Here is a 115,343-nt window from a genome sequence, read left to right on the forward strand (position 1 = left end):
GCCGCCTGCGGCTGGTCGCGGGCGGGTTGGCGCTCTTGTTCGGAGGCCGGGCGACTCGACCGCTCGCACACAGTTGCTGATATTCGCAACTGCTAAAGTCTTTGTCTGGTGGCCCTCGGTGCCGCTGTCGGAGGCTGGCTCCCCGGTGCCGGGGCGGGCCTCCGGCTGGGCCTGCCCGCCGGCTCCGTGGCAGTGCGGGCCCGCCGGACCGTTGCTCCGAGGTGGCCGATGGACGATCAGCCAGTGCCTTCCCTGCTGGAGCTTCCCCAAGGTCAGGCCCTCGTACTGCTGGCGGGTCTTGGCGCGGGCCGGCTCGTCGCGGACCGGGCCGCGCCGGGCCCGGTCGGCCTGGTGGTGGTGAACCACCTGGTGGAGGGCGAGGACGTGTACCTGCGCGTGCACCTGCGGCCGGGCGGGGCCGACCACCCACAGCGCCTGACCTATCTGGCGCAGCGAATCGACCCGGAGGAACACACGGGCTGGCTGGTGCGGGTGACGGGGGCCGTGCGCCGGGTCGTGGAGCCGGGAGAGCTCGCCCGCCACCGGGTGCCGATGCGGGCCTGGCCGGACGAGGACAACGAGCACCTGCTGCTCCTGCGCCCCGAGCGGCTGACCGCCTACCACCTCACCCGCGGCCGGTGGTGAGAGCGTGGTATCCCGTCGCGAAGGCGTTGTGCCGGGGAATCGGGGGTCGATGGCGGCGGGCCGCCGGAGTGTTCTGCGGAGCGGGGCACTGACGGCCGTGTGCCTGGCGGCGCCTGCGGTGGCGCCGCCTGCCGGGGTCGCGGCTCCGCCGGAGGCCGGCACGCCCGAGCTGGCGCTGGCGCGGCTGAAGGCGGGCAACGACAAGTGGGTCGCCGACCGGGCCACCCGTCCCGACGTCGGCGCGGTCAGGCGCGTGCAGCTGGCAGGTGGCCAGGAGCCGTTCGCGGTGGTGTTCTCGTGCATCGACTCGCGGGTGCCGCCGGAGCTGGTCTTCGACCAGGGCTTGGGTGACCTGATGGTGGTGCGCACCGCCGCGCACACCCATGACGCGCTGGTGGCGGGGAGCCTGGAGTACGGCCCGGCCGAGCTCGCCACTCCGCTCGTGGTGGTCCTGGGCCACCAGAACTGCGGGGCGGTGACCGCGGCCGTGGAGTGCCTGCGGGAGGGTCGCAGGCTGCCCGGCCACCTCGCTGACATCGTGCACGACCTGCGCCGCCCCTACGACGAGGCCCGCCGTCAGGGTGTCGCGCCGGGACAGCTGGTGGAGGCGACGATCCGGGCCCAGACCCGGCAGACGGTCGCCGCGCTGCGCGGCGACCGTCTGCTGTCTCCCCTGGTGGCGGCCGGGCGGCTGCGGGTGGTCGGCGCGTACTACCGCCTGGACACCGGCGAGGTCACCTTCTCCGACTGATCCGGTCCTGGTGGAGAGGCGGTCGCAGGACGGCTGGTCAGGCTTTCTTGACCACGCTGGACTTGAGCTGCATCGGGCCGAAGCCGTCCACCTTGCAGTCGATGTCGTGGCCGTCCACGCCGTCGACCAGGCGGATGTTGCGGACCTTGGTGCCCGCCTTGATGCCCGAGGGGCTGCCCTTGACCTTGAGCGCCTTGACGACGGTGACGGTGTCGCCGTCGCTCAGCACGTTGCCGACCGCGTCCTTGATCACGCGCTCGCCCGCAGCGCCGGTGTCCTCGGTGTCGCCCTCGGTGAGGGCCCACTCGTGGCCGCACTCCGGGCAGACCATCAATGCGTCTATCTCGTAGGTGTACTCACCGGAGCACTTCGGGCAAGAGGGGAGGTTCTCACTCATATGGCAACAATATCTTTCGTAGTGGGGCGGTTTGTGCGGTGTGCGTGCGGACGGGGCGGGTGCGAGCGGTCCAGGGGATCAGGGCGTCGGGTGCGCGGGGTCGGCGCCCGGCGCCGTTGTCGGTGGCCGGGTCGCGGGCGGGCGGAGGCCGGGTTCGGTCCGGCCCTCGTCCTCGTGCGGCCGGATGCCGAAGGGGCTGGTGCGGCCGGGTCCGGTGGCGCCGAGCTGTGGTGCGCCGCCTTTGAGACGGTGTGGTCCGGGGATCAACGACGTCCTCCGTCGGGTTCGCTGTCAACGGGGTCGGGCCATCGGGCCGGGAGTTGGGGGTCAGTGGCGGTTGCCGAGGGCGAAGAGCAGGATCACGAAGCCGGCGAACAGGTGGGTGCCGGCGATGTAGATCGACGCGCGCACCAGCATCGCCTTGCGCTTGGCCTTCTCGTCGCTGACGGCATCACTCATGACCGGTGTTCCCCTTTCGGGCGGGACGGGGCGCCCCCGTACGGGGGCGGGGTCGGATGTGCAGGGGCTCGCCCATGGCGGCGGCCCGCCTCAATCGCTCTCGCAGGGCGGCCGCGTCCGCGGTGACGGGTGCCAGCGCGGCACTGTGGTCGTCGAAGGCGGTGATCTCGAAACGCAACGGGGGTCTCTTTCGCCGGTGCGCGGTCAGGGCAGGGGGCAGGGGAGCAGAACGCGGACGAATTTGCCGCTGCCGCCCGGGTCGTGACCGGCTGACAGGTGGCCTCCGAAGTCGTCGGCAATCTCGGCGATCACCGCGAGCCCGTACCCGGCGCGCGGGGCCGGTCGTGGCCGTGCCAGCGCGGGCAGGTACGGGTCCTCGTCGTGGACACTGATGTCCAGGTGGTCGTCCGTCATGGCGAAGGTCAGCGCCAGGTGGCTGGAGCGGGCGTGGCGGACGGCATTGACCGTCAGTTCGGTGACGACGAGAACGACGGCGTCCAGTGTGCTGGCGCGCCCCGGCACCCCCCAGCTGGTGAAGACGGTGCGGGCGGTGCGGGCGGACAAGGCGATTGCCGCCGGGGTGTTGGCCAGTGTCACGGTGTAGGCCGGTCCCCGTACTGGCGCGGGGCGCCGCACCAGTGGCACGTTCCGGTGCCGGCGCCCGAACAGATGCCACCGCCCGGTCACGCGCGGCCTCCCCGGTCGGTGGCCATCAGCGTCCCTTGCCGGTGGCGGTCAGCAGTACGCCGCTCAGGTGGTCCCTCGCGTACGCGATGGCCTGCGGGGTCGCCTCGAACACGCGCTGCTCGGCGTGCAGGGCGTCCAGCGCACCGAGGGCGTCGAGTGTCTTGAGGTGCTCCTCGCGCGCGCCGGAGACCAGGACGAGGATGCCGCGGCGCTCCAGCTTCGCGATGGCATCACCCAGCACCAGGGCGCCGGTGGCGTCGATCGCACTCACCCGGGAAAGCCGCAGGATCACCGCCTTCACGTCACTCGTCTCGGCGAGTTCGAGCAGGAAGCGGTGCGCGCCCGCGAAGAACACCGGCCCGTCGATGCGGTAGGCCACGATGTGATCCGCCAGCAGTGCTTGCTCCTCGCCGTGGTGGTCGGCCGGCGCCAGGCCCTCGTGCAACGCAACCCGGGTGAGGGCTGCCGAGCGGGCGACCTGGCGCAGCGCCAGCGCCCCCGCGACGAGCAGGCCGACGATGACCGCCGTGACCAGGTCGAACGCCAGGGTCGCCGCCGCGGTCAGTGCGAGGACCGCCGCCTCGCCCCGGCCGCTGCGCGCCAGCGCCCGCACGGAGGCGACCTCGACCATGCGGATCGCGGTGGCGATCAGCACGCCGGCCAGCGCCGCCAGCGGGATGCCCGACACCAGAGGGGCAGCGACGAACACCACTACCGCGAGCACGGCGGCGTGGACGAGGGCGGCCAGGCGTGAGGCGGCACCGGAGCGGACGTTGACGGCGGTGCGGGCGATCGCCCCGGTCGCGGCGACGCCGCCGAACAACGGCGCCACCAGGTTGGCTATGCCCTGGCCGAACAGTTCGCGGTCACTGTCGTGGCGTTCACTGACGCTCATCGCATCCGCCGCCGTCGCCGACATCAGCGACTCCAGCGCCGCCAGCGCCGCGACCGCCAGCGCGGCGGTCGCCAGCTGCGGCACATCACCCACGTGGAGGAAGCCGAGCGAGGGGGCGGGCAGCCCGGCGGGCAGGTGCCCGATCGTTGCCATGTGAAGGTGCGCAAGGGACGTGACCAGGGTGGCCGCAACGACGGCGAGCAGCGAGAACGGGATGCCCGGGCGCAACCGGGCGCCGACCAGCATGACCAGGGCGACGCCGCTCGCCAGCGCGAGCGAGGCCGGGTGCGGGGCATGGGCGAAGTCCTTGACCGCGTCCCAGGCGGTGACCACGACGTTCTGCGCGCCCGACGCCTTCACGCCGAGCGCGGCCGGTATCTGCTGGAGGCCGATCACTCCGGCGATTCCCAGGGTGAAACCCTCCACCACTGGGGCCGGCACGTAGGCCATGAACCGGCCGGCGCCGCCGAGCGCGGCTGCGACCAGCAGCACTCCGGCCATCAGGCCCACCGTCAGGACGCCTTCGGTGCCGAACCGGTGGACGATCGGGACCAGGACCACCGTCATCGCTCCGGTCGGCCCGCTGACCTGGAGGTTGGAGCCGCCGAAGAACGCGGCGAGCGCGCCGGCCACCACCGCGGTCGCCAGCCCCGCCTCGGCCCCCGCGCCGGACGCGACCCCGAAGCCCAGCGCCAGCGGCAGCGCGACGATCGCCACCGTCAGTCCCGCCAGCAGGTCTTTGCGCGGCGAGCGGCCCATCGTCGCCAGCCCCGCCCGGTCGGGCAGCACCGCCCGCAGCCGCGTACCCGCCCGCCGGGCGAACACCGCGAACGCGGAAGATCGTCCCATGCCTGTGGACGCCCCGCTCATGCCCGGTGCGCCTGTCGTTCGGGCTCGCGCAGTTCGGCGAGCAGCGCCCCCTGGTCGGCGATCATCTCGGTGAGGATGCGACGGGCCGCGCGCAGCAGCTCGGCCACGTCCGGGGTGGCCAGCGCGTACACCACGGTGTTGCCCTCCCGGGTGGCCGTGACCAGCTGGGTACGGCGCAGCACCGCCAGCTGCTGGGACAGGCTGGAGGGCTCGATCTCAATCGCGGCCAGCAGGTCTCGCACCGGCCGCGGCCCGTCCTGGAGCAGCTCCAGCACACGGATGCGGACCGGGTGGCCGAGGGTACGGAAGAACTCCGCCTTCGCCTGGTACAGCGGCACCGCCATCGCTCAGTCCTCTTCCTCTTCGTCCGCGCCGCTCTCCAGCACGATGCCGTGGTGGGCCGCGATGCGCAGCAGCTGCGTGATCCGCCCCCCGTACGCCTGGGCGCCGTCCTCGTCGCCGCTCTCCCGCGCCCGGGCGCGCATCTGCCGGGCCTCGGCCAGCTGCGCACGCAGTTCCTCGTCGAACACGTCGCTCATCGTCGCCCTCCCATAGCCGGACACCGGGACGTCCGACGGCGCAGAACCTCTCACTACAAGGATGCAGCATCTATGAATGTGAAGAATTCTTCAACTTGCAATCAAAGCAAGTTGCATCCGGCCTATGGCGCGCCGACCGTGATCAGTTGCGGTCACAGCCCCGTGTCACTGCGACGCCATCCGTAGCCTCACGGACACGAGGAGCCCGCACCGCCGTGTCCGGGCCGGCCGGCGCGGCCAAGACCGGCACAGCCAGAGCAAAGGGAGCGTGGAACGTGAACGGAGTCGACCGGGCACTCAGCGGCGCGATGGACATCGACGGCGCACTCGGCGCGGCCCTCGTCGACTACGACAGCGGCATGGCCCTGGGCACCCGCATCGCAGCAGTCACCGGCCTCGACCTGGCCCTGGCCGCTGCCGGGTGCACGGACATCGTCCGCGCCACCCGCCGCGCCCTGGACACACTGAACCTGGGCGCCGAAGAGGTCGAGGACATCCTCGTCGCCCTCACCGGCCAGTACCACCTGATCCGACCGCTCACCCGAACAAACGGCAGCAGCCTTTTCCTGTACCTCGTCCTGGACCGCACCCGAGCCAACCTCGCCATGGCCCGCCACCACCTGCGCCGCATCGAGGCCACGCTGGAGCTCTAGACACCCCCGGCTGTTCCCCCTGGTCGCTGGTGAAGGCGGGCGGGCCGCCGGCGAAGATCGAGCCGTCGAACAGCAGGGGCCCGGCCGGCTGGAAGTTGTCGCACGTGACAGGTTTCGCGAGGTTCTTGTAGCAGGTCAGGTGGCGGCCATGGCCATGCCTCGGCTCTGCCAGTCGCTGCGGACCACGTACGGGATCTTGAGACCACGAGCAGCCCATGGCAGGCTCGTGCCGCATGATCGATGAGTTCGCGAAAGACAACCTGCACGGGCGACTGCGGCGGGACCGCGAGGCGCTGCTCTGGAAGCTCGACGGCCTGTCGGAATACGACGCCCGTCGGCCTTTGACGGCGACCGGGACCAACCTCCTGGGTCTGGTCAAGCATGTGGCCAGCGTCGAGGCCAGGTACTTCGGCGAGGTCTTCGACCGCCCTTCCCCGGAATCGATGCCGCGGTGGCAGGACGCCGACGGCAGCGATCTGTGGGCGGCCGAGCACGAGACCCGCGATCAGATCATCGGGTTCTACCGGCGCACGTGGGAACACTCGGACGCGACAATCAACGAGCTTCCCCTCGACGCCCCCGGCCACGTGCCGTGGTGGCCGGAGCCATATGCCGACACGAACCTGTTCGCCGTCATGGTCCATATCCTCGGCGAGTCGATCCGGCATGCCGGGCACGCCGACATCCTGCGCGAGGGCCTCGACGGCCGGACCGGGTTGCGTCCCGAACACGAACAGCAGATCGACAAGGAAGCCCGTGCGGCCTACTGCGCGAAAATCGAGAAGGCCGCCAGGTCGGCCGGACCAAGAGAGGCATAGTACGGGTGCCGTGCGCGTAGGCCGCTCGGTCCGCCGCGCACGGCACTGGGTGGTGGGCCGCGGCTTCGCGCCCTACCCCTCAGCGATGACAGCGGGTTCGCTGTCCTCCAGACGCTGGCGGATGCTGGCGTACCGCTCCGGCCCCCACTCGGGCGACGCGGCCAGTTCAGCCTCCACCCAAGCGTCTATGCTCCTGCCCAGTTCCTCATCGTACGTGTCCATGCGGTTACCCCCTGGCAACACCCCAGGTCAGGACTACCTGGTTGTGTTAAGTCATTGGCACCACTGGCACGCCGCGAAACCAACCGGCGAGGCATGCCTCCGAGGCTCAACCGCGATTCTCGACACGCTGCGGGAGATGGGCGTGAGGTTGCGCCCCGGAGTCCGCCTGACCCGCGCGCCGGATCCCTAGCAGGGCAAAGATCGCCTCCTGCTTCTCCGCAGACCATGCGGGCGACAAAGCGAGCCGCTCCTCCACCCAGACGTTGATCAACTCGTCCAACTCATCACCAGCCGCATCCATCCAGCGACCCTATGGCACCAGGCAAGTCTCGAAGCAGGCCATCGTGAATCGGTCACGCTGGATGTTGGTTCCGATGCCACACCGCCCGTTAGCCGCAGTGCCGCCCTCCTTACTCCCCGTCAAAGCCCTCGGCTTGCGGCGCTTCCCCTCGGCGGGATTCGAGGTATCCGATCCAGTCGCGTCCGCCCCGTTTGCCCCAGTACACCGCCGTGGTGATGTGCAGGTCGAGCAGTTCGCTGACCACCGGTGCGGGCAGGTCCTGGGCCAGGGTGAGGACGGCGGTGTTGCGGGCTGCCCGGACCTCGATGCCGTGGGCGGCGAGCCGCTCGGCGAGGCGGTGGGCGCTGACCGGGCGGCCGGGCAGGGCTCCTGGGAACAGCCACTCGCGGGGCACCGTGCCCTCACGGTGCCGGGCCAGGTGCCGGGGACTGCTCAGTGCCTGGGCGCTCACCAGCCGGGCGACGGCCGGGGGAAGCAGGGCCGGTGCGTGGCGGGCGGCGTGGATCAGGACGCGGGCGCCCTGGTCGAGACCGGCGAAGTAGGTGTCCCAGTCCCCGTCGGTGGGCACGAGCCGGATCTCGAGGGTGCGGTGGGTCCTGCCGGTGGCCGTGCTGGCGAGGTCGGTGTGGATCAGCTGGAGCGTCAGCCCCGTGGGCAGGTAGGGGGCGGCGCGGGTGACGGCGTGACAGGCGCGAGCAGCGAGTTGTCCGTACTCGGCGGGGCTGCGCGGCAGGAGGCCGACGCGGAACGGGGACGGCGGCGCGTCGCTGCCGGTGTGCTGGTGGCCCTCGCAGCTGTCGTACGTGGCGGCCCCCCAGCTGCCGATGACGGTGTCGAGGAGCGGTTTAACGCGGGGCTCGATGCCGTCGGCCCACTGGAGGTGGAGGGGGTCGAGGTCGTCGGCTTCCTGGATGCCGGGCAGGCCGCTCGTGTTGATGTTGCCGTACTCGCTGGTGACCAGCCGGGCCGGCTTGCGGGGTGCGTCGGGGTTGTCCCAGCGGGCGAGGAAGGCGTCGGCGTCGGCCATCTCGTTGACGGCGTGGCGCCGCCAGTGGGCGGTGCGGCACAGCGCTCCGGCGGGGTGACCGGGTGCGGCAAGGAGGGCGGCGACGCCGTCGACGAGTCGGGCGCGGTGCTGGCAGTAGGCGTCGTCGCTGCCGGTGGCCTTGAGCATGCGCCAGCGGGTCGCGGTGCACCCGCCGCCGCACACCGCCCGGTAGGGGCAGGTGAGGCACTTGGTCATCATGGCTCGCCCGCCCGTGAGCAGGGTGTTAGCGTGCTGTGCTGCCGTGATCTGCTGCTCACCGACGACGGTCAGCGGCAGGAGCTTGGCGGCCGGCCACGGGAGTTCGTCGCAGGAGCCGAGGTCGTCGTTGGGGTAGGCGGTGAAAACGTGCGAGCACTTGAGGTTGGAGAAGTGGCAGTGGTCCCCACCAACACCGTTCAGCTGGCGGATCACCGCAACGACGGGGTCCAGTTTGATCCGCTGGTGGTGGCCGGCGGCGATCCAATGGCCAGCGGCTTGGAGAACGAACCGGGCGTACTGGTCGGGGGTGATCGCCCAGTCCGGTCCCTGCGCGGTGATGGCCCGCTGCTGTAGAAGACGGCTCGCGGGTGTCCTTCGGGAGGCGGAGGCGGTTGCGGTTGTGGTCGAGCCGTCGAACGCCGGGACCAGGTTGATGGCGTTGACCGCGGTGAACGAGGCGATGTGGTCGAGGATCTCGGCGGCTCGGCCCAGGACATTCGGGGTCACGACGGTGACGACACCGCAGGTGCGCCCACGCCGGGCGAGGAGGTCGAGCGCGGCGGCGATCCGGGGATAGATCGGCTGCGCGTCGTAGCCGACGCGCCAGGAGTTGCCCTGCTCGTCCCCGTCGAGGGATATCCCGATGCTCAACTGCGGGTAGTGCCGTTCGAAGAGGTCGAGCCAGGAGTCGTCGAGCTTGACGCCGTTGGTCTGGAGGTGAACGCGCAGGACGGCGGGCTGGGCGGCGAGTTCGTCGAGGATCTCGGCCATGGCGTCCTGACCGACGGTGAGCGGCTCACCGCCATGGAGTTCGATCACAAGGCGTCGGCCGGGGAAGAGCGTTCCGAGCTTGCGGATCTGCTCGCGGGTGATGGCGGCGCCGCCGGGGCGTTCCTTGCGCTTTTCGAAGCAATACGAACAGTCGACATCGCAGACATCGTTACGCAGCTTGCAGACGATCGAGACGGCGGTGTCGAGGTCAGTGTCCTCCAGGGTGAGCCACAGGGACTCGATGCCGGCGGGCTCAGTGCAGGTAGTGGTGTCCGGCATGGGTACCTCCGGCCGGTCGGGGTGGTCAGGAGCGGGTGGTGGTGGCCCAGGCGTGGAACTGGACGTCGGTGAGCGGGATGAGGTCGTCGCCGCGTTGCAGGGCCCAGCCGTCGCTGCACCGCTGGGGCAGCCAGCCCAGGCCCGACCAGGCCGGGTCGAGGGACGGGTCGCCGGGTTCGGGCGTGCCCCAGCGGGAGGTCAGGGCCTGGCAGAGCCGCGTTCGGACGGCCCGGAAGGCGGTCTCGGTTCCGAAGGGCCGGCCGGTGTCGGGCAGCGTGGGGACGGCTCGGGGGGCTTGGTCGGGGCCGGTGGCCAGGCCGAGCAGGGCGGGCAGCCACTTCTCGCCCAGCAGCGGCTGCCCGGCCGCGGCAGCCTCGGCCTGCGCGACCACCACCGCCAGGCGCTGCCAGACGAGTTGCTCGGAGAGGCGCTGGCGGGCCTCGATGAGCCCGAGCAGGTCCTCGGTCAGGCTTATCGCGGCCTGGACACGGTCTGCCAGTGCCCACCGGGCGTACTGGTCCGCCTCGTTCTTGTCGAGCACCGGGTTCTGCTCGCCCTGGTCGAGGACGACTGCGGTGCGCAGGGTCGTCAGATCGCTCAGGCGGCTGCGTACGGTGCGGAAGGCGGCGACGTCGCCCTCGCGGGGCAGGTCGAAGGAGGCGAGCAGGCCGTACAGTTCGCCGAGTTCCGCGGCGGTGCTGGTGTGGAGGTCGACGCGGATCCCGTCGACCACCTGCGAGACGACCCGCAGTGGTTGCCCGACCGGGGTGACGATCCGCAGGTCGATGTCGGAGCGGGCGTGGGCGAGGCCGTGGGCGAGGGCGCCTTCGAGTCGGATCTGCGCGCCCGGGTGCTCGGCGGCCAGGACCGCGGCGGTGGCGTGGGCGATCCGCAGGCGTTCGGTGTGCCAGGGCGTCACGGTCTCACCTGCTCGTGGCGGTCGGCCAGGGAGCGGGCGGTGGCGGCGACCCACGTGTCCAGGCGGTCGCGGACGTCGGTGCGCTGGGCGCCGATGTGCGGGGTGGCGATCAGGTTGCGCGGTGTTCCGACGCGGGGCAGCAGTCTCATGTCCTCGGGGTCGACGGGGTCCAGGGCCAGGCCGGCGAGATCGCCGTCGTCGAGCGCTTCCAGGCACGCCGGGACGTCGAGGGTGGCCAGCCGTCCGACGCACACGAGCATCGGGCAGCGCCTGCGCGCGGCGGTCAGGAAGGCCGGGCCGAAGGCGCCCTGGTTCTCAGGGGTGCCCGGGAGGGCGACCAGGTGAATGTCGGCCCACTCGGTCAGGGCGGCGGCCGGGAGCTGGCGGATGTCGGCGGGGATGCTGGGCCGGGCAGCGTAGGCGATCTCGCCGACGTGCGCGGCCAGGGCGCCCTCGCATGCCTGGCCGATCGCTCCGGCGCCCCAGATCGCGAGGCGGGCCTCGGCGAGCGGGCGGGTCAGGCAGCCGGCCTTGAGGTGCGCGCCCGCGGCGAGGGCCGACTGCCCGAGCGGGATGCGCCGGGCGAGCGAGAGGATCGCCGCGAGCGCCCACTGCGCGACGGAGTCGGCGGCGGGGACGGGGTTGCGGTGCACCGTGATTCCGCGGCTGGCCAGTTCCGGCAGGTCCAGGCCGTCCAGGCCAGAACCCGCGCGGATGACGTGCCGCAGTCCCGGCAGGCGCCGCAGCTGGTCGGCTCCCAGGCGGACCCCGGAACGCAGGACCACCACGGTGGTGGTGTCGTCGAGGACGTCGAGGGAGTCCGTGGTGCGCACGGTCCAGTCGGGCAGCGCTTGGGCGAGCGTGCTGCGGTCGGTGGCGCCGCCCACGATCAGGGCGGTCGGACGGCTCACGGCCGGGGCGCTCACCACCGGTCCACCAGGATGTCGCGGGGGTTGGCAAGCGAGTCCAGGAGCGGCTGGTTGACCTTCGGCAGCAGGTGCTTGCCGGGCAGGTCGGCCAGCGGCACCCATTCGAAGCCGACCTGCATCGGGTCGATCGGGTCGGACATCCGCGGCTCGGTATTGCCGTCGGTGATCTCGGCGAGGAAGTTGTGCTGGGTCTTGTGCTGGGGGCCGAGGTCGAAGCCGTACTGTCCGGGGACGTACTCAACGACGAACAGCTCCCGGACGGTGCGCACGTTCAGGCCGGTCTCCTGCAGCACCTTGCGCACGACCGCGTCGCGCAGCGATTCCCCCTCGACGGCCTTGCCACCGGGCAGGTTGTAGTGGAAGTCGCCGCCGTCGTCGCTGTCGTCGTAGGACAGCAGCAGGATCTCGCCGTTGTGGACGATCGCGGCTTTCACCGAGACGCTGATCTTGGGCAGTTGCGTCATACCGGGCTCCTCCTTGTCTTCGGGGCGGGCGGCTACAGGCTGGCGCGGGCGGCGGGGTCGGCGACCTGGAGGAGGTCCTGGACGCCGGCCAAGCGCGCCGGGTCGAAGGCGCCCGTGGCGCGGAAGGTGTCGGCCGCCTCGCGCATCGCGGCCATCGCCGCCCGGCTGAGCTGGTTGGCGTAGATGATCAGCGCGTAGCCGGCGGCGCCGAGTTCGTCCGGCCCCAGCTGGGGGAAGGCGGTGGGGACGCTCACCAGCGGGGCCAGCCCCGTCCACGCCTTCGCGACGCCCAGCGCCTGCTCGCCGGAGGCGTCCTTGGAGTGCAGCAGGACCGCGTCCGCTCCGGCCGCGACGTACGCCTCGGCGCGGGCGGTGGCCTCGGCGAGCGACCCGCCGCAGATCAGCGCCTCGGTGCGGGCGATGAGCAGCATCTGCTCCCCGGCCTGGGCCCGGATCTCCTTGAGCTGCTCACGGACCAGGTCGAGGTCGGCGAGGCCCTGGTCGCGGTGCAGCGAGAAGGAGTTGGTCTTGGGGTAGGCGCTGTCCTCCAGGCACACCGCGCTGGCTCCGGCACGGGCGAGGTCCCTGGCGAAGCGGCCGGCCGTGCCGACTGCCCCGCCGGCGTTGTCGATGTCGACGATCACCGGCAGGTCCGTGGTGCGGCGCACGGCGACGACCACGTCCGCGAGGTCGCGGGGGCCGAGGATGTTCTCGTCGGGCAGGCCGAGCGCGGTGGAGACCTCCAGGCCGGACACCCACAGCGCGTCGAACCCGCTGTCGGCAGCGATCTTGGCGGCGAGCGCGTTGACGGCGCCCACCGCCCGCACCGGGCGTCCGTTCACGGCGGCGTTGTGGAGCGCCGCGGCAAGCGGCCGGGCTATCGGTGACAGGATGGTGCTCACGTTGTCTCCTTCAGGGGGAGGGCGGGCAGGAGCTGGTGCTCGCGCAGGGCGGTCCAGGCGGCGGCCAGAACGCCGGCGCGGTCCAGCGAAGCGTCGATGCAGACGATGGGGCCGAGCTTGGGGAAGGCGGCCGGGTCGGCGGCGACCTCGTCGTACGTGCGTCGTACCCGGGTCTGGACGTCCAGGACGTCCCAGTCCTCGCGCACGGCGTCGCCCGAGCGGCTCGCGGCCCGGGCCATCGCCTCCTGCGGGCTGTGCTCCAGCAGGAGCGTCAGGTCTGCCCGCACCGCGATGGAGTCTTCCAGCGCGGCGTACGTCTCCTTCGGCGGGGCATCGTGCTTGACGGCGAAGAAGGCCAGTTCCGACAGGAGCCACCGGTCGGCAACTACCGGCCGGTGCCGGAGCGCGGGCACGATCAGCTGCTCGACGGAGGCCCGCTTGTCGGCGCGCAGGGCCGCGAGGTAGCGGGTGCGGTTCGCCTCGCTGGGGCGGTACTTGCCCTCTTCCAGGTCGGCGGCGACGCTCGGGTCGAGCCAGTTGGTCGTCAGGATCGACAGCGGGGTCGTACCGTACAGGCTCTTGATGAGCTGGAACAGGCCCTTGCGCAGGGTGGTCTTGCCGGTGCCGTCGAGCCCTTCGACCACGACCAGGAAACCCGGGGGCAGACTTTCGTTGCTCATCTACTCCACCTGTCCGGCGCCGAGGCCGCTGCGGTACTTGAGGTACTGGCCGCGCCACGGGAGCGCGTTGGCGACGAGGTCCACCAGGCGCAGCTCGCCGAGGCTCTCCAAGAGGGCCGGCAGAGTCGGCTCGGTCACGATGGCCTCGATGACGGCACGGCAGTAGGCGTCCCGCATCTGCGGATTACCGTCCCCGGTGAGCTGGAGGCGGCGTCGCAGGACGCGGGTCGCGGCTCCAAGAGCGACGGCGTGGGTCGCGTCGACGAGGGTGGTCAGGGCCACGGTGTCGGTGACGTCGTCGTCGATGTGGACGTGGTGGCCGCCGCGGTGCCGCAGCACGGCGAACGCTCCGACCCACCAGGCGGACGCGGCGCAGACCGCCTCGATGCCCTGGGCAGCGGCGTCCTCCAGACCGCCGGCCGTCAGCATCTGCGCGACGGCACGGGCCGGAGCCACCAGCGGGCCGTCGTCCGTGCCACGGCCGATCTGCTGGGGAACGGTGACGAAGGGCAGGAGCCCCGCAGCCGAGACGTCCGTCACCGCCGCGTCAACCGGCGGCAGCGGCCGGCTGATCAGGGCGAGCGGGGAAGCCTGCACGGGCAGGCCGCACTCGGCGGCTCCCTTACCGAGAGCGTCCTCCAGCTCTCTCCTGTGGAGGTGGATCCGCTGGACGGCCAGCCCGTCCGCGAGCTTCTCCCAACCGTCGGACAGAGCGACCGGGCATGAGGGCGGCGGATGTTCAAGAGCCATGGGTGTCCTCTCCGAGGCAAACCGAGGGCACGCAGCGATAGCACTCCGGATTCCCGGGAGTGCACTGCGTCACATCGTTAGCGTCCCGCGCGAGATGACGTCCCGTCAAGCACGTGACTGGCAAATTGCCAGTCATGGAGCCAGTCATATGAACAGCAACGGCCGCGTACACTGTCCGCAACCGGGCGGAGGTGGCCTACCCTGACCGGACAAGGCGAGCCCCGACCTCGGAAGGGACCAGATGGCAGCGACCATCCCGAGCAGCCCGGCCACCGCGCGCAAGCAGTTCGGCTCCGACATACGGCGCCGGCGTGAAGAGCGCGACTTCACGGCTGCCGATGTTGCGACTCACCTGGGCTGCAGCATTTCCAAGGTCACCCGCATTGAGACCGGCCAGCGCAGCACCAACCCCGACGACTACGACGCCCTGATGGAGTTGTTCGACGTCCCCGAGGACGAGCGCAGCCACCTGGAGGCACTGGCCAAGCGCGGCCGGAAGCGCACCAGCATGTGGTGGGACGCCTACGCGGATGTCCTCAGCTCGCGGTACGCCGAGTTCATCCGCTATGAGCACGAGGCAGCGGCCGTCTTCGACTACCAAGTCGTATACATTCCCTCCCTCCTGCAGACCGAGGACTACGCCCGCGCGGTTACCGGGGTGGGCTTCGCTGCGCTCGGGCCCGATCAGATCGACAGCCTCGTCGAGGTCAGGATGCGGCGCCAGCGCCGCATCCATCACGAGGACGACCCCCTGCAGTTCTCGGGCGTGATCACCCAGGCCGCCCTCGAGTTCCACGTCGGCGGCCCCGCCGTCCAGGTTGCGCAGCTGCGCCGCCTCCGCGAGGTGATGGCCCTGCCCAATGTCGATCTCCGAGTGATCCCCTTCAGCAAGGGCGAGGAGGGAACGCAGACCGGGGCGTTCAGCATGTTCACCAATGAAGACCAGGAGGGCCCGGAGGCTGCGTTCGCGGAGGCGGTGACTGGTAGCGTTTTCGTTGACGATGCACTGGGTCTGCGGCGTCTGGTCCGCCTGTCCAACTACCTCACCGACGCAGCCCTCAGCGTCACCGAGAGCCTCGAACTGATCGAGCAGACCGAGAGAAAACTGGCATCAGAATGATCAACGCAGCGGAGCTGTACGCGGCCCCCCTCACCGGAACCAGCTGGCACAAGAGCACGTACACCGCCAACAACGGCCAATGCGTGGAGCTGGCCCCGATGCCGACGCTGCCGGCAGTTGCGATTCGTGACTCGAAGAACCCCCAGATCCCTCCGATCAGGACCAGCAGCCAGTCGATGTGCGACTTCGCCTCCGCTCTTCTCGCCGGCGAGCTGGTCGCCGTATGACCCATTCCCTCGGTGCCGCCAAGGCGGACCTCTACGCCCTCGATCTCAGCAACATGACGTGGCTGGCAGCACCGCGGAGCGACCCGGCCGATCGTCTGGAGGTGGCGTTCCTCCCCGAAGGCGCCGTGGCCCTCCGCCACTCTGCTGACCCCCAGGGCACCGTCCTGTTCTACGACGCCCAGGAGTGGAGGGCGTTCCTGCTCGGACTTGCCGATGGCGAGTTCGACACCGACATGGGACGTGTGCTGACCTCCGCGCGAGCTCTTCTCGCCACGGCTGCTGGGGCGTCCGCAGCCTAGGCAGAGCCTCCGGTGATCGGCAGCCACGGTCGCTGACCACCGGAGGACGGCTCCGCTCGCCTCGCAGGGGCCCGCGGAGTTCAGCCGCGCCGTGCCCGGCGCAGTGCGAGCGCCGGAATCGCGGCGATCTTGTCCTCCGGGAGGTCCTCCCACCGGATCCGACTGGGCGTACGCGGCCCGGGGCACATGATCACCTCCTCCGGGGTGACGATCACGTCGACCTTGACGTCGTGGGCCGCGGTCGGCACCTGGTCCACCACCTGGAGGCGGTGCACCGTGGTGACGATCACGGTCCGTTCGCTGATGAGTCCGGCCTCAGTCAGGAGGGCGGCCTCGATATCCGAGTAGCCGGCACCCTTGCCGATCCGGGCCCCGGTCCGGTCGACCGCGACGCTGCCCAGGACGACGACGTCGACGGGTGCCAGCTGGTCGACGTCGACGGCCGTGGTCAGGCTCGGCACCTGCCTGCGATTCGCGGCCACCGCGGGGGAGACGGTCAGGCGCGCGGGGTCCAGGACGTAGAACGGCGCGGCAGCCGCCAGCCGGGGTACGGCCATGTAGACGGTCTTTCCCTGGCTCAGGGCGAGGGCACGGACTGGTTCCTGAGGTGTGTCCGGTACCACCTTGACGATCTTGGCGGCGTGCCATGCCGGCAGGTCTGCAAGGCGGTGGGCGGCCGTCTCGGCGCCGTGAAAGGCCGGGATCCTGCCGTGCGCTGTGTCGTCCTCGACTGCCGAGGCGGCGTCCAGTGCGGTCCAGACGCGCTCGCGCAGTTCGGCTTTGTCTCGATCCTGGCTCAGGCCCACGGGTGCATCGTCTCCTTCGGTCAGGGTGCCGCCATCAAGGACAGCAGCCGGTCCTGGAGGTCCAGGACCTGGGCTTCCCGCCGCCAGGGTTTCAGTTCCCGGGCGGCGGCGAACACCAGGGTCATTCCCCCGCCGCCGCGGGTCTGCGCGAGCTCGTCGACGGCTTGGTGCAGGACTTCGAGGGCTCCGTCGACCTGCCGCTGTCGGATGAGGGAGAGGGCCAGGTTCCCCAGCACGATCGTCCGGGATTTCTGGCGGCGGCCGAGGCTTCTGGCGACGGATTCCAGCTCGTCCTGTGCCCTGCGGAGTTGGCCGAGTTCGAGGTAGCACGAGCCGGCGAGCCGACCGACCTTGTCCGGCGAGATGAGGCCGGTGGTGGAGCCGGTGTCCAGATGGGCCAGTTGTTCCTGGGCGAGGCCGATGCTCCGCTCGCACTCGCGCCTGTCTCCCAGCATGGCGCGCGCCTCGCCTGCGTGCAGGAGTGCCAGGGCCGCCAGCGCGGGGCTGACCGGTGCCGCCCGTGTTGCTGCCGCGTCGGCGAGCGCGAGGCCGGTCGTCGCGTCCTTGGTGCCGTAGAGGTCGATGTAACTCGACCGGAGGAGGGCGTGGCTCTCCAGGGCGGGGTCGTGCAGGCGGCGGGCAATCGCGGCTGCCTGCGAGTAGTACGTGCGCGCGCCGCCGTGGTCGTGTCGTTGCGAGGCGTCCCAGATCAGCTTCCCCATCAGGGTGCTGGACTCGGCCTGGAGGGTCAGTACGTCCCGCTGTTGTGACCCAGGCCGGCACTGGCGGGCCAGCTGGTCGAGGCGGGCGAGGTGTTGCCCGGCTTCGGCCAGCAGGGTTGAGGAGGGGACTCGGTCGTACCGTCGCTCGAGATCCAGGAAGGCGTCCCGCAGCACATCGGGCGATGCCGCGGTGGCACCGTCATCCTTGGCGATCTCGGCGGTATCTGTCTCGCTCCTGTTCGTCCGCCTGTCGAAGAGCGGTTCCAGGTCCCCGGCGGTGCGGCCGATCGTCTTGGCGAGCAACGGGATCTGCCACGGCTGCGGCGCCGTTTTGCGGGTCTCCCACCGGTGCACGGTCGAGCGGTCGACGCCGAGGCGTTGAGCCAGCTTCTCCTGGGTGAGGCCCGCTGCCCGGCGCCACTGGGCGAGCTGCCCGTCCCGCTTCATCGCGTTCTCCCGAACTTGGTGTTCCAGAACAGCCGCAGTCCGCAGCCAGGTTCCCTGCATGGCTGCGGCCTGATGCGTCAAATCTGCCCTGTCGCATCGCCGTTGTCTGCCGTTCCGTGTGACCCGCACAGAACAAGGCGCTCGCCGGGGGTGTGCCGAGTGCCGCTCGGCTCCGGAGCACATGGCGGCACGGGCGGGGTGCGGTGGCTCGCTGGTGGGCGGGTAGCCTACGGGCAGCCGACCGGGCAGGCCGAGAGGACCGCGATCGAATGACCGAGGACATGGGGCTGTCGCCCGCTTGGGTGGCCCGGACGGCGGTGGCCTACGACGAACTTCGTTCCGTGGGTGGGTCGCTGTGGTGGCTGCAGTCGGATCCGGATCACGGCGGCTGCCGACGAGTTGTGTGGGCCGACCGCTCGGGCAGCCCGGTTGTGGTGACGCCTCCGGAGGTACCGGTCGGCGGGGACCTCCATGCTTACGGCGGCGGCGCCTTCGCGGTCGTCCCGGACGGGCTGTGGTTCGTTGGCGGCGACGGTTCCCTCCTGCTCCAGCCGACTGGTGGCGCGCTCCAGCGGATCCTTCCCGCTACAGGGGTCTGGCGCTACGGGGACCTCGCTTCCGCGCCGGATGGTGGTCTGCTCGCCGTTCGCGGGGATGACACTGTGGACGAGATCGTCGCCGCGTCACCGGCCGGCGACGCCCGGGTGCTGGTGCGCTCCCACGGCTTCCTCGCCTGCCCCCGGCTGACGGGGGACGAGCTGGCGTACGTGGAGTGGGACCGCGGTCGGATGCCGTGGGACGGCTCCCAGCTGCTCGTGGCCGACGTGCGCTCGGGTGCTGCGGCGTCACAGAAGGTCGTGGCGGGTGGCGCCGAGGAGTCGGTGGTTCAGCCGTTGTGGGGGCCGGACGGGCTGCTGTACTTCGTGTCGGACCGGTCCGGGTGGTGGAACCTGCACCGTCTTCGTGACGGCGTGGTCGAGGCGGTCGTGCCGATCGAGGCGGACTGCGCGCCGGCTCCCTGGGAGGGCGGGTACCAGTCGTACGGGTTCGGCGGCGACGGCACGGTGGTGTTGACGGTCTCGGACGGCTTCACCACCGAGCTGCTCGCGGTCGACGACGAAGGCGGTCGGCGGAGACTCGGAGCGAACCTCACTTCCGTGAAGCCGTACGTCGCCGTCGACGGCGACGTGCTCACCGTGATCGGCTCCACCCCGAGTAGCCCGCCGGCTCTCTGGTCGATCGACCTGGGAGCGCGGCCGGATTCCCCCGCTGTCCCAGTCGGCGGCCCGCTCGCCGAGGCCCCTCTGCCCTGGACACCGGCTCCCCCGTCGGTCGAGGTCGCGGCGGTCGGCGAGCGGTCGGTGAGGTTCCTCCTGTACCGACCGCCCGGCGGAGCGCGGCCGGTGCCTCTCCTGGTCCGGGCGCACCCGGGTCCGACGGACGACGTTCCCCTTCGCCTGGACTGGACCACGCAGTTCTTCGTCAGCCACGGCTTCGCCGTCGCCGAGGTCCTCTACCGCGGCAGCACCGGCCGGGGCCGCAGCTTCCGGCAGGCACTACACGGCCACTGGGGCGACTACGACGTGGAGGACTGCGCGGTCGTCGCGGACCACCTGAGGGCGAGCGGCGTGGCGATGCCCGGTGCGGTGTTCATCAGCGGCGCGAGCGCCGGCGGTTACACGGCGCTGCAGGCGGCGTGCCTCCCAGGCCCGTTCAGTGGTGCGACGGCCACGTCGGCGATCATCGACCCCGCGCGGTGGGAGGTGTCCGTGCCGGCGTTCCAGCGTCCGCACGCCGCTGTTCTGCGGGGCCCTGCCGGTGCGGTGGAGCCGTCCCGGGTCCGTTGCCCGATTCTGGTGATCCACGGGTCGGCCGACACGATCACCTCCGCGCCGGAGGCCGTACAGTTCGCCCGGGAGCTGGCCGCGCTCGACAGCGGCCACGCCAGTCTGCTCCTGGAGGGCGGGGACCACTACCTGTCCGCGCCCGCACACCGGGAGCAGGCGCTCCGTGCCGAACTCGCCTTCTACCGGAGCGTCATGAACCGCTCGTCATCGTGACCGCCAGCGTGTCCGCCTCCGGCAGCACGGCACGGACGAAGTCGCGCAGGTCCCGCACCGGGGCGTAGTCGCCGTGGTGACGCATGTCGGCCAGCAGGCCGGCCACCCGCTCGACGCACCGGCCGGATCCCGTTCTGGCGGCGAAGGCGACGGCGTCGCGCCCGGCGGCGACCGCCTGGTCAAGGTCTGAGCTGCGCAGCCAGGTGGCGGCGAGCAGCGCGGCGTCGATCGCGCGTCGCCGGACCCGGTCCGCGCCAACGCCGTCGAGCGCGTCGGTGAGCTGAGTCCGGGCGGCCGGTGCGCGGCCGAGGTCGTGAAGGCAGTGCGCGGCCTCATCGGCAAGGTAGGCGTGGGTGAAGTAGCGAATCCAGGGCGGTTCGTCCTGCGGGTCGGCCGTGTTGAGTAGCTGCTCGGCCTCCAGGATCAGCGCGGTCGCCTCGCGCTCGCGCAGCAGTCTGGCGTTCGCGCGTGCGAGGACCGCGGTGATGGCCGCCCGGGTGGAGGGGCTCGCCGTGGTGCCGGCCGCTGCGTGGGCAGAGGCTGCCCAGCGCAGGGCGGTCTGCGGGAGTCCGCGGTGCAGGGCGAGGTGGGCGAGGTTCACCGCCACCAGGTAGGCACCGTACGCCTGGTCGTTGGTCGCGGTGGTCAGGGTCAGGGCGCGCTGGTAGTAGTCCTGGGCTCGGTCGGGGTTACCGGTGTCGACGGCCTGGTAGCCGGCGAGTTCGCAGAATCCGACGGTGAGCTGGGCCCGTTGGCGCGCGACGTGCTCGTCCGCTGCGGGTCGGTGGAGGAGGGCGTCGAGTTCGTTGTCGATATAGGAGCTGACCTGCCGCCAGTGGTGCCTGGCTCCGTGGGTGTGGTCGAGCTGACGGAACATCCCGAGCATCCCTTCGGCAACCGCGATGTCCTCGCCCGTCACCCACAGGGAGGTCGCAGCTGGTGAGGGCCTGGCGTTGACGGCGGCCCAGTCACCGATGAGCGCGTCCACCGCCGCCAACCGGCCTGAGGCCGGTTGGGGTTCCCGGGAGGCCCCGGGGCCTGGAAGGGCAGACAGCGGTGCTGTGTGCACCGCCGCTGACCCGATTCGTTCGGCCCCGCCGTCCAGCGCGGGATCGGTGACCGAGTCCCCGAAGAAGACGGATCGCATCTCGCGTTGCGAGATCTCCAGCAACCTGGCGAGCTTGTCGATCTGCCACGGGCGCGGGGTCGATGCCCCGCTCTCCCAGCGGTGGATCGTCGACCGATCCACGCTCATCAGGTGCGCGAGCTGTTCCTGGGTGTGGCCGGCGGCCCTGCGTAGCGCGGCCAGCCGCCCCCTTTGCCTCATCGCGCTCTCCCCAAGATTTTTTCGGCGACGACTTCGCAGGTCGCAGGCGGGTTTGCAACATCAACTGCAACACGATGCAACAAGTCTGCACTGTTGGGCGGCCCTTGGCCGGTGGTTCCGTATGACCCGCCGGAAATCCGGCTTCACTGATCGGGCCCCGTCTCACCGGCATCGGCCCGTCTCCACTCGGTCTCCCCGCCCTCGCTTCGGGTGCGCGCGGCCGTCTTGCCCAGGAAGGACCCGGCCATGGACGCCGTCACCGCCCTCGACCCGGGCCGGTTCGTCCAGCACCCCGCCGGCCACGACAGTGACCTGCGGATCGCCGTCGAGGAACTGCAGCAGGGGCGGTGGATGTCCGCGCACACCCTGCTGGCGCGCTCGTGGGACAACTGGCCGGTATGGACGGCTCGCACCCAGGTCCTGGCCGCCGTCTCGGCGCGCACCAACGTGCTGCACCACTGGCAGGCCGAGGCCCCGGACAGCACCGGGCTGGTGACCCTGCTGGCCCGCACAGCCGTGGACCGGGCCGTCGCCGCCGTGACGCAGCGGGCAGACCAGCGCACGATCGCCCAACTGCTGGAGCAGGCGCGGCACCTGTGCTGGGACGCCGCCTCGACCCTTCCCAAGGATCCTGTCCCGTGGATCTGCCTGCTCAGCCTGGCCCAGCTCGACCCCGGCCAGTCTCACCCCGTGCACCGGATCCCGGCACCGGACCACATGCTCCCGCCCGGACCGTGGGGGCTGCTCGCCCAGGCCCGGCGCTCCGACCCGTGGAACAGGGAGGCGTTCCACCGGATGTTGCGGTTCTGGCTCGCCCGGGAGGACAGCGGGACAGCGGGCACCTTCCTGGCGACCTTCGTCCCCGCGGCCCCGGCCGGCTCGCCCTTGTACGCCCTCCCGCTGTACCTGATGGTCGACAGCTACCGGCGCGCGCAGCGCAAGGACGCGGCGGCGTTGCAGTGGACGAACAACGAACGCGGGCGCTCCACCGTGCTTCAGGCGTACGAGAACTGGCGGGCGGCGCCCCGCGAACCGGGCCTGCGGTGGCCGGTGGTGGACGAGGGCCACCTCGCGCACGCGTTGTGGGCGATCCGCCGACCGGCCGATGCCGCCGAGGTCCTCGTGGCGATGGCCCCCTTCGTCTCCTCCCAGCCGTGGACGAGCGTCGGGGGCCGTCCCGACGACCTCTTCCGGCAGGTGCTCGCCCAGTCGGCCGCCGCCGCCCGCTGATCTCCCGCTGTCCTCCCGGTCCAACGGCCGGAGTCCGATACCGCTGACCTTCTCTTCCGGAGGCTTCCTCATGTCACGCTCTGACCAGGCCCTTTACTCCCACGCGGATGACGACCATCTGGCGGGTCTGGGGATCAAGCCCGAACTGGTGCGCAGGATGAGCGGGTTCGGGAACCTGGCCATCTCCCTGACCGTCATCTCGGTGCTCTCTGGCTGCATGACGCTGTTCGGGTTCGGCCTGGTCAGCGGAGGCCCGGCCGTGATGATGTGGGGCTGGCTGGGTGTGGGCCTCGCCGTGCTGCTGGTCGGCATGGCGCTGGCCGAGGTCACCTCCGCCTACCCGACCAGCGGGGGCCTGTACTACATGGCGCTGCGGCTGGGCGGCCCGCGCTGGGCGTGGGGCACCGGCTGGCTGAACCTGCTCGGCCTGCTGGGCGGGATCGCCGGCATCGACTACGGCGCCGCGTCCTTCATCGCCGCGTTCGCCAACCTGCAGTGGGGAGTCGAGACTTCCCCCGGCCTGGTCCTGGCGATCTTCGCCGTCGTGCTGCTGGTCCACGCCCTGCTGAACGTCGCCGCCGTGCGGGTGGTGAGCCTGCTCAACGCCGTCTCGGTGTGGTGGCACGTCCTTGGTGTCCTGGTGATCGTCGGGGTGCTCGCCGTCGTCCCCTCCCACCACCAGAGCCCCGGCTTCGTGTTCGGGCACTACGCCAACAGCACCGGGTGGTCGAACCCGGTCTACGTGAGCGCGGTCGGCCTGCTGCTGGCCGGCTACACCTTCTGCGGCTACGACGCGAGCGCCCACATGTCCGAGGAGACGACCAACGCGCGGATCGCCGCCCCGCGCGGCATCGTCCGCTCGATCTGGATATCGCTGATCGCCGGCTTCGTGCTGCTGGCCGGCCTGCTCTTCGCGGTTCAGGACTACGCGGGCACCGCCGCCGCCGACGTGCCGCCCGCCCAGGTCTTCCTGGACGCGCTCGGGACGACCGGGGCCAAGGTCCTGCTGCTGATCGTGATCGGCGCCCAGCTGTTCTGCGGCTCCGCCGAGGTCACCGCTGCGAGCCGCATGGTCTACGCCTTCTCCCGGGACAACGCCCTTCCCGGATCGGCGACCTGGCGCCGGGTCTCGCGGTCCAACAAGGTCCCGGTGCCGGCGGTGTGGCTGTCTGTGGTGGTCGCGTTCGCCCTCGCCGTGCCCTCACTGTACAGCGCGACCGCTTACGGAGCGGTGACCGCGGTCAACGTGATCGGCATGACTCCCAGATACATCATCCCCGTCTACCTGCGGCTGCGGCAGCGGGACCGGTTCGTTCCGGGACCGTGGAACCTGGGCCGGTGGAGCCGCCCAGTGGGGATCACCGCGGTGGTGTGGGTGGTCGTGCTGACGGTGCTGGTCTGCCTGCCCCAGCGCTACCCCGTGACCATCGACACCTTCAACTACGCGCCCGTCACCCTGCTGGTGGTCCTGGCGCTGGCGTGGGTGTGGTGGCGGATGGCCGGCAAGCGGTTCTCCGCCCCGGTCGTCCAGGACCCGCACCTCGCCGCGATCGAGGAGCAGATCGTATGACACCCGCGATGCGCATCCCCCGTCCTCTGAGCAGTGCCTCGGTGACATCGGCGGTCGGCCCGCTGACCGAGCTGGTGGCGTCCCGCGGCCTCGACACCGTGCTGCTGGCCACCGTCGACCCGCAGGGCAGGCTCAAGGGCAAGGAGCACGACGCCCGCACGTTCCTGCGGCGCCTGGAGTCCGGCCCGATCACCCCGGAGATGTGCGGCTACGTGCTCGGCACGGACCTGGGCATGACGCCACTGCCGAACGGCGAGTTCTCCTGGGAGTCCGGCTTCGGCGACATCGCCGTGCTGCCCGACCTCGACCACGCCCGCGTGATCCCGTGGGAACCGGACACAGCCCTCGTGCTGGCCCACCCCCTCGAAGACGGCCAGCCGCACCCGCTGTCCCCGGCCACCATCCTGGACGAACAGCTCACCCGGCTGCAGGACTTGGGATTCGAGGCGCGGGTCGGCATCGAGACCGAGTTCCTCCTGTACGAGGGCACCGTCTCCGAGGCTGCAGCGGCCGACTGGCGCGGGCTTCGCCCGGTGACCTGGGACAACCGCGACTACGCCCTCGACCGGCCGGGCCCGGCGGCCGACTTCTCCCGCTCGCTGCGCCAGGCCCTGGCCGGGGCCGCACTGCCCGTCGAGGCGCTCAAGTTCGAGAGCGCCCCGGGTCAGGTGGAGATGACCTTCCCCTACGGACCGGCACCTGCGGCCTGCGAGCAGCACGTGCTGTTCAAGCACGCCGCACGGGCGGTGGCCGAGCAGCACCGGCTGGCGGCCACCTTCATGGCCGCGCCCAGCGACGGGGTCGGCTCCGGCATGCACCTGCACCTCTCCCTGTGGAAGGACGACCAGCCGGTGACGGCCTCTGAGCAGGACGCGGGCGCCCTGTCGCAGGCGGGCGGGCAGGCGGTCGCCGGGCTGCTGGAGGCGCTGCACGAGATGGGCCCGCTGTGGGCACCGTACGTGAACAGCCACAAGCGGCTCGGCGGGCCGTTCGCGCCGTCGAAACTCGTGTGGGGGCGAGACAACCGCTCCTGCGCGGTGCGGGTCGTCGGCCACGGCCCCAGCCTCCATCTGGAGGTCCGTCTGCCCGGCGCGGACGCCAACCCCTACCTCGCCCTGGCCGCCGCCCTCGCCTCGATCCGACACGGCATCACGGGCAAGCTCGAGCCCGATACGCCCGTCACCGGCGACGCCCAGTGGGCTGACGACGCCCGGGTTCTCTCCCGCCACCCCTGGGCCACCGTCGAGCGGTTCGAGGCCAGCCGCACCGCCCGCGAGCTGCTGGGCGAACGCGTCGTCGACCACCTCGTCTCGCTCGCCTGGCTGGAGGTCGAGCACCACGCCGACCGCGTCACCGACGCGGAGCTGGCGCGCGGGTTCGCCCAGGCCTGAGCCCCGGGACGGCCGCGGAGCCACACCCCCGGGCCCGCGGCCGTCCCGGTTCCACCCCCACCACCGTTCCCCCTGCGCTGGAGACCCGCCATGGACACCTTCGTGCAACCCCAAGCGAAGACCGACACCGCGCCCGCCCCTGCCGTGCCCGACCTGCTGGTCAAGGCCCACCTGGTCGGCGTCACCGATTCCGGCATGGAGGGCCTGGCCCTGTGGCTGGCCTCCCGCGGTCTGGACGTCACCGCCAGCATCGACCGCGCCGACCAGGACAGCCCGGCCGCCGCCCGTCTGCGCGCGGCCGGCGTAGAGGCCACGGTCGGCTTCACCGCCGACAGCATCCGCAACGACCGCACGGCCGTGGTCTGGTCCGGCGTGGTCGCCGCCCCTCACCCCGAACTCGATCGCGCCCAGGCCCTCGGCGTGCCGGTGCTCGCCCGCGCCCACGCACTCGCCATGCTGTGCGCCGCCGCCGGCCGGCCGCTGGTGGCGGTGGGCGGCAGCCACGACACCGCCACCGCCGCCGCCGTCCTGGCCGCCGCCCTGAACGACGGCTCCACTGGCTGGATCCTCAACGCCCCCGCCGCCGGTACCGCCCCTGGGCAGGGCGGAGGCCAGCGCCTCGTCGTGGACCTGTGCCCCGACACCGGTACACACGAGGCCGCACCGCCGGGCTCCTGGACCCACCGCCCGCACCACCAGCATGCCTACCGCCAGCCGTCGCCCGCCCTCACACTGATCACCGCCGTGGCCGCGAACGCCCCGCACTTCGAGGACACCATCGAAGCTCTGGACGCCGCCACCCGGCTCGCCCGCAGCTCCGCAACCGTCGTCCTGCCGCTCTGGGACAAGGGCGCGAAGATCCTCCACGAGAGGCTCTGCGACCGCCCCAAGCCCGGCCCCACCGTGGTCACGGTCGGCCTCGACGAGAGCGCCGACGTGTGGGTGCTCTCCCCCCGCTGGCTCGGCGCCGAACACCTCCTCGCCCTCCGCTACCAGAGCACCACGCACCAGTTCGTCGTGGCGCTCGCAGGGCGTCACCACGCTCTGGCTGCCTGCGCCGCCATCGCCACCGCCCTGGTCGCCGGAGAGGACCCCGGGGCCATCGCCGAGCGCCTGGCTGCCTTCAAGGGCGTCGAGCGGTCCCTGACCGAAGTCGGCACCAAAGCACGGATCGCCGTGTGCGACTCCCGCGCCCGCCACCCCCAAGAGGTTGCCGCCGACGTGCAGGCCGCCCGGATGCTCACCGAAGGCAACCTCATCGTCGTGCTGGAGCCGGACGGCATCGCCCGTACCAGCGCACACGCCACCGAACTGGGCAAGGCCCTCGCCGCCGGCCGCGAAGGCGACCGCGTCGTCCTGCTGCCGGTCGCCACCCCGTTGACCGTGCCGAACATCCCCGACCCGCTGGACGCCGTTGCCGAGGCCGCGCAGCGGACCAGCGCGCCGGTTCGAGTGCGCGTGGGCCCGTGCGAGCCAAGCGCAGAGCAGCAGATCGCCGACCTCGCCGAGCCCGGCGACCTGGTCCTCGTCATCGGCACCGGCGACGCCGCCGGGCTCGGCCACCGCCTGCTGGACCACCTCAGTCGAACCACCGGCCGCCCGTGACCCCCCACCGACCATCGGAGGTGCCCCGATGAACACCGCTCTGCCCCCACACGCCCTTTCCGAACGCGAGACACGCTTGCTCGGCCACCTCGCCGCGGAGGCCCAACCCCGTACGATCACGGTCGACCCCGTCCTCGCCCTCGCCCCCGCCGACGTCGACGAGGCCGTTCGCGCCCTACTGAGCACGACGGGAACGCGCACCGTGCCGCAGCTGGTCGCCTGGGGCGCCGCTCACGGCATCGTGACCGGCCCGCACACCCCGCCCACCACTGACTTCCGGCTCCCCGGGCGCCTGCAGCGGATCCTTCAAGGATGGGTCGGCGGACGCACCGCGCCGGAACTGGCGGCCGACCTGGACGTCACCCCTCACACGGTGCGCGAGTACGACAGGGGCCTGCGCGTCCGGCTGGGTGTCCGCACCCAGATCCAGGCGAGCATCACCGCCGTCCTGGCCGGCCTGGTCCTCCTCCGCGACATCAAACCCGACTGGCCTGCCGAGCCGTTCCGCTGCGCCGTCCCACCCGGCGAACAGACAGCGTAAGCACCCCGCACCACACCCATGGCGGCCGTTCGGGCCAGGGCCGCACCCCAACAACCCAGGGAAGAGGAGGCGACCGGACCGCACCACCCAACAGACCCTCCGCACCACGCCGTTGCGCGTGATCGACCAGGTCTCCCACCACGACCAGCTCCGACTTGTCTGCGCGCCCGCACCCTCCGGCGCTCCCACTCACCAATTCCCACCCACGTCAGGACCGCTCCGTGCCCCGTGCCCTGTCCGCACCGCCGATCGAGGATCACGCCCTGCTCGGCAACACCCGCTCCGCCGCCCTCGTCACCCGCGACGGCACCATCAACTGGCTGTGCTGGCCGCGCCCCGACTCCCCGGCTGTCTTCGCCGCCCTGCTCGGGAACGAGAAGCACGGCTTCTGGCGCCTGGCACCCGCCCGCTACGACACGACCGCACCCAAGCCCTGCACACGCCGCCGCTACCGCGACAACTCCCTGATCCTCGAACAGGAGTGGGACACCCCCAGCGGCTGCGTGCGCATCATCGACTTCATGCCCGCCCCGGACGACCACGGCCGAGCCCCCGCCCAGATCGTGCGCATCGTCGAGGGCATCAGCGGCACCGTCCGCGTCGCCTCCCAGTTCCGCCCCCGCCCCGGCTACGGCTCCCTCGTCCCGACCGTCCACCGTGCTGAGCACCACGGCCGGGCCCGCCTGACCGCGACCCTCCTGCGGGACACCTACGTGCTCGACGGCCCCCGCCACAGCCCCGGCGCGGTCGGCAGCAGCCGAGCCGACTTCGAGGTCACCGCCGGCCAGAAGGTCGTACTCGCCCTCACCTGGCAGCCCTCCCGCATCCCGGCTCCGCAGGTACCCGACGGCCATTACGAACTGGCGCGCACCGTCCAGTGCTGGCAGAACTGGTCCTCCAGCTGCACCTACCAGGGCCCGCACCACAACGCCGTACTTCGGGCCACGGTCGCCCTGCGGGCGATGTGCCACATGGACGGCGGGATCACCGCGGCGCCCACCACCTCGCTCCCCGAGGAGATCGGCGGCGAGCGCAACTGGGACTACCGGTACGTATGGCCGCGTGACTCCGCGCTGGCCGCCGCCACCCTGGCCCGCCTCGGCTTCCTGGAGGAAACGGGCGCCTGGCGCGACTGGCTGACCGGCACTGTGGACCCCGACAACCTGCAGGTGCTGTACACGGTCGACGGCAAGCCCCCCGTGGACGAAGAGGTCCTGAACCACCTGCCCGGGTACGAGCGCTCCCGGCCGGTGCGCATCGGCAACGCGGCCCACGGCCAGCTCCAGCTCGACGTCTACGGCGAGGTGGCCGACGCCCTGCTGGTCGCGGAGGACGCTGGCCTCAAGCCCGACCCGGCTGCCGACAGTCTGCTGCTCGCGCTGGCCGAACAGCTGGAGCAGCGCTGGCGCGAGCCCGACGCGGGGATCTGGGAGGTCCGCGGGCCTCGGCGCCACTTCACCCACTCCAAGGTGCTGTGCTGGGTGTTCTTCGATCGCGCCGCCACCCTCCTCGCGCGCCGACGCACCGTCTCCAAGGCCATGGTGCGCCACCTCCAGCAGGTGCGCGACGAGATCCACGCTGATGTGTGCGAGAACGGGCTCGACCCCGAGCGCGGGGTGTTCACCCAGTACTACGGCGGCCAGGACCTGGACGCGGCGCTCCTGCTCATCCCCGTCCTCGGCTTCCTGCCGGGCGACGACAAGCGGGTGATCGCCACCGTCGAGACCATCCAGCGTGAACTGTCCACCCCGGAGGGCCTGGTCCACCGCTACCTCACCCATGACCGGGAGGGCGTGAACGTCGACGGCCTGGCCGGCCATGAGGGTGCCTTCGTTCCCTGCGCGTTTTGGCTTGTCGACGCCCTCCACGCTATCGGCTACCACGACGCCGCCGGCGAGTTGCTCAGCCGGCTGCTGGTGCTGTGCAACGACGTTGGGCTCCTCGCCGAGGAGTACGACCCGGTAGCCGAACGCCAGTTGGGGAACTTTCCGCAGGCCTTCAGCATGCTCGCGCTTGTCGACTCCTGCCTCGCACAGCAGCAGCACCAGGCGGTCACGCTGCCCACCCCGCGCGGGCCCGCAGCAGCCGAACCCGGCACCGGGGCGGCGTCGCCCGCCCTCACCGCAGTGGAGACGCTGTGACCCACAGCTCGGTGAGCAACACCATCGGCGGCTCTTCCCAGGTTCGCGCCTCCGTGCAGGCACGCGATATCCAGACCATCCACTTTCATCCCGAGCGGCGGGCCTGGCCCGTCCCCCGGCAACTCCCCGCTGTGCCGCGCGTCTTCACCGACCGCAGGGAGGCGCTCGCCTTCCTGGACACGGCACTGGCCTACCCGCCACCGACCACCGCGCCGGTCGCGGTGATCAGCGGCCCGGACGGAATCGGGAAGCGCACACTCGCTGCCCGTTGGGGCCACCAGGCAGCCGGCCGGTTCCCGGACGGCCAGCTGGTCGCCCGGATGCGCGCCGCCGGTCGCCCGGCCCCGGTCGCCGAGGTGACCCGGGGCTTACTCCGAGCGCTCGGCCTCGGCGAAGGCGAGGCGTTGCCGTGGCACACCGAGGAACTGCTGGCCCTGTGGCGGTCGGTGAGCGCCACCCGGCGGCTGCTGGTGGTGCTGGAGGACACCAACGCGGCCGAGCAGGTCCTTCCGTTGGTGCCCGCGAGCCCACAGTGCGCGGTCGTCGTCACCAGCGCGGCCCCGCTGCCGGCCCTCGTCGCCGCCGGTGCACACCTCCACCGTCTGGAGGCGCTCGCGCCCGAGCACGCCCTGCTGCTGCTCGGCCGGATCGTCGGCGAACAGCGGATCCACGCCGAGCCGCAGGCCGCCGCCGCGTTGGTCCTGGCCTGCGGCGGCATCCCACTCGCGGTCGGTCTCGCGGCCGGGGAGGCCGTCCTCGACCCGGCCCGGCCTCTCAGCGAGCACCCAGTGCTGGCCCCACCCACAACCGCGGAGGCCGTCACCATGACAACCGGCGTCGTCTACGGATCGCTTCCCGAGCCCGAGGCCCGGATGCTGCGGCTCCTGGCCCTGCTTCCGGCACCCGACTTCGACGTGCTCACGGCCGCTGCCGCAACAGCGACCCCGGTCGTCCAAACCGCTCAGCTGCTCCAGGACCTCACCGCCCGGTACCTGCTGGAACGCACCGGCCTGGTCGCCGGACGCGGCGAGGTCTACCGGCTCCGGGCCGCCCTGCGCGACCAGTTCCGCGCTGCCGCTGTCGGCACCGACTCGACCGAGACCCGGACCATGGTCGTCCAGCGCTACCTGGACGTCCTGATCGCCACCGCGCACTCCACTGTCCAGCAGCTCACCCCGCACCACCGTGTTCTGCCCCGGCAGTACCGCCATCTGCCCAGCGAGCCGATCCGCTTCGACTCCGACCGCAGCGCCCTGGCCTGGCTGGAGAGCATCGCGCCTGCCGTCCAGCCCACCCTCGACGCCGCGCGCGAACTGGGCGAGCACCAGGCGCTCGCCACCCTGGTCCACGACCTCTGGCCCCTGTTCCATCGGCTGCGCCGGCTAGACCTGAGCGTCGTCGCCCACAAGCAGGGCCTGCGCTCCGCCCTGATCTGGGGCGAGCGCATGGCGATCCGTGAGATGACCACCACCTTGGCGCTCGCCCTGAAAGGCACCGGCCAGCTGGCCGAGGCCGGCCAGCGCTACCAGGAAGCCCTCGACCTCGCGAACGCCGACGAGGACCGCAGGGGTATCGCCCAGTGCACGATGGGCATCGGCGCCTGCCTGTGGGCCGGCGAGCGGTATGCCGATGCGGTGACCCACCTCAGCGAGGCCGCCCGCATCTACCACGACCTCGAGGACCTCCGCGGCGGCGCACTGGCGGACATCCTGCTCGGCTCGGCCGCCGCCCGCCAGGGCAAACCCGACAACGGGGTGGCCCTGCTCTCGGGGGCCCACGCGAGTCTGACCCTGCTCAAGCCGCCCGACCCACTGAACGAGGGACGGGCCCTGGCCTTCCTCGGCGAGGCCCACTCCCTGGCCGGACGGCACGACCTCGCCGTCACCGCCCTCACCGAGGCCCGACAGATATTCGAGGATCTCGGCCACGCCCACTGGCTCGCCCACACCATCGAGCTCCTCGGTCAGGACGCCGAGCGTTCCGGGGCGCAGGAAGCGGCGCTCACCTGGTACACGGCCAGCCTCGAGCAGTACGCCGCGCAGGCCAGCTTCCGAGACATGGAGCGCCTCCGCGCCCGGCTCTCCACACAGACGAACCAGTGACCGACGAACGTCGGCCCCGCGCACCGCCGATCCCCGCATGCTCCGCCAAGCTTCCGTGCTCCTGCTCACGCCAGAAAGATCATGACTACCTTCGAAATCCTCAACGGTGCCGGCGCTGACGGTGACCAACTCGCCGGCAGCCTGAACGACGCCCTCTGCACGGCCGCGCCGATGGTCGAGCGGATCTCCGGCATGCCGTTGCCCTCGCACGTGACGGTGCGCCTGCTCGATGTCGCGGCGAGCCAGGCGCTCTCGGTGGTGCACCTGGGGCTGGTCTACGGCATGGCGGCCGAACGCCTCGACACCGAGGAGGCGTTCGACCTGGCCGGGAAGCTGGCCGCCACCGCCGGCTCCAGGTTTCGGATGTTCGAGCGGATCACGTGGCCCCTCCAGCTCGGCAAAATCCTCTACGGGCCGACCGGCCCGGAACTCGTCGTCGTGCCAGCCGCGCACCGGGCCGCGAGGACCTCAACGCGCCAGCAGACCGTGGTGATGGGGCACGAACTGACCCACCTTGCCCAGCTGGAGCTGTGGCCCGACATGCTCACCGCCGGCCCCCGCCTGCGGATCAAGGCCAAGCTGACCGGTCAACCGACGAAGTCGTTGCCAGTGATCGCGCCACTGTTCGAGGGACATGCGCAGTTTGTTCACCGCGACCTGGCCGCCGAGCTGTGTGGGGTACGGGCCCGGCGCCGACTGCCCGGCGAGGCAGCGCCCACGCTGCGCTACCGGGCCACGGACTGGCTCGGCGCCGTCCCGCCGCTGAGCATGGTCCGCGCCATCTACGACCGGGGCGAGAAGTTCGTCAGCGCCGTTATGGACGCCGGAGGCCGCTCGCTGGTCCACGGCCTGTTCACCGACGAGGGTTCCCTGCCCCTCCTGCCGGAGCTGCTCAAGCCGGAACTCTGGCTGGCCCGCCACCACCCGGTCCCCGCCCACAACGCGCACGACCAGTAGACCCGCCTGGCCGCTCGTCGGCAATCCAGCGAACCGGAGCCATGCCCGGCAGAGCCGGACGCCCCGGTTACGCCGTACCCGGTCACCGCGACCGGCCGTGACGCCCCGCGCGCACGGCCGACCGGTCGCCTCCCGTGGACGTGCCAGCCACGGGAGGCGTGGTCGCCTCACAGATTCCTGGTGATACGGGGTGCAGTTCCGCACCCCGACGCCAGGTCCCGCAAGGGAAAAGCACAGGAGGAACCCATGGCCCGTCAGATCACGGCCGCGACGCCGGCCGCCCCGGTGGCGGTCGACGAGTTCGACCTCGACGTGACGCTCGTCGAGCGGACCGACGCCGCCAGCCTGGAGGTGCTCACCGACGACGGCTGCGGCAGCACCTGCGGCGCCTGCACCACCGGCTTCCACTGATCGACCCGGTGGTGCCGCCGGACGAACTCCCGTCCGGCGGCACCACCGCCCGGCCAACATCCCGACTACCACCGAGGTCCCCCAGATGCGCCGCTCCGCCCGGCCAGCTGATTACCGCGCCGCCGACGTGGCGCTCGTGCGCGCTGTCGCCCGTCCCGATCTACCCGTCCCAACCTGGCCGGACCTCACCGTCACCGGCCCCGCACCGGCCGCCGCGCAGGTCGGCTGGCTGCGCGAGGTGTGGGCCGACGATGACACCGCCGAGGCACTCACCCTCGCGAGCCCGGCCCTGGCCCGCCAGGTCGCACAGCTGGTCTCCAGTGAGCAGCCGGCGCCGCGCGAAGTGCGGCGCGCTGCCCTGTCCACCGCCCGCTACCTGATGCGCGCGGCGGGGCGGCCGACCCCTTTCGGGCACTTCGCCGGCGTCCAGGCTGCGACCTTCGGGCCCGGTGCCGACGTGCGCTGGGGCGCCGATCACCGCATCGTTGTGCGGGCCTCCGCCGGTTGGCTCGCTCCGTTGATCGAGCAGCTGGAGCGCATGCCGGCGCTGCTTGAGCGGCTGATGGTGGTGGCGAACAGCAACGTCCTGGTGCGCGGCGACCGCGTGGTGGTCCCGCACCAGCCGCTGGAGCGCCCCCGGGGCGGAACGGGCGCAGTGGAGGTGAGCCTGCGCCTCACCAATTCGGTCGCGCTCACCCTCGCCGCAGCCCGACGGCCAATCCCGTTTTCGATTCTGGCTCTGCGTCTTTATGACGAGTACCCGAGCACGCCCCGCGCGCGGATCGACGGCCTGCTGGCCGACCTGGTCGCCCACGGTGCGCTGATCACGAGCCTCCACGCTCCGGCCACAGAGCCGGACCCGCTCGGCCGCCTGCTGGCCGACCTGGAGCAGTCCGGCGCCGACGAGGTCCCGGAGGCCGCCGTGCTGCTCGCCGAACTGCGCGCCGCCGACCGCGTGATCGGTGCCCACGCGCAGGCGCCCAGCCGCGCAGCCCGTGCGGAGATCATCCAGGTGATGACCGCTTCGGGTCGGTCCGGTTCAGCGGATCGGCCGGTGCTGGCCGTGGACTTGCGCCTGGACGCCGATCTCGTGCTGCCCCAGGCGGTGGCCGAGGAGGCCGCGAGGGCGGCCGGTCTGCTCGCCCGGCTCAGCCCGCTGCCATACGGGTCGGCGGCCTGGCGCTCCTACCACCAGGCGTTCTACGAGCGGTACGGCCGGGGCGCGCTGGTGCCGCTGTTGGACATGGTCTCGGACGCGGGGATCGGCTGGCCCGACGGCTATCCCGGTGCCCGGCCGGCCGAGCCCGCACGGTTCGGCGAACGCGACGAGGTCCTGGCCGCGGTCGCCCAGCGGGCCGCCCTCGATGGCCAGCGCGAGGTTGTCCTGGACGACCGGCTGCTGGACGCGCTCGACCTCGGCCCCGCCGAGGGGCCGCGCCTGCCCCCGCACCTGGAGATCGTCGCCGCCGTCCACGCCGCCAGTCGGCAGGCCCTGGACCGGGGCGAGTTCTGGCTGGAGGTCGTCTCCGTGGCCCGGGCCGCCGGGGTCTCCACCGGCCGCTTTCTCCACCTCCTCGACCCCCAGCACCAGGACGCCTTCGCCGAGGTGCTGACGAGTCTGCCAGCCATGGACGACAAGGCGGTCAGCGCGCAGCTGTCCTGCCCGCCGCTGGATGCGGCGACCGGGCACGTGGCCCGCAGCATGGCGACCGGGCAGCTCGTTGTCAGCCTCGCCGAGCACCACCCGAGCAGCGAGGGCGTCCTGCGACTGGAGGACCTGGCGGTGGGCTGCGACGGGCGCCGGATGTACCTGGCCGACCCCCAGCACAGCCGCCGGATCGAGCCGTCCGCCACCCACGCCCTTAACCTACGCACCCACACCGCGCCGATGGCCCGGCTGATCACCGAGCTCTCCCGCTCTCAGAGCGCGCAGGTCACCGCCTTCTCCTGGGGCGCGCTCCATGCCCTGCCGTTCCGGCCCCGGCTTCGGCACGGCCGCGTCATCCTCTCTCCTGCCACTTGGCGGCTTGCCGCCGCCGAGCTCCCGCCCGCTCGGGCGCCGTGGGAGCAGTGGGAGAAGGCCCTGCTCGACCTGTTGGGAAGGCTCCGGGCACCGCGGCGGGTGCTGCTGGCCGCCGACAGCCAGGGCCTGCCGCTCGACCTGGATCACCGCGGCCACCGCGTGCTGCTGCGCTCCCACCTTGCCCGCGCGCCGCACGCCGTCCTGATGGAGACGCCGGCCCCGGCCGACCTGGGCTGGGCGGGCGGCCGGGCGCACGAGATCGCCATCCCGGTCACCGCCACCCGGTCCCCGGCCTGGCCCCGTCTGCCGAAGCCCGCCCCCGCGCGGGTCCTCCGACACGCCCACGGCGACGCCCCGGGCGCCTCGCGGGTCCTGCTCGCCTCGCTGTACGGCGACATCGACCGCCAGGACACGGTCCTCACCCGGCACCTGCCCGACCTCCTGGAACGCCTCGGCCAACCTGCTTGGTGGTTCGTGCGGTTCCGTGACCCCCGCCAGCACCTGCGGCTGCGCATCGCGCTGCCCGGCCCCGAAGCGTTCGGCCCGGCCGCCGCCGTGATCAGCGCCTGGACAGCCGAACTCCACCGGGCCGGGCTGCTGTCCGAGGTCGTGTACCCCACCTCGTACCCGGAGTACGGCCGTTGGGGCACCGGCCCGGCGTGGGCCGCCGCCGAGCACGTCTTCCGCACCGACTCCGCCGCCGTCCTCGCCCAGCTGTCCCTGCCCGACCGGCCCGAGCGCCTCGCGCTGCTGACCGCCCACGCCATCGCCATCGCCTCCGGCTTCACCGGCTCACCCTCCGCCGGGCTCCACTGGCTCATCCGCAACGTCCTCGCCATGCCCCCCGCCGCCATCGCCCGGCCCCTCTTCCGCGAGGCCGTCCGACTGGCCGACCCCGCAGGCGACTTCGCGGCACTGCGCGAACAGCCCGGCGGCGCCGCGATCGTGGACGCCTGGGCCGACCGCCACCAGGCCCTCGACGCCTACCGGTCGTTCTTCCCCCACCTGTTCACCCCCGGCATCGCCCCGGACGACGTCCTCGGCTCGCTGCTCCACTGCTCCTACGCCCGCGCCCACCGCATCGACTTCGACGACGAGGCCAAGGTCCTCTACCTGGCCCGCGCCGCCGCCTTCGCCCGCCTCTCCCGCGACGGTGGCCTGTGACCGAGCACCCCGCCCTCCAACTGTCCAACCGGATCGCCGACCTGCTCGCCGACCCCAACAAGGCGCCGGAGCAGTGGACTTCGCGCCCCCAGTGGCGCCAGTCCCTGGCCACCGGCGCCCCCGGCATCGCGCTGCTCCACATCGAGCGCGCCGCCGCCGGCCGGGGACCATGGGAACCGGCACGCGCCTGGCTCGCCGTCGCGGCCAACAACCAGGTCACCAGCGGGCAGGACAGCCACCCCTACTACGGTGCCCCCGCCCTGGCCCACGTTCTCGGCTGCGCCGCCCAGGCCCGGCCCGGCTCCTACCAGCGGGCCCTCGACCACCTCGGCCAAGCGGTCGCGGCCGACGCGCAGCGCCGCTGCGAGGCGGCGCTCGCCCGGATCGGGGCTAGCGAACTCCCCGCCCTCGCGGAGTTCGACACCATCCGGGGCCTGGCCGGCCTCGGCTCCGTGCTACTGGACCGGGCGCCGGACGGCGAGGCGATCCGCGCCGTCCTGGCCTGCCTGGCGCGCCTGACCGACGACGTCAAGCACGATGGCCAGGTGCTGCCAGGCTGGTGGACCCTCAGCGGACCGTCCGGCAAACCGGACGACCACTTCCCCGGCGGGCACGCCAACAACGGCCTCGCGCACGGGATCGCCGGCCCACTCGCCCTCCTCGCCCTGGCCCTGCGCCGCGGAGTGGAGGTGGACGGCCAGCGGACAGCGATCGACACGATCCTGGCCTGGCTGCAGCGCTGGCGCGACCGCCACACCTGGCCGTACTGGATCACCCCCGGACACCTGGCCGGCACCGTCCGAAGGCCGCTGGCCCCGCAGCGGCCGAGCTGGTGCTACGGCACCGCCGGAATCGCCCGCGCCCAGCAGCTCGCCGCCCTCGCCCTCGGCGACACGCGCCTGCGCCAGGACGCCGAGGACGCCATGGCCGCCGCCCTCAACGATCCGCTCTCGCTGGCCGCGACCACCGACCTCTCGCTCTGCCACGGCTACGCCGGGCTCGCCCATATCGCCCACCGCGCCGCCACCGACGCCACCGTGCGCAACGCGGCCCGGCTGCGCTCGGCCGCCGACCTCCTCCTGAACACCTCCCACCCGCCGCGCACCGACCCCGACGCCCAGGCCCGACGGCTCCTCACCGCGACCGGGCCCGCCTTCCTCGAAGGCGCCGTCGGCACGGCCCTCGCGCTGCTCGGCCCCGCCAGCGGCACCGCCCCGGTGACCCGCTGGGACGCCTGCCTCCTGACCGCCTGACCAAGGACGACCGATGACCGCCTGGATCCAGCACGACCTCACCTTCGACGACCCCGCCGCCGTCGAGCACACCGCCGCCCACCACCTCGCGCCCGCCCTCGACTTCGCCCACAGGCTCGGCGACCTGGACGCCTGGTGGTTCATGCGCAAGGAAGGGCTGCGGCTGCGCTACCGCGCCGAGAGCCCCGTCCCCGTCATCACCGCGCTCCTGGACAACCTCACCGAGACTGGCCTCCTCACCGGCTGGGCCACGGTGATCTACGAGCCGGAGACCGCGGCGTTCGGCGGCGAGGAGGGCATGGAGATCGCCCATCGCCTCTTCCACACCGACAGCGTGCACCTGCTGGACCGTGCCGCCCGCCCCGACCCGCCCGCCCTTGGGCGGACCGAGACCTTCGTCGTCCTCGTATCCGCCATGCTCCGCGCCGCCGGCCGCGACTGGTACGAGCGGGGCGACATCTGGAGCAGGGTCGCCGACCTGCGGCCCGAGCCGCCCGCCCTCGCACCCGAGCGGGCGGCCACCCTGACCGCCGCGATGCGCCGGCTGATGACCGTCGACACCCGCCACCTCACCCGCCCCGGTGAACCGCTGGCCGGACACGCCGATTGGGTCGACGCCTTCGAGAAGGCCGGGCAAGACCTCTCCCGCCTCGCCCGCGATGGCCGCCTTACCCGCGGACCGCGCGCCGTCCTCGCCCACCTGACGATCTTCCACGCCAACCGCGCGGGCGTACCCGTCGGCCATCAATCCTCCGCCGCCGCAAGGGCGGTGGCCGCCGTCTTCCACTCCGGCGAGGGCCCCGTGCCCTCGCAGCAACCCGTCCTCTCACCCACTAAGGTCGCCCACGTGACTCTCAGCGACAGCACCAACACCCCGACCGCCGACCAGCTGCGCGACGCCCTCACCGAGCGCCTGCTCACCGGCCGGCAGATCACCAGCGGCCCGGTCGAGCACGCCTTCCGCACCGTCCCCCGCGAGCACTTCCTGCCTGGATTCCCCCTCGATGTCGCCTACGCCGACAACCCGACCTACACCAAGACCGACGGCTCGGGCACGCAGATCAGCGCCGCCTCCCAGCCCACCATCGTCGCCATGATGCTGGAGCAGCTCGCCGCCCAGCCCGGCGAGACCGTCTTCGAGGCCGGCGCCGGCACCGGCGTCAACGCCGCCTACATGGGCCACATCGTCGGCCCGAACGGGCACGTGGTCGCCGTGGACGTGGACGAGGACCTCGTCGACGGCGCCCGCAAGCACCTCGCCGACGCCGGGGTCACCAACGTCGACGTCGTCCTGGGCGACGGCGCCCTCGGCCACCCCGAGACCGGCCCGTACGACCGGGTCATCGCCACCGTGAGCACCAGCGAAATGCCCACCCCCTGGCTCCAGCAGGTCAAGCCGGGCGGCCGGATCGTCCTGCCGCTGCGCCTGCGCGGAACCGCCAGCCGGGTCATCGCCTTCGAGCGCGCCGAGGACGGCTGGGCATCGGTCAACGACCGGCTCGCGGTCTTCATGCCGCTGCGCGGCAGCATGGACGACGAGCGGCGCACCGTGGCCCTCACCAGCCAGGGCGACGTCACCCTTCAGGTCCACAAGGACCAGAGCGACGCGGTCGACGCAGCCACACTGCTCGGAGTCCTCGACACCGAGCGCCACGAGCGCTGGACTGGTGTGACCGTCCCGGCCGGCACCACCTACGAGTACCACGACCTCTGGCTGGCTCTCACCCTCCCGCACTCGATCATGCGGATGAGCGTGGCCAAGACCGCCCAGGACCGCGGCGTCACCCCCATGCTCCCCTGGGGTGCCATGGCCACCGTCCAGGACGGCTCCCTCGCCTACCTCACCCTGCGCGCCGCCGAGCCCGGCAGCGACGGCCTCAAGGTGTACGAGACCGGCGTCGTCGGCCACGGCCCCGACGGCGCCGCCCTCGCCGACCTCGTCTCCGAGCAGCTCCGCACCTGGAACACCGGCTTCCGCGACCGCACCCTGCGCTTCGAACTCCCGGACACCGCCGCCACCCCCGATCCGGCCGCCGGCCGCTTCGTCCTCGACCGCCCCAACCACCCCATCACCGTCATCTGGGAGTAGCCGCGTGCACCCGACCGGACCCATAGCCCAGCGCTTCCCGCTGGTCGCCCGGCCCCGGCCCGTGTGCCTGCCCCTCGAAGCCCGTGTCGGCCGGCTCCGGCAGCTGGCCGACACGGCCTCCCAGCAGAGCAACCCGGGCGAGGCATCCACCGTCTTCAACCAAGCCGCCCTCCTCGCCTCCGACCTCGGCCTGCCCGACTACGCGCGCGAACTGTGCCACCGCCACGCCACCCTCTACCTCACCCGCGGCCCGCTCCCCGCGATGAGCGCCATCCGCAGCCTGGAACCCCTGGTCAACCTCGCCCGGCTCCGAATCCGCGCGGACCACCACCAGCAGGGCCACCAGCTCCTCCTCGACCTCTACCGCGCGGTCAGCACCAGCACCGAAACGGCCGTCGACGGCATCCTGGTGCCCGCCCGGCTCACCGAGACCGACGAGCAGCGCGGCGAGGTCCGGGCATGGCTGTGGCGCGTCGTCCTCGCCGACGGCACCCGCGCCCTCACCTCCGCCGGCCGCTGGGACGAGGCCCTGCGCCACATCGAGGAGCACCGCGGCATCGGCCAGCGCATGTTCGACGGCCGCCAGACCGCCGTCCTCGCCGCCGCCACCAACGGCGACCTGCCGGCCGCCCGCACCCTGCTGGAATCCACCGAGCCGGGCAGCAGCTGGGAGGACTCCGTCACCGCCGTCCTCACCGCGCTGTGCCGCCCCGGCGACGACCGGGCCGCCGAGACCGCGATCGAGCACTGCCTCGCCTTCGAGCCCGACGAGGGCCTGGCCGTGTTCACCATCCGCCTGGCGCTGACCGCACTCGACGCGGCCAGCTTGGACACCCCCGGTACCCGAAACCTCCTCGCCCAGCTGACCAGCCGAACGGGTGAAACCGGCGACGGCTACGCGCTACGGGACCTCCTCGGCCACGAGGGCGTCCAGCAGCACCTCGCCCCGGCCCAGCGGGAGCCTCTCGAACGGGCGCTCGCCGCCTGCGCGCTGAGCTCGGGCACCCTGCCCAACGCCCTGAGCGGCGTCCTGGAGGAGGCGTTGGCCCACGCCCAGGGGGTGCTCGAAACGTCCCCGTTCGACCAGGGCTCGCCCGGAGGCACTCCGCTTGAACAGCGAAATCGAACAGCACCATCATCGGTGACCTCCACTCCCACGCATCCTCTCAACTCGACTCCCTGACCGCGCACTTCCCTGACCGGGAGGCGGATGAGCGGCATGGCGTGCTCGAACACCACCGTGTCTGGAGGTCTTCATGGACAACCCCGTCTGGGACGGCGACGAGAGCGACCTGCGGCTCGGCGACACCCACCGGCCGCCCACCACCGGGTCCCACACCTTCGGGAGCGATCCGCTGACCCTGGTCGTCGGCGTCCACCTGGTCCTCGTCGTCGACGGCACCGTGCTCCTCGGGCGGCGCCGCAACACCGCCTACGCGAACGGCATGTGGCACCTTCCGTCCGGCCACATGGCGCCCGGCGAACGGGTCACCGGCTCGATGGCGCGCGAGGCCGAGGAGGAGCTCGGCATCCGCATCGCCGAAGCCGACCTGGAACTCGTCCACACCCTGCACCACCTCGACGCCGACGACGGCCGCAGCCGCCTCCAGCTGTTCTTCCGACCCACCCGCTACGACGGCCTGGTCCGCAACGCCGAGCCGCACAAGTGCCACGCGCTTCGCTGGTGGCCGCTGGACGGGCTCCCGGGCACCACGGTGCCCTACACCGTTCACGCGCTCGCCGAGATCGGCCGCGGCCATTGCCTGTCCACCATGGGGTGGGCAGCGTGAGCGCCGCAGTCGTCCCCGAGGACGTCGACCGGCTGCTGCGCGCGACCGCGGGGCGGTACGAGCTGGTGGGCGTGCGATCGTTCGCCCGTGCGGGCCACCCGGTCGTCTGGGAGGTCGCCGACGAAGGCGGACGCCGCCTGTTCGCCAAGCGCCACAAGAACGCGCTCATGCACCGGCGGGAGACCACCGCCTACCGGATCCTCGCGCCGGCCCTCGGTGCCGGCCGAGCACCGGACCTGCTCGCCGAGGACGCCCGGCCGCTGCTCGTCATCACCACCGCGCTGGCCGGCACCCCGGTCATCAAGGCCGCCCTCACCGCAGCCGAGGAGCAGGAGGTGTACCGACAGGCCGGACAGCTCGCGGCCCTCATCCACCCCCATCCAACGGCCACCGCCCCCGTCGTCGACCGGCTTCCCTGGGCCGAGGAGCGCGAACGGGCGCTCGCCCGCGCCCGCGACGCCCAACTCACCCAGGAGGACGTCGAGGTCCTGGCGCAGGCCACCCGCACCGAACCCCCGAGCACCCCCCTCGCCTACTGTCACGGCGACTTCGGCCCGCGGAACTGGATCGTGCGCCGCGACGGCGCCCGGCTGACGCTCGGGCTGATCGACTTCGAGCGCAGCCAGGCCGAAGAACCGGCGCGCCGGGACCTCATGCGGGTCATGCTCCAGCTCACCCCGCGCCGGGCCGACCTGCGAGCGGCGTTCACCGCCGGCTACGGGCGTGAACTCACCGCGCGGGAGCTGGCGGCGTGCCGGGCGTGGGCCGCGATCGACTGCCCGGCCGCGCTGCGCTGGTCCCTGGATCATCACCGGGACGAGGAGGTCCTCGGCTACGCCCGCACGGTCCTGGACCTGCTGCGCACGCCGGGCACTGCCCTCTAACCCCCTTTCTCCCCCCACTTCTTGGAGCATCCATGCAGTCCCTGCGTCAGGCCGTGTGCGTCATCGTCCACGACCAGAAGGCCGGCACGATCGCCGGCGTGCACTACGCCAACGGCTCCTGGTCCACGGTGCCCGCCTGGACCGTCCCAGGCGGCAAGGCCGAGGAAGGCGAGCGCCTCGACCGGGCCGCCGCCCGCGAGCTGCGCGAGGAGAGCGGGCTGGTCGTGGATCCCGAGGACCTGCGGCTCGTCCACACCATCCAGGTCAAGGCCGGCTGGGACGGCAAGGGCCCGTTCCTGCTCTCCGTGTTCGTCGCGACTTCCTGGCAGGGCGAGTTGACGAACGCCGAGCCGGACAAGCACCTCGCCGTCCTCTGGGTGGACGCCGAGAACCTGCCCACCCCGATGTTCCCCACCTCGCACGCCGCCCTCACCGCCTACCTCGCCGGCGGCGGGCGGGGGTTCTCCACCTACGGCTGGGACGCCTCGGAGGACCTGCGCGCCTACGTCGGGGCATGAGTGGCCGACCGCCACCGCCGCCCGCCCACCGGCGAGAAGGCAGTCTTGCCCGCCTGCTGGCGGGGAGCCGGACGGCTCGCTCAGGTGAGTTCGGCCAGGAGTTGGTCGGCGGTTCGGGCCATGGTGTCGGTGTGCGGCCCCCGGGTGCCGGTTCGGTTGTGGGCGCGGGCGGTGTTGGCGCACAGCAGGAGGCGGGACAGCCGTCCGGACCGGGTCTGCAGGATGTCGGCGAAGTGGTCCAGGACCTTCTCGGCGATGGCGGGTTGCGGGAGGGAGGCTGCCCAGAGGCAGGCTGCGTCGAGGCCGACGGGGGCGTTGCCCCAGTCCTCCCAGTCGAGGACGGCGAGGTCGGGGCCGCACAGGTTGGCCCAGCCGAGGTCTCCGTGGGCGCAGGCCCAGTCGGTGACGGTGGTGTCGACGGTGTCGCCGTAGATCTCGCGGATGCGCGCGGTGAGGTGGGCCTGGGGCATGCACAGGCGGTCGGTGGTGTGAGCGCCGAGCGCGTCGAGGGCGGCGCGCAGGTCGATCCACCACCGCTCGGGCAGGTGCGGGTCACTGCTGAGGTCGGCGCGGTGGGAGATGGACCGGGCCGGGATGTGCGTCATCTCGTCCGCGCGCCAGACCACGCCGTGCCGGGTGTCGGTCCAGGAAGCTGCGGCGAACCATTCGGGCCGGGGAACGCCGGTGAGGGCGGCGGCGGCTTCGAAGCCGGTCCAGCGTTGGCCGTTCAGCCGGTCTGGCCGTCGCCAGGCCAGCCGGACCCAGGTGCCCGCTGCGGTGGGGAACCCGGCGGAGCCGTTGTGGGCCGAGTAGTGGCCGGCCTTCCGCTGGACAGTGCAGCCCAGGCGGCTCTCCGTGGTGTCCAGGACCTCCTTCAGGTCGACGGTCGACAGGTCATCCAGGTTCTGCTGCACGGGCGTTGTCCCCTCCTGCCTCGCGGTGTCCTCGCACCGTAGCGGCTTCGCGCAGCAGTGTCCGGTAGCGGGCGAGGGTGTCGGCGTCGGTCTCGATGTCGCGGGTGGCGGTGGCGAATTCGGCGAGGTGCGCGGGGTCGCAGGTGCCTGCGGCGATCCGGGCGACGGTGGGTGTGCCGTAGGCGATGGCCAGTGCCGCCTGCAGGGCTGGCGCCGTGCGCCGCCCGGCGAGGAAGGGCCTGGTGTCGAGCTGCTGCCAGAGGGGGTCGGCGGGGTTGCCACCGAAGGGCGCCATGCCCCAGCGGCGTCTGGGACCCAGTTGTTCGGCGAGCCGGTCTCCGGCGTCCAGGACGTGGGCGGGGACAGTGAGTCCGGCGCGGGTCATCAGGACGTCCGGCCGGGGTACGCCGTCGAGGTGGGCGAGGAGCGGGGCGGGGTTCCAGGTGGAGACACCCCAGTGGCGTATGCGGCCCTCCTCGCGCAGGCGGGCGAGTTCCTCGGCGGCGCGGGCGAATCCTGCGGGGTCGTGCTCGGGGTTGTGCAGGAGCAGGGTGTCCGGAGGGCGGCCCAGGTCGCGGTCGGCCCGGTCGGCGGCGGTGCGCAGGCGTGCGGGGTCGAGGTCGTGGCCGTCGGGGAAGTATCCGATCTTGGTGGTCAGGTCGAAGCGGTGAAGCAGGGGGCCGGCCTCGTCGGCGAGCACCCGGTGGGCCTGGTGGTGCTGGTAGTTGGCGGCGGTGTCGAGGGCGGTTACGCCGAGGTCGAGGGCTGCGGCGAGTAGGTGACGGCGGGGACCAGCCCGGTATAGCCCGAGGGCGAGTCGCCGTTCAGCGGGGCGCACAGGCCCTCCTTCACGAGGTGATCGGCGAGCGCGGCCAGGTCGGGTCCGCCGTGGGCGAGGTGGACCGGATGTCCGGACAGCAGGGCTCGCAGGGGCCGGGCGGCACGGGGCCGGAAGGTGAGGCGCTTGCCGCCGGCGACGACCAGGACGCCGTCGGCAGTGTCGGTGATCTCGGGTGCGAACTCGGTGACGGCGGCGACGGCTTCCAGCGGGCCGAGGGCGGGGATGTGCGGAAGGTAGCGGGCCGGCGGGGTGTTCGCGCGGGTCGCCGCGAGGTAGGTGGTGGGGTCGTGGTCGCGGGCGAGTTCGGCCAGGCGGGCGACGAGCAGGTCGTTCGCGGGCACGCCGTCGGCGGTTTCAAGGTCGGTGCGCATGAGCTGGTCGGCGCGTGCGGTGTCGGCGAGGGCGGCGATCCAGCTGACCGGGGTGCGGCGGGTCAGGCCGAAGGTGACGTGGAGGGTGTGCCCGTCGTCGCCGGAGCCGACGCGGGTGGCGGTGTGCCAGTAGCCGCGGGGGATGTGAATCACGTCCCCGGGGTTCATCACCCCGGCCCACAGGACGTCCTCGGCGGGGGTGAGGTTGCGTTCGGCGTCGCGGTACATCGGCACCGCCCTCGACGGGCCGCGGACCTCCCACGCCTTCTGGCCGGAGACCTGGACGCAGACGACATCATGATCGTCCCAGTGGAGGCCGAAGCCGGCGGTGTCGCCCACACCCAGGTAGGCGTTGACCGAGACCAGTTCGCCCGACCACCACCCCAGCGCCCGGCAGGCCACCTCCAGGGTGGGGTCGAAGGTGTCGACGCTGTCGAGGACCAGCGAGCCACCGGCGGACAGGATCCTGCCGAGGGAAGCCATGTCGGCCTGCTTGACCGCCTGGCGGCGCCGGTTGACCACCTCGGTGAGGTACTCCGAGGGGTGAAGTTCCTCGCCTGCGGCGTAGCAGCGCAGCTGCGGGTTGGCCAGGTGCCTTCGCATCACCTGGTCCAGGAGGCGGTGCGGCGTCATCAGCCGGGCGGCGAGGTCCGGCTCGGGGAGCTGCCCGCGGGCGAACGCGCGCCCGATGGCGCCCGGCCCGTCCCAGCCCAACGCCTTCTCGATGCCTGCGACGAGCCGGTGCTCCATACGGTCTCCTAGCCTCGGGGAAGGTTCAGGTCACGGTTCTCGCCGTCGTCGCCAGCACTGTTGCCGGAGCTGGTGACGTCAGAGCGCTCCGCCTCGTACCGGTCGTGCGCTCCGGAGAGCTGCTCGACCGCCAGCAGCAGGTCATCCTCGTCCATGGGGTCACCTCCCTTCCCTGCCCAGCGGGAGACCGACCTCAGCCGCGCGAACGGTCCGACGCCCAACGAGCAGTCTTCGAACGTAGGCGAAAGACAGGACGACCGCAGCACCGGATTCGGCCACACCCCACGCTTCGCAAACCGCCGACCGACCTGCGGGTCGGCACCGGGCACAGCACGCAGCCGCTGGTAGCTCCCGACAGCGACGTTGGCGGGTTGTGGGCGGCCCGGCCTCAGGAACCTCGCGCGGGCCAGTGCAACCGGAGCCTCGACGCGGGCCGGCCAGGAGGCGGGCGTCCGTGGACATGTCCCGCCTGCGCGACGTCGACACAGGGCCGGCCGCTGCCGCCCCGCAGCCAGCTTTACACGGCAGTCCAAGGCGCCGGCGGCAACGGGGTACCCGCTATCCCGCACAGCGCAGACGCTCAGGAGGGTCAGCGTCGCCGGCGGCCCGACGGGTCGGCGCCCTCCAGGTTCTACGCCCTCCGGCCGCGGGCGGCGCGTCCAGCCACGGGGACCTCTCGCCCGTTCATTGCCGCCTGCAGGGCGGGCAGCAGGTCGGATCGGGTCAGACCGAGGTCCTGGAAGCCGGTGCCGAGCCCGATGTGCGGCCAGTCCGGCTCGTCGCCTGTGTCCGCCACCGATGCAGGGTTGCTGAGGTCGGCCTCGACGTACGGGGCCAGCTCCGGCCACCCCCTCAACGTGACCACGTTGCGCAGGAACAGGACGCAAGTGGCGGTGTCGAACATGTGGGCGTGCTCCCGGTCCAGGATCAGTCCGTTCAGGCCGCGCTCGCGTTCTGTCAGGAACAGTCCGAGAACGGCCGGGACGCGCCCGACCAGCAAGTCGCCTTCGTCTGTCGGCAGTCGTGCGCACGGGAGTTCCGCGTGGATGAGGGTGCGTAGCTCGTGGCCGAGCTTCAGTCGGTCTTCGTGGAAGATCGCGACGATGTCGCCGGGATTAGCCAGCACGATGCCCTGGAGCATGTGCGACCACGCGCGGCCGGTTCGGTCCAGTGCGTCCTCAAGCCTTTGTGCGCGCTCGGACTGGCGGTCGCCGACGTGCTCCAGTTCCCGGCGGAGCAGGCAAGCGGTTGCCGCCGTGGGTTCGTAGCCGGAGGCGACGTCTTCGAGCCAGGCGGGGAGCAGGTGCTGGTTGGCGAAGTAGCGGGTGTCGAGGCTGATGGTGATCGCTGCGGCCGTGCACTCCTCGTCGATCACGTCGAGGAAGGCCGCGTACCGTTCCTGGTGTTGGCGCGGTGTCCTGCCGTTCAGCACCCACCTGGCCGCGAGCATCGCTGGCAGGCGGTCCTCCGACGATGCGACCTGCTCGTGGTCTGACATGCGGTTCCTTTCTTCGTCCCGCCCGCGCGGTGGCGACGTACGCCCCGGAGCAGGCAGCACCGCGGGCGTTGGCGTGATCATTCCGCCGCTGCCACGATGCCCGGCGGCTCGGTGTCTTACGCCGCGCTTCGGCAGGTTCGCGGGCGCAGGAAGTGGAGGAGGTCCGCGGTGATCACGCGGTAGCTACCGCCCACCTCCACGACAGTCACCGGGTAGCGACCCTCGCGGGCCATGCGGTACCCCACCGTCCTGCCGAGTGAGAGCAGCTCGTTGGCCACCGACAGCGGGATCGCCGGCGGGAGGGCAGCGAGAGCTTCCGGCGACCACTTTCCCGGCCGGGCAGTCCGAACTGCGTTCACGGCACGTTCCCTCCCAAGCGATGTTCTCTGTGCGAGAAACATCTATCACATCTGCCATGAACGCAGAAGATGGCTCATGTATTCTGCCCTTGTGACAGATTCCAAGGACCAGTGGCCGGCGGCGCTGACGGCGCGGATCGCCCAGATGGTCAAGACGCGGCGGGGCCAACTCGGCATGACGACGGCTGACCTGTCGTCAGCATGCGACGCAAGGGGTGTGCCCATCGCCGCGAACACCATCACCAAGATCGAGAAGGGGCAGCGGGACTCGCTCAAGCTCGAGGAGGCAATCGTTCTCGCACACGCCCTCGATCTGCCGCTCGTGGCGCTGCTCGTTCCGCTGGCTGACCAGGCCGACATCGACCTTCTGCCCAACGTGACCACCCCCGTCTGGGAGGCAGCAGCGTGGATCACCGGCGAGGACCATCTGGGCGAAGCATCACCGCCCGGCTCGGCCCGTGCCGTGCTCGCCGTCTTCCGCGAACACGACGTCGACGTCCGCACCGCGCTGATCTCCACCCGCGAAGCCCACAACCGCCGCCTTCAGGCCCGTCAGGCCCTCGGCTCAGCCCGCTACGAGCAGTTGGCCCGCCAGGCAGACGAACTCGACCGCATGGCCCACGAGGACTGCACGCGGCTTAAGGCCGTTCGAGACCAGATGCGGGCCGACGGTCTTCACCCGGCACCCCTGCCCTCCGCGCTCGACTTCGTCGACTCAGCGAGACCTGCATCGGCCGACAAGTAGCCATTGCATCTCTTCAGCCAGCCCCGAGGATCACCCGACATGCCCGGACCTTTCGCACCACCTTCGGCCCTCGCCCCTCGCCCGGCCCTTATCCCAGGACGTGCGGCGTGAGCGGCCTGCAGCCTGTCGGTGGAAACAGCGTGGAACACAGGGACGAGGCCCCTTCCCCTTCCGCCGTCGATCTGCTCCACAGCGGCTGGTACACCGCCGAGGAGCTCGCGCCGCTCCTGAAGGTCGATCCGTCGACCCTTCGCCGCTGGCGCAACGCCAAGCCCCCTCAAGGCCCGCCGTTCGTGCGCCTCGCCAACCGAACCGTCGTCTACTCCATCCCCGACACGCAGGCATGGCTCCTGTCCCACCGAATAGTCCCCGCAGAATCGGAGGCCGCGTAGCTTGGCTGACACCCCCGTGATCGTCCCGATCGCGATCGACCTGACCGACGACATCGAGTTCCGAGCGGACCGCCGTCCCGACTTCCGATACCGCGCGCGCGTTCGCTGGTGGGATCCCAACGGTAGCGGGCGAAAGTCCTTGTCCAACTCCGTTGCCTCCGAAGACGAAGCGAAGGACTGGATCGACCGTCTGCGCAAGGCGGCCAACCGCGGAATAGTCCCGTCGCTCTCGAATGTGACGTTGGCGGACTACGGGGACGAGAACTGGGACCTAGCCATGCGCGGCCTGGAGCCGAAGACCCTCGACCCATACCGCGCCGGCTGGAAGCTGCGTGTCGTACCCACCATGGGTCACGTCCCGGTGGTGTCGATGACCAACGGGATCACCGACCGGGCCCTGAACGCCTGGATCTCCGACGAGGTCGGCAAGTCCTCCGTCAAGAACACCCTTGCCCCCCTTGTCCGGATCATGGAGCAGGCCCGCCGCGATGGCCTTATCGACCTCAACCCCTGCCGGCTGACCGGCTGGCAGTCCCTGTACAAGCAGTACGAGGACGAGCTGGACAACCCACGCGCCCTCGCCCTGCCCGACTGGGACACCCTCGACGCCCTTGCCGAGGCGCTCGTCGCCCGCTCCCACGGCAACTACCGGCTCTGGGGCGACGTCGTCCGCTTCGCCGCCTGCACCGGTGCGCGCATCGGTGAGGTCTCCGGGGTCCGGGTCCGGGACATCAACCGCTTCGACTGGACCTGGGAACTACTGCGACAGACCACACCGGGCCCCGGAGGGCTAACCGACAAGGGCACCAAGGGCAAGCGCAAGCGCACCGTCCCAATCATCGAAGAGATCCGCGACATGGTGACCTGGCGCCTCACCGTCGTCGGACACGACCCGATGGCACGGCTGTTCACCGGCCCTCGCGGTGGCCGTATCAGCACCGCCGTGCTCCGTGACGCCACTCACTGGGACGAGGTCGTCACTGGGATCGGGTACCCCTGGCTTCGCCGCCACGGCCTGCGGCACACCGGCCTCACCTGGCTCGCCGACGCTGGAGTACGCCTGCACGTCCTCCAGCGAATCGCCGGACACGGACAGATCACGACGACCCAGCGGTACCTCCACCCGTCGCACGCTGACTTCATCGAGGCCGGCAACAAGCTCAGCGCCCATCTCAGCGCAGACCGCGGAGCCGCTCCGGCAGATCACGAGCCGACCGCTCCCGCCCGGCGCCTCTACGTCGTCCGCTGACCACCCGTGTTGGCGGGCACCCATCCGCTGGGCGCCCGCCAACAGGGCTGCTTCACGTACAAGATCCCGGCAGCCGCCGAGCCGGTCGTCAAGACGCATAGCCCATTGACAGCTGTCCGCGCAGCTGACCGAATAGCGGTCTAGCCGGGTCCAACCGCCTTCGCAGTTCCGGCAAAGGGAGCGCTTCCTGGCGGAGAACGAAGCCGGCGTCGAGGAGATCACCTGCTCTGGAGGCGATGGGCGTGGGCAGCCAGGGCAGGACGGCCCTGAGCGCGCTCCGGTCGACCGGCGAGAGCTGCCTGGGGGGCATTTCTAGGAGTGCTCGATATAAGGCACAGGCCGGCACCACCGGGGGCAAGCCCACCATTCCCGCTTTGGTGTTGGCCTGCTGACCGCACTGCAGGCCATCGATGTCGAGGTCGCCGTACAGCATGATGTCGGTCACCGGGTGCTCGCGTTCTTCGAACGACTCGGTGGCGGTAGGAAGTGACGCGACCAGCTGGTCGCCGGATCCGTGTGCGAGCCAGCCGGTTTGGGATCGGTCGGGCCATGCACGGAGGAGCTGCCGGAGGCTTGTGAAGGTGGCGCTGTTCTCCACGATGAGCATCCACGGGGCGGGTCCGAGTTCGAACATGCTCAGCGGGGCGGGCGCGGGTCGGGCTCGGAGGTGTTCGGTGATGCTGAGCAGTCCCGCTCGCACCAGGTGGTTCCTATCGATCTTCGCCAGGCGCTTCTCGTCGTGGTAGAGCTGATAGGCACGTTCGCAGAGCGGGATGATTTCGGCGTTCGGGTCGTCACGGATCTGGTTGTTGATCGGCACGAGGAGGTCCGTGTCGGCTTTGCTGAGCCGGATGTTGTTCGCGAACGCGAGGGCGGGCACCCATGCTCTCGGTCCCGGGCCGGCTCGCTTCGCTCGGGACGTGTTGACACGCTGCACCCATCGGGGAAGGCGCGGTTCGGCGCTGTAGTCCCACCCCGAGGGTGTCACGGGTAGGGATACGAGTCGTCGTTGGACGAGTTCGTCGGCAGCGGCAGCCAGGATCTGGCGCCGGCGCGGCGATGTGGGGAGGCTGGAGTCCCCTTGATCGGCGGCGCCCGCCAGCGCGTCGAAGTCGACGCGCTGGCGGGTCTGCTGTTCGAGGAGTGCGGCCATGCGATCTGCTGGTGTCACGCCGGTTCTCCCGCTGCACCCTGTTGGCCGTTCTGGTCAGGGCGGGTGCGGCGCAGCAGGCGTGCTGATGTCATGGTGTCGGTGTCGGTTCGGGTCAGTCCTTGGGTCACGGTGTCGCCGTAGCGGTCTGCGATCTGGACGTAGCGGTTTCGGGTGCGGGCGTCGACTCCGTTGCGCAGTCGGATGATCAGGGGGAAGCGGCCGAGGGCCGGCAGGTCGTTGGTGCCGGTTGTGTAGACGAGTTGGATGCCGTGGGCTTCGGCGACGCGGCGCTGGAGGCCGATGAACGGCAGGTAGTTGGCCTTGCCGAAGGGGTTGTCCAGGATGAGGGTGCCGACGCCGCCCGGCGCCTTCCGGTCGCGCTGGGCTGCTCTCATTCTGGCGAGGGTGCAGTAGAGCAGGACGGAGACGGTCAGGAGTTCTCCGCCGCTGAATTTCCTGATCTCTGTGACGGAGTCGCGTTCGACCGTGTCGAGGTTTTGGGTCGGCTTGATGACTTTCGCGAGGACGTTTCCGTGTCCGCCGAGGGCTGCCAGGACGAGTCGCTTCGTGAGGGTGATGGCCTCCGGGAGGGCGCTGGCTTTGCCGGTGGAGCCGGAGGGCAGTGCTGAGATGAGTCGGTCGATCTCTGCGGAGATTCGGCGGGCGAGTTCGTCGTCCGCGGGTTCGTGGCGGATCTCGAAGCCGAGGAATCGTTGGCCGGACCAGCGTCCGAGTCCGTGCGGGAGCTGGGAGTGCCGGGATACCTCCTTGAGGTCGTCGAGCACGGCCTTGACGAGGGTCACGCACGTCTGGACGACCATGAGTTGGTCCTCGGCGAGTTCGGCGAGCTGGTCGTTGACCATGCGTTCGCGGTCTTGGATGTCGTTGAGGAGTTGAGCCAGTCGTGCTGGGGCGGCGAGGTCGTGCTGGAGGCGGGTGAGGAGTCGCCCGTCGACGACCTGGGTGTACTCGGGCTGCTGGGATAGGAGTTCGACGCTGCGGGTTGCGCGGTCGAGTGCGCGGGTTGCGCGGTCGCGGGTGCGGCCGGCGTCGTCGAGGTTCGTGGCCAGTGCGGTCTGGAGGTCGCGTGCCTGCTCGGGGGTCAGGGATCGGGCAGTGTGTGCGGTGAGCTGGTGCTGGTCGTGCAGGAGGGCATCGGCGGTGAGGTAGGTGCGGTCGGCTCCGTCGGGGGCTGCCTCCTCTCGGTAGCGGTCGGCGGTCGCCGTCACCGTCTGCGCTGCCTGGAGCAGTTGCTCTGCTCTGTTGTGCGCGGCGTCGGCTTCGCGCTGGAGTCGCTCGGCTGCCAGCTCGCGTTCGTGGATGCGGTCCTCGTTCTGCTTGGCTGTCTGGCGGGCTTCGCGGAGCGCCTGCTGTGCCTCGAGCGTGCTGCCGCAGGTGATGGCGGCAGGCGGCGGGGTAAACCGTTGAACTGCTCGCTGGGCCGCGCTGAGCTGGTCGGTTGCCTGCTGGTGAAGGAGGTTGGCCTGGGACTGGGTGTCGCGGGCGCTGACCAGTGCTTGCTCTGCGAGTTCCAGGCAGTGGGATCGTCGCTGGGGCTCGGCGGCATCCGCTCCGGTGGCAATGATCGCGGCGCGCTCGCGGGCTGCGGTGCCGGTGTGCTCGAGCATCGTGGTCTGCTTGGTGATGGCGGCTTCGCATGCTTCGAGGCGCCGTTGCAGCCCGTCGTCGCTGATGCCGGCCTTCCAGTCGTGCCAGGCCTGGTTCCAACGGTCGCGCATCTTCTCGATGGCTGCCGTGGTGCCCTTCCCGGTGGACGGCGGGGCGGCATCCTCGCGGAGCGCGTCTTGGGGCAGGTGGGTTCGGATTGCGGCGAGTTCCTTCCGCCAGGCGCCTAGGCTCTGGGTGCAGCGTTGGATGGTGACCGCGCAGGCACTCGCGTGTTCCTGGGCTTCTTCGTTGCGGCGCCGGCATTCCTGCCCGGCGCTCTGTTGTCTCGCGATCTCCTCGTTGGCGTCCTCGATCCCCGTCTCCAGGCCGGGGATCGCCTCGGTGTCCGCGGCAAGTACGCGTACCTGCGGAAGCAGGGTCGCCAGTCGCAGCAATTCGCCGTTGCAGTGCTTGATCTGCTGGGCTGTGTGGTGCAGTGCCGACTCGGTCTCCTTGTCCTCGCGGGCCAGGTCGCGTTCGCGGTTCTGGACGGCGGTCAGCTGTGTGTCGAGGCGGTCGAAGGTGGTCTCGAGGGCGGCTCGCGGGAGCGGGCCGAACTCGGCGAGGTGGTCGGTGAGGTGTTGTGCGAGGCGTCGGTCGGCTTCCCTGCGCTCCGTGATGGAGCACAGCCGGTCGGTCAGGCTGTCGAGTCGGCGGGTGACGCGCTGGAGTTCGTCTTCGGCTGCTTGTGGGTTGAGGGTTCCGGGGTGGATCGGGAGGACGGTGCTCGGTCCGGTTGGAGCGTCGGCGAGGAGTTGTCGTGCCTGGGTGTCGACGCTGACGGCGACGACGGAGGTGGGGGCTACGTTGGCGCGCCGTACGAGCGCTGCCAGGTCATCTCCGGGTACGGGGCCGCAGAGGACGATGCCGCCGACGAGGTGCGGGATGGTCTCGATGATCTCGTCGTGTCGGTGGGCGGGGAACGTCTCGCGAAGGAACTGGAGGCCGGTGATGGCGGGTGCTCCCAGGTCCTGCAGGCTCTTGACAGCTTGTTCGATGTCCCAGGAGGCCGGTAGGTGCCCGGTTTCGGTGACGGCGTCGCGTACGCGTTCGTCCTGCGCGGCTGCCGCGCGCTCGTGGGCGAGGGTCGTGTCCGCGGTGTGGAACTTCTCCATCACCAGTGCCACGAGGTCGGTGCCGACGCTGTCCAGGTCCAGCCGGGTCTCGTCACCGGTGCCCGCCAGCTCTTTCAGGCGGGGGTCGTTCTCGAGTTCGCGGCGCTGGCTCTGCAGGGAGGTGATCTGGTCCCAGACCGCCGTGTGGCGCTCGCGGATCTCTCCGAGGGCGGTGGCGTTGGCTGCGCGCTCGGATGCGATCTCTGCCGTGCGGGTGCGGCCCTGCTCCTCCTGGGCCTGGTGGCGGTGTAGCTGCTCCGTGGTGTCGCGGTCCAGGTCGTGCAGCCTCTGCAGGGCGTGGGCGGGTTCCTCGTCGCTCTGGAGGGTTTCGTCCGTGCGCGCTGCCCGCACGCGCTCGTGGATCTGTCCGAGCCGCTTAGTGGCTTGCGTGAGCCGGCTGTCGGCCAGCGTCTCCGCTGACCGGGCTGCCAGGAGGTCCTGCTGGGCGTCCTTGGCCGCCGCTTTGGCGCTAGCCTGGGCCGACTTGGCATCGCCGAGTTCGGCGGTGACCTGCGCGACAGCTGCTGTGAGCCCGGCGTGAAGGGCCAAGCCGGCCCGTTCGAGCGCCTGGCGCAGAGGGGCCTGCTCCTGGTCGCGGCGGGCCAGCAGCTCGCGGGTCTCCTCCAGCTCGTGGCTCCTGGCGTTCAGTTCGAGCAGCGGTTCCACGGCCTTCCACGCTGCGTTCTCCAGTTCGGCACCGGCGACGGCCCCGGCGCTCATGGCTTGGGCTTGGGCCGCATCCTCGACGCACCAGCGCGCTTCCTCCGCAGCCAGCACGGCCACCCGGCGCCCCGCCTCTGCCGCCTTGGCCTTGGCTTCCCGATGATCGTGCCGGGCCTGGTCGGCCTCCGTGCTGGTGGTCTGACCTTGCTGTCGGAGTTGTTCGGCCCGGGTCCTGATGTGTTCGCACGCTCTGTCGGCGACCTGGACGTGCTGTTCGAGCTGATGCCGGGCTGCGACGAGTTCGGCGGTGCAGCTTTGCACCGGCCGAAGGCGCAGGGTGGCCTCACCGAGGAAGCGCGCCTCCAGCTCCCGGGCCGGTCGGGTGGCGAGTTTGTCGGCGTGCTCGGTGAGTACGCCGCGTGCCGCGGTTGGTCCGGCCGGGTTCACGACCATGTCGATGAGGAAGTCGATGAACTCCTCGCAGGTCGTGAAGCGGAAGAGGTCGGTGATTCCGCCCTCCCCCTTGTTCATCTCCCGCTGGATCTTGAACACTTGGGGATCGAGGCCGTACTGCTGCAGTTGCTCGGCCCACTGGTACTGCTCCTTCGCGACCACCAGCCGTACGTGGCGGTTCGCCTTGTGGGTCTCCTCGATCGCGCGCAGGAAGCTGCTCTGGCTGAGCTGTCCGTTGTCGTGCCGGATCGGGATCGAGTCCAGGTCGAGGATTCCAGCGGCCGGCCGGAAGAGGTACCAGCGCCGGATCAGGCGGTCCCATCCTGCGCTCGGATCGGCCGGGCACTGGCCGTCCTGCCACTGGTAGACGCCGCCGGTGACCAGCGTCGCGCCCGCTTCCGGGTGCTCCGTATCTTCCCATTCCACGAGCACGTGCGAGACCTTGCCGTCCGGGATGTAGTCGGCGAGGGACTTGTCGTCCGCGTGACCGATGAAGTCGACCTTGGCGGGCAGCAGGAGGCTGAAGAGGAGGGCGAGCAGGCTCGACTTCCCTCCGCCGTTGCGCAGCCAGAGGATGGCGTCCACCACCGATTGCGAGGTGAGCGGTCTTCCGTCGACGGTGCTCGGGCCGCCGGTGAGGTCGAGGATGAGCGACCCGAAGCGGGCGGAGCGGTGGCCGATACTGTCGAGCCGAACACGTCGTACGCAGTACATGTCAGTCCTTCTCTACGAGTTGGGCGCGACGGATGTCGCTCAGAAGGGCGAAGGCGGCTCCGGCCGCTGCTTCACGGACCTGCAGGCGAAAGCGGTGAGCGAGCCGGAAGTGGCCGGCGCCCAGGTCCTTCTCGGCGTTGTAGGCCATGCCCTGGTCGACCAGCCAGTCGAGGGCGTCTCTGATCCATCTCTGGCTGCTCGCCTGGCTGAGGCGGCCGGTGGGGGTGGGCCGGCCAGGCGTGAGCTTGGCGTAGCAGCGCCAGGCGGCGTCGAGGCCCGCGTGCGGTAGGGCCAGGCCGTCGCTGTCCCGGGTTGCGTCCTGGAGCCGTTTGACGAGGTGTCGCAGAAACCCGTCCACCTCGTCGATTGAGACTCGCTTGACGGTGTCCTCCTCCAGATCGGCCGGGAAGGGGTAGACGCGCGCGGCGATGCCCACGTGGGCCAGGCCGAGGACGAGGCGCTGGTCGCTCTTGAGGGTCGGGTGGTCCATGAGCCGGAAGGTGAAGAGCGAGCCGTGCCTGGGGTGGAGCACCAGGCCTTCCACTGGGTGGACTTCGATCAGGTCCATCTCCAGGCCGTCGGCGAAGGCTTCGACTGCCGTTCTGAAGGTGCGGTCGAGCCGGCAGCGCTGAACGAGGTCTCGGTAGCGCGGGTACTGGAGAGGTCGAAGGCGTGGCTGGAGCCCGAATCCCACCAGCGCTGACGCGTCTGTGAGGTCGGGGGCGGCGGTGGTCGGTGCGGTCATGTGGTGGCCTCCTCGGCGGTGGGCGTGCAGTCCGGGTTCACGGGGTCGGGAATCAGCGGCGCGGCTGGCACCAGCAACAGGTCGGTGCCGGTCATGAACCCGAGATCGAAGGTGGAGCCGTCGGCCAGGACCACCAGGCGCTCCTCCAGGAGGTCCGCCAGGTCTGTGGAGCAGACCTCGTCCTCTTCGGCGTCGGGGGCGAAGGCACGCAGAACGCACAGCGCCAGAATGTCGGCGACGGCCGGACCGGTCTTCTCCGCCTGTGCGAGGAGCACCGACAGGCGCACCGGGCCCTGCAGTGCCTGCTCCAACAGGCGGCGAGCCGCGGCGAAGTCCTGGTCCGCGTACCCCAGGCTGTCCTCGTCCTCGTCGATGATCAGGTCCACAGGGTCGTCCGGGAACGACTCGCGAGTTTCACGCACCGGTGCCAGCAGCAGCTCCCAGAAGTCGCGCAGCCGCGGCTTGCGCATGACGATCGGGCCGCCGCAGGCGTCGGCGAACAGGGCCGCCACCTGCTCTGCCTGCTCCGCCCCGAGCTCAAGCAGCGGATCGAGCAGGTCCTCCTGGAGGCCGATCACCGAGAGTCGGGGCACGGGTTTGAAGCACTGGTCCGACTGGGCTCTCAGGAACGCGGGCCGGGCCCCGATCACCCGCTCCAGCAGCTGGGTGTGCCGTAAGTGGGCCCGTTCCAGGAGGTGCAGGATCCTCACGCAGGTCCGGCGCACCTCGGCGTCGTCGACGTCGTTGCGGGCCTGGCGCATCCACTCCATCAGGTCGCATTCGACGGCCTGCCGCTCCATCAGGTGCGCCCGCGAGGAGCCGAGGAGCGCTGGGACACGGACGTCCCAGTCCACCGATCGCACATCGCGCTCCGTCTCGGCCAGCAGTGACCGGACCTGTTCGGCGTACAGCAGTGAGAGCTTCAGGCTCTGCGCCGCGCTCTCCTCGGCCCGGCCCCAGCGCCCTGTTGACACCTGCCGCCGGAGCATCGCGTCGTTGGCGGCCTGCTGATCCTCCAGATCGTGGTCCAGGCCAACCAGAAGCAGGTTCACCGCCGATGCGCTGGCCTTCAGCACCGCCTGCCCGTGCCGGCCGAACGCCTCCTCAAGGAACCTGAAGGACAGCTCCCCGCGGCTGTGTCCCTGGCGGTAGTCGCTGTAGGGGATCGAGAACTCTGCCCCACCACCGTGGTCGTTGAGCAGTTCGCGCACGACAAACCGTGCAACGGCAACGTGCTCCTCGGCGCTGCTCTCCGGCGCGGCGGCCTGTGCAAGCGAGGCCAGGTACTCGACCACTTCCTCGGTCGTAGCCTCCAGCTCCATGCCCTGCCGACTGACGACGGCCTCCAGAGCTGCCAGCGCCAGTGCGCGCGGGTCATACAAGTCGTCAGGGAACTGCTGCCACGCCTGCCGCTGGTCGATCCGGTGCAACGGAGCTGCACGCGCCAACACCGTGCATCGCCGGACAAACCCCGCGTCCGCGACCAAGCCCAACCAGTTGTCGCCGGCCTCCCGCTGCGCCGCCGCAGAGAGCAGTCGACGCTCCTCACGGTCAAGCAGTCGCTCAACCAGCGCATCCGCTTCGTCCGCACCCGAAGAAGGTGGATCTCCCGGGCGGGCATCTCGTGTTCTTGTCATGTTCCGAGTGCAGCAGCACGGTCCGACAAATCGGACTAAAACACGGCGGATCAATCACCCGCTCGGACTCATTCATGCGATGGAACTACTTTTTGCGCCAGCCGGCGCCTCGCCTCACCGGGCGCAAGCGATGCACAGAGTGCCGCATCAACTGCCAAGGGCGTCCAGCGAACTGGCCGTGCGGTCACACGGTTCGACCGCCTACCACAACCTGTCGCCAGCCGCGCGCGAACCGGACGGCATTTCGAGCTGCAGGCGCCCTCGCCGGCAGCGGTTACGGTCAGCGCCACCCAGCCCGGCACGCGGGCACCTCCTCGTCATGTCTACGAACGGAGGAGCTCGAACGGATCGAACCCAAGCGCGGCGACCCTGCGCTCGGTGTGCCGCAACTCCTTGACGGTCTTGCGTGCGCTCGGGTAGGTCAGCCGGAGAGCAGCGGCCGGGGGATCGTTGAGGTACAGGGCACGCGGGCATTGGTCCACATGAAGGCAGGATTCCAGGCCGGTGTTGCACACCCCGCAGAGCAGACCTCGCACCAGGCCGTCGAAATGATCATGGTCAACCACAGACCCGGGCAGAACGCCGCAAAGGGAACAGCGGGGGCCGAACCTAGAAGCCAGTCGGCTCCGCAGTATCCCAATCGGGCTGGTCGACCTGGTCGGCGGCCACAGGTAGGCCGGTGCGATAGGGCAGCGTTGGGACAGGGGAACCGATCCCGGATCCACGCCGGCGCCGTCCGGCGCCGTGACATGCCATACCGCCGTCAGCTCCCGGACGTTCGGATCGGTGATCGCCTGACTGGCTGTCCGGAGCGCCCGTCCCGCCTCGTCGACCCACCACCGCAGTTGCGCCTCGTGCCGCCAGCTTGCTGATGGTTCTGGCCGGGGCCGCTCCCAGCCCTCACGAGGTGCCACCCACTCCGGCATCCCGCGCTCAGGAATCGAACAGAGCATCCGCGAGCCACGGACGTGGAACCGTCCATCGTCGCCGAGCACTGCTTCCGATGGAGCCTCAGGTGCCGTCTGCCGCTTCGTGCAGACATCACCTGGGCGGATCCGCGCCAGCGCACGCTCGAGCCCGGACGGGTTGAGTGCCCACGCCCACAGTAGGGCCAGCCTGCGACGCTCGGGGAAGTCGCCAACGAGGGATTGAAGGTGACTGGTCGCAGGCCCTGCACCTCCCCGGGGGGGGGAGGTCGCCTCTTGCTGCTGGGCGCTGTTGGGCGACGAGTCCGGCATCGTGTTCTTCCCCTCTGCTGTGTGCAGCCCACAGTGGCTATCTAGGCTCCGACGACTTCCTCAGCGATCTGCTCCCAGCTCGGCCGAGGTTCACCCACCGGATTCACGAGGGTCAGCAGGCGGCCGTCGAGGAACAGGTCGAGCCGGCTCCGTGGTTCAGCGGCCAGGCAGCGGCGGTGAGCGCGGAGGTCCACGGGGACGTGCTCGCCGAGCACACCGACCAGGACCTCGTGCCGCGCCGGACCGACGGCGTCGGCCTTGATCCAGGTGCCGCGGACGGGCACGCCACGCAAGTCGCCCAGCTGACTCTCCTCGCGACCGAAGGCCCTGTCCATCGCCGCCTCGACCAGAGGCCGGGCCCGGTCGACCGCGTTCGTGGCACCGCCGCTGCTCGCCCCGTCCGTACCGTCGGGATCCTCGTCCAGCACGTGAAAAACGGGCCCGTCCTCCGGGTCCTCCCGCACCGTGCGCCGAAGGTCGGTCCGGGGAACAGGGAAGCGCCAGGGCTGCGGGTTGCCGGACTTCTCGATCCATCCGGTCTTCAGCCCGGCCGTGGCCGGGGAGTCCTCGGGCAGGAAGATGTCTACGTAGACGCCGCCCGTGCCGAGCCAGACCCAGCTCATGAAGTAGGGGTGGTCGCCGTGGTCGACCGACCAGGTCGCGAGCCTCTGCAGTCGCTCCTTCTGGTCCGCGGTCCCCTTGACGGCCGGGAGCATCTGCTTGGCGTCGCGGCGCCGGCCTCGAGCCTCTCCAGCGAGCGGGCCTCCGGCGAGGTCGAAGAGCAGGTCCGGGCGCACTCCCGTGGTGGCATAGGTGCCCACGAGCTTGTCGGGCAGGACATCGAAGCTGCTGAGACCGTCCACGCCGGACTTCCAGTCGAACAGGGTCTCGCCAGCGGCCGTCATGACCCCGAGCCCGGTGCACTCGCTGACGAAACGGCGGATGTGGCCGGAGCTGGAATCCAGCGCGGCGCACTTGACCCCGAGCGGCCCCGGCCCCGCGTCCCCGGTCAGGTAGCTGAGCAGGAGGTTGATTTCGTGGTCGCGCACGCTGCGGTCAACCGTCCTACGTAGGTCGCAGGCCAGGGCGTTGATGCTGACCAGTTCGGCCAGCGACACCGGGAGGGGCCCTTGGCCCACCTCGACCGCTTGGACCGCTTCCGCGCCGGCGGACCCCTTCTCGACCGTGAAGCGCCACACCCTGGCATGCACCGTACTCATGGGCGAAGCCTAGGCCCGCCCTACGACAGCGCTGCCGGACCATCCGGCCACCGCCGCGAGGGCTCAGCGATCTGGAGCGCACTTGTGGACAGTCAACAACGGCGCGCGGCAGCGCTGATGGGATCGGATTCACGGTTCGACGGTGATTTGGGCCTGCGGCCCCGGGGAAGTTGAGGTCCCCGCGGGGCGGAGTCGGACTTCGCTCACGCCCCGGCCGGATGCCGATTCCCGGGCCCACCAGGGAATTCACCACGCGGGCGGTGCGGCAGAAGCACCGCAATTCACGGAACGGGTGTTCCGGCCGCTAGTTCCGGCGCTATTGTGGCCGGGAGGGGACAGGTGGGCCTTCGGCCGAGTGGTCCCCGGGAGCAGCTCCTCGGGGACCACCCGGAGGGCGCTGGTCCCCAGCTGGTCCCCAGCAAGATCGTTTAGGGGTGTTCGCAGGTGGCTCGTTTCCCTGACGGGGCGTCACGCGAAAGGCCGCTGACCTGGGATTTCTCCCGACCAACGGCCTTTCCGACTCACGTCGGGACGACAGGATTCGAACCTGCGACCCCTTGACCCCCCAGTCAAGGGGTTCACTTATTGTCGACAGCCGAGGCCTTGAGGCCTCGGCTTTTTCCCAACTTCACTGAAACAGGAGAGAGTTGAGACTCACTATGGACGGCGGGAGCTGACGGATCCCGAACCCGGTCGATGCTCAGTCAGGTTCAAGTTCGTATATAGATGTCCGAAAGCGCCCACGGGCGCTCATGGGCGCTCACCCAACCTGGTCCCCAAGTCCCCGGAGCCACCTTCGTCACCGCGAGTAACAGCAATCTGTCGGCCCTTCAGCAGGTCCCTGCTGCCGACTGCCGCAGCTCAGAAGCGGATGGCGAGGACACGCTCAGGGAAGCTCATGGGACAGCGTACGCAGCGGGGCAGGGTGCACCGGCGGTGCGGGTGCCAGGGCGCGGGCGGGCGGCAGTTGGGTGCGTGGTGTGTGCGGTTGCTGAAGGTACAGCGCCGGTGACCAACCGTCGCCGCCTCCTCCTTGCGGGGTGCGGGCGTCGCTCCGCCAGGCAGGCCCGACTTCTCGGCACGAATCTGACATTCGATCAGACCGCAGGTGCGGCAGAGCGGCGTGATCGTCCTAATCGAATCGACGCGCCTCCCTCCCCCCGCGTGCCTCGTGTGACAGAACAGCATGTTCGCCGCTGACCTGTGAGATCAGCGGCGAACAGCTACGGACGACCAGCGATTTGCGGCACAGCCGGCTGGTCACGATCTCCACCGCCGGGTCCCGGCAGCGGGCCCCGGGGAGCGGCGGGTTACTCGACGACGCCGTAGTAGTCCGCGAGGAACCGGCGGACGGCCTCCTCGTGGGGCAGGATCTGCGGCAGGTGCGTGGCGAGGGCCGCGCGGACGGCCTCGGCGAGGGCGGTGGTGGAGCCGCTGGCGTGGCGCACGTACGGGTCCAGGCGGCGGACGAGTTCGTAGTTGGACGCGATGTCGGCGCGGATCAGGTCCTGCTCCAGCGGGGGCGCGTCGGCGGCGGGCACCGGCGGCAGGATGCGGGAGACGAAGGTGACCCGGTGCAGGACGCGCCAGCACGGCGGTTTGCGGTCGGACTGCCGGGTCTGGCGCAGCGCCGCGGCGTTGGGGGCGGACGAGGTGGCGAGCCAGATTGGGTCGACGACCTTGTGGAAGAAGTCGTCGAAGTTGTCGCCGGACTCGTGGAGGTAGAAGCTCATGAACCGGTAGGCGTCGACCTTTCCGGGCACCCGGCGGGAGCTGCCGTCGGGTGCGAACCGGGCCTGCCCGTCGGCGCTGTACGCCTGGAGGTCGCCGGAGGGGCTGCAGGTGACGTCGAGGGCGTAGGAGCGGGAGGCGTCGCGGGAGCGGGTGCGGGTGACGCTGTGGCTGCCGCCGAGGCTCGCGTCGAGCTGGGCGCCGATGCCGATGCCGAAGACCTTGAAGCCGAACTCGGCGCCGACGGTGGCCATGTCCTTGACGGTGTAGGAGCCGGCGGTGGTCTCGGAGACGGAGTCCGTGGTGGTGGTGGTCTCGGCGAAGAAGCCGCCGTCGGCGGTCCACACGTAGGTGTTGGCGAGGTCGCACACGACTCCGCCGTCGGCGGCGGCCTTTCCGGCGGTCCCGCCCCGGTTGTCGCCGATCGGGCCGACGAAGGTCTCGGCGATCCTGGCAGCCCGCTGCTGGACGGGGTCGGGGGTGCCGGTGGCGGTGGAGACGCTCTCGTAGTAGCTGCGCAGCTGCTGCTGGCGGCGCTGGATCGCGCGCTTGAGGGCGTACGCCTCGCGGGGCTTGTAGTAGCTGCACTCGCCGTACTGGCGGGCGTTCGGGTAGGCCGGGTCGAGGACCTTTCCGCGTTCGTCGAATCCGACCCCGCCGTCGAGTGTGCCCTGCTTGGTGTACTGGGGGTTGATCGGGAAGGTGACGATGTTCCAGTCCCTGGGGATGTCGGGATTGGGCGTCATCCGGTACGCGACCAGCGTGCCCGTGTGCGCCAGCCGCAGCGCGAAGACGTCGGCGGTCAGCGACTGCACGAGGGCGAAGCCGGTGTTGGCTGGCTGGTAGCGGCGGCCCAGCGCGGGGTTGAGCAGGTGGGCCGGGTCCTCCCAGTGTCCGGTGAGGGCGACGCTGGTGGCGCGCGCGGTGTCGGTGGCCTGGGCGAGGGTGGTCGCGTCCGTCCAGGTGTTGGTGAACTCCAGGGTGTTGTCCAGGGAGAAGACGGCGCCGCCCTCGACCGCCGGCTTGGCGGTACCGATGCCGAGCGGGGCGGTGATGAGCAGGGTGCTGGCGTCGTAGGTGTTCTTGAACGCGAAGTGGAAGGCGGTGTCCACGCTGCGGTCGCGCGAGGAGGACAGCGACTCGGTGACGGCGTCGGCGGTGGTGAACTCGACGCTGGAGGCACCCCGGTAGTCGTTGCCCTGGCCGGTGAGGTTCTCGGAGGGCACCGGCGGGGCGCCTTCGACGTAGCCGACGAGCTGGGGGTCGTACTGGACCTGGCTGACCCACTCGCTGACCAGGTCGCCGACCTTGTAGCCGGTGACCAGGCGCCAGCGGCCCTCCTCGGTGAGGTAGGCGTAGGCGCGCTTCATGACGCCGGCGGCGGTGCCGTCGGCCGCGAACTGCATGTCGGCGTACTCGCCGGCGGCCGGGGCGGCGGCGATGGTCTCGTGGAAGGGGGTGCGCACGCCGGAGAGTGCGGATCGCACGGCCGCGGTGTCGGTGGAGACCGGCGCCGTGGAGAGGACCACGGCCGGGGCGGCGCCGGGGCCGGGCCGCAGGTGGTTGCCGCGCAGGCCCATGTCGCGGACCTCGTCGGCGGCGCCGGAGGTGGAGTCCCGGTCGAAGGGCCAGTAGCCGATCAGGTCCTCCTTGTCGCCCTTGAGACGGGTGAAGAGGTTGTCGCTGATCTGCTCCGCGGTGCGGGCGGTGCGCCAGACACGGACCTCTTCGAGGGTGCCGTCGAGGCCCTCGGTGACAGTGCCGGCGGCCAGACGCGCGCCGAGGGTGAACTGCCGTTCCCCGTAGGACGTCGGGCTGTCCGGGTCGGTCGCGGCGAGCGGCTCGGCGGCCAGCGGGAGGCCGTTGCGGTAGAGGCGGAAGACACTGGCCCTCGGGTCGGTGTCCCGCGTCCAGGCGGCACCGCGCAGCCGGGCGCTGTGGGCGCGGGTGGTGTCGGTCGTGGTGCTGCCGCTGTTCTCCTCGAAGGTGAACCGGGCCACCAGTCCGCTGTCGCGCGGGGAGACCGGGGTGCCGATGGCGGCGGCGTCGCGGGCCTTGTTCCAGATCCGGACCTCGCCGAGGACGCCGCGGGCGCCGTGGGTGCGCAGGCCGTCCCGTATCCGCCCGATCTCCAGGACGCCGCTGCCGCTCTCGGCGCCGGGGCCGGTGTAGCGGGAGGTCCCGGCGGGGGCGCCGTCGATGTAGAAGGTGATGTCGTCCCAGGCCCGGACGTCGACGCCCTGGACGACGTCCACGGTCTGGGTGGTGGCGGCTCCGTCCGGGCCGGTGAGGGCGATCTGCCGGGTCCCCCGCTGCTCGGTGGTCTCGCGGCCGGCCCGTTTGACGACGGCGATCCGGGCGAAGCGCCCGGCCGGCACGGCGGCGGTGGAGACGAACCGCCGGACGACCGGGCCGGCCTCCTCGAAGGCGAACTCCAGCCGGCCGTCCGGGCGTACGGACAGCTGGTAGGGGACGTGCTCCTCGCCGCCGAGGCGGCCGCGGCCGATCAGGCCCTGGGTGGTGCCGAGACGCTCCAGCGTGCCGAAGACCTCCAGGGTGAGGTCGCCGGTGAGGTCGAGGGAGTCGTCCGCGTCGCCCTCCAGCCAGGACGAGCCGTCCAGCCGCACGGCCCAGGACTGCTCGAACGCCGAGGCCACGTGGGCCCATTCGCCGGTCGGGAAGACCTCCCGGCTGCGCACCACCCGGTCGCCCACGCCGGACACGAGGCGGTAGCCCTTCGCGTGGGATTCGCCCGCCTGCGGGGTGCCGCCGAGGACGCCGTGGCGGCCGTGCCCGGAGACGTCCAGGTACTGCTGGTCGCCGCAGGTCCAGGATCCCAGCAGCCCGGGCAGCACCCCGGCGACGTTCTGCCGCATCAGGTCGCGGAGCTCGTCGGCCGTCCGGGCCCGGTTCCACACCCGCAGGCTGTCGATCCCGCCGCGGAAGGAGGCGGCGGCGCCGAGGCCGCCGAGCACGAGCCGTCCGTCGCGCGCGACGGTGCGAGCGGAGGAACGGCGGGCGGCCTCGACGCCGTCCCGGTAGAGGATCTGGGTGCGGGTGGCGGGGTCGAGGACGGCGGCCCAGTGGTGCCAGTCGGTGTCGGTGTACGACGCGGCGGTGGTGAGGACCTCGTCCCCGAGGGCGAACGAGACCGTCCCGGCCTGCTCGTAGGACAGCGACAGCGCGCCGTCGCCGTCGCCGTAGGAGAGCAGCACCTCGCGTGCGGTGTGCGCGGCCGTGGCCCGCCTGGCCCACAGCTCGACGGTCACGGCCGTCCCGGCCAGGGCGAGGCCGTTCACGGACACCTGGTCGTCGCCGCCGTCGAACACCACCGCGGTGCGGGCCGTGGCGTCGGCGAGCAGCAGGCTGTAGGGGGCCTCGGCATCGTTGGCGGCGTGCACGAGCCGGGCCGTGCGGGTGGCCCGGTAGGGGTTGACCCACGCCTCGACGGTGACGTTCGAGGCGGTCGTGGTGGTGGGCAGGGCCGTGGCGGGCAGGGCGAGGTACTGGTCGGTGCCGTTGAAGGCGAAGGCCCGGCCCGGGGAGGAGCCGCGCCAGCGGCAGGCCTGTCCGAGGACGGCGTCGACGGCGGTGCCGTCCTGCACCCTGGCGTCGGCGGAGACCGCCGCGACGGTCACCAGCCGCGAGCCGCGGGAGAGGTCCGCCCCGGGCCGCTCCGCCCGCGCCAGCGCGGGGTCGTACGGGACGAGGTCCACGGGCGAGCCGAGATCGGGGCGGCAGGGCCGGTCGATCCGGAGCTCGGTGACCCCAGCCGGGGCCGACTCGGTGAGCAGCCGAACGCCGTCGCCGGTCGACAGGTACGCGGGTGCGGCGATCGGCGTGCCGAGCGGGGCCGCCAGACGGAGCACCGCGCCGTCGACGGGTTCCGGCCTGTCGGCCCGGTCGGGTTCGGCGGCGGTGCCGAGGGTCTGCGGTGCGGCGGCCGCGCCCGAGAGCACGGCGACGAGCGTGCCCGCGCGCCGGGGCAGCGCGTGCCAGACCTCACGGTCGCCGGGCAGGCCGACGGTGAGGTCGCACAGCCCCGGCCGCCCCTCGACCGCGGTCACGGTCACGCCCGCCCGGGCCAGGTCCACGCCGGCGTCCCGGGCGGTGAACAGCAGCGAGCCGTCCCCGCTGCCGAGGGTCTTGGTGCCGCGCACCACCCGGGTGTCGTAGTAGGCGGCGAAGAACTGGTCGTTGAGACCGCGGAAGTACAGCGCGACCTGGCCGGTGGCGCTGTCCATCAGGAAGGGCCGCGAGGCGGTGCGGGCGAAGGACAGCAGCCCGCCGCTCACACCGAGCCCGGTGGCGTCGACGCCCAGGTGCGCTGCCGGGACGGTCAGGTCGTCGGCGCCGGACAGGCCGTCGGTGAACCGGGCGAGTTCCTCCTGGGCCGTCGTCAGGGCCGCCTCGCGCACGGCGAGGTGGAGGGTGACGGTGTTGAGCCGCTCCCGGGCGGACAGCAGCGTGTCGAGCTGTGCCCGGGTGGCCTCGTGGGTGCCGCGCGCGGCCGTCAGCGCGGTGTCCGCGCCGGAGGTGGAGGTGCGGACGATCCGGCAGCGGGCCTCGCCGCCGGCCAGCACGGTGGAGCCGGTGTACTGGGCCATCCGGGTGCCGGGGCCTCCGCGCAGGCAGATCGTCTTGCCGCTGTGGTAGGCGATGAGCTGGTAGGTGCCGCCCGGCTGGGGCACCACGGAGAACAGCTCGTTGTGGGCGGCGTTGCTCGTCGCGTCGTACAGCTGGACGTGGCTGCCCTCGTCGCCGGTGCCGCCGTAGACGTTCATCTGGTAGGTGCCGTTGCGGATGTAGTACAGCGGACGGCCGCTGCGGTCCGGCCAGCCCGAGTAGACGAACCGCCAGTAGCTGGTGCTCGGGGCGTCGCTCCAGCCGATCACGGGGTTCTTGTGGAACAGCCGGTTGCCGTCGGGGACGATCCAGCAGGTGCTGCCGTCGGGCCGGGTGAAGGAAAGCTGGGCGGTGCTCCAGTCCGACGGGTTGTCGCGCTGGAGCTCCCACCGCGCCTCGGCGGCGGTCAGCGTCTGCCGCGCGGTGGCCACGACGGCTTCCTGGGCGGGGATGCCGGCGCAGGTGCCGGTGAGAGTGGCCGACTGGGACCGCAGCTCGGCGATCTCGGCCTGCAGGCCCTTGATCCGCTGCTCCAGCGCGCTCTGCCGGTCCAGGTCCTCGTGCTCCCGGGTGGCCAGCTCGGGGAGGGTCAGCACGTCGGCGACCTGCGCGAGCCGGCCGTCGGCACCGACGGCCAGGTCGAGCACGGCCAGGCGCGGCTCAGCCTCCGGCGCCGCCGCGTCACCGGTGGCGCAGGACAGCAGCACCCGGGCCTGGTGCTTGGCGGGCTTGGGCTCGCCCCGGTATCCGGCGGCCTGGGTCTCCTGCTGGTGGTAGAGGAGCGCCGACGGCGCGGACAAGACGGTACGGCCGGCGAAGGAGAAGCTGTCGCGGCGGATGCCCGCGTGCTCGCCGACCGGTGCCGTCGAGGTCACCCAGGACACGGCACCGGTGAGTGCCGCGTGCCGCGCGTGGTCCGTCTGGTCGTGCGCCACGGCGCCCGAAGCCTCGTCGAAGCGGTAGTACGCGACCAGCCCGGGCTCGTCGCCCACCAACCGGTGGACCCGGTCCTGCCGGAGCTCGTCCTGTGCCCGTGCACGCTCCCAGATCCGCAGCTCGTCGGCGTCGAACGCCACACCGCGCCCGGCGCCGCCGAGCACCGCGTCGCCGGTACCCGCCCGGGGCGTGAACGGGCCGCTCCCGCACGGCAGTCCGTCCACGTAGAGGGTGGCCGTGCCGTTGCCGCAGACGGCGGCGAGGTGCGCGTACTCGCCCGCCGCCAGGGCCCGGGTGGCGGTGACGACGCTGTCCGCGCCGCTGAGCCGGGGCACGCCGCCCTCGGCGAGTTCCAGCACGACGCCGTCGGCGTACAGCGTGGTGGCCGAAGCCCGCTCGGGCCGCAGCCACAGTTCGACGGTGAACTCCGGCCCGCGCGGCACCCCGGGGACGGTCGCCGCCGCGTCGGGCCCGGCCAGGCGCAGCGCCGTCTCGCCGGCACCGGCGCCCGATGCCAGCGGCACCAGCGGCGCCCCCGTGAACGGGCAGGTACCGGGCTCCCGCTCGTACACGGCGCTCCGGTAGGCGGGGTCGGGGCTGGTCCAGGCCCGGTTCCCCCGGGTGTCGAACAGCCCGTCGGGGCCCTGCTCCACGCTCAGCGCGTCGATCCGGGAGGTGGCCGCGTTGTGGGTGAAGAACTGCCAGCGGCTCGCGCCCGCGACGCTCGTGGGCACGAGCAGCGCGGTGAACCGGCCTTCGGTCAGGTTCCGGACGAAGCCGAGCACCTGGGTCGGCTCGCGGAACGGGCGGCCCTCCATGTCGGTGCTGCCGAGGCTGTCCTTGGCCGAGTCCGGCCGGTCCTTGCTGCGGCTGCGCCGGTAGCGGATCTCCCGGACGGGCTTGAGCACTCCGTCCACCAGCAGGAAGCGGTCGCACAGCAGCGCCGCATCCACCAGCGGGGCCCCCGCCGCGCCTCCCGACGCCCGGCCCGGGGCCGCCTCGCGCACGGCGTCCGGGTGGTCGGCGGGCACCGACTGGCGCAGCACCACCACGTGCGTGCCGTCCGACAGCGCCTGGAACGGAAGGGCGGCGGTGAGCCGGGCCGTGCTGGACAGGAACGGGTCGCTCTCCTGCGGGTCGACGACCTGCCCGGCCTCGGCCTCGACGCGCCCGCCCTTCTTGACCCGGGGCATCGCCACGGTGCCGAGCGCCGCGTACCCGACGCGGACGAGCTCGTCGGGGAAGGACAGTTCCAGCGGGTCCTCGCTCCAGTAGGCGGCGTCCGCCTCGCCCCGGGCGGGGTCCTGGGCTCCGAGCGCCAGGACCGAGTACACGATGCGCCGCCGGTCGTCCATCGCGAACGCCACGGTCGTCCCCTGATGACGGATCACCGTCGTCGACGTGTAGGTGCGGTCGCTGTAGACCTTCACCACGCCGTCACTGACACCCATGAACCCGCTCCCTAGGCTGCCGTCATCGCCATGACAAACACCACGGAGCCTACGGAAAGTGCAATCCCCTTCACCAGAGCGTGATTTCGGCCATTGCGTACCCGGGCGGGCCGGGCTCGTCCCCGCACCGGGACCGACAGCCCCGCAGGGAGCGATGAGGGCTGCCGGATCGGACTCCCCCTCCTCTGCTCGACCTCTCCGTGCTGCACCCCGGGGCCACGATCGCCTCCGACGCGATGCCGTGGGTGAGGGCGGACGGCTCGCTCGTCGAGTCGATGAACGGCCAGCCGCTGCCCGAGGACGCCTTCGCCCACCCCTGGACGCGCGCCCCGGCCAGCCGATCCGCCGCCACTACGTGACCCGGCCGACCCCTCAGCCCGCGGTGCCGAGGGCGTCGGTGTAGGGACCGGACGGTCCTGCGGCGGCGGAACCAGGAAGCGGGGCAGCGGCCTGGGTAGGACGGCTCGTGGTCAGTACGGCGAGTGCGGCGAGGTGTTCCGCGTCGACCATGGCCCGGGGGAGGTAGAGCGTCTTGTCGTGCCACAGCGGGGGGTGCGTGACCGCGCAGCCGTAGGTCTGCCGCAGGTACGCCTCGGCGCGGGCAGGGGCCTCGTGGTGGGGGGCGTCGGAGGCGGTCAGGATCTGTACGGAGTAGGCGCTCTCCTCCGGGGTGCCCTGCCAGATGCCCCAGGAGCCGTCCTCGCTGGAACTTCATCGGGCGGTCCCACGAGGACGTCGTCCGGGCCCGCGCCGAGTGGCAGGCCGCCACCGACCGCTTCGGCGCCGTCCAGGGCTACCCCGGCGACCGCCTCCCCGCCCCCGAACTCCCCGGCACCCCCCTCAAGCCCCGCGGCCGCACCCGCTGACCCCCGCCCCAGCGGCTGCGAGCCTCCGACCCTGCCGCACTCCCCGCCTCGACCCTCCGCCTTGACCCCTACGAGCCTCTGCCCAACCCGCAGGGCGCTCACCTCGCACGACCTGCGCTTCACGGAGCCGGACCCGCCTGTTCCAGCATGCGGCCGGACCGACGCTGACTCCATTCCGACTCCGCTGACGTGTCGTCAGACAAATGCGGGCCTCCGACGAGGAACACAGGCAGGGCTTTCACTCCGGGGCTCTGGAGCGAGCGGACGAAATCCCGGCGTTCGAGCTGGGGTTGGATAGCGCGACCGGGTGCTGTTCGTCGCCTTCGGGGTGCAGGCTGACGAACGGCCGCTGCTGGAGGAGGCCTTCGTCGGCCGGCACACCCGAGCCACCAACCGCTCCCGCAAGTTCGACTTCCGCCTCGACGACCTCCTCGGCCGCGACATCCACGGCATGACCGTCGGCGTCATCGGCACCGGCAAGATCGGCGAGTGCCTCGCCCGCATCGCCGCCGACTTCGGCACCCACCTCCTCGGCTGGGCCATCGCCCCCAACCCCGCCTGCCGGAAGGGTACCTGGCTGTGCGAATGCCCGGAACCGACCTACGCGCTGGTCCATCCCGCCCGGGCGACGGCGACCTGACGACGCCCGGATCCGGCACCAGGCAACGGGCCCTGGCCCGGCTCATCGGCGGTGCTGCCGTTCAGCCGTCGCACGGCGGTCCAGCGCCAGGTCGATCCGGCTGCCTTGAGCCATTGCCACCGGCAGCAGGCCGCGTAGCCCACGCTGAGCAGCACCGGCATCCCGGGCCGCGAGCCTCCGCAAACGCCTCCGCCCCCCGCTCGCACCAGCGCACCAGGTTGTCGGCGCGCTAGACCAGGCATGGGGAGGCGCCATCGGCCAGGCGGTTCACCACGTGGGCCGTACCGCAGCACCGGCCGGGGACCTCCGATCCGGAACCGGGCTGGTGGGGTCGGCGCCAGCCGGTCGATCCGCACGGTCTCGCCGCACGACGGCCAGGTCCGCGAAGGCGTGTGCGGCAGCGGCCTGCTCGACGTCGGGTACGCGCCCCTCGCGGTCGACACCGGCCAGCACATGATCGACGGAGCCCGGTACCTGCGTGGGATCGGCGTCGACACCGAGGTCTGCTCGCTTGTCGCCTACCACTCCTCGTCGGAGTGGGAGGCGGCGGAGCTGGGCCTGTCGGACGCGCTCGCGGAATTCCGCCGGCCGCCGTCGGAACTGCTGGACGCGATCACGTACTGCGACCTCACCAGCGGTCCTGACGGCTCCGTGGTCGACCCAGTGTCCCGACTCGACGAGGTTCTCAGCCGGTACGGCACCGGCGGAACCCTCGGCGGACCCGGGCCAGGGCCAACATCGCTGCTGGCAGCGGGCGTTCCCACGGGCGGCACAGGTCGGCGGCGAGCGGGCGGGCCAGGCGGAGCTGGGTGTGGGCGACGATGACCAGGCAGGTCCACAGGTCGGCGGTGTCCGGTGCGCGGAAGTGCGGCGCCGCCCAGCCGAGGGTGCACTTGAGCAGGCGGAAGGTTTGCTCATGGTCGAATCTACCCAGAAAGGTGCGCCAGATCCCTTCAGCTTCGTTACTCGACATCTCGAAGCATGAGGGGCGGCCGCCTCTGCTGTCTCGGGAAGAACCGCAGATCAGCAGGTCGGGTGACCTCCGAGGTTAAACAACAAGCTCAGCCTGCGCCGAATGATCCGAGCCGAGAACCACACGCCCACGGAGGGGTAGCCCGCAGGGCCTTCCACCCCTTATGAACTGGCCGACCGGCTTGTCAGCATGGGCCAAGCCTACTCGTACCTGCCGTCATAAGAAGTTCGATCGCCAGGTCGGGTCGCGAAGGGGCGGTCTACGCTGTCGCGCGGGCAATCGGAGCAGGTCGCGGCGGGCGGGGGATCGGATGGCGTGGGAGTTGGGGATGGCCGGCTTCGTGGAAGGTCCGCCGCGAGCATTTCGCGGCGGACCTTCGGCCCCCCTGTCCGCCCGCTCGACGGGACGGGCCCGGCCGACGCGTGCCGTCGGACTGCGACGGACCGGATCGGGTCGTCCACCTCCGGCGGCTGGGTGCCTCGTCGGGGAGGCCGCCGCCGACGGAATCGGTCCGTCAGGTCCCTCCGTGCAGGGCGTCGGTGGCCGGAAGGTCCGCTGAAGAGGTCTCCTGTCGCCCGTTGCCGCGGAGCCGGTCCTGCGCCCACTTCTCGAAGGTCGTGAGGGGCAGGCCCAGATCCTTCGCGAAGCCGGGTCGGGCGGGCTGTGGTTCTTCGTTGATGCCGGCCTGCGCGAAGCCCATGTCGGGCATCCCGGCGGCGGTTGCTTCCTCGCCGGTCATGTCGGGTGCCGCCAGTTCGACGCCCAGGGCACGGGAGAGGGTCGCGGCGATGTCCGTCATGGACAGGAAGTCGCCGGCCAGTTCGAGTTCGACCCCGTCGAGCCGTTCCGGCTCGGCGATGGCCGCGGCGGCGGCCGCGCCGATGTCGGCGACGGCGACGAGGGAGAGCCGGGTCGCGGGCTTGAGCAGGGTGACCAGTCCGCCCTCGATGCCGCGGGGGAACATGATCCGGGCGGAGGGGAGGAAGTTCTCCATGAAGAAGCCCGGCTTGACGAGGGTCCAGTGGGCGAAGCCCGCGTCACGGACCCGGTCCTGGATCCCGGCCTTGGCGCTGTAGTACGGCTCCATCCACGCCCACCGGTCCTTGACCCAGCCGACATGCTGCCCCGCACCGGAGACAGAGGTGTGGACGAACTGCGGGACCCCCGCGGCCCGGGCTCCTTCGATCAGGTTGACGGCCTGCGCGACCTCGCCCTCGAAGCCGCGGCCGTCCATGTCGGGCATCTGGACGGAGAACACCGCGCGCGCCCCCTCGGCGGCCCGGCACACCGAGCCGAGGTCGTCGAGGTCGCCGGTGACCAGCTCGACGCCCAGCGCCTCGATCTCCTTCGCCCGGTCGGTGGCGGGGTCGCGGACCAGCCCCCGGACGGGAATCCCCGCGGCGATCAGGGCGCGCGCGGTGGCACCGCCCTGCCGGCCGGTGGCGCCGGCGACCAGAACGGGAACGGACTCTGTGGTCATGAAGCTCCTCCGCCGAGTACCCGGATGCAAACGGCGGGGCCCGCCGTTTATATCCGGTACGATACGGAGGGCCCCGCCACTTAGCAAGCACGGAGACGCCCCATGACCGGCCAGCGCGCGGACGCCCGGCGCAACCACGCCCTGATCCTCGCCGTGGCGGAAGCCGAGGTCGCCGCGCACGGCGCCGACGCCTCCCTGGAGCAGATCGCCCGTACCGCCGGAGTCGGATCGGCCACCGTCCGCCGGCACTTCCCCACCCGAAGAGCCCTTCTGGAAGCGGTGTTCGGCAACCGGATCGATGCCCTGTGCGCCCTCGCCACGGAACTCGCCGGCGCCGACGACCCCCGGTCCGCACTGCTGGACTGGCTGAGCGCACTCACCACGTACGCGGCCTCCGCGCGCGGCATGGCCGGCGCGCTGCTCCAGGACGGAGCGGACGACGCCGATCACGTGAACGCCTGCGCGGCCCGCCTCGGCGGCGCCGTGGACCCGCTGCTGCACCGTGCCGCCCGGTCCGGTGCGGTGGCGCCCGAGGTGACCACGGCCGACCTGATCGCGCTGGTCACCGGCCTCACGCTCGCCACGGAGCACCACCCGGACCCGGCCGCCGAGGCGCACCGGCTGCTCGCCCTGACCGTGCGGGGCATCAGCCCGCGCAGCTGATCCGCACAACGCGGCGGACGCCGGGCTCAGGGCGTCAGGACGACCCTCCCGAACACCTCTCCCGCGTCCATCGCGCGATGGGCCGACGCCGCCTCCTCCAGCGGCAGCACCTCGTGCACGACCGTGCGCAGCCTCCCGCCCGCGGCAGCCGCGAACTGGGAGGACCGCACGGCCTGCCGGTCGGGCCCGGGCACGGTGTCAGAGCTGAAGGTGGCGAACGACAGCGACCTGCGGAAGCCGTCCATCAGCCGCATGCCGAAATCCGCCGGCGGCGGCCCGCCGACCACGCCGACCGCCACGTAACGCCCGTTGGGGTTCAGCCTGTCCACGAAGACCGGGAGCTGCGCACCGGCGACGACGTCGATCACGACGTCGAAGCCCTCCGGCGTGCCAGGTCCCCCCTCACCCGCGCGGCCCAGGACGTGGGTCGCGCCCAGGTCCTTCAAGCGGGCGCCGCGCTCCGCTGAGGATGTGGTGACCGCCACCGCGCCCGCCCCGCCGCCGGCCGCGAGTTGGACGGACGTGATCCCGATGCTGCCCGCCGCCCCCCGGACGAGGACCTCGTCGCCCGGCGCGAAACGGGCCTGCTTCAGGGCGAAGTGGGCGACGACGCCGGAGCCGCCGAGGGTCACCGCCTCCGCGCCGCTCAGGCCGTGAGGCAACGGCGTCACAGCGTCGACCGGGGCGACGGCGTATGCGGCGTACCCGCCGGACAGGCCGGTGAACGCCCACACCTTCCGCCCGGTCCACGAGCCGTCCACGCCCTCTCCCACCGCGGAGACGGTTCCGGCGACCTCGCTGCCCGGGAGGTGGCCCGCCCGGAAACCGTAGGAGGCGAGGGTCCCGCGGCGGATGACGGCATCCACTCCGCCCACCCCGATCGCCTCCACGGCGACCTGCACCTGCCCCCGTGACGGAAGGGGCACAGGCAGGTCGGTGACCTCCAGCCCGTCTGGATCACCGAACGTCCTGATGACGACAGCCTTCATGATGTCTCCCTGAGCCGGTGGAGGGACGGCGACGCCGCGTTCGGACCGTAACGGACAGCTCCGTCCGCCCGACTGAAACGAGAGAGAATGACCGGCCGATTGACTCAGTCCGCACGCCGCGACGCCCACGACAACCGGGCCCGGATCCTGCACGCCGCCCGCGTGGTGTTCGGCGAGGACGGCTTGGGCGCGCCCGTCCGCGAAGTCGCCCGGCACGCAGGCGTGGCCCCCGCCACGCTGTACCGTCACTTCCCTACCAAGCGGGCCCTGATAGCCGAAGCCTTCGCCGAGCAGCGCCGGGCCTGCCACACCGCCGTCCGCGACGCCCGCGCGGACTCGGACCCCTGGCACGGCCTCCAGAACCTGATCCAGCGGATCTGCGAACTCCACGCACACAGCCGCGGATTCGCCGACGCCTTCATGACGGCCTTCCCCGAAGCCTCCGACTTCACCGCCGACCGCGGACGGACCGTACGGGCGGTCACCGAACTGGCCCACCGCGCCCAGGCCTCCGGCCGGCTCCGCCCCGGCTTCGTCGTCGACGACCTGATCCTCATGCTCATGGCCCACCAGGGCCTCCAGGATGTTCCTCCCGCTGCCCGGCTCGCAGCCTCCCGCCGTTTCGCCGCCTACGTGATCGAGGCGTTCCGCGCGACACCCGGGACGGGAGCCCCCGCATCGCTGCCGCCGGCCCCGGACCTGCGGCCCGCACGCTCACCCGGCCCGTCGTGACCCCGTCACCACCACGGTCCGCGGCGCCGGCCAGCCGGCGCCTTCGCTACCGAAGCCGGGCCGCGGCCGGCAGGACGCCTGCGGGGCCCGGTCGGCGCTGGCACACGTCCCTTACACGCCTGGAACAACAGGATGCCTCCGTCGACTCCACGGTCAACCGGGCCCACCATCGGCGTGCCGCCCAGTAGGACAGCGGCCTCACCTCGCCGCGCCGGTCCGCCAGACCGGCATCCCGGCTGACGGCAGGCCGTCCTCCTCCAGGTAGGCCGCGAGGTAGGCCAGCCCCTCGGGCGACGTCGGGACGGGCTGCCGGACCCGGGTGCCCTTCGAGATCACCCAGAGCCGGCCCTTGGTCCACTCGACGTCCCCGGGGCCGACGCCCAGCAGCCCGGAGGCACGGGCTGGAGGCGATGTAGTTGGCGAGCAGGGCCTTGTCCCGCGCGCAGCGCATCTGCGCGAAGAGCTCGTCCCACTGATCGTCAGGTATCGACCGAGGGTGCCGCATATGCACCTTCGGCCGCGACCGGGCCCTGCGGAACGGCTTCCGGTCCTCCAGCGGCGACGGGTGGGCCAGGGCCGCCCGGCGGGCGGCACTCTCGGGTACCGGGTTGACCAGCGGACCCCGGCCGAAGGGCTGGTGGAACGCGTAGAAGCCGTGGACGACCGTCAGGTTGTGAGCGATCGCCTCAGGTGACCCGAAACGGGAAGAACGGCGACGCATCCGGCGCCAGCGCAGGCTCCGGCTGAAGGAAGCCCTGCTCGGACGCTCCAGGGGTGGGCAGACCAGCAAGATCCACGTTGCCGGTGAGCGGAAGTGCCGCCCGCTGGTGTTCATCCTGACCGAGGGCCAGGCCGCGGACAGCCCGCAGTTCATCCCCGTGCTGGAGAAGGTCCGGGTTCGCGGACCCGTCGGCCGTCCCCGCACCCGACCCGGCGCGGTCGCCGGGGACAAGGCCTACTCGTCCCGCGGCAACCGTTCCCACCAGCGCAAACGCCGTATCAAGGCGGTCATCCCGGAGAAGAAGGACCGGGTCGCCAACCGGAAGTAGAAGGGCAGCCGGGGCGGCCGGCCCGTCAGCCACGACGCCGAGCTCTACAAGGAGCGGAACACCGTCGAGCGCCTGATCAACAAGCTGAAGGCCTGGCGAGGCATCGCGACCCGGTATGACAGGAGCCCGGAAAGCTACCTCGCCGGCCTTCCACCTCCGCGGCGCAATGATCTGGATCAAGGACCTCACGCCGAACCCATTGATCACGACCGAATACGCGGCCCGGTGCTGCTCCTCGCAAGTTCGTGGAGGGTGACTTCGCCAGCCGCGACGACCTGATCGAGAAGCTGGAGGCGTACGTGATCGGGCACAACGAGACCGCGCGGCCCTACCGGTGGATTTTCGAGGGCACCCCGCTCAAGGCAGCCTGATCACCACCCCTCCACGCCCACGGTCCGAGCCGCGCGCCTGCGATGTGTACGAATTCCGCCAAGGCGGGAACGTAGTGCAGCGGTCTGACCGCGTCGGAGAGGTATCTACGCGTTGTGGGATGACACCGACACCTTGCCCGTTTCCGGCGTCTTCTCAGGTTTCGCGGTCGGCTGCTCAGCGGTCGGTCGCTGGCGCAGCCAGACGAGGGCCGCTACGGCGCCGAGCAGGGCGACCAGGGCGCAGAGTTGCGTTCCGTGGTTCATCGCGGTGGTGAACGCCTCGTCCGCGGCGGCGACCAGTCGGCCGGCCGGATCGGGGAGCAGCTCGGCGGCGAGCAGGTGAGCGGACGTCAGGTCTTCGGCGGCCGGGGAGGGTGCGCCCGGCAGGATGGTGGCCAGTTGCGAGCGGTAGGAGGCGGAGACGAGGGTGCCGACCACTGCGATGCCCAGGGCTCCGCCCAGTTCGCGGACCACGCTGTTCACCGAGCTTGCCATGGGCGACTTCTGGCGGGGCACGGCGGCCACGGTTGCCGTGCTGGCCGGCGCCATGACGAGGCCCATTCCCGCGCCCACCGCTCCCATGGTGAGTGCGAGCACGGCGAACGGCGTGCCGACGGTGACGAGGGAGAGGCCGCCCAGGCCGGCGGCCATGACGGCGAGTCCGGCGGCGATGGTGTTCCGGGGGCCGAACCGGGCGGTGCTGCGGTCACTGGTCGCGGCGGTGGCCGCCATCGCCAGCGCGAACGGCAGAGCGCCGAGCCCAGCCGCGAACGGGCTGAATCCGTGTACGAGTTGCAGGTACTGGGTGTAGCCGAACAGCACGCCGAACAGGGCGAAAAAGGTGATCCCGAGGATGCCGCTCGCGACGCTGAACGTCCGGTCGGCGAACAGCCGCACGTCGACCATCGGGTGGGCGGTACGGAGTTCCCAGCGGGCGAACGCCGCGAGCAGCACGGCCGCCGCGCCGGCCTCGACCGCGGTGGCGGCCGTCAGCCAGCCGCGTTCGGGGCCCTGGACTACCACGTCGACCAGGGCGGCCAGGCCGGTTGCCGAGAGCAGCAGACCGGGGATGTCGAGGCGACCGGTACGGAGGCCCGGCAGGGCGGGGACCAGCAGCAGGATGGCAGTGAGCGCGACGGCGACCAGCGGCACGTTGATCCAGAAGACGCTGCCCCAGGCGAAGTGGTCGAGCAGCAGCCCGCCCGTGACCGGGCCGGCCACGATGCCGATACCGGCGGTCGCGGACCAGACGGCGATGGCCCTGCCGCGCTCCCGGGGGCCGAACAGCGCCACGATGATCGAGAGGGTGGCCGGCATGACGAACGCCGCACCCAGTCCCATCACCGCGCGGAACGCGATGAGTTGCCCGGTCGAGCCGGACAGCGCGGCCGACGCCGACGCCACGGCCAGCACCGTCAGGCCGCCGACCAGCGCGCGGCGGTGCCCGAACCGGGCGCCGAGACTGCCCGCGGTGATCAGCATCGCAGCGAACACCAGGGTGTAGGCGTTGTTGATCCACTGAAGGTCGGCGGTGGAGGCCGACAGTGCCTCGGCGAGTGCGGGCAGGGCCGTGTTGAGCACAGTGTTGTCGATGGTGGTGACGACCAGCGCCAGACAGAGCGCCGCCAGTGCGGGCCTGCGGCGCGGGTGACCCGACTCCGGGTGGGGTGTGCCTTCGATGCCCATAATGTCCTTACGGTCGTAATCTTACGAGTGTGAGCTTTCTGGCCGGGACGCTACATCGATCGGCTAACACCTGTAAAGTTGCGGCCATGAAGAAGGCCCCCACAGCTACCGACCTCCCCGCCGACCAAGGGGAGGACGCTTCGCCCCGGGCCCGCAACCGGCGCGGGCAGGGCCTGCTACTGCGCGAGGAGATCATCCGGGCGGCGACCGCCCTCATCGTGCGCACCGGCTCCGACCAGGCCGTCACCCTGCGTTCCGTGGCCCGCGAGGCCGGCATCGCCGCCCCCTCGATCTACGCGCACTTCCCCGACCGGAACGCCATCGTCGAAGCGATCGTCGTTGAGGCGATCACGCAACTCCACCAGGCGGTCACCGCCGCCGTCGCAGCGCACGACGACCCGGTCGAGGCGCTGCTCGCAGGCTGCGCCGCCTACGTCGACTTCGGCGTCCGCGAACCCGCCCGCTACCGCGTCCTCTTCGGCTGGGCCCGCCCCAAGCCCGAAGCCCCCGCCACCGACGTTCCCGGCCGCCAGGGACTCGACGCCTTCCAGACCCTCGTCGACAACCTCGATGCCTGCGTACGCGCCGGCCGCTCGTCCAGCACCGACCCCTTCGCCGACGCCGTGACCCTCTGGACGGCCCTCCACGGCCAGGTCACCCTCCGCGCCGACCTCCCCGACTTCCCCTGGCCCCCCACCGACACCGTGGAACAGATGACCCGCCGCCTCGGCCGCATCAACCCCTGACCCGTCCGACGAAGCATGGCGTCATACGCTCCACGCCCACACCGCTCCAGGAACTTGCACGGAGCGGCACAACCAGGACGAGTCATTCCGAAGTGATCGTGATCCGGCAGTTGCTGCTCAGGGCGGCGGCTCCCGGCGGCAGGAGGCTGCTTGAATGCATCCATGAGCACCGATCTGCCAGACGGCTTTGAGATATCCGCTGACCCGGACCGTCTTGACCACGCGGTCATTCACGAGTGGCTGTCGAAGGATGCGTACTGGGCGATGGGGCGATCCCGGGAGAAACAGGACGCGGCGATGGCCAACTCCCTGAACTTCGGGGTCTACGACAGCGGCACCGGTGTCCAGCTCGGCTACGCCCGGGTGGTCACCGACAAGGCCACGTTCGCGTGGCTGTGCGACGTCTACATCGCTCGCAGCGGCCGAGGGAAGGGCCTGGGGCACGCTCTCGTCACGGCCGTCTGCGAGCATCTCGAGCCCTACGGACTACGCCGTGTGCTGCTGGCCACCGCGGACGCTCACGCGATCTACGCCAAAGTGGGCTTCGCGTCACTCGAGAAGCCGGAGAAGTGGATGACGCTCGGCGCGCAGTAGGCCCGTCCGCGCTTCGTCCGGCGGCGCCCCTTCGCTCAAAGACGGCCGGACAGTGCAGGCAGGGCGTCCAAGATCGTTCTGTGACAAGCGACCTGGACACCCTGCTCACCGCACTGTACGTAAAGATCGACGACGAGATCACCGACACCCGCTGGCTGGGTCGGCCGCCGCAGTTGACGGACTCCGAGCTCGTCTGCCTCGCTGTGGCCCAGGCGCTACTCGGCTTCGCGTCGGAGTCCAGGTGGCCGCGGTTCGTCGGCACCCGCCTGGGCGGCATGTTCCCCTACGTCCCGAAACAGCCGGGCTGGAACAAGCGGCTGAGGGCTGCTCTGCCGCTGATCAAGCGGGCCATACGGCTCCTTGCGACGGACACCGACTCACCCGCGCCCTCCCGGACCTTCGGCAGGCGGCGGCCGACCCGCAGAACGCGCGGTCGTGGATCGCGATCAGCACCGCGGCGGCGGTGGCGGCGGGCGACGGGCACCTGTGGAAGACGCAGCTGGAAGGCAACGGCGGGACGTGGACGCCGTCCGACCCCACCAAGTCCGGCGGGGCCCCGGCGACACCGAAGACGGGGCCCGCCGTGGTGGTGCACGACAAGGACATCAGCGTCTTCACCGTCGACCCCGACAGCCACCGCCTGCGGGAGACACGGCAGAAGGAAGGCCTGGGGCCCTGGACGACCGGCGACCTGACCGAAGGCGGCACGACGCAGGTCGTCCTGAGCCTGTTGCCGGCCGCGGTCGGGGATCCCGAGGCCGAAGTGACCCGGGTGCACGCGGTGGACAGCGACGGCGCGCTCCGGATGTGGAGCACGGGGCCCGGGAGCCACACGTGACCCCGCCGCCCCTGCTGGAGCGCCGCTTGCGCCCGCGACCGGGGCGCTGGCCGGCGGTGGTTGGCCCGGGGCCGTCTTCGTGTCCGCCCCGGCCAGGAGGAGCTCCGGGTCGCGCCCCCGGGACAAGGGGTCGCCCCCGCGTGCGCGACCGCGGCGCGCGGGGGCGCCGCGACCGGGCGGCGGCCGCGCTCGGGGGCGGAGCGGAAGAGCGTTTCCGTACCGGTGCAGCGCCCCGACTCCCCCGCCGGCCGGCCTTGGCCACGTGAAGGTCCTGGGAGGTGATCTGCCCGAGGGCGCACATCCGGTGGTGGGCGGAGCAGGCGCTCGGGAGGTTCCCGAACACGTCCGGGCCGCCGCCCCTTGCGTGGTCGAGGATGTGACAGCGGTCCTGAGCGGGGAACCGGCAGCCCTGGAACGGGCGGGCGAAGCCGACGCCGGGGCCGAGGTCGCGCTTGAGGTGCTCGGGCAGCTCCGGACGGTCACTCATGTCCCCATACCGCCACCCGGGTTCGTGATCGATCACCGGGGCCTCACGTCGCGTCGTGGAACCGCACCGGCAGGCTCGCCAGTCCCCTCAGCAGGGTGCTCGGCCGCCGGAGGAGGTCTGCCGGGTCGGCATCGAGGGCGAGGCGGGGGCGGCGCTCGATCAGGGTCCGCAGGGCGACGGCGGCCTCGACCCGGGCGAGGGGGGCGCCGAGGCAGTGGTGGATGCCGTGGCCGAAGGCGAGGTGGCCGGCGGGCTTGCGACGGATGTCGAACCGGTCCGGGTCGGGGAAGTGGAGCGGGTCGCGGGAGGCCGCGGCCAGGGAGACGAGGACGCTGTCGCCGGCCGGGACGGTGGTGCCGCCGATCCGGACCGGTTCGGTGGCGAAGCGGAAGGCCGCGGCCCCCACCGGGCCGTCGTGGCGCAGGGTCTCCTCGATCGCGCTGTCGACGAGGCTCGGGTCGGAGCGCAGGGCGGCGAGCTGCTCGGGGTGGGTGAGCAGGGACAGCACCGTCCCCGAGATGAGGTTGACGGTGGTCTCGTGTCCCGCGACGAGGAGGAGGAAGGCCATCCCGAGCAGTTCCTCGGCGGAGAGCCCGTCGGCGGCCGGGGCGACGAGCGCGCTGAGCAGGTCCTCACGCTGGTCGGCCCGCCGTTCCTCGATGAGGGCCGTGAGGCGAGCGGTCATGGCGCCGGCCGCCTCGCCGACGGCCTGCGGCGAGCTGGGCGTGACCAGTTCGGTGGACCAGGCCCGGAATCCGGCGCGGTCCTCCGCCGGTACGCCGAGCAGTTCGCAGATGACGGTCATCGGCAGTGGCAGCGCGTAGGAGGCGACGAGGTCCGCGGAACCCTCGGCGGGCAGGGCGTCGACCAGGGTGTCGGCGATCTCCTGGACGCGGGGGCGCAGCGCCCGGATCCGGCCGGCCGTGAACTCGGCGGCTACCAGCGCGCGCAGCCGGGTGTGCTGGGGAGGGTCGCTCTGGAGCATGTTGACCCCGAGGGCGTGGCCTCCGTCGTCGGTCCAGGTGGAGGAGTGCCGGATGTCGTTGCTCAGCCGGGGATCGGTGAGTGCGGCGCGGACCTCCTCGCGGGCGACGACGAGCCAGGCTTCGCCGGATCCCGGTACGAGTATCCGGTGGACCGGCCCCTTTTCGCGCAGGGCCGCGTAGGCGGGGTAGGGGTCGACGGTGACGTCGATTCCCGTGGGAGACAGTTCCTGGAGCGTCGGAGCGGGCATGGATGCCTCCTGAAAAGCGGGGAGTGCCCCCCGGTTGGTGGACCCGATCGTACCAAATCGGGGAGGGTTCCCCATTTTCAGGCGGTCGCTCAGCGCGCCAGCAGGCTCCGGATCGCCGCCGCGATCTCCTCGGGCGCCTCCTCGGCCATGAAGTGCCCCACCCGGGTCAGCCGGTGGTCGAGGTCCGGCGCCCACGCCCGCCACACCGCGGCGGCGTCGTAGCCCAGCTGAGCGCCCCAGTCCCGCTGGACCACGGTCACGGGCATGGCCAGCTGCGACCCGGCGTCCAGGTCCGCCTGGTCGTGCACGACGTCGATGCCGGCCGACGCCCGGTAGTCCGCGACGATCGACGGCACCGCCGCGGCGCTCGCCCGCAGGTACTCGGCCCGCACGGACTCCGGCAGGGCGGCCGGGTCCCCGGCCCAGGCGTCGAGGAACGAGCCGAAGAAGGCGTCGGCGCTGTTGGCGATCATCGTCTCCGGCAGACCGGCCGGCTGCGCCATCAGGAAGAGGTGGTAGCCGACCGCCGCCGGCACGCCCCGCAGGACGTCCCACATGTCGAGCGTCGGCACGACGTCGAGCAGGCCCAGGTGCGTGACGGTCTCGGGGTGGTCCAGCCCCGCCCGGAACGCGACCAGCGCGCCCCGGTCGTGGCCGACCAGGGCGAAGCGCTCGTGGCCGAGCGCCGCGGCCAGGGCCACGACGTCGGCGGCCATGGTGCGCTTGGCGTACGACTCCGGGTCGGCGCCCGCCGGCTTGTCGCTGGCGCCGTAGCCCCGCAGGTCCGGACAGATCACCGTGTGCTCGTCCGCGAGCCGTTCGGCGACGTGCCGCCACATCAGATGGGTCTGGGGGAAGCCGTGCAGCAGCACGACCGGGCTGCCGCTGCCGCCGACGGCGGCGGCCAGCTCCACACCGTCCGCACCGGGCAGGCGTACGAGGTCGAAGCCGGGAACAGTGAGCGTCATGGGAGGACCGTCCTCTCGGGTCGGGGGGGTGACCGGGCCCGCTCGGACCGGTCGGGGTGACCGGGCCGGAGTGAACCGGTCGGGGTGCGACCCGGCCAGCGTGGACGACGTCGATCAGCAACCGATCAGTACGGTTGGGCGCGGCCCGCTCCGGCACGGAGGATGGGGAGCATGCGAATCGACGTGCTGGGTGCCGTGCGGGCCCTCCGCGACGACGGGAGCCCCGTCGACCTGGGCGGGCCCCGCCATCGGGAGGTGCTCGCCCGGCTCGTCGCCGCCGAAGGACGGATGGTCACCACCGACACCCTGGTCGACGACCTGTGGACCGACCCCCCGGCCCGCGCCGTGGGCGCCCTGCGCACCTTCGTCGCCGCCCTGCGCCGCGCCCTCGAACCCGGCCGGCCGCCCCGCACCCCACCGCGCCTGCTCGTCACCGAAGGCCCCGGCTACGCGCTGCGCCTGCCGCGCGAGGACGTGGACGTCCACCGGTTCCAGGACGCCCTGGTCCGCGCCCGGCGCGACCCCGGCGCCGTGCCCGACCTCGACGCGGTGCTCGCGGCCTGGCGCGGGCCCGCCTACGCCGACGTCACCGACTCCGCGTGGGCGCGGCGCGAGCGGACCCGGCTGGAGGAGTGGCGGCTGGAGGCGGTGGAGCTGCGTGCCCGCGCCGCCCTCGACTCCGGGGAAGGGGCCGGCCTCGTCGCCGAACTGGGCGCCCACGTCGCCGAACACCCCTGGCGCGAGCCGGCCTGGGGACTGCTCGCCCGCGCGCTGCACCAAGCGGGCCGCCGGGCCGACGCGCTGGCTGCCCTGCGCCGCGCCCGCGCGATGCTCGTGGACCGGCTCGGACTGGACCCCGGCGCCGAACTCCGGCGGCTGGAGGCGGACTTCCTCAACGATGCGGCTCCCCCGGAAGGCGCCGGCACCGTGTGGAACGGCCCCGGTGTACGGCTCGGCCCGCGCACCACCGTGGACCTGGCCCGCACCCTCGCACTGGCGGGTGGCGACGCCCTCGTCCGATCTCGGCGCGACCGCCTCGCCGCGGTCCGGGCCGCGCAGCGCACGGGAGACCTCCGGTTGACCGCCCGGATCATCGGCGCCTACGACGTTCCCGCCCTCTGGAGCCGGGCCGACGACCCCGAGCAGTCCCGCGCCGTCGTCGCGGCCGCCGAGCACACCCTCACCGCGCTGGGCCCCGACGGCCCCGCCGACCTGCGCGCCCGCCTCCTGGCCACGATCGCCGTCGAGAGCCGCGGCGCGGACCTGTCCGGGACCGAGCGGGAGCGCGCGCTGCGGGCGGCCCGGCAGGCCGAGGCGCTGGCACGGGACCTGGCCGATCCCGCCGTGCTGGCGTTCGCCCTCAACGGGGTGTTCCTGCAGACCTTCACCCGCTGCGGGCTCGCCGCCGCACGGGACCGCATCGGCGCCGAGATCCTCGACCTCGCCACCTGCCACCGGCTGCCGAACTTCGTCGTCCTCGGACGACTCGTCCGCCTGCAGAGCGCCTCGGCCCTCGGCGACCTCGACGCCGCGGCCGCGCACGCCGAAGCCGCCGAACGGCTCGCCGCCACCACCGAGGCGCCCCTCGTCCCCGTCCTCACCGCGTGGCTGCGGGCCCGGACCACGGCCACCCGCAGCACCGAACCCGGCGGACCGGGCGCCGCCACGGCCGCGGTGCGGTACCGCACCGCCGAGGCCGCCCTGCGCACGGCCGGCATGCCGGGGCTGCACCGCGGCCTGCTCGCGCTCGCGCTCCTGGGGCTGCGCCTGCTGCACGACCGGCCCGCGCCCACCGACCCGCGCCTGGACTGGGGCCCCTACCGGCCGTGGGCGCTCCCCCTGGTGCTGCTCGCCCAGGACCGGGTCGAACAGGCCCGCACCGCACTCGCCGCCGTGCCCGAACCCCCGCACGACCACATGCAGGAGGCCCTGTGGTGCCTGACCGCCCGCGCCGCCGTACACCTGGGCGAGCGCACGGCCGCCGCCCGCGCCGAGGCCGCCCTGCGCGCCGCCCCCGCGGAACACGCCGGCGCCGCGAGCGGAATGCTGACCCTCGGCCCGGTAGCGCGGTACCTGGCGGAGGCACGGGCGTGCGCCGGGACCGGGTGAGCGCCGGCGGCCGGCGACCGGGCCCGCTCACTCCCCCTGGGACCAGGCGGCGACCGACAGGGACACGTGGACGCCGAAGTCGACGAGCCCGGTCGCGGCACGGATGCCCGCGTGGAGCGCGTCCACGCGCTCCTGCCGGTCGGCCGCCCCCGCGGCGAACCACGTCGACCTGATCCCGATCACCACCGGCAGGCCGCCGCGGTCCAGGGGCCAGCGGACCCAGCGGCCGGAAGCGGATCTCGACGTCCCCCGGCGGCACCTGACACACGGTTTCGAAGGACGGAACCACGGTGCGGCCGTGGGAGCCGGCGGCAGCGGGACGAGCCACGACATCGGCCGCCGCCGCGCCGCCCACCGCACGCCCGCACCGGTCGTTCACGGCTCGCGGCCGTTCTCGACGAAGCCGCACGCGTGGCGGGTCCGCTCCCCTATCGTCGGGTGCCATGGGGAACATGGGGGCCGGCGGGTTCGGCGGTGCGGTGCCCTGGTCGGGTGTGCCACCGGTGTTCGAGGACCGGACGCCGGACGCGTGTGTCGTGGTACCGGGCATCATGGGCAGCGTCCTGGAGGACGCCGCGACGGGCCGCCCGCTGTGGGGCGTGGACCTCGGGATGTTGACGGGTGCGTCGACCGGTGAGGAGCTGTTCGGCGCGCTGCGGGCGGACGAGTCGGAGCGGGCCGCCGACGCCGACACCTTCCGGCGGGCGCCGCTGACCCGCGTCCGGGCGACCGGGCTGCTGGCGAAGCCGTGGTGGCTTCCCGTCCTGGAGGGCCTGGACCCCTACGGCGAGGCGGTCAGGAGCCTGCGGAAGGTCGCGCTGGCGCCGGAGGCGGTGGCGCCGTTCCCGTACGACTGGCGCCTCGCCGTCGCCTACAACGGCGCGGTGCTCGCCCGCGCGGCCCGCGCGCACCTGACCCGCTGGCGCGAGCGGGTCGACGCCCGGCCCGACTGGAGGGCCGCCGGTGGACGGGAGCCGCGGCTGCTGTTCGCCGCGCACTCGATGGGCGGGCTGGTGGTGCGGGCCGCGCTGGAGCACGACCCCGAACTCGCGGCCGACACCCGGGCGGTGGTCACCGTCGGGACCCCGTTCCTCGGTTCCGTGAAGTCCGTCCTCACCCTCAACCTCCGGCACGCCGGGGCGAAGCCGGCCAGGCTGCTGCGACAGGTGCAGGCGATGGCCGCGACCCTGCCGGGCATCCACGACCTGTTGCCCGGCTACCGCTGCCTGGACCGCGGACTGTCGGTCGACCGCCTCACCCCCTCCGATGTCGCCCGGCTCGGCGGCGACGAACACCTGGCCGCCCGCTCGCTCGACGAGCACACCCGCCGCTGGGAGCACCCGTACGCGATGCCCGGGCACCGCGTGATCGTCGGCGAGGCACAGGCCACCGTGCAGACCCTCGACGAACAGCGGCACGCCGGGCACCCGGTCGCCGTCGGACGGCACCACTCCTTCGACGCCGGCGCGGACGGCGACGTCGTCCGCGACCCGGCCACCGGCATCCCCGCCCGCCGCGACTCCCGCGGCGACGGCACCGTCCACACCCCGTCCGCCCAGGCCGGCGGCACCGAGGCACGCACCTACGTCTTCGGCCAGCACGGCACCCTGATGCGCCACGACGACGTCCTGCGCCAGCTCCGCAACATCGCCCTGGAACGCACCCCGGGTCCTCGCCTCTCCGGCGCCAGCGCCGGACCGGGCCTGGAGACCCCCCAGCTCGGCGGGACGTTCGGGCAGCCGCTCACCCTCCACGCAACCGGCCTCGACACCCCGGCCAGGGGGAGCCTCACCGTCCGCAGCGCCACCACCGGACGCATGGGCCACCCCCTCACCCTCCGCCGCGACCCCGAGCGCACGGACGGCGCCCTCGCCGCCCGCTTCACCGCCGACGCGCCCGACCTGTACCGCGTGACCCTGGACGTCGAGGACCACGTACCGATCACCCAGCTCGTCCTCGTCAGCCCGCCCGACGCCTGAACCCGCCCGACGCCTGAATCGGAACCCCGCCTTGACCACACCCGTCGGCACCGACCGGAACGCGACCGAACCGCCCCCCGAGGGCGGAGGGATCGAGCTGTTCCCGGTGAACTTCACCGCCTACCGGCAGCACCCCGCCCTGGACACCGAGGCCCACGTCCGGGCGATCGCCGACCTGCTCGCTCCCTACGGTCCGCGCGTCAACAGCTGGACCGTCCCCGAGGACGAACGGGACCGGCAGGCCGTCGAGGACCGGCTCGGCGCATGGAAACGGCCCACCGCCTCCCGCGGCGGCAACACGGTGCTCTACTGGGTCGGCCACGGCAGCACCGAACACCTCGCCCACCACCGCACCCCCGCCCCCATCGACGACGGAATCTCCCCGGAGGAAGTCGCCCGCGCGATCGGCAGCCGCCAGATCCACCCCGACAACGAGGACGGTTGGGCGATCGTCGTCATCGACGCCTGCTTCTCCCGGGACTTCGCCCGGGAGGTGCACCGCGTCCTCCTCGGCAGGAAGTACCGCGACGCCGGCCGCTACCTGCTGCTGTCCACCGCGGCCGAGGGCTACGCCGAACTCGGCGCCTTCACCGGCGCCCTCCGGCACGTCCTGACCGTCACCTTCCGCGGGAAGCCCGACATCGGCCTCGCCGAACTCGGCGTCGAACTCAACCGTGAACTCCGCGGCGGCTACCGCGGTGACAGGGCCGTGCACGGCGACCGGCTCGTGCGTCTCACCCCCGACGTCGCCACCACCGTGTCCGCGCCGCTGGACCAGCTCGCCGAACTCCAGGCCGTCATCGACCGGCTGCCCGCCGACGAGCAGCGTCACTTCCTCCCCAAAGCGTCCGGTGCCGAACTCGGCGAACTCGCCTGGTACTTCCACGGCCGCACCGAGGAGCGCGACCACATCCTGCGCTGGCTGGCCACCGCCACCCGTGGCGCCCTCGTCGTCACCGGCCCCGCCGGCTCCGGCAAGTCGGCCCTCCTCGGCCACGTCCTGCTGCACACCCGTTCCCGGCTGCGCGACGTCCTCGTCCGCCACGGCCACCTGACCGCGCTGCCCACCGAAGTGCCGTGCCCGGACGACCCGTTCGACCTCGTCGCCCACCTCTCCGGCCTCACCCTCGCCCGCACCGTCCAGCTCGTCGCCGAAGCCGTCGGCCTGCCCGACCTCGTCCGGCAGGCCGAGGACGGTCAGCCACCCGCCGTCCTCGCCGCCCGACTCGTCGCCCGGCTGCGCGCCCGGCCGACCCGGCTGACGCTGCTGTTCGACGCCCTCGACGAAGCCGACCAGCCGCTGCTCATCGCCGCCCTCCTCCTGGGCCCCCTCGCCGCCCTGCCCGCCGTCCGGGTCGTCATCGGCACGCGCCGCTCCACCCACGAAGGCCCCGACCGGCCCGCTCCCACCGACACCGACATCCTCGACGCGCTCCGCCCCCGGCCGGTCCGCCGCGAGGCCGGACCGCGGCCCGGCGTCGAACGCGTCGAGGTGAAGCAGGACCCGAAGGCCCTCGCCGGATACCTGCGTGCCAAGCTCGACGCCGCCAGACACCGCGGCGCCCTCGACGCCGACGAGGCGACCATCGAGGACGCCGTCCACCGGCTCGTTGCCGACCACCAGCAACACGGCGCCGAACCACAGCAGTTCCTCTACGTCCGGCTCGCCGCCCACGAACTCCTCAACGACCCCGGCCTCCTCACCGACCCCACCCCCCTGATCGGCCGCACCCACCGCCAGCTGTTCACCCGCGCCCTCCAGCGACTCCAGCGCGCCAACCCGGACTACGCCCCACTCCTGCGCGCCCTCGGCCTCGCCCAGGGCCGCGGCCTGCCCGCCCAGGACGGCATCTGGGCCCTCACCGCCGACGCCCTCGACAGCCGCACCGACACCGGCTCCGACACCGGCAGCAGCATCCCCGAGCTGCTGCGCGACGCCGCTCCCTACCTCACCCTCGACCACGAACACGAGCGGAGCGTCTACCGCCTCGCCCACCGCACCTTCACCGAACAGTTCACCGCCGCCCCGGACACGGCGCGCGGCCACGCCCTCCTCACCGCCGCCCTCGCCGGGCACGGCCGGCAGTGCCTGGGCGCGCAGGAGGACGCCACCGCCCCGCCGGACGCGGTGGTCAGCCCTTACGTCCGCCACCACCTCGCCGCCCACGCCCGCCTGGGCCACACCGCCGGAGCCCTCCACACCCTCGCCGACCACACCGAGGTCCTCGACGCCCTCGACCTCACCAGCATCACCGCCGCGGCCTTCGACCACGGCCTGCCCTCCCACGAACTGCCCCCGGCCATCGCCGGGACCGTCCTGCTCCAGCACCACGCCCGCGACACCGCCGCCACCGAGCAGTCGGCGAACAGTACGGCCGGCTGGCGCCGCTGGTGGCGCCGGCTCGGCACCAGCTACATCCAGGGCGCCCCGCCCCCGGCCGAAGCGCGCCCCCGCGACCCGCGCGGCTGGCCTCCGGAACTGACCGTCGGCGAAGTCCGGCAACGTAAACTCCACCTGCAACTCACCGGCCACACCGACAAGGTGAACGCGGTGGCACTGTTCACCGCGCCCGACGGCACTCCGCGTCTGGCCTCGGCCGGTGCGGACCGGACGGTGCGGATCTGGGACCCGGCCACTCGCGCCCAGGACGGCCCCTCCCTCACCGGCCACACCGACGCGGTGCGTGCGGTGGCGGTGTTCACCGAAGCCGACGGCACCGTGCGGCTGGCCACGGGCGGGGACGACGGGGCGGTGCGGATCTGGGACCCGGCCACCGGAACCCAGGACGGTGTCCCCCTCACCGGCCACGGCAGCGGAGTCGCCGCGGTGGCGGTGTTCACCGCACCCGACGGCGCCGTGCGACTGGCCACGGGCGGCGACGACGGGACGGTGCGGATCTGGGACCCGGTGACCCGCGCCCAGGAGGGCCGGACCCTCACCGGCCACACCGACAAGGTGACCGCGGTGGACGTGTTCACCGCACCCGACGGCACCGTGCGGCTGGCCACAGGAGGCCATGACACGACGGTGCGGATCTGGAACCCCGCCACCGGCGCCCAGGAAGGACCGACCCTCACCGGCCACAGCGGCATCGTGCGTGCGATGGTGGCGTTCACCGCGCCCGACAGCACCGCACCCGACGGCACCCCGCGCGTGGCCACGACCGGCGCCGACGGGACGGTGCGGATCTGGAACCCCGCCACCGGCACCCAGGAGGGCGACACCATCACCGGCCACAGCTTCGGAGTGGCGGCGATCACGGTGTTCACCGCGCCCGACGGCACCCCGCGCCTGGCCACCGGCTGCTATGACGGGGAGGTGCGGGTCTGGAACCCGGCCACCGGCGCCCTGGAAGCCGTCCCCGTCACCAGCGACGACCACTGGGTGAGCGCGGTGGTGCAGTTCACCGCGGCCGACGGCACCCCCCGCCTTGCCACCGGCGGCGAGGACCACACGGTGCGGATCTGGAACCCGGCCGCCCGCCCCCAGGAAGGCGAACCCGTCGACGACAGCATCTACGGAGTGATGGCCGTCGCGGTGTTCACCGCGCCCGACGGCACGCCGCGCCTGGCCACCGCCGGCCACGACAAGACGGTGCGGATCTGGAACCTGACCACCGGCAGGCAGGAAGGCGCGCCCCTCACCGGCCACACCAGCTGGCTGCGCGCGATGGTGGCGTTCACCGCGCCCGACGGCACGCCGCGCCTGGCCGCCGGTGACGGCGACGGGACGGTACGGATCTGGAACCCCGCCACCCGTGCCCAGGAGGGCGTGCCCCTCACCGGGAACGGCAGGGCAGTGGATTCGCTGATGGTGGTCACCCTGGCCGACGGCACGCCGCGCCTGGTCGCCAGTGACGGCGACGGGACGGTGCGGGTCTGGAACCCGGCCACCTGCACCCGGGAGGACGGCCCCATCACCGGGAGCACCAGCGGGGCGCGGAAGGCGGCGGTGTTCAGCGCGGCCGACGGCACGCCCCGCACGGCTGTCGGCGGCGAGGACGGGACGGTGCGGGTCTGGAACCCGGCCACCGGCGCCCTGGAGGGCGCGCCCCTCACCTGCCACGACCACTGGGTGAGCGCGGTGGTGGCGTTCGACGCGCCTGACGGCACGGCGCGAGTGGCCAGCGCCGGCATCGACAAGACGGTGCGGATCTGGGACCCGCACACCCGGACCGGGCAGACGCTGACCCTGGCGGACGGGGTCGAGGCACTGGCGGAAGGCCACGGACTGCTCATCGCGGGCACCCGGTCGGGCTACCTCGCGATCGACATCGCGTCCCTGCCCACCGACCCTGCCGGCAGCGGCACCCCGGACGCCCCGCTGTGACCAGGCGCCCGAGGCGGCCACCGGCGCCTGAGCCGTGGCACGGTGCGGAGCCCGGCCGCCCGAGCAGTGGGAGGCCGGGCCCGTCGGCTCTCGTCGGTGACGACCGGCGGCCGACCGCCGTGCTTGCCCTTGCGAGGGGCGGTGTCGCGCCCTTCCGGTGCGGACTCGCGGATGTTCTCCCGCTCGCCACCCTGCGGGACCTGGCGGCTCAGCCGGCGCGCGCGGTCCACTGAGGCGGCGTCCACAACCGGGCATCGGCGCTGCCGACCTGGATCAGCGTTCCGGTATGTCGGTCCTGACGCGCCGGGCGGAAGCCGTCGATCGCGAACACCTGCTGTCCGCTGGTGATGTCGACGCCCTGCAGACCGGCCTGGCCGGCGATCAGCAGATGCTCTCCGTCGGTGAAGAAGCCGAAATCGCCGAAATCGCCGACCGGCCAGGGGAACGTCGCGACCGCCCTGATCCATCGGACGCCCGGCGAGCGCGGCTCGATCGAGGCGGGGTCGAGGACGTGGACGGTACCGCTGCCGGCGTCGCCCCGGTCGTACACCGCGATCCGACTGTCGTCGATCCACACCGCCGGCCAGTTCCACTCCGAGACCTCGGGATACACCGCACGGCTGGGCCCGTCCTCGGACTCGTACGGGTTGTCGTGCAGCCAGGCGGTCAGGCTCCACACCGCCGGCATCCCCCACGGCTGCCACACCCAACCGGCGTCGTGGACACGAGTCCCGTCAGGACTCAGCGACAGCGCGCCGTGGAAGTAGTCGAGGTCGTGCTCCGCGTCCTCCTCGTCCCCACCCGGGCTGTCCCGCGCCGTCAGCACCTCGCCGGACGCGAGATCGGTGACGTCCAACCGGTTCCAGTCCGTGCGATGGACGACGACCGGCCGGCCACCGTGCTCGGCGAACGCCAACGCGAACGGGACGGTTTCACAGCAGTAGTCCCCGCCGTCCAACGTCAACGCCGGCGAACCGGTGGCGAGATCGACGACCGTGCCGTACCGACCGCGGTCCTGAACCACCGCCGCCCAACGGCCACATCGAGACACGTGAAGCCGCAGCCGAACGCCGCCACCGCACTCGGACGCCGGCCTCTCCTCCCGGTACCGGGCCACGTCCCGCACCTCGCCGGTCGTCGGCACCCACCGCGCCAGCCGTCCACCCTCGGACAGCACCAGCCACGCCGACCCCGCGTCACCGAGGGCCGCCGGCAGCGCCGCCACATCCACGACGGGCCGCAGCGCGTCGGGAACCGCCACGTCCACCGTGCTCATCGCCATGTGAATCCCCTCGGTGCGCCCGTGCCCCCCCCCCCCCCCGCGGCGGCGTGAACAGCCGGTGATACGGCACCGTATCGGCGAAGTCGGTAAGCGCCGCGATGCCGGTCACGGCGGTGAGGTCAGCACGGATCCGGTCCATGCCGGGCTCAGCCTCGCGCAGGTCCGCCTCGGGCTGCACGGCGGCCTGGCGACCTGGCGCTCTTCGGCCCCTGGTCTACTCGGCCCCCCGAGTCGGGCCCTGTCCCGCCAGGATGTCGGCGAAGACGATCACGACCGCGCTCTCGCCGTACTTCGCCGACTGCTCCTGCCGGAAGTCGCCGCTCCGCACGAGGATCCGGTTGATGCGGATCCTGGTGCCGATGGGGAAGGTCATCTCCTCCTCGGACTGGTTGTTCCCGCCGAGCGTCCTTCCCCGATGGTCCTCCGGGAGGCCGAACTCCCAGACGATCTCCTTGCCGGCCACGTACGTGTGGGTCAACGGATCGCCGTACGTGGTCGACAGGATCGCCGGCCACTCGATCGTCTCGTCGACCGGGACGTAGCCACCGTCCGGGTGGCGCTCCTGCTGCTTGAGGATGCCGCCGAACGACTCGTACATGTGCTTGCTGTCGCCCCGCACCACGTTGCCGTCCTCGTTCGCGCGGGGCGTCGTGAAGTCGTCCCACACGCCGTTGATCCGGGCGAAGATGTCGAAGGTGTCCGCCAGGTGCTTCTCGTCCCACGCCTCCGTGGTCTGCTCGTCCGCGTAGCCCCGCGCGATGGCGATGCCGCGCCACGCGTCGAGCACCTCGCTCTCCTTCGACTTGTAGGAGAAGCCCGGGGCGGCGATCTCGCCCGCGGTGAAGCCGGCCTGCCCGAGGGCCGCGAGGAGCGGGTTGATCCGGCGGTAGTCGGCGCTGAGGTAGTTCTCGCCGAGGTTGAGGTCGTCCTGCCTCTGCTTGGCCGCGAGGACCGCCGGGTCCAACTCCCGGGCACGAGCCTCTTCGTACTCCTTGCGGGACGCCTCCCGCTCCTCGACCGTCCCCCATGACTTGTCCTTGGTGGACGCCCGGGGCTTCTTGCCGTCCGCGCCCGCGGAGATCAGATAGGACCCGAAGCGGAAACTGAGGGTCGTCTGCCCCTCGACGTCCCCCTCGTCCGTGTGCTTGACGACCCGGGTCCCGTTCGGGAGGCCCGGTGCGAGGGTGCGCTGCACGGGCGCATCCGACGCACCGGCCGTCCCGGTCCCGGGGCCGGCCGAACGCTGCACGTCGCAGGAGGCCCGGGGGGCCGGACGGCTCATCACCCTGCGGGCGTTGGCCTCGGCCTCGCGCTCGAAGCGGTCTGAGGGGTCGGAGACCTTCAGCCCGTTGCCGTCGTCGGTACCGCTGACCGGCCCCTGGCGCTGCTGGATGACATGGGTGAGCTCGTGGGCGAGGGTGTGCGCACCGCCCCCGCCGTCGCCGATGACGACGTGGTTGCCGGAGGTGTAGGCCCGCGCGCCGACCTCGGCCGCGGAGGCCTTCGCGGCGCCGCCGGTGTGGATGCGTACGTCGGAGAAGTCGGCGCCGAGGCGGGACTCCATGTCGGTACGGGTGGCCTGGTCCAGAGGCCGGCCGGGGTCGTCCAGGACATCGTGGACGGACGAGCGCTGAAGGACCGGGGACACGGCACGCCGGACGGCGGGGCCCTCGAAGCCCTCATAGCCCTCGTGGCCGCAGCCGTTCCCATGCCGGTGCTTCTCCGCGTCCAGGCCGCCGTGGCCGGCCCGACGGAGCATCTGGACGACCGCCGCGTTGCCCACGGTGGCCTGGAGGGCGAGCAGTTCTGACCGTGGGTGCCCGGCCTCGGCGGGCGCGGGCCTCGCCGCACGGCCGGCCCTGGCCCCGGTGGCTTCCTCGTTCTCCCGCTCGCGCATCGGGCTCCGCCCCTTCCGGGATCGTCGGCAACGTCCCACTCAACCCGACGGCAACGGCGCGGCGGAAGGTACTTCAGGGCAGAGCTCAGGGGCCCCCGCGGCGGTTTCCCGTGGCACTTCCGTACAGGCGGCACGGCAGCAGGGTGTGAAGGAACCCGGCACGGTCGGCGGGAACCCAACCGGCTCGTGAAAAAGCTGTCATGACATCACGTCGGAACAGCACGCTCATGGCGGGCGACCACGAATGCCGCCCTTCACCCACCTCTGAGGAAAGCGGACCTGCCGTGCCCCGACGATCTTCCCGACCGGCGGCGCGGAGCCGGGCGAAGGCCGGTGCCCGGGCACCGGCTCAACGACTCCAATCTTCGCCGGCTCCCACCAGAGGTACGCTGATCAAATCCTCCTTCCTACCTCGGAGCCTCCATGCGTCTCTCGGATTACTCCCCGCCCGACACTGCCGCGGCCCGAGGCGCACGAGCGCTGTGCGAGGCCTTCCACAGCCCTGCGATGGTCAACCACGTCACGCGGTCCTGGCTCTGGGCCGAGGCGTTCGCGATCGTCGAGGGTCGCACGGGCATCGACCATGAGCTGCTGTACACAGCTGCTCTGCTACACGACATCGGGCTCGTCCCCTCCTACGACAACCACACGCTCGGCTACGAGGAGGCCGGCGGCTTCGTCGGCGAGGCGCTCACCGCCGGCGCCGGCTGGCCGGCTGACCGGCGCCGCCGCGTGAACGAGGTCATCGTCCGGCACAACTGGCCCGAGGTGGATCCTGCACTCGACGTCGAGGGCCACCTGCTGGAGACGGCGACCGGACTGGACATCTCCGGCCGCCGCGACGAGGACATCCCACTCGCTTTCCGCCGCGAGGTGCTCAGCACCTACCCCCGCCTCGACCTTGCCGAGGAGTTCGGTGCCTGCGTACGGGATCAGGCCGCGCGCAAGCCGCACAGCCAAGCCCGACGCCTCGTCGACGGCGGGCTCGACCGGAAGCTCGGCGAGAACCCGCTCGAACAGCTCCCCTCCTAGCGCATCGAACGTCCCCAACGTCGAGAGGCTCGGAACACGAGCCCTTGTGCGCTGGAACAGCCCATTGCAGGGCCTGCGGGTTCTCGGCCGCCGCCTGATCCGTCGGGACCACGAGTTCCACCTGCGGGCGGGCGAGGATCTCGCGGGTCCGATCACGCAATGGAGCCCGAGCTTGGCCGCCCCTTTCGCGTCAAGAACATTGCCGCGGGACCGGCGGCGTTCGAGAGGACCCGCCGTGCTGCGGACCTCGGCGCCCTGTCCGCGCAGTTCCGTGGCGAAGCGGCTGACCTTGCCACTGTCGAGTACGCCCGCGTGCAGGATGGTGCGCATCCTCAGACCACGGCGCAGGTACTTGAGGTCGCGGGTCCTGACGGCGTCCAGGGCGGCGGTGAGAATCGGTCCCGGGTAGGTGGTCAGCCGCTCCCGCCTGGCGAAGAAGGACAGTTCGTCGACCGCCTCTACGACCTGCGGGAGGCCTTCGACGAAACCGAGCTCGCCGGCCGGGTCGCGGTCCCCGACGGGCTGGTCCTCCAGCAGGCTGTCCACGAGGTGACGGAACGAGGCGACCTGACGGGCCTCGTCGTGGAGACGGCGGACGCGGCGCTGCATCAGGCGGTCGATCACATTCCTCGGATCGGTCCCGCGGAATGTGCGGGGTCCGACGGCGGTGACCGCGCCCGGACCATCGGCGATGAATCTGCCCGGGTGCGCATTCATCCCGGTCGATCGTTGTCAGAGGAGAAAGACCTGTGAATTACCGTCATCTGCCGCTGGCGTTCGCTGGCGCCGCAGCCGTTTCGCTGCCGCCGTGCCCGCGCACGCCGCGCCTGCGGCCGGCCCGGCCGCCCCAACGGCGGCATACGGGCCCTGGTCACCGTCAAGGGCCATGAAGCACCCCGCGACCACCGCTTCGACCTCACCCTGCCGCCCGGTGCACACCTGGACCCGCAGAACGACGGCAGCGTGAACGTGCTCAAGGACGGCCGCCCCCTGGGCTCCTTCTCCGCCCCCTGGGCCAAGGACGCGAACGGCAACCCGGTGCCCACCCACTACCGCATCGAAGGCACCACCCTCATCCAGCACATCGACACCCGCCCCGACACCGCCCACCCCGTCGTCGCCGACCGCAAGGCGAGACGAACTTCGCCATCCCCGAGGACCATCTGCTCGACCTCCACGCCGATCCCCGGGAAGAGAAGGTCAACCACACGCGCCGCATCCATCACGCCCAGTTCATGCCCACCACCCGTTCCTGGTCGGCACGAACCCCTCAATCAGCGACAGAGCCCGGAAGTGATCCAGAACCCCAAATCGTTGCCGACAGCGGAGCGGGCGGCGGCTCATGCCAACCGTCGCCGACAAGGGCCTGTCACAGAGTGCGCGCTGTGTGGTCGTCCGGTCCCGGTCAGGCTCCTGAGAGCGGAGACCCCGTCCCTTGCGCGGCAAGCCGTACGGGCCGTACTCCGGCCGGAAGCGCCCCTTGCATCCACCACTGACACCGAGCGTTTTCCCCTACCCGATTCAGCCGGGGGCGCATACCTGGTCGCGGGGCGGGTCGGGCCGGCTCCTGGCGACTTTTTGCTGGTCACCGTCGGGGCCGGCAGATCGACAACCGGCGGGTACATGGCCGGATCCGGTGGGTCGGGTCTCGCATCACCGGCCGCATGCAGATCCTTTTCCCAGGACCGTGCCCGGGAAGGGGATGACGTGTGACCAGGGGTGGGAATGACGATGAACTGGCCGAGGCCGTACGGGCCCTGCTGGCTGATGAGCCTGATCCGGGGGTCGAGGCGCGGACACCGGAGGAGGCCGCCCGGGCCGTCAGGCTGTTCGACGAGGGCATCGTCAAGGTGCCGAAGCTCTTTCGGCGGATGGCGGAGAGCGCCCAGCGAGGCGCCGAGACGCTCTCCTCGGACAGGTTGCAGGTCCTCTCCGAGATGGTCCAGAACGCCGACGACACCGGGGCCCGCGAGATCCGCTTCCACTGGCGGCCGACCGAGCTCCTGGTCGCGCACAACGGCAGCGGCCTGCGCCTGGCCGACATCCCGCGGCTGGGGCTGCCGTGGCTCAGTGGCAAGAGCCTGGACTCCGCGAGCACCGGTCGGTTCGGCATCGGCCTGGCGACGCTCCGGACGCTCTCGACCTCCTGGGAGGTGCACGGCCACCCGTACCACGTCCGGTTCGCCGACATCACCCTGGCACCGGCGGAGCCGCCGCGCCTGCCGGCGGACGTCTCCGGGCGGGAATGGACGGTCTTCCGCATCCCGCTCGACCCCGGGGTCCTCTCCGGGGAGGAACTCCTCGCCTGGTTCGAGAACTGGCAGGACAGCTCCCTGCTCTTCCTGCGCGACCTCGAACAGGTCACGGTGGCGACCGACGACACCGCTGGTCCGGGCTCGACGAGGGTCCTGCGGCTGAGTTGGCAGAACATCACCACTCTGAGCCTGCCGGTCGACGGGGCGGAGCACACCGTCCGGGTCCGGGAGGCCAGGACCACCGGGGCCGACCGCTGGCGCGTCTACGACACGCCGATCCCGTCCCGACCCGGGTGGCACCGGTTGCACAAGGAACTCGGCTCCACTGTTTCGGTGGCCGTGGCGCTGCCGATGGACGAAGCGGCGCCGGGGCACGTCCACGCGGGACTGCCGGTGGCCCCGCTCGCCGTCCCGGCCCGGGTGCACTCGCAGTTCGACCCGGTCGTCAGCCGTGAGGGTTTCGCCGCGAGCGCGTTGAACTCGGCCCTGGTCCCGGTCGTCGGCGACCTGTGGCAGGCCGCGGTACTCGACGTGCTCGCACGGGTGGAGCCGTCGGCCTGGCACCTGCTGCCCCTGACCGAGACGTCCGCTCACGGCAAGACCGGGCTCCCCGACCGCCTCGTCGGCACGTTCCTGGAGCGTGCCCGGACGGAGGTGGCCGCCGCGCTCACACTGCCGGTGCCGGACGGAACGGCCGTCCCGCTCGCCGGCCTCGCGGTCGAGGCGGAGCAGCTCACCGGAGTGATCTCGGAGCGGGACACCGCGCAGCTCGCGGAGCTGGAGCACTGCTTCCCCGGTGCCGCCCGCGACCGGGACGGCCGTTGGCGCGCGGTGCTCGCAGACTGGAGGAACGCCGGTGCGGTGGAACTCCCGGACGAGGTCGGGGTCGCGGACGCGGTCGGACTGCTCAAGCGGCCCGCTTACGACATCGACCGCACGGTCCGCCTCACCGCCGTCGCCCTCAGCGCCGGCATGGAGTCCACGATGCGCTTCCGTGTGTGCCTGGCCACGGCAGACGGGCAGAGACTCGCGCCGTACGAGCACCTGTTCGCCGACCGTCAGGGAACCGGACCGCTGGATCCGTTGGGTGTCCTCCGGGACCTGCATCCCGCCTACTGGGCCGATGAGGACGCCGCCCAGCGGGTCACCGGCTGGTTGAGCAGGAACGGCCACCTGGTCCGCCGTGACGACACCGCGGCCGTCCTCCGCCGGATCGCCCACCTGGGGAGCACCGGCGCCCGGCTGCCGGCCACCGACATCCCGGGAACCGACCAGCTGGTCCTGCTCCAACGGGCCCTGGCCGAGCTCCCGGCCCCGGACCGCGAGCGACTGGGCCCGGGAATCGGCCGGACCGTACGGCTCGACGCGTACGAGTACGGCGCGGACGGCGAGGAGAAGACCTGCCAGGCCGCACCGGACCGGCTCTACCTCCCCCGGGCGCTGGAGAGCGCGGGCAGCGACCGGTTCGCGACCGCCGCGCGCAAGACCCCCGGACTCCTCTGGGCCCACCGCTCCTACGCCAAGACGCTGCTGCCCGTCTCGCGGAGCGGTGGCCTGAGCCCCACGGCGTTCCTCCGCCTGCTGGGCGTGGCCGACACTCCCCGGCTCGCCCCGGCGGTGCGGGGGTTGATGAAGAGGTACGAGCGGTCCCACGACAAGCGGATAGGGCTACCCCGTGACATCTGGCCGTCTCCTGCCGGGCGCCACGATGCGATGGCACGGCTCCGGGCCACGCACACCCTGAACGACCAGGCCTCGCGAGACCTCGACCAAGTCGTCAGGCACATCACCATGGAGCGGAACGTCTCCGAGCGCAGGCGGCGCACGGCAGCGCTACTCCACTCCCTGAGCAAGCTGATCACCAGTCGTGAGGCGATGGTCGAGGCTGCCACGGGCTATCGCCGCTGGACGGTGAGGGGCTCCGTCCCCGCGCTGTGGGTGTGGAACCTGCGCGACAGCGCGTGGCTGGAGGACGAGAAGGGCGTCCTGCGCCAGCCCGGCCGGCTCCAGCAGCGCACACCTGACGCCGAGGCGCTCTACGGACAGGACGAACCGAACTACCTGCACGCGGAGCTTCAGCAGGCGCTCTCCAACCGGTCCGACGTGCTGGCGGCACTCGGCGTGGCGGGCGACCCCGACATCCCCCAGCTGCTCGGCCGCCTCCGGCGGCTGCGCAAGCGGCCACTGGGCACGGGCGCCCAGGCAGAGGACCTGAGGACCGAGGTCTACCTGGTCTACCGCGCGCTCGCCGGGCGCCTGACGGAGCGTACGGCCGATGCCCCTCGCGCGCAGGTCGAGAAGCGGGTGACGGCGGGGCTGCGGGGTGATGACGCCCTCGTCCTCACCGACCTCGGCTGGCGCAGTCCCGATGACTGCTTCCGGGGCACCGCCATCCTGCACGGCCTGCGCGCGTTCGTCCCGCCCGGGCCCGAGCTGCTGCCGCTCTGGCAGGCCCTGGGAATCGGGGAACCGGGGCCCGAGGACCTGGTCGAGGCCCTCAAGGAGCTCGCGGCCGACGGAGCCCCGACGGGAGGGGACCGGGAGCGGCTGATGCTGGAGGCGCTGCGGTCGTTGAACAGGCTGGTCGGCGGCACGGGTGCGAGCATCGCACCGGGCCTGAGGTCGAAGCTGCGCTGGCTGCCGCTGTGGACCAGCGCCGGGTGGATCAAACAGCAGAACTCGGTCTACGCCGTGGCCGCCCACCGGTCGGTTGAGGTGGCCCTGGCCGGCCGCGTCCCGCTCTGGCAGCCGGGCGGCGACGTGGAGCAGTTCGCCGGGCTGCTGGCCCCGCTTGGCGTGCAGGAGGTGGGCCTGGCCTCGGCCGAGGCCGTCGAACCCGACACGGCGGTCCCCGACTCCGGCCTCACCGAGAGCTTCCGACGGGCCGTCACCGCTCTGCAGGACCGCCTGGTCCGGGACGAGCCGGCGGCCGCCGAGTCGTTCACGGACTGGGCGTGGCTCGCGGGTCTGGAGGTGCGCGTCTTGCCGGGTCTGCGCGTCCGTTTGGACCTGGGCCCGGACCGCGAGCCGGTGGAGATCCCCGTCGGCGCCCACGTCGACCGGTCGGCGAAGGCTCTGTTCCTGTCCGCTCCGACGGAGCTGTGCACCCGACTGGGCACCGGGGCGGCTGTCGCCTGCCAGTTCGCAGGCTTCCGCGCCCAGGTCGCCCGCCACTGGCGGGACTTCTGGGAAGAGGAAGCCGTCACCACCGGTCATGCCGTACCCCTCACCTCGTCGGGCCAGCGGGACTTCGAGGAACGGCAGCGACGGGACGAACTGCTGCGCGACCGTTCCCTGCGGGCAGCAGCGGTGGCGCCCCCAGCCAAGCCCGTCCAGGGCGTGCGCCGCACCGCAGCGAAGTCCGCCGCACCGCTGCCCGCGCCCCGGCCCGCCCCCGGCGGTACGACGGCGGCAGTACCTGTGGCAGCAGTACCTGCGGCACTCCCGAAGCCGCGCAGCGCCGCCGTGCCCGAGCCGCCACGGCTGGTCGGCCTCGACCGGCTCGGCCGACCCACCGTCCGCCGGACCGGGCCGGCTGCCGGCACCACAGGCGGACCAGTCCCGGCCCAGCCGCAGCGTGCGTTCCGCACCCGGGCCGGAGGCCTGGCGATCCCTCGGCAGGGCGGAGCCGTGCCCCGCGGGCAGTCCACCCGGCACGGGTACCAGGACAGCAGCTCCAAGGAAGCCCTCGTCATCCGAACCCTCGCCGCCGTGCTCGGAGAGGACGCGGACAGCCTCGACCAGCGGGGGAAGCGGAACGTCGGAGCCGACGCGGTCGACAGCGCCGGCCGCTACTACGAGATCAAGGCGCACGGCGGCGCCAGGCCGAGCGACGTCACCCTCACCGTCGCCGAGTACATCCGTGCCCGGGAGCAGGGGGAGAACTACATCCTGCTCATCGCCGAACACCTCAACGAGGACAGCGGAGGGGAACCGGCCCTGACCCTGATCAGCGACCCGTTGGCCAAGCTCGACCTGGAACCCGTCTCAGACGTCCGCCTCAAGGGCCTGCGCGCGGCCTCGCTGGAGGCCGAACGGTGGGAGTGGCCGACGGCCTGACCCGGTTGGAAAGCGCACCCCTGCCCCGGCCACCCGGGAGCACGACCGAGGCCCTTCACCGGTCGAACCGGCAGAGGTGGTCCGGCAGAGGTGGTCCGGATTTTCCGCAGAAAATCCGGACCACCGGACGCCGAGGTGTTCTTCCGGGTGCCCGCCCCGACGATGCGGTTCGAGCACTGCCCTCGCCGAAGTCCGTGAGGGCGGACAACCGGTCCCCTACAACCATGCATGAAACAGCCCGTACGGTGCACCGAAGGCTCAGGCCCGGCTCGCCAGGGCGCAGCCGGGAGAGACGGCCCCCGGTCCGTCGGTCCCACACCTGCGGGACTCCGGATTCGAACTGAATGGATTGGCGCACTCTGAGCCCAATCGCCGCAGGTCAGGAAGTGGTCGGCCCCGCGCTCGCGGGGATGGCTCCCCAGCCGCGGTCTTCCGGCTCCACGGTGTCCGGTCGGCCCCGCGCGCTCGAGCCTGGCGGGGAGGTCCCCTCCGGGATGGTTCGGGAAGAGGGTGAAATAGGCAGAGTCCACGAGGAAGGCGACCGCCCTGACGCATATCCCGGCCGCACAGCCGATGACGGTCATCCGGGCCGACGGGTGCATGGTTGTGCCCAGTTCCCACCATTTGAGGTCGGTCTGCTTGCGCTGCGTGAGGTGCCGGGCGAGATGGCCGAACCCCGAGCCAACGGACCGCCCGTTCGGCCTTCCGGGGCCCGTGCCCCCCTGGCCCACCTGCGCGGCGCCCTGCGGTCGGGGTGCGGAGAATCCCGCGGATCACTCGGGTAGACCGCCGGCACGAGCGAGTCCAGCAGGTGCTGCTCGATCTTCTCGAGGGTCGGGAAGTCCTCCCGGCCCGCGAGATCGCCGGGTTTCCTGTCCTGGTCCGGGTCCTCGTGGACCTTGCCGCACAGCCACAGCAGGAGCGGAACCGACAGCGCCTGGGCCGCGAGTCCGTCCGGGTCCCGGACGCCGTCGAGGACGACGAAGGCTGATGGCCGACGCACCACGTCTTCCGGGCACGAGCTCAAGCGGGCGGCGTGGCCGGGGACCACACGCCCATCCTCGTACCCGACAAAGGCGGTGCGGAAAATATCGGGTGATCGGAGCCGGTGTCGCCGCAGGATGGGGGCATGGATGACACGACCTTGGTATCCCGTTTCCTCCGCGACGGATTCGTGAAGTTGGAGGGCGCCGTCGCACCGCGCGTGGCCGCTGACTGCGCAGGGCTGCTGTGGCGGGAGACGGGTTGCGACCCGGACGACCCGTCGACATGGACGGAGCCCGTGCACTGGGTGGCCGGCATGGCGCAGGGTCCGTTCGCCGCCGCACCCAATTCCCCGTCCCTGCAACACGCGTACGACCTGCTCGTCGGCGCGGGACGCTGGGAGCCGCGCTACTCGCTGGGCACGTTCCCGCTGCGCTTCCCGCACGAGGAGGAGCCCGACGACGCGGGTTGGCACATCGAGGGGAGCTATCTGCCGGAGGGCGAGAGCTGGTACTTCACCAATCTGCGCTCCCAGGGCCGGGCGTTGCTGATGCTGTTCCTGTTCAGCGAGGTCGGTGAGGAGGACGCCCCGACCCGGATCAGGGTCGGCTCACACCTCGACGTGCCAAAGGTGCTGGAGAAGCACGGGGAGAACGGGGCGAGCGGGCTGACCCTCGCGCCCGATCTGGTGACGGCGACCGACCATCGGCCACTCGCCCTCGCCACCGGGTCCCCGGGCGACGTCTTCCTGTGCCACCCGTTCCTGGTGCACGCGGCGCAACCGCACCATGGGGTGCGGCCGCGTTTCATGGCCCAGCCGCCGCTGATGCCGGCCACGCCGTACGAACTGGAGCGGGCCGACGGCGCGTACTCACCCGTGGAGATCGCGATCCGCCGGGGCCTGGGACGGGGTACTCCCGGTCCGGACGGGGACGGCACCGACCACAGCGCTGGGTAGACGTGCTTCACGACTGTCGTCGGCAAGGCGGCCGTAAGGAGGGATGAGGAAGGAGGCCAGGCATGCTGGAGCGGTTGAACCAGGCCATGGAGCACATCGATTGCCATCCCGGCCTCGTACGTCCGCTCCGCCTGTGCTGAGGTGACCCGGTACGGCAGAGGTAGAGGTCGGTGCCCCATCACGTGCGCTTCGCCCGTGCAGAGGTAGCCCGCCGTCCGGCCTTCGTGATGGGAGTGGTTTCGGTGGGCTTTCGTCTGTACGGGGGTGGCCCGCCGCGGTGCAGGGCAGTCACGGCACCCTGAAGGTGCGCTCCGCCCGTGCCGGAGGTGGCCCGGTTGTGGGCAAGGTCCGGGCCGATGGGGAGAAGTCCCGCGGCCTCCTGGCCGCGGGGTACCTCGCCCCGCACCTGCGCGAGCGTCCGTTGCCCGTGCCGCCGATCGACGATCCCGGCCCGGGTGCGCCGAGTTCACCGCCCGCCCGGCCGTTCCCGACCCGGCCGGGGTGGTCGAGCGGGTGAGGCGGTGGGCGTCCGGGCACTGATCACGGAGCCCCGGACCAACCGGGCGCCGTGGGCCCCTGGATCGTGATCGGTCCCGGCGGGCCCGACCTCGACGGCGGTGCGGGCCGTGCGCCCGAGAGCGGGCGGAGGGTCACAGGTGTGGCAGTGCGAAGGGAACGTGCCCCGTGGCGAGACCGGTGCTGCCGAGGAGGCGGCCCATGCGTTTGCGGGAGTGCAGGAGGACGGTGCGGTCGCTGATCCTCAACTGGGGGAAGCGTTCCGCGAGTTGTGCCTCGAAGGGGTCGATGGCGTGCAGGCCGCGGAGCCACGCCATCACGAGCAGGTTGTCGGAACCGCTGACGGAGACGGCGAGGCGCACCTCCTTGGCCCGGGCCAGCGCGTTGCCCGTGGCCGCGAGATGGGTGTGGGGGACCACGGCGCGGTAGAGCACCACGGTCGAGAGCCCCGCGAGGGGATGGGCCAGGTCGCAGCGGAAGGTGATGTCGCCGTCCCGGACCATCCGCTGGAGCCGGCGGCGGGCGGTGTGTTCGCTCATCCCGGCCGCCGCGCCGAGTTCGGTGTATCCGAGACGTCCGTCGACACCGAGCGCCGCGAGCAGGGCTTGGTCATCCGGCGGGCGCGGCGGGTGCATGCGGGCGCTGTACACGGTCGAGCCCGAACTCCGCGGAGCCGCGAGCTCGGTGTGCCCGGCGGGCTCCATGGCCCGCATCCGCCAGTCGCCGCCTTCGCTGTACAGCGTGATCCCGAGGCGGGTCCGGGTGGACCGGACCCCCTTCAACCCGCCGATCAGGCCGTGCACCGAGCGGCCGAGGGACGGCAGGTCGGCCGCCGCGACGGATGCCAGGAGGTCGAAGTCGCCGGCGGTCTCGTCGACGCTGAAGACCCAGGGCATGTCGGCCAGGGCCCGGCTGACGGATTCGAGCGCCCGTGGCCGGCAGCGCACCTCGACGTAGCCGACGGTGGCCGATTTCGCCGCGTCGTAGGCCGTGACCCAGGCCAGGCCGTTCGCACGCAGCCGCTCCCAGCGCCGGGCCGCCGTGGTCGCGTCCACGCCCAGCGCCCGGCCGACCTGGGACCACGGCGCCCGGGGCGCGGCCTGCAGGGCGTCGACGAGCGCGAGGTCCAGTTCGGAGAAGCGCACGTCCGCGGCGGCCGGGCGGGAGTCGGGCGGGCGGGAGTCGGGCGGGCGGGAATCGGCCGGGCGGGAATCGGGCGGGCGGGAGTCGGGCGGGCGGGAATCGGCCGGGCGGGAATCGGGCGGGCGGGAATCGGGCGGTGCGGCGCTTTCCCTGATGTTTTCCTGCAATTCCTCGGGTATTCCGGTCACAGGTCGGATGGTAGGGGCACTTCCGGCCGATGCCCAGTTTCGGCCACGGTGATGAGGAGTGCCGCGTGTCTGCTCCGTCCCCGCAGTCCGCCCGGAGAACGGTCCGGATCACGATCGTCCTGTTGTTCGCCGCCTGGCTGGTCGACTACGCCGACCGGCTCGTCATCAATCTGGTCCTGCCCTCCCTCGGCGCCGAGTTCGGGCTGAGCCGCGGGCAGCAGGGCCTGATCGTCTCCGCGTTCTTCCTCGCCTACGCGCTCGCCCAGATACCCGGCGGCATGCTCGCCGACCGGTACGGCGCGCGCCGGGTCACGCTCTGGGCCCTGCTGGCGTGGTCGGTGTTCACCGCGCTGACCGGCTTCGCCTGGTCGTTCGTCGTTCTGCTGGTGCTGCGGTTCGCGTTCGGTGCCGCCGAGGGCGTCTTCCCGCCCGCCGCGCTGAAGGTCCTCGTCGAGCGGACCAGGCCGGACGAGCGGATGGCCGCCAATGGCCTGATCATGAGTTCCAACGCGATCGCCGGTGTCCTCACCCCGCTTCTCGTCGCTCCCCTGATCGCGGTCTTCGGCTGGCGTTCGGCGTTCTTCTCCACGGCGGCGCTCGGCGTGTTCGTCCTGGTGGCGGTGCGGACGCGGCTGCCCGCCCCGCTGCCCCGGACGGAACCGGCGACGGCCACGGTCCGCGCCGGCATCGGCGATGTCCTGAGGCTGGGCGTGGTCTGGCGCTTCAGCGCCATGATGTTCGGCTACAGCGCGATCGTCTGGGGCTTCAACACCTGGGTCCCCTCCTACCTCGGCGACGAGTTCGGACTCTCCCTCACCGCGGCCGGAGCGCTCATGGCGGTCCCGGCCCTCGCCGCCGCCGGGGCGACGGTCATCGGCGGCCGGATCTCGGACCGGCTCGGGGGCCACCACCGCAAGGTGATCCTGCCCGCCATGACCGTGGCCGCGCTCGCGCTGCTCCTGGTCGCCTTCTCCTCCTCGCTCACCGGCTTCGTCGTCTTCGGCACCGTCGCGTCGGTCGCCGTCTCCCTCTGCTACATGCCCGTCTTCGCCGTCCCGCTGAGCGGGCTGGCACCGGAGCGGGTCGGCGTGGGCAGCGCGGTGATCGTCCTCGGCGGCCAGGTGGCGGGCATGGCCGCCCCTCCCCTCGTCGGCGCGCTCGCCGACGCCTTCTCCTTCCGGGTGGCCTTCGCCTCCCTGGTCCTCGGCGCCGGCATCGCCGCCGCCATGGCTCTCCTGACCCCACAGGACGCCGCCTCCTTCCGGACCGCCACCGGCGCGTCCGGCCTTCCCGAGCCCGCAAAGGAATCCGCATGACCGCCGCCTCCCTCCCCCGCCTGCTGACGGCCCTTCCCGACCGGCTCCCCGACCTGCTCGCCGTCTACGAGGACCTGCACGCCCACCCGGAACTGTCGTTCCAGGAGTTCCGCACCGCCGGGATCGTCGCCGACCGCCTGCGGCGGCAGGGCTGGGACGTCACCGAGGGCGTCGGCCGCACCGGGGTCGTCGGGGTCCTGGTCAACGGCGAGGGCCCCGTGGTCCTGCTCCGCGCCGACATGGACGGCCTCCCGGTCCGGGAGCGGACGGGGCTGCCGTACGCCTCCCGCGAGACCGCCGTCGACGCTGACGGCAACGAGGTGCCCGTGATGCACGCCTGCGGCCACGACATGCACGTCACCTGCCTCCTCGGCGCCACCGCCCAGCTGGCCGCCGCCCGTGAGGAGTGGCGCGGCACGGTCGTCGCCGTGTTCCAGCCCGCCGAAGAGGTCGGCGGTGCGCCGGCGATGATCGAGGACGGCTTCCTGGAGCGCTTCCCCCGCGCCGACGTCTGCCTCGGCCAGCACGTGGCACCGGCGCCCGCCGGGTTCGTCGGCACCCGGCCCGGCCCGCTGATGGCCGCCTCCGACAGCCTGCGGGTGCGCCTCTTCGGGCGCGGCGGACACGGCTCGACGCCCGAGTCGACCGTCGACCCGGTCGTCATGGCCGCCGCGGTCGTCATGCGGCTGCAGACGATCGTCTCCCGCGAGACGGGGGCGGCGCAGACCGCGGTGGTGACCGTCGGCTCGCTGCACGCGGGCACCAAGGAGAACATCATCCCCGACACCGCGGAGCTGCGGATCAACATCCGCTCCACGACTCCCGCGGTCCGGGACCGGGTCCTCGCGGCCGTCGAACGGATCGTCCGCGCCGAGGCCGCCGCCTCCGGTGCCCCGGAGGACCCGGAGATCACCGCGATCAACTCCTTCCCCCTCACCGTCAACGACGGCCCCGCCACGGACACCGTGGTGACGGCGATCGCCGAAGCCCTCGGCCGGGAGCGGGTCTTCACCCTGCCCCAGCCCCTCACCGGCAGCGAGGACTTCGGTGTCTTCGGCACGGCCCTCGGTGTTCCCTCGGTCTTCTGGCACTTCGGCGGCGCCGACCCCGCGCTCTTCCGGGACATCGACCCCGCATCGCTGGTGACGGACGGTCTGCCCGACACGGTCCCCGCCAACCACTCACCGCACTTCGCCCCCGTCCCCGACCCCACCATCCGGATCGGGGTGACGGCCCTGCTCGCGGCGGCCGCCCCGTGGCTGTGCCCCGAGGACGCCCGTGCCGACGGCGACCGTGCCGACGGCGACCGGAGCGGCTGGAACGACCGGAACGGCTGACGCACGGCTCCCCGGCCCCGTACCTCCCGCACGTCCTGCTCTCCCTCTCCCTCCCCCCTGCCCCGGCTTTCCGGAAAGGCCTCCGCATGAACGTGTACGACTCCGGATCCGACCTCGCCTACCTCAGCGCCACCGAAGCCCGACGCCTGTTCATGGCCCGCGAGCTGTCCCCGGTGGAGCTGATGCGCGCGGTGATCGACCGCGCCGAGCAGACCGAGCCGGTCGTCAACGCCTTCACCGAGCGGCTCTTCGACGAGGCGCTCGAACAGGCCAGGCACGCCGAGGACCGCTTCCTCGGCAAGGGCGGCCTGGCGCCGCGCCCGCTGGAGGGCATCCCGGTCGCGACGAAGGAGAAGCACGCCATCGCCGGGCGCTCCCTCACCGAGGGCTCGCTCGTCAACGTCGGCACCACGGCGACCGAGAACGCCCCGGTGGTCGACCGCATCCTGGAGGCCGGCGGCATCATCCACGCCCGCACCGCCACCCCCGAGTTCTCCATCGCCACCTTCACCCACAGCCGCCTGTGGGGCGTCACCCGCAACCCCTGGAACCCCGAATTCACCCCCGGCGGCTCGTCCGGCGGCGCGGGCGCCTCACTCGCGGCCGGCACCGCGCTCCTCGCCTCCGCCTCCGACATCGGCGGCTCCACCCGGATCCCCGCGGCCTTCACCGGCACCGTCGGGTTCAAGGCCCCCTACGGCCGGATCCCCGGCGTCGCCCCGCTCTCCGCAGACCACTACCGCGGCGACGGCCCGATGGCGCGGACCGTGGACGACTGCGTCGCGTTCGCCAACGTCCTGGCCGGCCCCGACCCGCGCGACCACGTGTCGCTGCGTCCGAAGCTCGTCCTGCCGACCGAGTTCGCCCCGGTCGCGGGGATGCGCGTGGCGCTGTGCCTGCGCCTCGGCGCGTACGACGTCCACCCGGAGATCGAGGCCGACACCCGCGCCGTCGCCCGCGCCCTCACCGACGCCGGCGCGGTCGTCGAGGAGATCGAACTGCCCTGGACCAAGGACGACCTCCTCCTCAGCCTCGCGGCGCACTTCTCCTCCATCTTCGGAGCCCTCGTGTCCGAGATCGAGGCCGAGCACCGCGACCGGATGTCGGCCTACACGGTGGCCTTCGCGGACACCATGGCGATCGCCCGCGAGCGCGTCAGCTACCTCGACGGCCTGCGCGTCGAGACCAGGATGCAGCGCGAACTCGGTGAGGCGATGGCGCCCTTCGACGCCCTGATCTGCCCCACCACAGCCGTCCCGGGCCTGCCCGCCGGAGACGACCTCCTGGACCGCCTGGTGGTGAACGGCGAGGACCACGGCGAGCCCCTGTGGGCGTGCATGACAGCCCCCTTCAACATCAACAACCGCTGCCCCGTCCTCAACGTCCCGAGCGGCCGATCCAGTTGGGGCGTGCCAACAGGCGTCCAGATCGTCGGCCACACCTACGACGACCCGACCGTCTTCAGGATCGGCAAGGCCCTGGAGCACCTCCGCCCCTGGGCCTACACCCCGGACCACCGTCCGGCCGCCGCGCGCGACCAGGCCTCAGCCGGGACCGGGCCCCGCTGACAGCGGCGACCGCCGCGGCGCTGGTGCCGCCCGGGGCCGCCCCGCACGGGTTCGTGCGGGGCGGCCCACCCTCTCCGGGCGCGCCCGACGCGGCCGCGCGGCGCTCTCCCGGAGGGGGAACCACCGCTTCGACCACCGCGGGTCCGCCCGCCTCCACCAGGCCCCCGACCGCCTCGGCCACCTGACCGGCGCGCAGAACCGCCCCGCCGAACCCCGCCGCGCCTGCGGACGATCTCCACCCCGCCGGTCGGGCCCTCCTCCAGCGCGGCATCGAACCGGGTCAGGGCCACTCGGAGCCTCACCCGCAGGGTGCCGGTGAACTCGCCCGGATCCAGCGGCTGACGGATCGCGCCGTGGTGCACGTCCCGGTTGTCCTCGAAGTCCTGCGGCAGGTCGCCCTCCGGGTCGCGCCATCGGCTCGCGCCGACCACCCGGATCTCCCGGCGCCGCAGCGCGTCCCGCAGCGAGACCAGGACGCATGCGATCCCAACTCCTGTAAGCCGAAAGCAACTTGCGGAAGTCGGCCGTGTCCGTCCCGCTGACCGACGACGAACGCGCCGCCGTCGACGACGGCCATGGCGCCGATCACCACGCGGATCAGCTCACCGACCTGTTCGAGGTCATGCTCGGCACCGGCACCCGCCGCGGCGAGACCCTCGCCCCGCACCGGTCCGACGTGCACCTCATGGAGCACAAGTGACCACAAGTGGCCGCGGCGAAAACTGTTGAGCAATGAACAAAGGAATGTGACATATTATTTGACCCGGTCGAATCCGGACGTACCGTCACGATTCCTCCCAGGGGGGTGCACCCTCACCCCTCCTGAACCCTCGAACAACTCCTGGAGTCCCCCATGAGAGACCGCATACCATCCGCCGCCGGCGGGGAACACCCGGCAGCCGAACGCCGGTCCCGGCGCCTGCCCGGCAGGGTGGTCCTCGGGGTCCTCGCCGCCTCGGCGCTCGCGTTCGCCCCGGCCACGGCACTCGTCGCCCCGTCAGCGTCGGCCGCCACGAGCGCGGACAAGACCCCGGCGGGCAAGGCCGCTCGGGGGACCGGCGCCCAGCGGCCGATCGGCCCGGCCCCGACGGTGGACCTGCTCGCGCACGGCAACCTCACCATGGCGTCCAACTCGGTGCTGACCTGCGACGACAGCGACGGCTCGGTCTGCAACGACACCGAGGGCACCAACAACGGCCGCACCAAGTACGTGAAGACCGACCCGAACGCTCCCGGCAACAACGCGTCCTCCGCGCAGCTGGTGATCCCGGCCGGGGCCCAGGTGCTGTCGGCCCGCCTGTACTGGCAGTTCAACCCGACCAACACCAGCACCGCGGGCGGCACCTCCGGGGACATCGACACCGGCAACACGGTGTCCTGGAAGGTCCCGGGCGGCTCCTCCTACGAGCAGCTCACCGCCGACACCTACGACTGGTTCGACCAGCAGGTCGGCGGCAACCCGCCGGAGCCGCTGCTGGCCGGGGCCGGCGTGAAGGACGTCACCGCCCAGGTGAAGGCCGCCGGCCCGGGCAACTACACCGTCGCGGACATCCAGGCGTGCGCCGGACGTTCCTCCGCGCAGAACTTCGGCGGCAACAACGTGGGCTGCTGGGGCGGCTGGTCGCTGGTGGTGGCCTACGAGAACCAGGCGGAGCCGCTGCGCTACCTCCAGGTCTGGGACGGCTTCCAGCTGCTGCGCCACCCCGACAACCTGGCGACGCTCACCCTCTCCGGCATCCACACGCCCGCCACGGCCCCGCGGGCCACCATGGGGGTCACCGTCGGCGACGGCGACGTGCCGATCCAGGGCGACCAGCTGCTGGTCGGTTCCTCGACCGACAACCTGACGCTGCTGCCGATGCCCGGCCCCGCCGGCGCCGTCACCGACAACGCCTTCACCAGCCGGATCGACACCGTCACGGCGAACGGGACGGGCACCAACATCACCACCCGCTCCCCCGCGCCGGTCAACAACTACGGCTACGACGCCCGGATGATCGACGTCACCGGCAAGATCCCCGCCGGCAGCACCCAGGCCGTGCTCCGGATCAACGGCGCGGGCGACGCACTGCACCCGCAGGCGGCCTGGCTCGCCGTCGACGCACTCGAACCGGATCTGCAGATCACCAAGGCCAACAACCCGGCCGGCTCCACCACGAACAACCCGCCCGGCACCGTCGACCCCGGCGCCGAGATCACCTACACCTTCACCGTCGCCAACCGGCACAAGGACGGCAGCACCGCCGACCTCGACACCGCCACCGGCGTCACCCTGACCGACGTGCTGCCCGCCGGCACCAGCTACGTCGACGGCTCCGGCCCCGGCTGCACCGCCGCCGGACGCGACGTCACCTGCACCGCCGCCGACCTCGCGCCGGGCGCCGAGACCACCCTCTCCTTCCGCGCCCGGGTCGACGCCGGGCTCGCGCCGGGCACCAAGCTCGACAACACCTCCTCGCTCGCCTACCGCGGCGCCCAGACCGGCCGCGACCAGCAGCGCACCAGCAACACCGTGCGCAACACCGTCTCCGAGCACGCCGGCTACCGGCTCGCCAAGACCTCCGACAAGGCCCAGGCCCTGCCCGGTGACACCGTGAAGTACCAGGTGGACATCACCAACACCGGGAACGCGCCGATCACCGGACTGAACGTCACCGACGACCTGAGCGCCGTCCTCGACGACGCCACGTACAACGGTGATGCCACCGCCACCTCCGGCAAGGTGTCCTACACCCAGCCGGTGCTCGGCTGGACCGGCGACCTGCCGGTCGGCGGCAGCGCCCGGGTGACGTACACGGTGAAGGTGAAGGACCCGGCCGCCGGGGACCACACGCTGCGCAACACGGTGGTGTCCGACCGGCCCGGCGGCAACTGCCCGGCCGGCTCGACCGCCGGCGAGTGCACCGCCACGGTGACGGTGACCACCTCCACGCCGTCCCCGACGTCCTCGCCCTCGCCCTCGCCCTCGTCCTCCTCCTCGGCGACGGCAACCGCGACGGCGACGCCGACCGACAGCCCCAGCTCCCACCCGGAGCCCACCGGCACGCAGCCGCCGGGCGCCGGCGCCGGCAGCAGCGGTGGCGGCCTCGCCGCGACGGGCAGCCAGGTCGCGCTGATCGGCGGCATCGGCGCCGCCGTCGTCCTCGGCGGCGCGGCCCTCGTCCTCGCCTCCCGCCGTCGGAGTCACCGGCACTGACGCCCCGCTCCTGAAATGAAGGCGGCCCCACCGCAGTTGTCGGTGGGGCCGCACGCGGGCTCGGACAGGAGGAACGGGCGGCGAGCACGCGGCACACGAGGCCGAGCAGCACGCGTCGGCCGGGCAACCACCCCGCGGCGCCGGACACGGAAAGCTGGTCTTTCCTCGTTCCGCTGACACATGGACGTCTCCTGCGGCATCGTCGGTCCCGCGCCCCGGCGGACGGGTGCTCAGGACGGCCGGATCCCGGAGGGACACCGTGGGCGAGCGGGAAACGTGGACGACGGACGAGTTCGGGGACTCACACGAAGGCGCCGTCGGCGTGCTCCTGCCCGACGGCACCGTTCCCGAACCCGCGTACCTGATCCTGACGGAGCACGGGGCCGGGCGGGTAACCACGCAGTGGACCGTGTACGACGGCAGCGCCGGCCTGCGCCCGCGGGCCCACGCCCTGCGCGCCGTGTGCTCCTGCGGCTGGACCGGCGCCGCGCGCGCCCTCGACTGGGACCGGTTCGGCGAACAGACCCTCGGCGAAGCGGCCGTGGACCTGGCGACGGAGTGCGAGGAGGAGTGGGACGGGCACGCCGCCGAGGTGGAGAGGTCCGCTGTGGCCCTGCCGGAGGAGATCAACGAACTGCTGCGCCGCCTGGCCGACGGGATCGAGACGTTGGGGAAGGACTCCCCGCTGGCGGCACTGAGGGCCGCCAGGATGCTGGAGGTGACGGCGGAGCGTACTGCCTACTGGCCCGCCCACGATGCCCGGCGAGACCTGAGCCTGGAGGAGACCTCCGCCGCGCTCGGCCTGAACGAGGACGGCGCCCGTCGGCTGCTGGGCCGCTTCGGACGCTGGAGCCCGTACAGCTGAGACCCTGACCGGCGGCAAGGGACGGGCGGCGCACCAGCCGCCCCGACGACTGCGGGCACTGACGCTTCCGACGGCATCCGGTCGATGTCCACCGGGTCGTGACACCCCGGCGGTACCGCCGAGTCAGGGTCCGATCAGGTGGCGGGGCACACCAGCGCACAGGGGGTCCGTCCGTCCTTCGATCGTGCCGGCTCCGTGTTCCGGCCCGCTCCGCGCGCGCCACGCTGCCGGCCGGACGGCCGGCCCGCCCGGCGCCACGAGGGGTGCCGGGCGGGCCGGTTCAGCGCAGCACCTCCAGCTCCGGCCAGTCGTCGCCGGGCCGGTCGAGGAAGCCGGTGGGCCGCCCCGTCAGGTACCGCGCGAAGAAGGCGGCGACGGCGGTGCGCTGGGCGGCCAGGGAGCGCCGGGGGTCGACGGTGCCGATGAGTCCGGCCGCGTCGGGGACCGGGAGGCGGCGGACGAGCTGGGGCAGGAGGACCTGGAGGTCGGTGTACGAGCCGTGGGCGGCGTTCCGCAGCCGCAGGGCGTGCCGGGGGCCGGTGGACGCGGCCCAGAAGGAAGCCCAACTCGGTTCGGTGCGCAGGGTCTTCGTACCGGAGGCCATCAGCAGGAAGGGCTTGGCGAGGCCGCTGTCGGCGACGGGTCCGAGGAGGGCGCCGTCGAGGTCGGCCGCCGCGCGGACGCGGGTCT

General features: G+C 72.1%; 88 protein-coding genes and 4 pseudogenes (1 of these 92 running past the window's edge). 51 read left to right on the plus strand and 41 right to left on the minus strand.

The window, feature by feature from the left end; all coding sequences use genetic code 11:
* The first annotated feature begins 228 nt into the window (after positions 1-228).
* Together ACIQOW_RS18630 and ACIQOW_RS18635 are read left to right on the plus strand one after the other, a co-directional pair.
* Positions 229-645: a hypothetical protein gene (locus ACIQOW_RS18630; protein WP_401086040.1), complete on the plus strand. Its 417-nt coding sequence runs from the start codon at positions 229-231 to the stop codon at positions 643-645.
* Between the two features lie 118 nt (positions 646-763).
* Positions 764-1,396, plus strand: coding sequence for a carbonic anhydrase (locus ACIQOW_RS18635; RefSeq protein ID WP_401086043.1), 633 nt, complete (start codon positions 764-766; stop codon positions 1,394-1,396).
* A 37-nt stretch (positions 1,397-1,433) separates the two neighbouring features.
* Here ACIQOW_RS18635 and ACIQOW_RS18640 read toward each other — a convergent pair whose 3' ends face one another.
* From ACIQOW_RS18640 to ACIQOW_RS18665, 6 genes are all read right to left on the minus strand, one after another.
* On the minus strand, positions 1,434-1,793 hold the full coding sequence (locus ACIQOW_RS18640; RefSeq protein ID WP_401086046.1) for a zinc ribbon domain-containing protein YjdM: 360 nt from the start codon (positions 1,791-1,793) through the stop codon (positions 1,434-1,436).
* A gap of 327 nt (positions 1,794-2,120) precedes the next feature.
* The gene (locus tag ACIQOW_RS18645) at positions 2,121-2,252 is read right to left on the minus strand and encodes a DUF6126 family protein (protein ID WP_401086049.1); all 132 of its coding nucleotides are present in this window, start codon (positions 2,250-2,252) and stop codon (positions 2,121-2,123) included.
* A 204-nt stretch (positions 2,253-2,456) separates the two neighbouring features.
* Positions 2,457-2,849 (minus strand): ATP-binding protein, encoded by a 393-nt coding sequence (locus ACIQOW_RS18650; RefSeq protein ID WP_401086052.1) that lies wholly within the window; start codon positions 2,847-2,849, stop codon positions 2,457-2,459.
* Positions 2,850-2,964: 115 nt separating this feature from the next.
* Complete coding sequence (locus ACIQOW_RS18655) at positions 2,965-4,683, minus strand: SulP family inorganic anion transporter (RefSeq protein ID WP_401086054.1); 1,719 nt, start codon at positions 4,681-4,683, stop codon at positions 2,965-2,967.
* Positions 4,684-4,700: 17 nt separating this feature from the next.
* Positions 4,701-5,048 (minus strand): ArsR/SmtB family transcription factor, encoded by a 348-nt coding sequence (locus tag ACIQOW_RS18660; protein ID WP_401086057.1) that lies wholly within the window; start codon positions 5,046-5,048, stop codon positions 4,701-4,703.
* A gap of 3 nt (positions 5,049-5,051) precedes the next feature.
* Complete coding sequence (locus ACIQOW_RS18665) at positions 5,052-5,243, minus strand: hypothetical protein (RefSeq protein WP_401086060.1); 192 nt, start codon at positions 5,241-5,243, stop codon at positions 5,052-5,054.
* A 275-nt stretch (positions 5,244-5,518) separates the two neighbouring features.
* On the opposite strand from ACIQOW_RS18665, the gene ACIQOW_RS18670 reads away from it, so the two are divergent.
* Both ACIQOW_RS18670 and ACIQOW_RS18675 read left to right on the plus strand, forming a co-directional pair.
* The gene (locus ACIQOW_RS18670) at positions 5,519-5,896 is read left to right on the plus strand and encodes a hypothetical protein (protein WP_401086063.1); all 378 of its coding nucleotides are present in this window, start codon (positions 5,519-5,521) and stop codon (positions 5,894-5,896) included.
* Positions 5,897-6,129: 233 nt separating this feature from the next.
* On the plus strand, positions 6,130-6,714 hold the full coding sequence (locus tag ACIQOW_RS18675) for a DinB family protein (protein WP_401086065.1): 585 nt from the start codon (positions 6,130-6,132) through the stop codon (positions 6,712-6,714).
* A 72-nt stretch (positions 6,715-6,786) separates the two neighbouring features.
* On the opposite strand, the gene ACIQOW_RS18680 is transcribed toward ACIQOW_RS18675, so the two are convergent.
* The 9 genes from ACIQOW_RS18680 to ACIQOW_RS18720 all read right to left on the minus strand — a co-directional run bounded on the left by ACIQOW_RS18680 (position 6,787) and on the right by ACIQOW_RS18720 (position 14,177).
* On the minus strand, positions 6,787-6,936 hold the full coding sequence (locus ACIQOW_RS18680; protein WP_401086068.1) for a hypothetical protein: 150 nt from the start codon (positions 6,934-6,936) through the stop codon (positions 6,787-6,789).
* Between the two features lie 106 nt (positions 6,937-7,042).
* Positions 7,043-7,237: a hypothetical protein gene (locus ACIQOW_RS18685; protein WP_401086071.1), complete on the minus strand. Its 195-nt coding sequence runs from the start codon at positions 7,235-7,237 to the stop codon at positions 7,043-7,045.
* Positions 7,238-7,346: 109 nt separating this feature from the next.
* On the minus strand, positions 7,347-9,533 hold the full coding sequence (locus ACIQOW_RS18690) for a radical SAM protein (protein WP_401086074.1): 2,187 nt from the start codon (positions 9,531-9,533) through the stop codon (positions 7,347-7,349).
* 25 nt (positions 9,534-9,558) lie between these two features.
* Complete coding sequence (locus tag ACIQOW_RS18695) at positions 9,559-10,452, minus strand: hypothetical protein (RefSeq protein WP_401086077.1); 894 nt, start codon at positions 10,450-10,452, stop codon at positions 9,559-9,561.
* Positions 10,449-11,363: an NAD(P)-dependent oxidoreductase gene (locus ACIQOW_RS18700; protein ID WP_401086080.1), complete on the minus strand. Its 915-nt coding sequence runs from the start codon at positions 11,361-11,363 to the stop codon at positions 10,449-10,451. Before ACIQOW_RS18700 ends, ACIQOW_RS18695 begins: the two co-directional genes overlap by 4 nt.
* Positions 11,364-11,374: 11 nt before the next feature.
* Positions 11,375-11,845 carry an NUDIX domain-containing protein gene (locus tag ACIQOW_RS18705; protein ID WP_401086082.1) on the minus strand — a complete coding sequence of 157 codons (471 nt, stop codon included), beginning with the start codon at positions 11,843-11,845 and terminating at the stop codon, positions 11,375-11,377.
* A gap of 32 nt (positions 11,846-11,877) precedes the next feature.
* Positions 11,878-12,747, minus strand: coding sequence for an isocitrate lyase/phosphoenolpyruvate mutase family protein (locus ACIQOW_RS18710; RefSeq protein ID WP_401086085.1), 870 nt, complete (start codon positions 12,745-12,747; stop codon positions 11,878-11,880).
* Positions 12,744-13,427: a dTMP kinase gene (locus ACIQOW_RS18715; protein ID WP_401086088.1), complete on the minus strand. Its 684-nt coding sequence runs from the start codon at positions 13,425-13,427 to the stop codon at positions 12,744-12,746. Before ACIQOW_RS18715 ends, ACIQOW_RS18710 begins: the two co-directional genes overlap by 4 nt.
* The gene (locus ACIQOW_RS18720) at positions 13,428-14,177 is read right to left on the minus strand and encodes a hypothetical protein (protein WP_401086091.1); all 750 of its coding nucleotides are present in this window, start codon (positions 14,175-14,177) and stop codon (positions 13,428-13,430) included.
* A 241-nt stretch (positions 14,178-14,418) separates the two neighbouring features.
* Here ACIQOW_RS18720 and ACIQOW_RS18725 point away from each other — a divergent pair, with 241 nt between their 5' ends.
* The 3 genes from ACIQOW_RS18725 to ACIQOW_RS18735 are packed head-to-tail and all read left to right on the plus strand — an operon-like array spanning position 14,419 to position 15,823.
* Positions 14,419-15,297, plus strand: a complete 879-nt coding sequence (locus ACIQOW_RS18725) for a helix-turn-helix domain-containing protein (RefSeq protein ID WP_401086094.1) — start codon at positions 14,419-14,421, stop codon at positions 15,295-15,297.
* The gene (locus ACIQOW_RS18730; protein WP_401086098.1) at positions 15,294-15,524 is read left to right on the plus strand and encodes a DUF397 domain-containing protein; all 231 of its coding nucleotides are present in this window, start codon (positions 15,294-15,296) and stop codon (positions 15,522-15,524) included. Before ACIQOW_RS18725 ends, ACIQOW_RS18730 begins: the two co-directional genes overlap by 4 nt.
* Positions 15,521-15,823: a DUF397 domain-containing protein gene (locus ACIQOW_RS18735; protein ID WP_401086101.1), complete on the plus strand. Its 303-nt coding sequence runs from the start codon at positions 15,521-15,523 to the stop codon at positions 15,821-15,823. Before ACIQOW_RS18730 ends, ACIQOW_RS18735 begins: the two co-directional genes overlap by 4 nt.
* Before the next feature lie 80 nt (positions 15,824-15,903).
* Here ACIQOW_RS18735 and ACIQOW_RS18740 read toward each other — a convergent pair whose 3' ends face one another.
* Positions 15,904-16,629 carry a 5-formyltetrahydrofolate cyclo-ligase gene (locus tag ACIQOW_RS18740; protein WP_401086103.1) on the minus strand — a complete coding sequence of 242 codons (726 nt, stop codon included), beginning with the start codon at positions 16,627-16,629 and terminating at the stop codon, positions 15,904-15,906.
* Between the two features lie 20 nt (positions 16,630-16,649).
* Positions 16,650-17,858: a helix-turn-helix transcriptional regulator gene (locus tag ACIQOW_RS18745; RefSeq protein WP_401086105.1), complete on the minus strand. Its 1,209-nt coding sequence runs from the start codon at positions 17,856-17,858 to the stop codon at positions 16,650-16,652.
* A gap of 602 nt (positions 17,859-18,460) precedes the next feature.
* Here ACIQOW_RS18745 and ACIQOW_RS18750 point away from each other — a divergent pair.
* Positions 18,461-19,858 (plus strand): prolyl oligopeptidase family serine peptidase, encoded by a 1,398-nt coding sequence (locus ACIQOW_RS18750; protein WP_401086108.1) that lies wholly within the window; start codon positions 18,461-18,463, stop codon positions 19,856-19,858.
* On the opposite strand, the gene ACIQOW_RS18755 is transcribed toward ACIQOW_RS18750, so the two are convergent.
* Positions 19,836-21,185, minus strand: a complete 1,350-nt coding sequence (locus ACIQOW_RS18755) for a helix-turn-helix domain-containing protein (RefSeq protein WP_401086111.1) — start codon at positions 21,183-21,185, stop codon at positions 19,836-19,838. The genes ACIQOW_RS18750 and ACIQOW_RS18755 overlap by 23 nt on opposite strands.
* Positions 21,186-21,431: 246 nt before the next feature.
* Here ACIQOW_RS18755 and ACIQOW_RS18760 point away from each other — a divergent pair, with 246 nt between their 5' ends.
* From ACIQOW_RS18760 to ACIQOW_RS18835, 16 genes are all read left to right on the plus strand, one after another.
* On the plus strand, positions 21,432-22,415 hold the full coding sequence (locus ACIQOW_RS18760; RefSeq protein ID WP_401086114.1) for a hypothetical protein: 984 nt from the start codon (positions 21,432-21,434) through the stop codon (positions 22,413-22,415).
* A gap of 70 nt (positions 22,416-22,485) precedes the next feature.
* Positions 22,486-23,985, plus strand: a complete 1,500-nt coding sequence (locus tag ACIQOW_RS18765; RefSeq protein ID WP_401086117.1) for an amino acid permease — start codon at positions 22,486-22,488, stop codon at positions 23,983-23,985.
* Positions 23,982-25,376, plus strand: coding sequence for a glutamine synthetase family protein (locus tag ACIQOW_RS18770; protein ID WP_401086120.1), 1,395 nt, complete (start codon positions 23,982-23,984; stop codon positions 25,374-25,376). Before ACIQOW_RS18765 ends, ACIQOW_RS18770 begins: the two co-directional genes overlap by 4 nt.
* A gap of 90 nt (positions 25,377-25,466) precedes the next feature.
* Positions 25,467-26,981, plus strand: coding sequence for a Mur ligase domain-containing protein (locus tag ACIQOW_RS18775; protein WP_401086122.1), 1,515 nt, complete (start codon positions 25,467-25,469; stop codon positions 26,979-26,981).
* A 28-nt stretch (positions 26,982-27,009) separates the two neighbouring features.
* The gene (locus ACIQOW_RS18780; RefSeq protein ID WP_401086125.1) at positions 27,010-27,522 is read left to right on the plus strand and encodes a helix-turn-helix transcriptional regulator; all 513 of its coding nucleotides are present in this window, start codon (positions 27,010-27,012) and stop codon (positions 27,520-27,522) included.
* A 221-nt stretch (positions 27,523-27,743) separates the two neighbouring features.
* Positions 27,744-29,663, plus strand: coding sequence for a glycoside hydrolase family 15 protein (locus tag ACIQOW_RS18785; RefSeq protein WP_401086128.1), 1,920 nt, complete (start codon positions 27,744-27,746; stop codon positions 29,661-29,663).
* 53 nt (positions 29,664-29,716) lie between these two features.
* Positions 29,717-31,765: a tetratricopeptide repeat protein gene (locus ACIQOW_RS18790; protein ID WP_401086130.1), complete on the plus strand. Its 2,049-nt coding sequence runs from the start codon at positions 29,717-29,719 to the stop codon at positions 31,763-31,765.
* Between the two features lie 81 nt (positions 31,766-31,846).
* Positions 31,847-32,722: a hypothetical protein gene (locus tag ACIQOW_RS18795; protein ID WP_401086133.1), complete on the plus strand. Its 876-nt coding sequence runs from the start codon at positions 31,847-31,849 to the stop codon at positions 32,720-32,722.
* A gap of 246 nt (positions 32,723-32,968) precedes the next feature.
* On the plus strand, positions 32,969-33,133 hold the full coding sequence (locus ACIQOW_RS18800) for an FxLD family lanthipeptide (RefSeq protein ID WP_401086136.1): 165 nt from the start codon (positions 32,969-32,971) through the stop codon (positions 33,131-33,133).
* Positions 33,134-33,260: 127 nt separating this feature from the next.
* Positions 33,261-36,320 carry a lantibiotic dehydratase gene (locus tag ACIQOW_RS18805; protein WP_401086140.1) on the plus strand — a complete coding sequence of 1,020 codons (3,060 nt, stop codon included), beginning with the start codon at positions 33,261-33,263 and terminating at the stop codon, positions 36,318-36,320.
* The gene (locus ACIQOW_RS18810; protein ID WP_401086142.1) at positions 36,317-37,573 is read left to right on the plus strand and encodes a lanthionine synthetase C family protein; all 1,257 of its coding nucleotides are present in this window, start codon (positions 36,317-36,319) and stop codon (positions 37,571-37,573) included. The genes ACIQOW_RS18805 and ACIQOW_RS18810 overlap by 4 nt, the downstream gene beginning before the upstream one ends.
* 13 nt (positions 37,574-37,586) lie before the next feature.
* Positions 37,587-39,662 carry a methyltransferase, FxLD system gene (gene fxlM, locus ACIQOW_RS18815; protein WP_401086145.1) on the plus strand — a complete coding sequence of 692 codons (2,076 nt, stop codon included), beginning with the start codon at positions 37,587-37,589 and terminating at the stop codon, positions 39,660-39,662.
* Between the two features lie 4 nt (positions 39,663-39,666).
* Entirely contained in the window at positions 39,667-40,845 is a 1,179-nt protein-coding gene (locus ACIQOW_RS18820) for a hypothetical protein (RefSeq protein ID WP_401086148.1), read from the plus strand.
* Between the two features lie 73 nt (positions 40,846-40,918).
* Positions 40,919-41,452, plus strand: coding sequence for an NUDIX domain-containing protein (locus ACIQOW_RS18825; RefSeq protein WP_401086151.1), 534 nt, complete (start codon positions 40,919-40,921; stop codon positions 41,450-41,452).
* Complete coding sequence (locus ACIQOW_RS18830) at positions 41,449-42,336, plus strand: aminoglycoside phosphotransferase family protein (protein WP_401086154.1); 888 nt, start codon at positions 41,449-41,451, stop codon at positions 42,334-42,336. The genes ACIQOW_RS18825 and ACIQOW_RS18830 overlap by 4 nt, the downstream gene beginning before the upstream one ends.
* A 32-nt stretch (positions 42,337-42,368) precedes the next feature.
* Positions 42,369-42,854 (plus strand): NUDIX domain-containing protein, encoded by a 486-nt coding sequence (locus tag ACIQOW_RS18835; protein ID WP_401086157.1) that lies wholly within the window; start codon positions 42,369-42,371, stop codon positions 42,852-42,854.
* A gap of 80 nt (positions 42,855-42,934) precedes the next feature.
* Here the strand turns inward: ACIQOW_RS18835 and ACIQOW_RS18840 are convergent, their stop codons facing one another.
* The 5 genes from ACIQOW_RS18840 to ACIQOW_RS18860 form a co-directional block, all read right to left on the minus strand.
* Complete coding sequence (locus tag ACIQOW_RS18840) at positions 42,935-43,768, minus strand: aminoglycoside phosphotransferase (RefSeq protein ID WP_401086160.1); 834 nt, start codon at positions 43,766-43,768, stop codon at positions 42,935-42,937.
* A complete protein-coding gene (locus ACIQOW_RS18845; RefSeq protein WP_401086162.1) occupies positions 43,749-44,606 on the minus strand; it encodes an aldo/keto reductase in 858 nt (285 codons plus the stop codon). Before ACIQOW_RS18845 ends, ACIQOW_RS18840 begins: the two co-directional genes overlap by 20 nt.
* Positions 44,516-45,730, minus strand: coding sequence for a JmjC domain-containing protein (locus ACIQOW_RS18850; RefSeq protein WP_401086165.1), 1,215 nt, complete (start codon positions 45,728-45,730; stop codon positions 44,516-44,518). The genes ACIQOW_RS18845 and ACIQOW_RS18850 overlap by 91 nt, the downstream gene beginning before the upstream one ends.
* 8 nt (positions 45,731-45,738) lie before the next feature.
* Entirely contained in the window at positions 45,739-45,885 is a 147-nt protein-coding gene (locus ACIQOW_RS18855) for a hypothetical protein (RefSeq protein WP_401001740.1), read from the minus strand.
* A 476-nt stretch (positions 45,886-46,361) separates the two neighbouring features.
* Positions 46,362-47,228 (minus strand): hypothetical protein, encoded by an 867-nt coding sequence (locus ACIQOW_RS18860; RefSeq protein WP_401086168.1) that lies wholly within the window; start codon positions 47,226-47,228, stop codon positions 46,362-46,364.
* Positions 47,229-47,678: 450 nt separating this feature from the next.
* Between ACIQOW_RS18860 and ACIQOW_RS18865 the strand changes: the two genes are divergently transcribed.
* The 3 genes from ACIQOW_RS18865 (at position 47,679) to xerC (ending at position 49,973) form a co-directional block, all read left to right on the plus strand.
* Positions 47,679-48,332 (plus strand): XRE family transcriptional regulator, encoded by a 654-nt coding sequence (locus ACIQOW_RS18865; RefSeq protein WP_401086171.1) that lies wholly within the window; start codon positions 47,679-47,681, stop codon positions 48,330-48,332.
* A 107-nt stretch (positions 48,333-48,439) separates the two neighbouring features.
* Positions 48,440-48,724, plus strand: a complete 285-nt coding sequence (locus ACIQOW_RS18870; protein WP_401086174.1) for a helix-turn-helix transcriptional regulator — start codon at positions 48,440-48,442, stop codon at positions 48,722-48,724.
* 16 nt (positions 48,725-48,740) lie between these two features.
* Complete coding sequence (xerC, locus tag ACIQOW_RS18875) at positions 48,741-49,973, plus strand: tyrosine recombinase XerC (RefSeq protein ID WP_401086177.1); 1,233 nt, start codon at positions 48,741-48,743, stop codon at positions 49,971-49,973.
* Between the two features lie 88 nt (positions 49,974-50,061).
* Here the strand turns inward: xerC and ACIQOW_RS18880 are convergent, their stop codons facing one another.
* The 7 genes from ACIQOW_RS18880 to ACIQOW_RS18910 all read right to left on the minus strand — a co-directional run bounded on the left by ACIQOW_RS18880 (position 50,062) and on the right by ACIQOW_RS18910 (position 69,323).
* Entirely contained in the window at positions 50,062-51,126 is a 1,065-nt protein-coding gene (locus tag ACIQOW_RS18880) for a hypothetical protein (protein ID WP_401086180.1), read from the minus strand.
* Between the two features lie 14 nt (positions 51,127-51,140).
* Complete coding sequence (locus ACIQOW_RS18885; protein WP_401086183.1) at positions 51,141-55,739, minus strand: hypothetical protein; 4,599 nt, start codon at positions 55,737-55,739, stop codon at positions 51,141-51,143.
* Position 55,740: 1 nt separating this feature from the next.
* Positions 55,741-56,484 carry a hypothetical protein gene (locus ACIQOW_RS18890; protein ID WP_401086186.1) on the minus strand — a complete coding sequence of 248 codons (744 nt, stop codon included), beginning with the start codon at positions 56,482-56,484 and terminating at the stop codon, positions 55,741-55,743.
* On the minus strand, positions 56,481-58,121 hold the full coding sequence (locus ACIQOW_RS18895) for a hypothetical protein (RefSeq protein WP_401086189.1): 1,641 nt from the start codon (positions 58,119-58,121) through the stop codon (positions 56,481-56,483). The genes ACIQOW_RS18890 and ACIQOW_RS18895 overlap by 4 nt, the downstream gene beginning before the upstream one ends.
* A 323-nt stretch (positions 58,122-58,444) precedes the next feature.
* The gene (locus tag ACIQOW_RS18900; RefSeq protein ID WP_401086192.1) at positions 58,445-59,359 is read right to left on the minus strand and encodes an endonuclease domain-containing protein; all 915 of its coding nucleotides are present in this window, start codon (positions 59,357-59,359) and stop codon (positions 58,445-58,447) included.
* Between the two features lie 41 nt (positions 59,360-59,400).
* Positions 59,401-60,579, minus strand: coding sequence for a hypothetical protein (locus ACIQOW_RS18905; RefSeq protein WP_401086194.1), 1,179 nt, complete (start codon positions 60,577-60,579; stop codon positions 59,401-59,403).
* A 1,310-nt stretch (positions 60,580-61,889) separates the two neighbouring features.
* Positions 61,890-69,323: a LamG-like jellyroll fold domain-containing protein gene (locus tag ACIQOW_RS18910; protein ID WP_401086197.1), complete on the minus strand. Its 7,434-nt coding sequence runs from the start codon at positions 69,321-69,323 to the stop codon at positions 61,890-61,892.
* Positions 69,324-69,523: 200 nt separating this feature from the next.
* Between ACIQOW_RS18910 and ACIQOW_RS18915 the strand changes: the two genes are divergently transcribed.
* The 3 genes and pseudogenes from ACIQOW_RS18915 to ACIQOW_RS18925 all read left to right on the plus strand — a co-directional run.
* On the plus strand, positions 69,524-69,682 hold the full coding sequence (locus ACIQOW_RS18915; RefSeq protein WP_401086200.1) for a hypothetical protein: 159 nt from the start codon (positions 69,524-69,526) through the stop codon (positions 69,680-69,682).
* 345 nt (positions 69,683-70,027) lie between these two features.
* A pseudogene (locus tag ACIQOW_RS18920) lies at positions 70,028-70,189 on the plus strand (pirin family protein); the annotation flags it as partial.
* Between the two features lie 307 nt (positions 70,190-70,496).
* A pseudogene (locus tag ACIQOW_RS18925) lies at positions 70,497-70,754 on the plus strand (NAD(P)-dependent oxidoreductase); the annotation flags it as partial.
* 769 nt (positions 70,755-71,523) lie between these two features.
* Here ACIQOW_RS18925 and ACIQOW_RS18930 read toward each other — a convergent pair.
* Together ACIQOW_RS18930 and ACIQOW_RS18935 are read right to left on the minus strand one after the other, a co-directional pair.
* Positions 71,524-71,775, minus strand: a pseudogene (locus ACIQOW_RS18930) (transposase); the annotation flags it as partial.
* A gap of 541 nt (positions 71,776-72,316) precedes the next feature.
* Entirely contained in the window at positions 72,317-73,282 is a 966-nt protein-coding gene (locus tag ACIQOW_RS18935; RefSeq protein ID WP_401086203.1) for an NmrA family NAD(P)-binding protein, read from the minus strand.
* Between the two features lie 102 nt (positions 73,283-73,384).
* Here ACIQOW_RS18935 and ACIQOW_RS18940 point away from each other — a divergent pair, with 102 nt between their 5' ends.
* Positions 73,385-73,945: a TetR/AcrR family transcriptional regulator gene (locus tag ACIQOW_RS18940; protein ID WP_401086205.1), complete on the plus strand. Its 561-nt coding sequence runs from the start codon at positions 73,385-73,387 to the stop codon at positions 73,943-73,945.
* 26 nt (positions 73,946-73,971) lie between these two features.
* Here the strand turns inward: ACIQOW_RS18940 and ACIQOW_RS18945 are convergent, their stop codons facing one another.
* Positions 73,972-74,934, minus strand: a complete 963-nt coding sequence (locus tag ACIQOW_RS18945) for a zinc-binding dehydrogenase (RefSeq protein ID WP_401086207.1) — start codon at positions 74,932-74,934, stop codon at positions 73,972-73,974.
* A gap of 87 nt (positions 74,935-75,021) precedes the next feature.
* Here ACIQOW_RS18945 and ACIQOW_RS18950 point away from each other — a divergent pair, with 87 nt between their 5' ends.
* Complete coding sequence (locus ACIQOW_RS18950; RefSeq protein ID WP_401086210.1) at positions 75,022-75,666, plus strand: TetR/AcrR family transcriptional regulator; 645 nt, start codon at positions 75,022-75,024, stop codon at positions 75,664-75,666.
* 198 nt (positions 75,667-75,864) lie between these two features.
* Here the strand turns inward: ACIQOW_RS18950 and ACIQOW_RS18955 are convergent, their stop codons facing one another.
* Complete coding sequence (locus ACIQOW_RS18955; protein WP_401086212.1) at positions 75,865-76,002, minus strand: hypothetical protein; 138 nt, start codon at positions 76,000-76,002, stop codon at positions 75,865-75,867.
* A 371-nt stretch (positions 76,003-76,373) separates the two neighbouring features.
* Between ACIQOW_RS18955 and ACIQOW_RS18960 the strand changes: the two are divergent.
* A pseudogene (locus ACIQOW_RS18960) lies at positions 76,374-76,971 on the plus strand (IS5 family transposase); the annotation flags it as partial.
* Positions 76,961-77,086 carry a hypothetical protein gene (locus tag ACIQOW_RS18965; protein WP_401086215.1) on the plus strand — a complete coding sequence of 42 codons (126 nt, stop codon included), beginning with the start codon at positions 76,961-76,963 and terminating at the stop codon, positions 77,084-77,086. The pseudogene ACIQOW_RS18960 and the gene ACIQOW_RS18965, both read left to right, overlap by 11 nt.
* Before the next feature lie 105 nt (positions 77,087-77,191).
* On the opposite strand, the gene ACIQOW_RS18970 is transcribed toward ACIQOW_RS18965, so the two are convergent.
* Positions 77,192-78,772: an MFS transporter gene (locus tag ACIQOW_RS18970; RefSeq protein ID WP_401086217.1), complete on the minus strand. Its 1,581-nt coding sequence runs from the start codon at positions 78,770-78,772 to the stop codon at positions 77,192-77,194.
* An 86-nt stretch (positions 78,773-78,858) separates the two neighbouring features.
* On the opposite strand from ACIQOW_RS18970, the gene ACIQOW_RS18975 reads away from it, so the two are divergent.
* From ACIQOW_RS18975 to ACIQOW_RS18985, 3 genes are all read left to right on the plus strand, one after another.
* Complete coding sequence (locus tag ACIQOW_RS18975; protein WP_401086220.1) at positions 78,859-79,518, plus strand: TetR/AcrR family transcriptional regulator; 660 nt, start codon at positions 78,859-78,861, stop codon at positions 79,516-79,518.
* Between the two features lie 162 nt (positions 79,519-79,680).
* Positions 79,681-80,112: a GNAT family N-acetyltransferase gene (locus ACIQOW_RS18980; RefSeq protein ID WP_401086223.1), complete on the plus strand. Its 432-nt coding sequence runs from the start codon at positions 79,681-79,683 to the stop codon at positions 80,110-80,112.
* 463 nt (positions 80,113-80,575) lie between these two features.
* Positions 80,576-80,950: a hypothetical protein gene (locus tag ACIQOW_RS18985; protein ID WP_401086226.1), complete on the plus strand. Its 375-nt coding sequence runs from the start codon at positions 80,576-80,578 to the stop codon at positions 80,948-80,950.
* 530 nt (positions 80,951-81,480) lie between these two features.
* Here ACIQOW_RS18985 and ACIQOW_RS18990 read toward each other — a convergent pair.
* Both ACIQOW_RS18990 and ACIQOW_RS18995 read right to left on the minus strand, forming a co-directional pair.
* A complete protein-coding gene (locus ACIQOW_RS18990; RefSeq protein WP_401086229.1) occupies positions 81,481-82,671 on the minus strand; it encodes a cytochrome P450 in 1,191 nt (396 codons plus the stop codon).
* A gap of 89 nt (positions 82,672-82,760) precedes the next feature.
* Positions 82,761-83,639 (minus strand): alpha/beta fold hydrolase, encoded by an 879-nt coding sequence (locus ACIQOW_RS18995; RefSeq protein WP_401086231.1) that lies wholly within the window; start codon positions 83,637-83,639, stop codon positions 82,761-82,763.
* Between the two features lie 171 nt (positions 83,640-83,810).
* Here ACIQOW_RS18995 and ACIQOW_RS19000 point away from each other — a divergent pair, with 171 nt between their 5' ends.
* From ACIQOW_RS19000 to ACIQOW_RS19010, 3 genes are all read left to right on the plus strand, one after another.
* Positions 83,811-85,748, plus strand: coding sequence for a BTAD domain-containing putative transcriptional regulator (locus ACIQOW_RS19000; RefSeq protein WP_401086235.1), 1,938 nt, complete (start codon positions 83,811-83,813; stop codon positions 85,746-85,748).
* Positions 85,749-86,191: 443 nt separating this feature from the next.
* Entirely contained in the window at positions 86,192-87,727 is a 1,536-nt protein-coding gene (locus ACIQOW_RS19005) for a hypothetical protein (protein ID WP_401086238.1), read from the plus strand.
* A 31-nt stretch (positions 87,728-87,758) separates the two neighbouring features.
* On the plus strand, positions 87,759-92,057 hold the full coding sequence (locus ACIQOW_RS19010; protein WP_401086240.1) for a hypothetical protein: 4,299 nt from the start codon (positions 87,759-87,761) through the stop codon (positions 92,055-92,057).
* Between the two features lie 208 nt (positions 92,058-92,265).
* Here ACIQOW_RS19010 and ACIQOW_RS19015 read toward each other — a convergent pair whose 3' ends face one another.
* Both ACIQOW_RS19015 and ACIQOW_RS19020 read right to left on the minus strand, forming a co-directional pair.
* Positions 92,266-93,339, minus strand: coding sequence for a hypothetical protein (locus ACIQOW_RS19015; protein WP_401086242.1), 1,074 nt, complete (start codon positions 93,337-93,339; stop codon positions 92,266-92,268).
* A gap of 214 nt (positions 93,340-93,553) precedes the next feature.
* Positions 93,554-95,236, minus strand: a complete 1,683-nt coding sequence (locus ACIQOW_RS19020; RefSeq protein ID WP_401086245.1) for a DUF4157 domain-containing protein — start codon at positions 95,234-95,236, stop codon at positions 93,554-93,556.
* Between the two features lie 507 nt (positions 95,237-95,743).
* Here ACIQOW_RS19020 and ACIQOW_RS19025 point away from each other — a divergent pair.
* The 5 genes from ACIQOW_RS19025 to ACIQOW_RS19045 all read left to right on the plus strand — a co-directional run bounded on the left by ACIQOW_RS19025 (position 95,744) and on the right by ACIQOW_RS19045 (position 104,524).
* Positions 95,744-96,268, plus strand: coding sequence for an HD domain-containing protein (locus ACIQOW_RS19025; protein WP_401086248.1), 525 nt, complete (start codon positions 95,744-95,746; stop codon positions 96,266-96,268).
* A gap of 159 nt (positions 96,269-96,427) precedes the next feature.
* The gene (locus ACIQOW_RS19030; RefSeq protein WP_401086251.1) at positions 96,428-97,021 is read left to right on the plus strand and encodes a hypothetical protein; all 594 of its coding nucleotides are present in this window, start codon (positions 96,428-96,430) and stop codon (positions 97,019-97,021) included.
* A 956-nt stretch (positions 97,022-97,977) separates the two neighbouring features.
* Complete coding sequence (locus ACIQOW_RS19035; RefSeq protein ID WP_401086254.1) at positions 97,978-102,582, plus strand: sacsin N-terminal ATP-binding-like domain-containing protein; 4,605 nt, start codon at positions 97,978-97,980, stop codon at positions 102,580-102,582.
* Between the two features lie 811 nt (positions 102,583-103,393).
* Positions 103,394-103,573 carry a hypothetical protein gene (locus ACIQOW_RS19040; RefSeq protein ID WP_401086257.1) on the plus strand — a complete coding sequence of 60 codons (180 nt, stop codon included), beginning with the start codon at positions 103,394-103,396 and terminating at the stop codon, positions 103,571-103,573.
* Between the two features lie 138 nt (positions 103,574-103,711).
* Positions 103,712-104,524 (plus strand): phytanoyl-CoA dioxygenase family protein, encoded by an 813-nt coding sequence (locus tag ACIQOW_RS19045; protein WP_401086260.1) that lies wholly within the window; start codon positions 103,712-103,714, stop codon positions 104,522-104,524.
* Positions 104,525-105,174: 650 nt separating this feature from the next.
* On the opposite strand, the gene ACIQOW_RS19050 is transcribed toward ACIQOW_RS19045, so the two are convergent.
* Positions 105,175-106,185 carry an Lrp/AsnC family transcriptional regulator gene (locus tag ACIQOW_RS19050; RefSeq protein WP_401086262.1) on the minus strand — a complete coding sequence of 337 codons (1,011 nt, stop codon included), beginning with the start codon at positions 106,183-106,185 and terminating at the stop codon, positions 105,175-105,177.
* 251 nt (positions 106,186-106,436) lie between these two features.
* On the opposite strand from ACIQOW_RS19050, the gene ACIQOW_RS19055 reads away from it, so the two are divergent.
* From ACIQOW_RS19055 to ACIQOW_RS19080, 6 genes are all read left to right on the plus strand, one after another.
* Positions 106,437-107,687 carry an MFS transporter gene (locus ACIQOW_RS19055; RefSeq protein ID WP_401086265.1) on the plus strand — a complete coding sequence of 417 codons (1,251 nt, stop codon included), beginning with the start codon at positions 106,437-106,439 and terminating at the stop codon, positions 107,685-107,687.
* Positions 107,684-109,024, plus strand: a complete 1,341-nt coding sequence (locus ACIQOW_RS19060) for an amidohydrolase (RefSeq protein ID WP_401086268.1) — start codon at positions 107,684-107,686, stop codon at positions 109,022-109,024. Before ACIQOW_RS19055 ends, ACIQOW_RS19060 begins: the two co-directional genes overlap by 4 nt.
* An 86-nt stretch (positions 109,025-109,110) precedes the next feature.
* Positions 109,111-110,592: an amidase gene (locus ACIQOW_RS19065; protein ID WP_401086271.1), complete on the plus strand. Its 1,482-nt coding sequence runs from the start codon at positions 109,111-109,113 to the stop codon at positions 110,590-110,592.
* Between the two features lie 526 nt (positions 110,593-111,118).
* Complete coding sequence (locus ACIQOW_RS19070; RefSeq protein WP_401086274.1) at positions 111,119-111,292, plus strand: hypothetical protein; 174 nt, start codon at positions 111,119-111,121, stop codon at positions 111,290-111,292.
* Positions 111,293-111,445: 153 nt separating this feature from the next.
* On the plus strand, positions 111,446-113,788 hold the full coding sequence (locus ACIQOW_RS19075) for a hypothetical protein (protein WP_401086277.1): 2,343 nt from the start codon (positions 111,446-111,448) through the stop codon (positions 113,786-113,788).
* 259 nt (positions 113,789-114,047) lie between these two features.
* Positions 114,048-114,653: a hypothetical protein gene (locus tag ACIQOW_RS19080; RefSeq protein WP_401086280.1), complete on the plus strand. Its 606-nt coding sequence runs from the start codon at positions 114,048-114,050 to the stop codon at positions 114,651-114,653.
* A 280-nt stretch (positions 114,654-114,933) separates the two neighbouring features.
* On the opposite strand, the gene ACIQOW_RS19085 is transcribed toward ACIQOW_RS19080, so the two are convergent.
* Positions 114,934-115,343 carry the 3' portion of an alpha/beta hydrolase family protein gene (locus ACIQOW_RS19085; protein WP_401086283.1) on the minus strand. 856 nt of this gene lie beyond the right edge of the window, so only the last 410 of its 1,266 coding nucleotides appear in the window; the start codon falls outside the window, past its right edge; it ends in the stop codon at positions 114,934-114,936.

Origin of the sequence: Kitasatospora sp. NPDC091335 (genome assembly GCF_044757205.1) — a bacterium.
Classification (GTDB): Bacteria; Actinomycetota; Actinomycetes; order Streptomycetales; family Streptomycetaceae; genus Kitasatospora.

Excerpts from the sequence above, each read along its gene's own strand:
- ACIQOW_RS18675 (WP_401086065.1), top strand. The coding sequence starts at position 6,130 with ATGATCGATGAGTTCGCGAAAGACAACCTGCACGGGCGACTGCGGCGG.
- ACIQOW_RS19020 (WP_401086245.1), bottom strand. The coding sequence starts at position 95,236 with ATGCGCGAGCGGGAGAACGAGGAAGCCACCGGGGCCAGGGCCGGCCGT.
- ACIQOW_RS19025 (WP_401086248.1), top strand. The coding sequence starts at position 95,744 with ATGGTCAACCACGTCACGCGGTCCTGGCTCTGGGCCGAGGCGTTCGCG.
- ACIQOW_RS18760 (WP_401086114.1), top strand. The coding sequence starts at position 21,432 with ATGGACGCCGTCACCGCCCTCGACCCGGGCCGGTTCGTCCAGCACCCC.
- ACIQOW_RS18645 (WP_401086049.1), bottom strand. The coding sequence starts at position 2,252 with ATGAGTGATGCCGTCAGCGACGAGAAGGCCAAGCGCAAGGCGATGCTG.
- ACIQOW_RS19000 (WP_401086235.1), top strand. The coding sequence starts at position 83,811 with ATGCGAATCGACGTGCTGGGTGCCGTGCGGGCCCTCCGCGACGACGGG.
- ACIQOW_RS18980 (WP_401086223.1), top strand. The coding sequence starts at position 79,681 with ATGAGCACCGATCTGCCAGACGGCTTTGAGATATCCGCTGACCCGGAC.
- ACIQOW_RS18860 (WP_401086168.1), bottom strand. The coding sequence starts at position 47,228 with ATGTCAGACCACGAGCAGGTCGCATCGTCGGAGGACCGCCTGCCAGCG.
- ACIQOW_RS18990 (WP_401086229.1), bottom strand. The coding sequence starts at position 82,671 with ATGCCCGCTCCGACGCTCCAGGAACTGTCTCCCACGGGAATCGACGTC.
- ACIQOW_RS18730 (WP_401086098.1), top strand. The coding sequence starts at position 15,294 with ATGATCAACGCAGCGGAGCTGTACGCGGCCCCCCTCACCGGAACCAGC.
- ACIQOW_RS18735 (WP_401086101.1), top strand. The coding sequence starts at position 15,521 with ATGACCCATTCCCTCGGTGCCGCCAAGGCGGACCTCTACGCCCTCGAT.
- ACIQOW_RS18895 (WP_401086189.1), bottom strand. The coding sequence starts at position 58,121 with ATGACAAGAACACGAGATGCCCGCCCGGGAGATCCACCTTCTTCGGGT.
- ACIQOW_RS18880 (WP_401086180.1), bottom strand. The coding sequence starts at position 51,126 with ATGGCCGCACTCCTCGAACAGCAGACCCGCCAGCGCGTCGACTTCGAC.
- ACIQOW_RS19075 (WP_401086277.1), top strand. The coding sequence starts at position 111,446 with ATGAGAGACCGCATACCATCCGCCGCCGGCGGGGAACACCCGGCAGCC.
- ACIQOW_RS18680 (WP_401086068.1), bottom strand. The coding sequence starts at position 6,936 with ATGGACACGTACGATGAGGAACTGGGCAGGAGCATAGACGCTTGGGTG.
- ACIQOW_RS18825 (WP_401086151.1), top strand. The coding sequence starts at position 40,919 with ATGGACAACCCCGTCTGGGACGGCGACGAGAGCGACCTGCGGCTCGGC.
- ACIQOW_RS18775 (WP_401086122.1), top strand. The coding sequence starts at position 25,467 with ATGGACACCTTCGTGCAACCCCAAGCGAAGACCGACACCGCGCCCGCC.
- ACIQOW_RS19005 (WP_401086238.1), top strand. The coding sequence starts at position 86,192 with ATGGGGAACATGGGGGCCGGCGGGTTCGGCGGTGCGGTGCCCTGGTCG.
- ACIQOW_RS18690 (WP_401086074.1), bottom strand. The coding sequence starts at position 9,533 with ATGCCGGACACCACTACCTGCACTGAGCCCGCCGGCATCGAGTCCCTG.
- ACIQOW_RS18995 (WP_401086231.1), bottom strand. The coding sequence starts at position 83,639 with ATGACGCTCACTGTTCCCGGCTTCGACCTCGTACGCCTGCCCGGTGCG.
- ACIQOW_RS18765 (WP_401086117.1), top strand. The coding sequence starts at position 22,486 with ATGTCACGCTCTGACCAGGCCCTTTACTCCCACGCGGATGACGACCAT.
- ACIQOW_RS18905 (WP_401086194.1), bottom strand. The coding sequence starts at position 60,579 with ATGAGTACGGTGCATGCCAGGGTGTGGCGCTTCACGGTCGAGAAGGGG.
- ACIQOW_RS18835 (WP_401086157.1), top strand. The coding sequence starts at position 42,369 with ATGCAGTCCCTGCGTCAGGCCGTGTGCGTCATCGTCCACGACCAGAAG.
- fxlM (WP_401086145.1), top strand. The coding sequence starts at position 37,587 with ATGACCGCCTGGATCCAGCACGACCTCACCTTCGACGACCCCGCCGCC.
- ACIQOW_RS18855 (WP_401001740.1), bottom strand. The coding sequence starts at position 45,885 with ATGGACGAGGATGACCTGCTGCTGGCGGTCGAGCAGCTCTCCGGAGCG.
- ACIQOW_RS18800 (WP_401086136.1), top strand. The coding sequence starts at position 32,969 with ATGGCCCGTCAGATCACGGCCGCGACGCCGGCCGCCCCGGTGGCGGTC.
- ACIQOW_RS18945 (WP_401086207.1), bottom strand. The coding sequence starts at position 74,934 with ATGAAGGCTGTCGTCATCAGGACGTTCGGTGATCCAGACGGGCTGGAG.
- ACIQOW_RS18795 (WP_401086133.1), top strand. The coding sequence starts at position 31,847 with ATGACTACCTTCGAAATCCTCAACGGTGCCGGCGCTGACGGTGACCAA.
- ACIQOW_RS18630 (WP_401086040.1), top strand. The coding sequence starts at position 229 with ATGGACGATCAGCCAGTGCCTTCCCTGCTGGAGCTTCCCCAAGGTCAG.
- ACIQOW_RS18665 (WP_401086060.1), bottom strand. The coding sequence starts at position 5,243 with ATGAGCGACGTGTTCGACGAGGAACTGCGTGCGCAGCTGGCCGAGGCC.
- ACIQOW_RS18975 (WP_401086220.1), top strand. The coding sequence starts at position 78,859 with ATGAAGAAGGCCCCCACAGCTACCGACCTCCCCGCCGACCAAGGGGAG.
- ACIQOW_RS18715 (WP_401086088.1), bottom strand. The coding sequence starts at position 13,427 with ATGAGCAACGAAAGTCTGCCCCCGGGTTTCCTGGTCGTGGTCGAAGGG.
- ACIQOW_RS18935 (WP_401086203.1), bottom strand. The coding sequence starts at position 73,282 with ATGACCACAGAGTCCGTTCCCGTTCTGGTCGCCGGCGCCACCGGCCGG.
- ACIQOW_RS18940 (WP_401086205.1), top strand. The coding sequence starts at position 73,385 with ATGACCGGCCAGCGCGCGGACGCCCGGCGCAACCACGCCCTGATCCTC.
- ACIQOW_RS19060 (WP_401086268.1), top strand. The coding sequence starts at position 107,684 with ATGACCGCCGCCTCCCTCCCCCGCCTGCTGACGGCCCTTCCCGACCGG.
- ACIQOW_RS19065 (WP_401086271.1), top strand. The coding sequence starts at position 109,111 with ATGAACGTGTACGACTCCGGATCCGACCTCGCCTACCTCAGCGCCACC.
- ACIQOW_RS18640 (WP_401086046.1), bottom strand. The coding sequence starts at position 1,793 with ATGAGTGAGAACCTCCCCTCTTGCCCGAAGTGCTCCGGTGAGTACACC.
- ACIQOW_RS18705 (WP_401086082.1), bottom strand. The coding sequence starts at position 11,845 with ATGACGCAACTGCCCAAGATCAGCGTCTCGGTGAAAGCCGCGATCGTC.
- ACIQOW_RS18685 (WP_401086071.1), bottom strand. The coding sequence starts at position 7,237 with ATGGATGCGGCTGGTGATGAGTTGGACGAGTTGATCAACGTCTGGGTG.
- ACIQOW_RS18910 (WP_401086197.1), bottom strand. The coding sequence starts at position 69,323 with ATGGGTGTCAGTGACGGCGTGGTGAAGGTCTACAGCGACCGCACCTAC.
- ACIQOW_RS18720 (WP_401086091.1), bottom strand. The coding sequence starts at position 14,177 with ATGGCTCTTGAACATCCGCCGCCCTCATGCCCGGTCGCTCTGTCCGAC.
- ACIQOW_RS18725 (WP_401086094.1), top strand. The coding sequence starts at position 14,419 with ATGGCAGCGACCATCCCGAGCAGCCCGGCCACCGCGCGCAAGCAGTTC.
- ACIQOW_RS18755 (WP_401086111.1), bottom strand. The coding sequence starts at position 21,185 with ATGAGGCAAAGGGGGCGGCTGGCCGCGCTACGCAGGGCCGCCGGCCAC.
- ACIQOW_RS18970 (WP_401086217.1), bottom strand. The coding sequence starts at position 78,772 with ATGGGCATCGAAGGCACACCCCACCCGGAGTCGGGTCACCCGCGCCGC.
- ACIQOW_RS19030 (WP_401086251.1), top strand. The coding sequence starts at position 96,428 with ATGGAGCCCGAGCTTGGCCGCCCCTTTCGCGTCAAGAACATTGCCGCG.
- ACIQOW_RS18950 (WP_401086210.1), top strand. The coding sequence starts at position 75,022 with ATGACCGGCCGATTGACTCAGTCCGCACGCCGCGACGCCCACGACAAC.
- ACIQOW_RS18745 (WP_401086105.1), bottom strand. The coding sequence starts at position 17,858 with ATGCAGGGAACCTGGCTGCGGACTGCGGCTGTTCTGGAACACCAAGTT.
- ACIQOW_RS18850 (WP_401086165.1), bottom strand. The coding sequence starts at position 45,730 with ATGGAGCACCGGCTCGTCGCAGGCATCGAGAAGGCGTTGGGCTGGGAC.
- ACIQOW_RS18780 (WP_401086125.1), top strand. The coding sequence starts at position 27,010 with ATGAACACCGCTCTGCCCCCACACGCCCTTTCCGAACGCGAGACACGC.
- ACIQOW_RS18655 (WP_401086054.1), bottom strand. The coding sequence starts at position 4,683 with ATGGGACGATCTTCCGCGTTCGCGGTGTTCGCCCGGCGGGCGGGTACG.
- ACIQOW_RS18890 (WP_401086186.1), bottom strand. The coding sequence starts at position 56,484 with ATGACCGCACCGACCACCGCCGCCCCCGACCTCACAGACGCGTCAGCG.
- ACIQOW_RS18660 (WP_401086057.1), bottom strand. The coding sequence starts at position 5,048 with ATGGCGGTGCCGCTGTACCAGGCGAAGGCGGAGTTCTTCCGTACCCTC.
- ACIQOW_RS18885 (WP_401086183.1), bottom strand. The coding sequence starts at position 55,739 with ATGTACTGCGTACGACGTGTTCGGCTCGACAGTATCGGCCACCGCTCC.
- ACIQOW_RS18900 (WP_401086192.1), bottom strand. The coding sequence starts at position 59,359 with ATGCCGGACTCGTCGCCCAACAGCGCCCAGCAGCAAGAGGCGACCTCC.
- ACIQOW_RS19015 (WP_401086242.1), bottom strand. The coding sequence starts at position 93,339 with ATGGCGATGAGCACGGTGGACGTGGCGGTTCCCGACGCGCTGCGGCCC.
- ACIQOW_RS18770 (WP_401086120.1), top strand. The coding sequence starts at position 23,982 with ATGACACCCGCGATGCGCATCCCCCGTCCTCTGAGCAGTGCCTCGGTG.
- ACIQOW_RS19045 (WP_401086260.1), top strand. The coding sequence starts at position 103,712 with ATGGATGACACGACCTTGGTATCCCGTTTCCTCCGCGACGGATTCGTG.